The 109,322-nt window shown below is 35.0% G+C and carries 177 protein-coding genes and 1 pseudogene (1 of these 178 running past the window's edge); 40 read left to right on the top strand and 138 right to left on the bottom strand.

From position 1 onward, the window contains the following. The 5 genes from A6049_RS01545 to A6049_RS01570 form a co-directional block, all read right to left on the bottom strand. The coding region (locus A6049_RS01545; RefSeq protein ID WP_240321276.1) for a ribonucleotide-diphosphate reductase subunit beta at positions 1-648 on the bottom strand (648 nt) is incomplete at its 3' end. 19 nt (positions 649-667) lie between these two features. Then, positions 668-2,998 carry a ribonucleoside-diphosphate reductase subunit alpha gene (locus A6049_RS01550; RefSeq protein ID WP_063562895.1) on the bottom strand — a complete coding sequence of 777 codons (2,331 nt, stop codon included), beginning with the start codon at positions 2,996-2,998 and terminating at the stop codon, positions 668-670. Between the two features lie 50 nt (positions 2,999-3,048). Beyond that, complete coding sequence (locus tag A6049_RS01555; protein ID WP_063562896.1) at positions 3,049-3,654, bottom strand: hypothetical protein; 606 nt, start codon at positions 3,652-3,654, stop codon at positions 3,049-3,051. Positions 3,655-3,905: 251 nt separating this feature from the next. Next, the gene (locus tag A6049_RS01565) at positions 3,906-4,103 is read right to left on the bottom strand and encodes a hypothetical protein (protein WP_063562898.1); all 198 of its coding nucleotides are present in this window, start codon (positions 4,101-4,103) and stop codon (positions 3,906-3,908) included. A gap of 85 nt (positions 4,104-4,188) precedes the next feature. Beyond that, complete coding sequence (locus tag A6049_RS01570; RefSeq protein ID WP_145921883.1) at positions 4,189-4,569, bottom strand: hypothetical protein; 381 nt, start codon at positions 4,567-4,569, stop codon at positions 4,189-4,191. 172 nt (positions 4,570-4,741) lie between these two features. Here A6049_RS01570 and A6049_RS01575 point away from each other — a divergent pair, with 172 nt between their 5' ends. Together A6049_RS01575 and A6049_RS01580 are read left to right on the top strand one after the other, a co-directional pair. Then, complete coding sequence (locus tag A6049_RS01575; protein ID WP_063562899.1) at positions 4,742-5,815, top strand: YecA family protein; 1,074 nt, start codon at positions 4,742-4,744, stop codon at positions 5,813-5,815. Between the two features lie 113 nt (positions 5,816-5,928). Then, positions 5,929-6,549, top strand: coding sequence for a hypothetical protein (locus tag A6049_RS01580; RefSeq protein ID WP_063562900.1), 621 nt, complete (start codon positions 5,929-5,931; stop codon positions 6,547-6,549). Positions 6,550-6,598: 49 nt separating this feature from the next. Here the strand turns inward: A6049_RS01580 and A6049_RS01585 are convergent, their stop codons facing one another. From A6049_RS01585 to A6049_RS01620, 11 genes are all read right to left on the bottom strand, one after another. Continuing rightward, positions 6,599-7,012, bottom strand: coding sequence for a hypothetical protein (locus A6049_RS01585; protein WP_063562901.1), 414 nt, complete (start codon positions 7,010-7,012; stop codon positions 6,599-6,601). Next, entirely contained in the window at positions 7,012-7,953 is a 942-nt protein-coding gene (locus tag A6049_RS01590) for a hypothetical protein (protein WP_240321277.1), read from the bottom strand. The genes A6049_RS01585 and A6049_RS01590 overlap by 1 nt, the downstream gene beginning before the upstream one ends. A 226-nt stretch (positions 7,954-8,179) precedes the next feature. Continuing rightward, a complete protein-coding gene (locus tag A6049_RS33085) occupies positions 8,180-8,341 on the bottom strand; it encodes a hypothetical protein (RefSeq protein ID WP_161490516.1) in 162 nt (53 codons plus the stop codon). A 38-nt stretch (positions 8,342-8,379) separates the two neighbouring features. After that, positions 8,380-8,562, bottom strand: coding sequence for a hypothetical protein (locus A6049_RS01595; RefSeq protein ID WP_063562903.1), 183 nt, complete (start codon positions 8,560-8,562; stop codon positions 8,380-8,382). Positions 8,563-8,630: 68 nt separating this feature from the next. Then, complete coding sequence (locus tag A6049_RS01600) at positions 8,631-9,488, bottom strand: prohibitin family protein (RefSeq protein ID WP_063562904.1); 858 nt, start codon at positions 9,486-9,488, stop codon at positions 8,631-8,633. Continuing rightward, entirely contained in the window at positions 9,466-9,624 is a 159-nt protein-coding gene (locus A6049_RS33090) for a hypothetical protein (protein WP_161490517.1), read from the bottom strand. The genes A6049_RS01600 and A6049_RS33090 overlap by 23 nt, the downstream gene beginning before the upstream one ends. 12 nt (positions 9,625-9,636) lie before the next feature. Beyond that, the gene (locus A6049_RS01605; RefSeq protein WP_063562905.1) at positions 9,637-9,822 is read right to left on the bottom strand and encodes a hypothetical protein; all 186 of its coding nucleotides are present in this window, start codon (positions 9,820-9,822) and stop codon (positions 9,637-9,639) included. 13 nt (positions 9,823-9,835) lie between these two features. After that, entirely contained in the window at positions 9,836-9,991 is a 156-nt protein-coding gene (locus A6049_RS33095) for a hypothetical protein (protein ID WP_161490518.1), read from the bottom strand. Positions 9,992-10,008: 17 nt separating this feature from the next. Continuing rightward, positions 10,009-10,206, bottom strand: a complete 198-nt coding sequence (locus A6049_RS01610; RefSeq protein ID WP_063562906.1) for a hypothetical protein — start codon at positions 10,204-10,206, stop codon at positions 10,009-10,011. Between the two features lie 153 nt (positions 10,207-10,359). Further along, the gene (locus A6049_RS01615) at positions 10,360-10,647 is read right to left on the bottom strand and encodes a hypothetical protein (RefSeq protein WP_063562907.1); all 288 of its coding nucleotides are present in this window, start codon (positions 10,645-10,647) and stop codon (positions 10,360-10,362) included. After that, positions 10,628-10,999: a hypothetical protein gene (locus A6049_RS01620; RefSeq protein WP_063562908.1), complete on the bottom strand. Its 372-nt coding sequence runs from the start codon at positions 10,997-10,999 to the stop codon at positions 10,628-10,630. Before A6049_RS01620 ends, A6049_RS01615 begins: the two co-directional genes overlap by 20 nt. Positions 11,000-11,254: 255 nt before the next feature. On the opposite strand from A6049_RS01620, the gene A6049_RS01625 reads away from it, so the two are divergent. After that, complete coding sequence (locus A6049_RS01625) at positions 11,255-11,590, top strand: hypothetical protein (RefSeq protein ID WP_063562909.1); 336 nt, start codon at positions 11,255-11,257, stop codon at positions 11,588-11,590. A 73-nt stretch (positions 11,591-11,663) separates the two neighbouring features. Here the strand turns inward: A6049_RS01625 and A6049_RS01630 are convergent, their stop codons facing one another. The 36 genes from A6049_RS01630 to A6049_RS01815 form a co-directional block, all read right to left on the bottom strand. Further along, a complete protein-coding gene (locus tag A6049_RS01630; RefSeq protein WP_063562910.1) occupies positions 11,664-11,933 on the bottom strand; it encodes a hypothetical protein in 270 nt (89 codons plus the stop codon). A gap of 25 nt (positions 11,934-11,958) precedes the next feature. Then, entirely contained in the window at positions 11,959-12,144 is a 186-nt protein-coding gene (locus A6049_RS01635) for a hypothetical protein (protein ID WP_063562911.1), read from the bottom strand. 1 nt (position 12,145) lies between these two features. Continuing rightward, entirely contained in the window at positions 12,146-12,361 is a 216-nt protein-coding gene (locus A6049_RS01640; protein WP_063562912.1) for a hypothetical protein, read from the bottom strand. Between the two features lie 277 nt (positions 12,362-12,638). After that, positions 12,639-12,857: a hypothetical protein gene (locus A6049_RS01645; protein WP_063562913.1), complete on the bottom strand. Its 219-nt coding sequence runs from the start codon at positions 12,855-12,857 to the stop codon at positions 12,639-12,641. 39 nt (positions 12,858-12,896) lie between these two features. Beyond that, positions 12,897-14,534 (bottom strand): DHH family phosphoesterase, encoded by a 1,638-nt coding sequence (locus tag A6049_RS01650; RefSeq protein ID WP_095205919.1) that lies wholly within the window; start codon positions 14,532-14,534, stop codon positions 12,897-12,899. 412 nt (positions 14,535-14,946) lie between these two features. Continuing rightward, positions 14,947-15,477 carry a hypothetical protein gene (locus A6049_RS01655; RefSeq protein WP_063562915.1) on the bottom strand — a complete coding sequence of 177 codons (531 nt, stop codon included), beginning with the start codon at positions 15,475-15,477 and terminating at the stop codon, positions 14,947-14,949. A gap of 755 nt (positions 15,478-16,232) precedes the next feature. After that, entirely contained in the window at positions 16,233-16,493 is a 261-nt protein-coding gene (locus A6049_RS01665; RefSeq protein WP_063562917.1) for a hypothetical protein, read from the bottom strand. 39 nt (positions 16,494-16,532) lie between these two features. After that, positions 16,533-16,904, bottom strand: a complete 372-nt coding sequence (locus A6049_RS01670; RefSeq protein WP_063562918.1) for a hypothetical protein — start codon at positions 16,902-16,904, stop codon at positions 16,533-16,535. After that, positions 16,888-17,160, bottom strand: coding sequence for a hypothetical protein (locus A6049_RS01675; RefSeq protein WP_063562919.1), 273 nt, complete (start codon positions 17,158-17,160; stop codon positions 16,888-16,890). Before A6049_RS01675 ends, A6049_RS01670 begins: the two co-directional genes overlap by 17 nt. Continuing rightward, complete coding sequence (locus A6049_RS01680) at positions 17,161-17,607, bottom strand: hypothetical protein (protein WP_063562920.1); 447 nt, start codon at positions 17,605-17,607, stop codon at positions 17,161-17,163. A 79-nt stretch (positions 17,608-17,686) separates the two neighbouring features. After that, positions 17,687-17,929, bottom strand: a complete 243-nt coding sequence (locus A6049_RS01685; protein WP_063562921.1) for a hypothetical protein — start codon at positions 17,927-17,929, stop codon at positions 17,687-17,689. Positions 17,930-18,036: 107 nt separating this feature from the next. Then, positions 18,037-18,192, bottom strand: a complete 156-nt coding sequence (locus tag A6049_RS33105) for a hypothetical protein (RefSeq protein ID WP_161490521.1) — start codon at positions 18,190-18,192, stop codon at positions 18,037-18,039. Between the two features lie 14 nt (positions 18,193-18,206). Further along, complete coding sequence (locus A6049_RS01690) at positions 18,207-19,142, bottom strand: hypothetical protein (protein ID WP_145921884.1); 936 nt, start codon at positions 19,140-19,142, stop codon at positions 18,207-18,209. A gap of 108 nt (positions 19,143-19,250) precedes the next feature. Next, on the bottom strand, positions 19,251-20,738 hold the full coding sequence (locus A6049_RS01695; RefSeq protein WP_063562923.1) for a DnaB-like helicase C-terminal domain-containing protein: 1,488 nt from the start codon (positions 20,736-20,738) through the stop codon (positions 19,251-19,253). 57 nt (positions 20,739-20,795) lie between these two features. Then, positions 20,796-21,338: a hypothetical protein gene (locus A6049_RS01700; protein WP_063562924.1), complete on the bottom strand. Its 543-nt coding sequence runs from the start codon at positions 21,336-21,338 to the stop codon at positions 20,796-20,798. 67 nt (positions 21,339-21,405) lie between these two features. Continuing rightward, positions 21,406-22,233: an ATP-dependent DNA ligase gene (locus tag A6049_RS01705; RefSeq protein WP_063562925.1), complete on the bottom strand. Its 828-nt coding sequence runs from the start codon at positions 22,231-22,233 to the stop codon at positions 21,406-21,408. Positions 22,234-22,429: 196 nt separating this feature from the next. Then, positions 22,430-22,651, bottom strand: coding sequence for a DUF1653 domain-containing protein (locus A6049_RS01710; protein WP_095205920.1), 222 nt, complete (start codon positions 22,649-22,651; stop codon positions 22,430-22,432). An 84-nt stretch (positions 22,652-22,735) separates the two neighbouring features. Next, positions 22,736-23,572, bottom strand: coding sequence for a Gabija anti-defense Gad2 family protein (locus A6049_RS01715; protein ID WP_063562926.1), 837 nt, complete (start codon positions 23,570-23,572; stop codon positions 22,736-22,738). A gap of 396 nt (positions 23,573-23,968) precedes the next feature. After that, positions 23,969-24,175 (bottom strand): hypothetical protein, encoded by a 207-nt coding sequence (locus A6049_RS01725; RefSeq protein ID WP_063562928.1) that lies wholly within the window; start codon positions 24,173-24,175, stop codon positions 23,969-23,971. Positions 24,176-24,218: 43 nt separating this feature from the next. Beyond that, entirely contained in the window at positions 24,219-24,659 is a 441-nt protein-coding gene (locus A6049_RS01730; RefSeq protein WP_063562929.1) for a hypothetical protein, read from the bottom strand. A gap of 32 nt (positions 24,660-24,691) precedes the next feature. Beyond that, positions 24,692-24,973, bottom strand: a complete 282-nt coding sequence (locus A6049_RS01735) for a hypothetical protein (RefSeq protein WP_063562930.1) — start codon at positions 24,971-24,973, stop codon at positions 24,692-24,694. A 480-nt stretch (positions 24,974-25,453) separates the two neighbouring features. Then, a complete protein-coding gene (locus A6049_RS01745; RefSeq protein ID WP_063562932.1) occupies positions 25,454-25,636 on the bottom strand; it encodes a hypothetical protein in 183 nt (60 codons plus the stop codon). A gap of 34 nt (positions 25,637-25,670) precedes the next feature. Further along, positions 25,671-25,871 (bottom strand): hypothetical protein, encoded by a 201-nt coding sequence (locus A6049_RS01750; RefSeq protein ID WP_063562933.1) that lies wholly within the window; start codon positions 25,869-25,871, stop codon positions 25,671-25,673. Positions 25,872-25,908: 37 nt separating this feature from the next. Continuing rightward, a complete protein-coding gene (locus A6049_RS01755) occupies positions 25,909-26,421 on the bottom strand; it encodes a hypothetical protein (protein WP_063562934.1) in 513 nt (170 codons plus the stop codon). Further along, positions 26,418-26,684 carry a hypothetical protein gene (locus A6049_RS01760; RefSeq protein ID WP_063562935.1) on the bottom strand — a complete coding sequence of 89 codons (267 nt, stop codon included), beginning with the start codon at positions 26,682-26,684 and terminating at the stop codon, positions 26,418-26,420. The genes A6049_RS01755 and A6049_RS01760 overlap by 4 nt, the downstream gene beginning before the upstream one ends. Before the next feature lie 34 nt (positions 26,685-26,718). Beyond that, positions 26,719-27,261 carry a hypothetical protein gene (locus A6049_RS01765; protein WP_063562936.1) on the bottom strand — a complete coding sequence of 181 codons (543 nt, stop codon included), beginning with the start codon at positions 27,259-27,261 and terminating at the stop codon, positions 26,719-26,721. Between the two features lie 57 nt (positions 27,262-27,318). After that, positions 27,319-27,999, bottom strand: a complete 681-nt coding sequence (locus tag A6049_RS01770; RefSeq protein WP_063562937.1) for a hypothetical protein — start codon at positions 27,997-27,999, stop codon at positions 27,319-27,321. A gap of 45 nt (positions 28,000-28,044) precedes the next feature. Beyond that, positions 28,045-28,416: a hypothetical protein gene (locus A6049_RS01775; protein ID WP_063562938.1), complete on the bottom strand. Its 372-nt coding sequence runs from the start codon at positions 28,414-28,416 to the stop codon at positions 28,045-28,047. Positions 28,417-28,453: 37 nt separating this feature from the next. Continuing rightward, positions 28,454-28,693 carry a hypothetical protein gene (locus tag A6049_RS01780; protein ID WP_063562939.1) on the bottom strand — a complete coding sequence of 80 codons (240 nt, stop codon included), beginning with the start codon at positions 28,691-28,693 and terminating at the stop codon, positions 28,454-28,456. A 24-nt stretch (positions 28,694-28,717) separates the two neighbouring features. Then, a complete protein-coding gene (locus A6049_RS01785) occupies positions 28,718-29,077 on the bottom strand; it encodes a hypothetical protein (protein ID WP_063562940.1) in 360 nt (119 codons plus the stop codon). A 37-nt stretch (positions 29,078-29,114) separates the two neighbouring features. Beyond that, positions 29,115-29,609, bottom strand: a complete 495-nt coding sequence (locus tag A6049_RS01790; RefSeq protein WP_063562941.1) for a hypothetical protein — start codon at positions 29,607-29,609, stop codon at positions 29,115-29,117. Positions 29,610-29,649: 40 nt separating this feature from the next. Further along, a complete protein-coding gene (locus A6049_RS01795; protein ID WP_063562942.1) occupies positions 29,650-29,865 on the bottom strand; it encodes a hypothetical protein in 216 nt (71 codons plus the stop codon). Positions 29,866-29,885: 20 nt separating this feature from the next. Next, positions 29,886-30,125 (bottom strand): hypothetical protein, encoded by a 240-nt coding sequence (locus A6049_RS01800; protein WP_063562943.1) that lies wholly within the window; start codon positions 30,123-30,125, stop codon positions 29,886-29,888. Between the two features lie 196 nt (positions 30,126-30,321). After that, positions 30,322-30,684: a YhjD family protein gene (locus tag A6049_RS01805; RefSeq protein ID WP_063562944.1), complete on the bottom strand. Its 363-nt coding sequence runs from the start codon at positions 30,682-30,684 to the stop codon at positions 30,322-30,324. Further along, on the bottom strand, positions 30,684-31,034 hold the full coding sequence (locus A6049_RS01810; protein ID WP_063562945.1) for a YolD-like family protein: 351 nt from the start codon (positions 31,032-31,034) through the stop codon (positions 30,684-30,686). Before A6049_RS01810 ends, A6049_RS01805 begins: the two co-directional genes overlap by 1 nt. After that, positions 31,031-32,272, bottom strand: coding sequence for a DNA polymerase IV (locus tag A6049_RS01815; protein WP_063562946.1), 1,242 nt, complete (start codon positions 32,270-32,272; stop codon positions 31,031-31,033). The genes A6049_RS01810 and A6049_RS01815 overlap by 4 nt, the downstream gene beginning before the upstream one ends. Positions 32,273-32,431: 159 nt before the next feature. On the opposite strand from A6049_RS01815, the gene A6049_RS01820 reads away from it, so the two are divergent. Then, positions 32,432-32,929: a stalk domain-containing protein gene (locus A6049_RS01820; protein ID WP_063562947.1), complete on the top strand. Its 498-nt coding sequence runs from the start codon at positions 32,432-32,434 to the stop codon at positions 32,927-32,929. A gap of 99 nt (positions 32,930-33,028) precedes the next feature. After that, positions 33,029-33,475: a hypothetical protein gene (locus A6049_RS01825; RefSeq protein WP_063562948.1), complete on the top strand. Its 447-nt coding sequence runs from the start codon at positions 33,029-33,031 to the stop codon at positions 33,473-33,475. Positions 33,476-33,525: 50 nt separating this feature from the next. On the opposite strand, the gene A6049_RS01830 is transcribed toward A6049_RS01825, so the two are convergent. Then, the gene (locus A6049_RS01830) at positions 33,526-33,882 is read right to left on the bottom strand and encodes a hypothetical protein (RefSeq protein WP_063562949.1); all 357 of its coding nucleotides are present in this window, start codon (positions 33,880-33,882) and stop codon (positions 33,526-33,528) included. 127 nt (positions 33,883-34,009) lie between these two features. Between A6049_RS01830 and A6049_RS01835 the strand changes: the two genes are divergently transcribed. Continuing rightward, positions 34,010-34,777, top strand: a complete 768-nt coding sequence (locus A6049_RS01835; RefSeq protein ID WP_063562950.1) for a copper amine oxidase N-terminal domain-containing protein — start codon at positions 34,010-34,012, stop codon at positions 34,775-34,777. Positions 34,778-34,831: 54 nt separating this feature from the next. Here the strand turns inward: A6049_RS01835 and A6049_RS01840 are convergent, their stop codons facing one another. The 29 genes from A6049_RS01840 to A6049_RS01980 form a co-directional block, all read right to left on the bottom strand. Next, positions 34,832-35,113 (bottom strand): hypothetical protein, encoded by a 282-nt coding sequence (locus tag A6049_RS01840; protein WP_063562951.1) that lies wholly within the window; start codon positions 35,111-35,113, stop codon positions 34,832-34,834. 44 nt (positions 35,114-35,157) lie between these two features. Then, a complete protein-coding gene (locus A6049_RS33115; RefSeq protein ID WP_161490525.1) occupies positions 35,158-35,331 on the bottom strand; it encodes a hypothetical protein in 174 nt (57 codons plus the stop codon). 15 nt (positions 35,332-35,346) lie between these two features. Then, entirely contained in the window at positions 35,347-35,712 is a 366-nt protein-coding gene (locus tag A6049_RS01845) for a hypothetical protein (RefSeq protein WP_063562952.1), read from the bottom strand. 9 nt (positions 35,713-35,721) lie between these two features. Next, a complete protein-coding gene (locus A6049_RS33120) occupies positions 35,722-35,925 on the bottom strand; it encodes a hypothetical protein (protein WP_063562953.1) in 204 nt (67 codons plus the stop codon). Further along, positions 35,909-36,100: a hypothetical protein gene (locus A6049_RS01855; protein ID WP_063562954.1), complete on the bottom strand. Its 192-nt coding sequence runs from the start codon at positions 36,098-36,100 to the stop codon at positions 35,909-35,911. Before A6049_RS01855 ends, A6049_RS33120 begins: the two co-directional genes overlap by 17 nt. Before the next feature lie 3 nt (positions 36,101-36,103). Continuing rightward, complete coding sequence (locus A6049_RS01860) at positions 36,104-36,559, bottom strand: macro domain-containing protein (protein ID WP_063562955.1); 456 nt, start codon at positions 36,557-36,559, stop codon at positions 36,104-36,106. Beyond that, complete coding sequence (locus A6049_RS01865; protein WP_063562956.1) at positions 36,552-36,737, bottom strand: hypothetical protein; 186 nt, start codon at positions 36,735-36,737, stop codon at positions 36,552-36,554. The genes A6049_RS01860 and A6049_RS01865 overlap by 8 nt, the downstream gene beginning before the upstream one ends. Positions 36,738-36,778: 41 nt before the next feature. Beyond that, positions 36,779-37,144, bottom strand: coding sequence for a hypothetical protein (locus A6049_RS01870; RefSeq protein ID WP_063562957.1), 366 nt, complete (start codon positions 37,142-37,144; stop codon positions 36,779-36,781). Between the two features lie 54 nt (positions 37,145-37,198). Further along, positions 37,199-37,435 (bottom strand): hypothetical protein, encoded by a 237-nt coding sequence (locus A6049_RS01875; RefSeq protein WP_063562958.1) that lies wholly within the window; start codon positions 37,433-37,435, stop codon positions 37,199-37,201. Beyond that, positions 37,432-37,644 carry a hypothetical protein gene (locus A6049_RS01880; RefSeq protein ID WP_063562959.1) on the bottom strand — a complete coding sequence of 71 codons (213 nt, stop codon included), beginning with the start codon at positions 37,642-37,644 and terminating at the stop codon, positions 37,432-37,434. The genes A6049_RS01875 and A6049_RS01880 overlap by 4 nt, the downstream gene beginning before the upstream one ends. Before the next feature lie 95 nt (positions 37,645-37,739). Next, positions 37,740-38,252 (bottom strand): siphovirus Gp157 family protein, encoded by a 513-nt coding sequence (locus A6049_RS01885; protein ID WP_095205921.1) that lies wholly within the window; start codon positions 38,250-38,252, stop codon positions 37,740-37,742. 46 nt (positions 38,253-38,298) lie between these two features. Further along, a complete protein-coding gene (locus A6049_RS01890) occupies positions 38,299-38,637 on the bottom strand; it encodes a hypothetical protein (protein ID WP_063562960.1) in 339 nt (112 codons plus the stop codon). A gap of 44 nt (positions 38,638-38,681) precedes the next feature. Then, positions 38,682-38,846 carry a hypothetical protein gene (locus A6049_RS33125; RefSeq protein ID WP_161490526.1) on the bottom strand — a complete coding sequence of 55 codons (165 nt, stop codon included), beginning with the start codon at positions 38,844-38,846 and terminating at the stop codon, positions 38,682-38,684. Positions 38,847-38,848: 2 nt separating this feature from the next. Beyond that, positions 38,849-39,082 (bottom strand): hypothetical protein, encoded by a 234-nt coding sequence (locus A6049_RS01895; protein WP_063562961.1) that lies wholly within the window; start codon positions 39,080-39,082, stop codon positions 38,849-38,851. 4 nt (positions 39,083-39,086) lie between these two features. Then, entirely contained in the window at positions 39,087-39,446 is a 360-nt protein-coding gene (locus tag A6049_RS01900; RefSeq protein ID WP_063562962.1) for a hypothetical protein, read from the bottom strand. 106 nt (positions 39,447-39,552) lie between these two features. Then, on the bottom strand, positions 39,553-40,428 hold the full coding sequence (locus tag A6049_RS01905; RefSeq protein WP_063562963.1) for a hypothetical protein: 876 nt from the start codon (positions 40,426-40,428) through the stop codon (positions 39,553-39,555). 125 nt (positions 40,429-40,553) lie between these two features. Continuing rightward, a complete protein-coding gene (locus A6049_RS01910; protein WP_063562964.1) occupies positions 40,554-40,823 on the bottom strand; it encodes a hypothetical protein in 270 nt (89 codons plus the stop codon). Between the two features lie 241 nt (positions 40,824-41,064). Next, complete coding sequence (locus A6049_RS01915; RefSeq protein WP_063562965.1) at positions 41,065-41,319, bottom strand: hypothetical protein; 255 nt, start codon at positions 41,317-41,319, stop codon at positions 41,065-41,067. A gap of 34 nt (positions 41,320-41,353) precedes the next feature. Further along, a complete protein-coding gene (locus A6049_RS01920; protein WP_063562966.1) occupies positions 41,354-41,599 on the bottom strand; it encodes a hypothetical protein in 246 nt (81 codons plus the stop codon). A gap of 34 nt (positions 41,600-41,633) precedes the next feature. Continuing rightward, the gene (locus tag A6049_RS01925) at positions 41,634-42,080 is read right to left on the bottom strand and encodes a hypothetical protein (protein ID WP_063562967.1); all 447 of its coding nucleotides are present in this window, start codon (positions 42,078-42,080) and stop codon (positions 41,634-41,636) included. 9 nt (positions 42,081-42,089) lie between these two features. Next, positions 42,090-42,803 carry a Gabija anti-defense Gad2 family protein gene (locus A6049_RS01930; protein WP_240321278.1) on the bottom strand — a complete coding sequence of 238 codons (714 nt, stop codon included), beginning with the start codon at positions 42,801-42,803 and terminating at the stop codon, positions 42,090-42,092. A gap of 43 nt (positions 42,804-42,846) precedes the next feature. Further along, on the bottom strand, positions 42,847-43,215 hold the full coding sequence (locus tag A6049_RS01935) for a hypothetical protein (RefSeq protein ID WP_063562968.1): 369 nt from the start codon (positions 43,213-43,215) through the stop codon (positions 42,847-42,849). Then, a complete protein-coding gene (locus A6049_RS01940) occupies positions 43,216-43,491 on the bottom strand; it encodes a hypothetical protein (RefSeq protein ID WP_063562969.1) in 276 nt (91 codons plus the stop codon). 215 nt (positions 43,492-43,706) lie between these two features. Then, positions 43,707-43,946, bottom strand: coding sequence for a hypothetical protein (locus tag A6049_RS01945; protein ID WP_063562970.1), 240 nt, complete (start codon positions 43,944-43,946; stop codon positions 43,707-43,709). Between the two features lie 23 nt (positions 43,947-43,969). Further along, positions 43,970-44,200: a hypothetical protein gene (locus A6049_RS01950; RefSeq protein ID WP_063562971.1), complete on the bottom strand. Its 231-nt coding sequence runs from the start codon at positions 44,198-44,200 to the stop codon at positions 43,970-43,972. 925 nt (positions 44,201-45,125) lie between these two features. After that, positions 45,126-45,332 (bottom strand): hypothetical protein, encoded by a 207-nt coding sequence (locus tag A6049_RS01965; RefSeq protein ID WP_063562974.1) that lies wholly within the window; start codon positions 45,330-45,332, stop codon positions 45,126-45,128. Positions 45,333-45,354: 22 nt separating this feature from the next. Continuing rightward, complete coding sequence (locus A6049_RS01970) at positions 45,355-45,549, bottom strand: hypothetical protein (RefSeq protein ID WP_063562975.1); 195 nt, start codon at positions 45,547-45,549, stop codon at positions 45,355-45,357. 22 nt (positions 45,550-45,571) lie between these two features. Beyond that, positions 45,572-45,907: a hypothetical protein gene (locus A6049_RS01975; protein WP_063562976.1), complete on the bottom strand. Its 336-nt coding sequence runs from the start codon at positions 45,905-45,907 to the stop codon at positions 45,572-45,574. A gap of 20 nt (positions 45,908-45,927) precedes the next feature. Continuing rightward, positions 45,928-46,173 carry a hypothetical protein gene (locus A6049_RS01980; protein WP_063562977.1) on the bottom strand — a complete coding sequence of 82 codons (246 nt, stop codon included), beginning with the start codon at positions 46,171-46,173 and terminating at the stop codon, positions 45,928-45,930. A 98-nt stretch (positions 46,174-46,271) separates the two neighbouring features. Between A6049_RS01980 and A6049_RS01985 the strand changes: the two genes are divergently transcribed. Next, the gene (locus A6049_RS01985) at positions 46,272-46,517 is read left to right on the top strand and encodes a hypothetical protein (protein ID WP_063562978.1); all 246 of its coding nucleotides are present in this window, start codon (positions 46,272-46,274) and stop codon (positions 46,515-46,517) included. Positions 46,518-46,556: 39 nt separating this feature from the next. Here the strand turns inward: A6049_RS01985 and A6049_RS01990 are convergent, their stop codons facing one another. The 17 genes from A6049_RS01990 to A6049_RS02065 all read right to left on the bottom strand — a co-directional run bounded on the left by A6049_RS01990 (position 46,557) and on the right by A6049_RS02065 (position 57,585). Next, a complete protein-coding gene (locus A6049_RS01990) occupies positions 46,557-46,883 on the bottom strand; it encodes a hypothetical protein (protein ID WP_063562979.1) in 327 nt (108 codons plus the stop codon). Next, positions 46,880-47,320 carry a DarT1-associated NADAR antitoxin family protein gene (locus A6049_RS34530; protein WP_481852078.1) on the bottom strand — a complete coding sequence of 147 codons (441 nt, stop codon included), beginning with the start codon at positions 47,318-47,320 and terminating at the stop codon, positions 46,880-46,882. The genes A6049_RS01990 and A6049_RS34530 overlap by 4 nt, the downstream gene beginning before the upstream one ends. 13 nt (positions 47,321-47,333) lie before the next feature. Then, entirely contained in the window at positions 47,334-47,693 is a 360-nt protein-coding gene (locus A6049_RS02000; RefSeq protein ID WP_145921886.1) for a hypothetical protein, read from the bottom strand. Further along, positions 47,665-48,045 carry a hypothetical protein gene (locus A6049_RS02005; protein ID WP_063562982.1) on the bottom strand — a complete coding sequence of 127 codons (381 nt, stop codon included), beginning with the start codon at positions 48,043-48,045 and terminating at the stop codon, positions 47,665-47,667. Before A6049_RS02005 ends, A6049_RS02000 begins: the two co-directional genes overlap by 29 nt. 215 nt (positions 48,046-48,260) lie before the next feature. Continuing rightward, on the bottom strand, positions 48,261-48,605 hold the full coding sequence (locus A6049_RS02010) for a dATP/dGTP diphosphohydrolase domain-containing protein (protein WP_063562983.1): 345 nt from the start codon (positions 48,603-48,605) through the stop codon (positions 48,261-48,263). Positions 48,606-48,621: 16 nt separating this feature from the next. Beyond that, positions 48,622-49,128: a 3D domain-containing protein gene (locus tag A6049_RS02015; RefSeq protein WP_063562984.1), complete on the bottom strand. Its 507-nt coding sequence runs from the start codon at positions 49,126-49,128 to the stop codon at positions 48,622-48,624. 4 nt (positions 49,129-49,132) lie between these two features. After that, positions 49,133-49,522 carry a hypothetical protein gene (locus A6049_RS02020; protein WP_063562985.1) on the bottom strand — a complete coding sequence of 130 codons (390 nt, stop codon included), beginning with the start codon at positions 49,520-49,522 and terminating at the stop codon, positions 49,133-49,135. A gap of 49 nt (positions 49,523-49,571) precedes the next feature. After that, positions 49,572-50,744, bottom strand: coding sequence for an AAA family ATPase (locus A6049_RS02025; protein ID WP_063562986.1), 1,173 nt, complete (start codon positions 50,742-50,744; stop codon positions 49,572-49,574). A gap of 85 nt (positions 50,745-50,829) precedes the next feature. Further along, positions 50,830-51,981 carry a hypothetical protein gene (locus tag A6049_RS02030; protein ID WP_063562987.1) on the bottom strand — a complete coding sequence of 384 codons (1,152 nt, stop codon included), beginning with the start codon at positions 51,979-51,981 and terminating at the stop codon, positions 50,830-50,832. 338 nt (positions 51,982-52,319) lie between these two features. Next, complete coding sequence (locus A6049_RS02035) at positions 52,320-52,688, bottom strand: hypothetical protein (RefSeq protein WP_063562988.1); 369 nt, start codon at positions 52,686-52,688, stop codon at positions 52,320-52,322. 292 nt (positions 52,689-52,980) lie between these two features. Next, on the bottom strand, positions 52,981-53,361 hold the full coding sequence (locus A6049_RS02040) for a hypothetical protein (RefSeq protein ID WP_063562989.1): 381 nt from the start codon (positions 53,359-53,361) through the stop codon (positions 52,981-52,983). A gap of 59 nt (positions 53,362-53,420) precedes the next feature. Beyond that, positions 53,421-53,555 (bottom strand): cyclic lactone autoinducer peptide, encoded by a 135-nt coding sequence (locus tag A6049_RS32425; RefSeq protein ID WP_095205922.1) that lies wholly within the window; start codon positions 53,553-53,555, stop codon positions 53,421-53,423. Next, positions 53,548-54,081, bottom strand: coding sequence for an accessory gene regulator B family protein (locus tag A6049_RS02045; RefSeq protein WP_063562990.1), 534 nt, complete (start codon positions 54,079-54,081; stop codon positions 53,548-53,550). Before A6049_RS02045 ends, A6049_RS32425 begins: the two co-directional genes overlap by 8 nt. Then, positions 54,078-54,722 carry a hypothetical protein gene (locus A6049_RS02050; RefSeq protein WP_063562991.1) on the bottom strand — a complete coding sequence of 215 codons (645 nt, stop codon included), beginning with the start codon at positions 54,720-54,722 and terminating at the stop codon, positions 54,078-54,080. Before A6049_RS02050 ends, A6049_RS02045 begins: the two co-directional genes overlap by 4 nt. A gap of 117 nt (positions 54,723-54,839) precedes the next feature. Beyond that, the gene (locus tag A6049_RS02055; RefSeq protein WP_063562992.1) at positions 54,840-55,865 is read right to left on the bottom strand and encodes a phage lytic cycle repressor MrpR family protein; all 1,026 of its coding nucleotides are present in this window, start codon (positions 55,863-55,865) and stop codon (positions 54,840-54,842) included. A gap of 1 nt (position 55,866) precedes the next feature. Then, a complete protein-coding gene (locus A6049_RS02060) occupies positions 55,867-57,180 on the bottom strand; it encodes a DNA sulfur modification protein DndB (protein ID WP_063562993.1) in 1,314 nt (437 codons plus the stop codon). 204 nt (positions 57,181-57,384) lie between these two features. Beyond that, complete coding sequence (locus tag A6049_RS02065) at positions 57,385-57,585, bottom strand: hypothetical protein (protein ID WP_063562994.1); 201 nt, start codon at positions 57,583-57,585, stop codon at positions 57,385-57,387. Positions 57,586-57,756: 171 nt separating this feature from the next. Between A6049_RS02065 and A6049_RS02070 the strand changes: the two genes are divergently transcribed. Next, positions 57,757-57,984, top strand: a complete 228-nt coding sequence (locus A6049_RS02070) for a helix-turn-helix domain-containing protein (protein ID WP_063562995.1) — start codon at positions 57,757-57,759, stop codon at positions 57,982-57,984. A gap of 4 nt (positions 57,985-57,988) precedes the next feature. On the opposite strand, the gene A6049_RS02075 is transcribed toward A6049_RS02070, so the two are convergent. After that, positions 57,989-58,357 (bottom strand): type II toxin-antitoxin system PemK/MazF family toxin, encoded by a 369-nt coding sequence (locus tag A6049_RS02075; RefSeq protein ID WP_240321279.1) that lies wholly within the window; start codon positions 58,355-58,357, stop codon positions 57,989-57,991. 212 nt (positions 58,358-58,569) lie between these two features. On the opposite strand from A6049_RS02075, the gene A6049_RS02080 reads away from it, so the two are divergent. Next, on the top strand, positions 58,570-59,055 hold the full coding sequence (locus A6049_RS02080; protein ID WP_063562996.1) for a hypothetical protein: 486 nt from the start codon (positions 58,570-58,572) through the stop codon (positions 59,053-59,055). Here A6049_RS02080 and A6049_RS02085 read toward each other — a convergent pair. The 18 genes from A6049_RS02085 to A6049_RS32435 form a co-directional block, all read right to left on the bottom strand. Then, positions 59,052-59,930 carry an HNH endonuclease gene (locus A6049_RS02085; RefSeq protein ID WP_063562997.1) on the bottom strand — a complete coding sequence of 293 codons (879 nt, stop codon included), beginning with the start codon at positions 59,928-59,930 and terminating at the stop codon, positions 59,052-59,054. The genes A6049_RS02080 and A6049_RS02085 overlap by 4 nt on opposite strands. Before the next feature lie 54 nt (positions 59,931-59,984). Then, the gene (locus tag A6049_RS02090) at positions 59,985-60,602 is read right to left on the bottom strand and encodes a hypothetical protein (RefSeq protein ID WP_063562998.1); all 618 of its coding nucleotides are present in this window, start codon (positions 60,600-60,602) and stop codon (positions 59,985-59,987) included. 244 nt (positions 60,603-60,846) lie between these two features. Continuing rightward, positions 60,847-61,158, bottom strand: coding sequence for a hypothetical protein (locus tag A6049_RS02095; RefSeq protein WP_063562999.1), 312 nt, complete (start codon positions 61,156-61,158; stop codon positions 60,847-60,849). 99 nt (positions 61,159-61,257) lie between these two features. Then, positions 61,258-61,545 (bottom strand): cyclic-phosphate processing receiver domain-containing protein, encoded by a 288-nt coding sequence (locus A6049_RS02100; protein ID WP_342671806.1) that lies wholly within the window; start codon positions 61,543-61,545, stop codon positions 61,258-61,260. A gap of 350 nt (positions 61,546-61,895) precedes the next feature. Continuing rightward, complete coding sequence (locus A6049_RS02110) at positions 61,896-62,414, bottom strand: DUF262 domain-containing protein (RefSeq protein ID WP_063563001.1); 519 nt, start codon at positions 62,412-62,414, stop codon at positions 61,896-61,898. Positions 62,415-62,441: 27 nt separating this feature from the next. After that, a complete protein-coding gene (locus tag A6049_RS02115; RefSeq protein ID WP_063563002.1) occupies positions 62,442-63,035 on the bottom strand; it encodes a hypothetical protein in 594 nt (197 codons plus the stop codon). Between the two features lie 34 nt (positions 63,036-63,069). Next, positions 63,070-63,333 (bottom strand): hypothetical protein, encoded by a 264-nt coding sequence (locus tag A6049_RS02120; protein WP_063563003.1) that lies wholly within the window; start codon positions 63,331-63,333, stop codon positions 63,070-63,072. Positions 63,334-63,435: 102 nt separating this feature from the next. Beyond that, complete coding sequence (locus tag A6049_RS02125; RefSeq protein ID WP_063563004.1) at positions 63,436-63,771, bottom strand: LytTR family transcriptional regulator DNA-binding domain-containing protein; 336 nt, start codon at positions 63,769-63,771, stop codon at positions 63,436-63,438. A gap of 264 nt (positions 63,772-64,035) precedes the next feature. Continuing rightward, on the bottom strand, positions 64,036-64,218 hold the full coding sequence (locus tag A6049_RS02130; RefSeq protein WP_063563005.1) for a hypothetical protein: 183 nt from the start codon (positions 64,216-64,218) through the stop codon (positions 64,036-64,038). Positions 64,219-64,434: 216 nt separating this feature from the next. Further along, the gene (locus A6049_RS02135; RefSeq protein WP_063563006.1) at positions 64,435-64,743 is read right to left on the bottom strand and encodes a hypothetical protein; all 309 of its coding nucleotides are present in this window, start codon (positions 64,741-64,743) and stop codon (positions 64,435-64,437) included. A 45-nt stretch (positions 64,744-64,788) separates the two neighbouring features. Then, a complete protein-coding gene (locus tag A6049_RS02140; RefSeq protein WP_063563007.1) occupies positions 64,789-65,127 on the bottom strand; it encodes a hypothetical protein in 339 nt (112 codons plus the stop codon). 53 nt (positions 65,128-65,180) lie between these two features. Beyond that, positions 65,181-65,405, bottom strand: coding sequence for a hypothetical protein (locus A6049_RS02145; RefSeq protein ID WP_063563008.1), 225 nt, complete (start codon positions 65,403-65,405; stop codon positions 65,181-65,183). 41 nt (positions 65,406-65,446) lie between these two features. After that, positions 65,447-65,614: a hypothetical protein gene (locus tag A6049_RS33135; protein ID WP_161490529.1), complete on the bottom strand. Its 168-nt coding sequence runs from the start codon at positions 65,612-65,614 to the stop codon at positions 65,447-65,449. 36 nt (positions 65,615-65,650) lie between these two features. Then, the gene (locus A6049_RS02150) at positions 65,651-65,995 is read right to left on the bottom strand and encodes a beta barrel domain-containing protein (RefSeq protein ID WP_063563009.1); all 345 of its coding nucleotides are present in this window, start codon (positions 65,993-65,995) and stop codon (positions 65,651-65,653) included. 43 nt (positions 65,996-66,038) lie between these two features. After that, positions 66,039-66,479 carry a hypothetical protein gene (locus tag A6049_RS33695; RefSeq protein WP_063563010.1) on the bottom strand — a complete coding sequence of 147 codons (441 nt, stop codon included), beginning with the start codon at positions 66,477-66,479 and terminating at the stop codon, positions 66,039-66,041. Positions 66,480-66,543: 64 nt separating this feature from the next. After that, positions 66,544-66,897: a hypothetical protein gene (locus A6049_RS02160; RefSeq protein WP_063563011.1), complete on the bottom strand. Its 354-nt coding sequence runs from the start codon at positions 66,895-66,897 to the stop codon at positions 66,544-66,546. 60 nt (positions 66,898-66,957) lie between these two features. Next, entirely contained in the window at positions 66,958-67,086 is a 129-nt protein-coding gene (locus A6049_RS34320; RefSeq protein WP_275078603.1) for a hypothetical protein, read from the bottom strand. A 522-nt stretch (positions 67,087-67,608) separates the two neighbouring features. Beyond that, positions 67,609-68,526, bottom strand: coding sequence for a DUF3298 and DUF4163 domain-containing protein (locus A6049_RS32435; protein ID WP_205411980.1), 918 nt, complete (start codon positions 68,524-68,526; stop codon positions 67,609-67,611). 229 nt (positions 68,527-68,755) lie between these two features. Between A6049_RS32435 and A6049_RS02175 the strand changes: the two genes are divergently transcribed. Next, complete coding sequence (locus A6049_RS02175; protein ID WP_063563013.1) at positions 68,756-69,121, top strand: hypothetical protein; 366 nt, start codon at positions 68,756-68,758, stop codon at positions 69,119-69,121. Positions 69,122-69,194: 73 nt separating this feature from the next. Here A6049_RS02175 and A6049_RS02180 read toward each other — a convergent pair whose 3' ends face one another. From A6049_RS02180 to A6049_RS02255, 20 genes are all read right to left on the bottom strand, one after another. Continuing rightward, complete coding sequence (locus A6049_RS02180) at positions 69,195-69,920, bottom strand: tRNA(His) guanylyltransferase Thg1 family protein (protein WP_063563014.1); 726 nt, start codon at positions 69,918-69,920, stop codon at positions 69,195-69,197. A gap of 234 nt (positions 69,921-70,154) precedes the next feature. Then, a complete protein-coding gene (locus A6049_RS02185; protein WP_063563015.1) occupies positions 70,155-70,469 on the bottom strand; it encodes a hypothetical protein in 315 nt (104 codons plus the stop codon). 42 nt (positions 70,470-70,511) lie between these two features. Then, the gene (locus A6049_RS33140; protein ID WP_161490531.1) at positions 70,512-70,688 is read right to left on the bottom strand and encodes a hypothetical protein; all 177 of its coding nucleotides are present in this window, start codon (positions 70,686-70,688) and stop codon (positions 70,512-70,514) included. 525 nt (positions 70,689-71,213) lie between these two features. Next, complete coding sequence (locus tag A6049_RS02190; protein ID WP_063563016.1) at positions 71,214-71,402, bottom strand: hypothetical protein; 189 nt, start codon at positions 71,400-71,402, stop codon at positions 71,214-71,216. Between the two features lie 116 nt (positions 71,403-71,518). Beyond that, entirely contained in the window at positions 71,519-71,686 is a 168-nt protein-coding gene (locus tag A6049_RS33145; protein ID WP_161490532.1) for a hypothetical protein, read from the bottom strand. A 297-nt stretch (positions 71,687-71,983) separates the two neighbouring features. Then, positions 71,984-72,217: a hypothetical protein gene (locus tag A6049_RS02195; RefSeq protein ID WP_063563017.1), complete on the bottom strand. Its 234-nt coding sequence runs from the start codon at positions 72,215-72,217 to the stop codon at positions 71,984-71,986. A gap of 103 nt (positions 72,218-72,320) precedes the next feature. Continuing rightward, on the bottom strand, positions 72,321-72,461 hold the full coding sequence (locus tag A6049_RS33150; protein WP_161490533.1) for a hypothetical protein: 141 nt from the start codon (positions 72,459-72,461) through the stop codon (positions 72,321-72,323). A gap of 39 nt (positions 72,462-72,500) precedes the next feature. Next, entirely contained in the window at positions 72,501-72,665 is a 165-nt protein-coding gene (locus A6049_RS33700) for a hypothetical protein (RefSeq protein WP_205411981.1), read from the bottom strand. Between the two features lie 3 nt (positions 72,666-72,668). Continuing rightward, complete coding sequence (locus tag A6049_RS02200; protein WP_063563018.1) at positions 72,669-72,887, bottom strand: hypothetical protein; 219 nt, start codon at positions 72,885-72,887, stop codon at positions 72,669-72,671. A gap of 36 nt (positions 72,888-72,923) precedes the next feature. Beyond that, complete coding sequence (locus A6049_RS02205) at positions 72,924-73,175, bottom strand: hypothetical protein (protein ID WP_063563019.1); 252 nt, start codon at positions 73,173-73,175, stop codon at positions 72,924-72,926. A gap of 47 nt (positions 73,176-73,222) precedes the next feature. Further along, positions 73,223-73,513, bottom strand: a complete 291-nt coding sequence (locus A6049_RS02210) for a hypothetical protein (RefSeq protein ID WP_145921887.1) — start codon at positions 73,511-73,513, stop codon at positions 73,223-73,225. Positions 73,514-73,574: 61 nt separating this feature from the next. Continuing rightward, positions 73,575-73,796 carry a hypothetical protein gene (locus A6049_RS02215; protein ID WP_063563021.1) on the bottom strand — a complete coding sequence of 74 codons (222 nt, stop codon included), beginning with the start codon at positions 73,794-73,796 and terminating at the stop codon, positions 73,575-73,577. 111 nt (positions 73,797-73,907) lie between these two features. Continuing rightward, positions 73,908-74,066 (bottom strand): hypothetical protein, encoded by a 159-nt coding sequence (locus A6049_RS33155; protein ID WP_161490534.1) that lies wholly within the window; start codon positions 74,064-74,066, stop codon positions 73,908-73,910. A 175-nt stretch (positions 74,067-74,241) separates the two neighbouring features. Next, a complete protein-coding gene (locus A6049_RS02220; protein WP_063563022.1) occupies positions 74,242-74,583 on the bottom strand; it encodes a hypothetical protein in 342 nt (113 codons plus the stop codon). A gap of 252 nt (positions 74,584-74,835) precedes the next feature. Further along, positions 74,836-75,069, bottom strand: coding sequence for a hypothetical protein (locus tag A6049_RS02225; RefSeq protein WP_063563023.1), 234 nt, complete (start codon positions 75,067-75,069; stop codon positions 74,836-74,838). A gap of 48 nt (positions 75,070-75,117) precedes the next feature. Then, positions 75,118-75,420 carry a hypothetical protein gene (locus A6049_RS02230; RefSeq protein ID WP_063563024.1) on the bottom strand — a complete coding sequence of 101 codons (303 nt, stop codon included), beginning with the start codon at positions 75,418-75,420 and terminating at the stop codon, positions 75,118-75,120. 498 nt (positions 75,421-75,918) lie between these two features. Beyond that, entirely contained in the window at positions 75,919-77,151 is a 1,233-nt protein-coding gene (locus A6049_RS02235) for a hypothetical protein (RefSeq protein ID WP_063563025.1), read from the bottom strand. 109 nt (positions 77,152-77,260) lie between these two features. Further along, positions 77,261-77,509 carry a hypothetical protein gene (locus A6049_RS02240; protein WP_063563026.1) on the bottom strand — a complete coding sequence of 83 codons (249 nt, stop codon included), beginning with the start codon at positions 77,507-77,509 and terminating at the stop codon, positions 77,261-77,263. A 1,454-nt stretch (positions 77,510-78,963) separates the two neighbouring features. Next, positions 78,964-81,210: an AAA family ATPase gene (locus A6049_RS02250; protein ID WP_063563028.1), complete on the bottom strand. Its 2,247-nt coding sequence runs from the start codon at positions 81,208-81,210 to the stop codon at positions 78,964-78,966. Continuing rightward, positions 81,207-82,247 carry a tyrosine-type recombinase/integrase gene (locus tag A6049_RS02255; RefSeq protein WP_063563029.1) on the bottom strand — a complete coding sequence of 347 codons (1,041 nt, stop codon included), beginning with the start codon at positions 82,245-82,247 and terminating at the stop codon, positions 81,207-81,209. The genes A6049_RS02250 and A6049_RS02255 overlap by 4 nt, the downstream gene beginning before the upstream one ends. 140 nt (positions 82,248-82,387) lie before the next feature. Here A6049_RS02255 and A6049_RS02260 point away from each other — a divergent pair, with 140 nt between their 5' ends. The 30 genes and pseudogenes from A6049_RS02260 to A6049_RS34325 form a co-directional block, all read left to right on the top strand. Next, entirely contained in the window at positions 82,388-82,582 is a 195-nt protein-coding gene (locus A6049_RS02260) for a hypothetical protein (protein WP_063563030.1), read from the top strand. A 23-nt stretch (positions 82,583-82,605) separates the two neighbouring features. Next, positions 82,606-85,200, top strand: coding sequence for an RNA dependent RNA polymerase (locus tag A6049_RS02265; RefSeq protein ID WP_063563031.1), 2,595 nt, complete (start codon positions 82,606-82,608; stop codon positions 85,198-85,200). 162 nt (positions 85,201-85,362) lie between these two features. Next, positions 85,363-85,638, top strand: coding sequence for an HU family DNA-binding protein (locus tag A6049_RS02270; RefSeq protein ID WP_063563032.1), 276 nt, complete (start codon positions 85,363-85,365; stop codon positions 85,636-85,638). Between the two features lie 133 nt (positions 85,639-85,771). Next, entirely contained in the window at positions 85,772-85,954 is a 183-nt protein-coding gene (locus A6049_RS02275) for a YonK family protein (protein WP_063563033.1), read from the top strand. A gap of 4 nt (positions 85,955-85,958) precedes the next feature. Further along, complete coding sequence (locus A6049_RS02280; protein WP_063563034.1) at positions 85,959-87,140, top strand: metallophosphoesterase family protein; 1,182 nt, start codon at positions 85,959-85,961, stop codon at positions 87,138-87,140. 155 nt (positions 87,141-87,295) lie between these two features. Further along, entirely contained in the window at positions 87,296-88,213 is a 918-nt protein-coding gene (locus A6049_RS02285; protein ID WP_063563035.1) for a hypothetical protein, read from the top strand. Next, a complete protein-coding gene (locus A6049_RS33705; protein WP_205411982.1) occupies positions 88,206-89,957 on the top strand; it encodes a hypothetical protein in 1,752 nt (583 codons plus the stop codon). The genes A6049_RS02285 and A6049_RS33705 overlap by 8 nt, the downstream gene beginning before the upstream one ends. 33 nt (positions 89,958-89,990) lie before the next feature. Continuing rightward, entirely contained in the window at positions 89,991-91,556 is a 1,566-nt protein-coding gene (locus A6049_RS02295; protein ID WP_063563036.1) for a hypothetical protein, read from the top strand. 23 nt (positions 91,557-91,579) lie between these two features. Then, on the top strand, positions 91,580-93,100 hold the full coding sequence (locus A6049_RS02300; RefSeq protein WP_063563037.1) for a coiled-coil domain-containing protein: 1,521 nt from the start codon (positions 91,580-91,582) through the stop codon (positions 93,098-93,100). Between the two features lie 27 nt (positions 93,101-93,127). Continuing rightward, positions 93,128-93,634 (top strand): hypothetical protein, encoded by a 507-nt coding sequence (locus A6049_RS02305; protein WP_063563038.1) that lies wholly within the window; start codon positions 93,128-93,130, stop codon positions 93,632-93,634. Between the two features lie 37 nt (positions 93,635-93,671). Beyond that, positions 93,672-94,781 carry a hypothetical protein gene (locus A6049_RS02310; protein ID WP_063563039.1) on the top strand — a complete coding sequence of 370 codons (1,110 nt, stop codon included), beginning with the start codon at positions 93,672-93,674 and terminating at the stop codon, positions 94,779-94,781. 72 nt (positions 94,782-94,853) lie between these two features. Next, positions 94,854-95,522 (top strand): hypothetical protein, encoded by a 669-nt coding sequence (locus tag A6049_RS02315; RefSeq protein ID WP_063563040.1) that lies wholly within the window; start codon positions 94,854-94,856, stop codon positions 95,520-95,522. 15 nt (positions 95,523-95,537) lie between these two features. Beyond that, positions 95,538-95,963, top strand: coding sequence for a hypothetical protein (locus A6049_RS02320; protein WP_063563041.1), 426 nt, complete (start codon positions 95,538-95,540; stop codon positions 95,961-95,963). Between the two features lie 23 nt (positions 95,964-95,986). After that, on the top strand, positions 95,987-97,183 hold the full coding sequence (locus A6049_RS02325; RefSeq protein WP_063563042.1) for a hypothetical protein: 1,197 nt from the start codon (positions 95,987-95,989) through the stop codon (positions 97,181-97,183). 11 nt (positions 97,184-97,194) lie between these two features. After that, a complete protein-coding gene (locus A6049_RS02330) occupies positions 97,195-97,704 on the top strand; it encodes a hypothetical protein (RefSeq protein WP_063563043.1) in 510 nt (169 codons plus the stop codon). A gap of 19 nt (positions 97,705-97,723) precedes the next feature. Then, positions 97,724-98,194, top strand: a complete 471-nt coding sequence (locus tag A6049_RS02335; RefSeq protein WP_063563044.1) for a hypothetical protein — start codon at positions 97,724-97,726, stop codon at positions 98,192-98,194. 9 nt (positions 98,195-98,203) lie between these two features. Next, positions 98,204-98,920, top strand: a complete 717-nt coding sequence (locus A6049_RS02340; RefSeq protein ID WP_095205924.1) for a hypothetical protein — start codon at positions 98,204-98,206, stop codon at positions 98,918-98,920. Between the two features lie 51 nt (positions 98,921-98,971). Beyond that, a complete protein-coding gene (locus A6049_RS02345; protein ID WP_063563045.1) occupies positions 98,972-99,724 on the top strand; it encodes a hypothetical protein in 753 nt (250 codons plus the stop codon). 196 nt (positions 99,725-99,920) lie between these two features. After that, the gene (locus tag A6049_RS32900) at positions 99,921-100,697 is read left to right on the top strand and encodes an HNH endonuclease (RefSeq protein WP_145921888.1); all 777 of its coding nucleotides are present in this window, start codon (positions 99,921-99,923) and stop codon (positions 100,695-100,697) included. Beyond that, positions 100,694-101,440 (top strand): glycosyltransferase family 2 protein, encoded by a 747-nt coding sequence (locus A6049_RS02360; protein WP_063563048.1) that lies wholly within the window; start codon positions 100,694-100,696, stop codon positions 101,438-101,440. Before A6049_RS32900 ends, A6049_RS02360 begins: the two co-directional genes overlap by 4 nt. Positions 101,441-101,444: 4 nt before the next feature. Beyond that, positions 101,445-102,458 (top strand): glycosyltransferase family protein, encoded by a 1,014-nt coding sequence (locus tag A6049_RS02365; protein ID WP_063563049.1) that lies wholly within the window; start codon positions 101,445-101,447, stop codon positions 102,456-102,458. Then, positions 102,448-103,419 carry a glycosyltransferase family protein gene (locus A6049_RS02370; protein ID WP_063563050.1) on the top strand — a complete coding sequence of 324 codons (972 nt, stop codon included), beginning with the start codon at positions 102,448-102,450 and terminating at the stop codon, positions 103,417-103,419. Before A6049_RS02365 ends, A6049_RS02370 begins: the two co-directional genes overlap by 11 nt. Before the next feature lie 12 nt (positions 103,420-103,431). Then, positions 103,432-103,914, top strand: coding sequence for a hypothetical protein (locus A6049_RS02375; protein WP_063563051.1), 483 nt, complete (start codon positions 103,432-103,434; stop codon positions 103,912-103,914). Continuing rightward, on the top strand, positions 103,904-104,329 hold the full coding sequence (locus A6049_RS02380) for a hypothetical protein (protein WP_063563052.1): 426 nt from the start codon (positions 103,904-103,906) through the stop codon (positions 104,327-104,329). Before A6049_RS02375 ends, A6049_RS02380 begins: the two co-directional genes overlap by 11 nt. A 69-nt stretch (positions 104,330-104,398) precedes the next feature. Further along, on the top strand, positions 104,399-105,400 hold the full coding sequence (locus A6049_RS02385) for a tyrosine-type recombinase/integrase (RefSeq protein WP_063563053.1): 1,002 nt from the start codon (positions 104,399-104,401) through the stop codon (positions 105,398-105,400). 13 nt (positions 105,401-105,413) lie between these two features. Next, entirely contained in the window at positions 105,414-105,725 is a 312-nt protein-coding gene (locus A6049_RS02390; protein WP_063563054.1) for a hypothetical protein, read from the top strand. A gap of 217 nt (positions 105,726-105,942) precedes the next feature. After that, on the top strand, positions 105,943-106,356 hold the full coding sequence (locus A6049_RS02395; RefSeq protein ID WP_063563055.1) for a hypothetical protein: 414 nt from the start codon (positions 105,943-105,945) through the stop codon (positions 106,354-106,356). Between the two features lie 80 nt (positions 106,357-106,436). Further along, positions 106,437-107,885, top strand: coding sequence for a phage tail tape measure protein (locus A6049_RS02400; RefSeq protein WP_063563056.1), 1,449 nt, complete (start codon positions 106,437-106,439; stop codon positions 107,883-107,885). 110 nt (positions 107,886-107,995) lie between these two features. Then, positions 107,996-108,982, top strand: a complete 987-nt coding sequence (locus tag A6049_RS02405) for a PDDEXK family nuclease (protein WP_063563057.1) — start codon at positions 107,996-107,998, stop codon at positions 108,980-108,982. Positions 108,983-109,131: 149 nt separating this feature from the next. Beyond that, positions 109,132-109,322, top strand: a pseudogene (locus A6049_RS34325) (phage tail tape measure protein) (its annotated part continues 448 nt past the right edge of the window); the annotation flags it as partial.

Genomic DNA, 109,322 nt, shown 5'->3' on the forward strand with positions numbered 1-109,322 from the left:
TTCATCTCTTTGGATATAAGAGACCATCTGACTAGTCGCCATCATTTTCTGATCACGAGCCAGATTGTAGAAAAATGCAAAGGTACTGTAGAAGAAGATGCCTTCAAGGATCAAATCAGCAACCATTGACTTAAAGAATGTTTGTGGATTAGGATTGTCTCGAAACTCTTGATAAATATCTGAAATGAATTGATTACGCTCAAGCAATACAGGATCATGCTTCCAGTACTCGAAGATTTCTTTCTGCTCTTGATCAGATACAATTGAGGATAGTACATAGGAATAAGACTGATTATGTACAACTTCTTGTTGCCCAATGATTGCAGAGATTGCTTCCAACGATGAATCTGTAAAATACCTTTTTACATCACCAACAAACATTGTTTGCATTGAGTCCAATACTGCAAGCAGAGAAATGTTAATTTTGAATGTGTCCTGTTCAACTTTACTAAGTTGAGTAAATTGGGAAGCGTCTTTAGACATGGGAATCTCGTCTGCGATCCAATGATTGAGTAGCAATACTTTGTATAGCTTATACATGTGAGGCATTCGGATATCGTTCCAATTAAGGATACCCGAATTTTCCCCCTTAATAATACGTGTTGATTTATTTGGTGCTTCTGTATTAAAAATTTTCTGAATTTTCAAGTATGTATTCTCCTTATATTTAACTAGCGCATGACTCGCAACCTTCAATTGTTAAAGCTTGACTTCTAATATAATAAGTAGCTTTCATCCCAGCTTTCCAAGCATGAAGATGTAATCCTAGGAACTCTGTTGCTTTGATATCCGGGCGAACATATAAGTTGAAACTTTGACCTTGGTCAATATGTCGCTGACGAGCTGCTGCCATATCAATACTAGAGTGCTGATCAACGTTAAAAGCTGTCTTATAAAACCATATTGTTTTTTCACTTAAATCTGGTGCTGGATTAGCAATCTTATATGTAGTTTTTTCTTCATATGAAATCAATTCATATAGTGGATCAATAGATGCGGTTGAGCCAGCAATAATTGATGTAGATCCATTAGGAGCAATGGCAAACATCCACGCATTACGTACTCCATTTTCTCTGACCTGAGATTGTAGCTGCTTCCACTGGTCAGTGGTTACATATTTACCTTCTCTATTGCCAGAAACATAATCGCGCTTAACAAAGTATTCACCTGTGTCCCAGTCGGAACCATTGAATTTAGGATAATGTCCTTTTTCCTTGGACAGTTCCATGCTGGCTTTCACGAGCAAAAAGTTAATTTTTTCATACAAGTTATCGTTATAAGTGACTGCTTCTTCCGATTCCCAACGAATACCTTCAAGAGCAAGCAGGTGATGGAGTCCGAATGTTCCCAGACCAATGGCTCTATATTGTGCATTTGTATATTGAGCTTGCAACACATCAATATTATTGATATCAATTACATTGTCTAGCATACGAGTTTGAATTGGAACAAGTCGTTCAAGAACATTGTCTGGCACTGCTCTAGACAGATTAATTGAATTAAGATTACAAACAACAAAGTCGCCGGGAATTTTAGAGACAATAATACGAGTTTGACCGTCTTTAGTTACCAACTCTTCTTTTTCAATCACTGTAGGGGATTGATTCTGCATAATCTCTGTACAAAGATTCGAGGAAAATATCATTCCATGTACACTGTTAGTGTTTGCGCGATTCACTGTATCACGATAGAACATATATGGTGTTCCAGTCTCTAATTGAGATTTCATCACACGCTTCATAATATCAATTGCCTGAACAGTGATTCTCTGTAGTAGAGGATGATTTACTGCTTCTTCATATTTGTCTCTGAAGGTTCCTCTGCCCAATTCCTCGTCATAGAAGTCTTCCAATCCAAGTGATCGTCCATCGCTATCTTTCCAACCCATAATAGACTTTACTTCATGTGGACAGAACAGACTCCATTCTCCTCGACTCTCAACTCTTTCCATGAACAAATCAGGAAGGCAGACACCATGAAAAATGTCGTGTGCTCTCATTCGTTCATCGCCATTATTGAGTTTCAGATCAAGAAAAGCTAAAATGTCACGATGGAATACATCCAAGTAAACCGCTACAGCACCTTTACGGGTTCCTAATTGGTCAACACTCACAGCAGTATTATTTAGTTGGCGAATCCATGGTACTACCCCTGAACTGGTGTTTTTGTGACCACGAATATCAGAGCCTCTAGCTCGAACTTTCCCTAGATAAACTCCAATTCCTCCACCTGTTTTACTAAGTCGTGCTACATCTGTATTTGAGTCAAAGATACCCTCCAGTGAATCATCTACTGTATCAATAAAACAACTAGACAATTGACCAGCAACCTTTTTACCAGCATTGGATAGTGTAGGTGTAGCAGCCGTCATATATAGATTACTCATAGCCCAATAAGCTTCTTTGACTAGATCCATACGTTGGTCTTCAGGTTCTTGATGCATTAAGTACATAGCAATAACCATGTATCTTTGCTGTGGCAATTCCATTAGTTTCCCATCAAAGTCATGAGTAAGATAACGTTCTGTTAGGGTAAGCAATCCGATATAATCGAACAGCAGATCATGCTCAGGGTTAATGTAATCTCCCAATTCTTCAATCTGTTCTTTTGTATAACAGGTGAGAAGTTCTTCTCTGAAGATTCCTTTTTCAACTAAAGTTTGAATTAGAGGATAGAATGAACCATATGGCTCATCCACATAGGACTTATACTTCCGATTGTTTGCAGCCTTTTTATAGAGTTTTGTCAGCAATCCTCTAGCAGCAACAAATTTCCAGTTGGGTTCTTCCTTTGTGATCAAGTCAAGCGCAGTCATTGAGAATGCTTCGCTAATCTCTTCCGCTGTGACCTCGTCACGTCTTAGCTTACTATTAACACCTTTGACCAACTTTCCCTTGTCTAACTCAAAGCCACTTAAAACTCTATCTGAATATGTATTGATTCTGTTTTCGTCAAACGCTAGTTGTCTGTTATTCGGTTTGTTTACTAATCGGGGCATTAAAATCCTCACTTTCAAATGTATATATCTGTGTAAAAGAATTATTTTATTTAAATGGATCTAACATTTCTTGGTTTTGAATGCAGTGCTTTCACAATCTTTTCCATTAGTTCTTTTCCACTTGTGTGAGTATCCTTACAAGTAATTTCAACTTTGTGGATTGTTACTGGTTCCGAATCATAATTCTCTTTCTCCTCGATGTGAATTTTAAACAGTTCATTATCTTCATTGAATGGCTCAATAATAAACATAATATCTGTATCGCTCGGATATCCAGATGAACTAGTATAAAAATCAATCGAACTTACAATCTGTGCATTCGGTATCTCGAAATATGTATTATGATCTTGCCCAAGAGAATTTCTATAGTCTGTTTCAGCAATCAATTTACATTTTCTTGTTGTCTTTTTGAAAGAAAATGTTCGATACGTTTTCTTGTGGAAAAAAGATTCATAGTCACTTGAAATATCCTCTTCTTCGTTAGTAATAAACTTTAGTAATTGAGTGTCCAACAAAGCGTCTTTTACATAGAGTAATGTTTGCTCTTCATCAGAAGTTACAAGTTTACTTTCCTTAAGTGAATCTAGATATGTTACTTTATTGCCCAACTCATCAAAAACATGTAGACCGATAACATTTCTGTTCCCTAATTTCAAATTTTTCACTCCTTCGGTTTATTATTCTTTGTTTGATCTGGTATGAAACACTACTCGGCTAAACTCATTCCAAGCGTTACTCCACACCTCTTCTCCGTACTTGTCATATTCCTTAAACTGCTCTCTTCCTATATGTTGCTTCAATTTCTTGCTTATATAACTATCTTCATGCAACTTAGATTCATTGTCTGTGTCAACATCCTCCTTGAAACATTCAATCAACACTCTCGATAAACTCAACGTTGCCTCATTTAGCCTTTGAACTTCTTTTTCCTCCCTTCTTGCTTCATTTTTTGCATTGCTAAGTAGTTCTTCACTTCAAAATACTCTTTAACTGATTGTTCCATACTGTTTGTTTTGAGATGTTGTCGATCAATAGCCATATTTAGAGCTTCCAAACTTTTGTTTAACTTATCTAGCGAATTCTGAAGCTTACTATTTCTATTCATCTTCAACACCTCTTCTTGTTGTTTGTATTATCAGTTTAATTCAATACACCATTTTAGTCAATATGTATTTTTACTCTTAAATTAATCAATCTCTTGGGGCTAGGTTAAATTTAATACTACCAAACAATGTGCTATTTGCGCTCCCGGTAAAGTTATCCAATACATGTTCATTCTCTTTGTCTGTGTGTTCAATAATCAATACGTTGTATTTCTCATCATAATGCATCCCACCCAATTTAAACTGAACGGGAATGCTCTGCGATGAAGCTGCTGTTGTGATTGTTTGAACCAGTTCTGACTCATGTTTCTCTCTAATTGTCTTATATGTCCCAGAAGGCATGGTAAGTGTATACGGAGTACCATCTACACTGAATGTAAAGATATTGTTGCTAGTAGTAATTGCGACCTGCTTATTGATGTCTACAGATCCCCACACTTGTTGTCCATATTTAGCTATAATGTCCATCTCCTCAACTGATTTTATGTATTTAGTTTATACCAGTTCTATTTATCCCTAACTAATTCTAAATAAAAGGTACATTTCACTTAAACATGATGCTATACTCTAGTATACTGACAGAATTGATACTTCATAGTAAAATAATCATGTAAATTGAACGATGAATGGAGACTTTTACGTGAAAATTGGCAGAAACGATCTTTGTACATGTGGCAGTGGCAAGAAATACAAGATGTGTCATATGCAGCTTCCAGATAAACCTCTGATTGATTCATCTATTCCTATTAACTCAGCATTAGATAGGAGAATTAGTAAAAATTTAATTAAACAATGTATCCATCCAAATCAGAATGAATGTAAAGGGGAGCCAATCAAGGCTCATTCTATACAGAACAATCGCATTTTAAGCAAACTCGGAAGAAACGGCGACTTATACGTAGTTAAGATGATTGTGAACGAAACCACTAAAAGAATGAATCCTCGTTTTAAGACCGTGGGACGAAAGAAAGCAACGACCTTCAGTGGTTTTTGTAGTCATCATGACAAGGAACTTTTTCAACCAATTGAAGATCAAGAATATTATGGTACTGAACATCAAAAGTTTCTATTCTCTTATAGAACTTTTTCATTTGAATATCACAAAAAATCTGAGTCAGTTAAATTACATAAGAACAATGGAAATGATAAACCAAGTCTTTTGACCAACGATGAATATCTCGGATTTAAAAAAGGATATGATTTATCCACAAATGACAACGACTACACTAAAAAAATCTATGACGAAGCTCTTTTAACGAATGATTACGCAGCTGTTGAAACTGTAGAGATTGTCCTGCAAAAAGAAGTACTATTTTCGGTAAGCTCTGGCTTCTACCTCGAATATGATCTAACAGGAAGAAAAATAAATGACCTCTTAAATCCTGAATCTCAAGTCCATCTTATGACTTTAAATGTCTTTCCAGACAACGATCGAACTGTAATACTATTTAGTTGGCTTAGGCGTAGTTCGGAAGTATACTTTGACTTCAAACAACAATTACTGGGTCTTACAGATACTCAACTACAACAACTTCTAAATAGCATGATTCCGTCATATTGTGAAAATGTAGTATACAACCCAGACTTTATAGACAATATGAGTTCATCGAAAAAGTCTGACTATTTAAAAGTATACTCATTAACAACTTTGGATTTTATACCGAGCAATATAAAGAAAAATCTACTTGCTACTACAAGTTATACTTTATTCTAAGTGTTTAAATGGGGCGCGTTGCGCTCCTTTTCAATCAAATTTGACTTTCATAATTAAAAATTTGCCTCTAATGTGCCGATAACATATGTAATACAATAATAAGGTTGGTGCATATGAATTTCACAGTTGATTGGGGAACTTTAGTTGTCTCAGTACCAGTAATGATTGCAACATGTTTTGGTACGATTAAATTTATTGGTAAAGCAATGTCTAAAGAATATTTTGATAAAAGATTAGCTTCTTATACGTTAGAGCTACAAAAAGACTTGGAAAACCACAGATCAACACTGGAAAAGGATCGTAATGAGTACATAAAAAGACTTGAAGAAGAGATTGATAAGAACAAAAAGTTTAGAGAAAAATACACTGAAATAAGTTTCACCGCTATACAGGCTGTTAGGGAAGAGATTAGAATCTGCAATAAGTTCTCTCAAACTAAAGATGCTACATCGGATGAACTCCTTTATAAAAAACAGAAGGACTTGATTGAAGTATTGGACTCAAATAGAGTTTATATTCCAGAGTATCTAGTTACGTTAGTTGAGAGATTCATTAAAATTTTCTACGATACCTGTACTTCATACAGCGCGTTCACTTATGAGTACAAAGAGAACCCTAACTCGAAGAATACTGAAAAATTTTATGCTATTAATCGAGAATACTCCACTGAGCTCAAGTCTCTGCACGAAGAAATCGAAAAACACGCTCGTAAAGAATTGGCTGGAGCTGCCTAATTTTTCAATGAGGTCTCCTGTGGAGTCCTACTGTGAGACCTCGTACATACTATTGGTTCAGCATCTCAGCAATCTCATTTAGTTCTAATTCAACCTTCTTGTCATCAGACAGTAATTTATCAAGTTTTGATTCCATAAGTTTAAGTTTTTGTTCTTCATCTTTGCTGTTAATGAAATCGAGTTTAGTTTTTAAGTCTCCAATCCAGTCTGCAATGTTGTAGCCACTAATGACATATTGATCAAGCAACTCTAATTCAATGGCTGAGACAGCATATGAATTAAGTTTCACTAGTAATGAAATGAGTTGTTCTTTGCTCAAAGTTTGAATATTAATTCGTACCCCTTCTAACTCAATAGAGCAATTGGTCACAGGAGTAAACTTCTTGGATTTACTTACCGACTTTTTCTTTTCTTCAATCTGTTTTTTTAGTTCAAGAATCTTACTGTCATTATAATTTGCCATTAATATGTATCTCCATTCTCGTGTAGTCTCCCGTTTGTTAGGTATTTGTTTCTGTATCTCGGCTTAAACTTAACCCAAATTTCTTCTAATGATCCTCTGTATAAAATGCGTTCATTTGTATCGTACCCGCTTCCCCATCTAGACGGCACCCTATCCTTCACTACAATCATGTAGTTCTCACTTTCCCTATTCTCTCTTTTCACTTCAGCTCTACTATCCTTATTGTCTTCAATTAGAATAGATGTACCGTAGAGCCAAGAGTCTCCCCCTCTCTTTACTTTTTCAGTAAATCTATCTTTATCGTAAATTATATATTCATCTTTACTTTCATCATAAGGTGAGTAATGTGAATTGCTTTCTAGAAGATCAAACATTGCTGCATAATCATCTACACATTCATCTGTGACTGCTTCAATGATTCGCTCTCCAAGAGACTTAAGGGCCAGAAGATATAAATACTCTTTATTTTGATAGTCGGTTGTCTTATGTGCAAAGTAATAATGCTTACCTTTATTGACATTTGCATAGTGACCATCTCGATTAATATCTTCAGATCTGATCCATTTAGTCCCCCAGTAATCGAATCTTCCCATGTAGACAAATTCCTGGTTATCCTTAGTCCTGTAGATTGCTCCAGGAATTAAATGTTTAGATTTAATGTAATTTCTCTCATGCAATATCTCGTTATATTTAGAAATCTCTTTATAGTCTGGAGACTCTACAGGTAATAGCACAAGGTCTTTACCGTCCCATCCATAGATAAATTCACCTTCAAGTCCCTTACCTTTGATTGAGTTGGCGTTCTCCAGTATGTACAACAAGTTCTCAATTGTAATCTCAAATTCAAAACCTCTTGGATCATATACTCGTACATATGCCTGTCTATGGTTCCAATCAGATACATAATCCCCAACCTTCTTGTTCAACACGAACCCTGACACTGGAGTGTTCTCATGGTCAATAGGATCAATCTTTTTGTCTCGCCAATTCTCCCAGGATGTTTCTTTTCGAACTTTTCCTTTAACATCATAGTAAGTTACATAAGCTAAAGTTTTCGTATATGTATTTTCTCTATTCTGGAATCCAACTCTAATCTTCTGTGGTACAAATATGTTAGTCTTTATTTATCATCATTCCTTTTCTTTGAAATACGCCTTTCAAATAGATCTACTTAAATTCCTTATACAACACTTCAACCACCTTTCGAATTAACGGGTCACTAGTACCAATAGAATTCATCAGTCTATCTAATTGTTGCTGAGTATCTTCATCTTTGCGTCTGAAACAGCTTTTTTCATGTTCTTCTCTCACATCATCATAATGTCCCATACTCTTCACTCTCCCTATGAAATCTCACTTTCACTTAGTTATTCATCACCATAAACAAACCAAGCTGGCAATCGTGGATCAACTATTTTGAACAAGTCATCAATGAATTCACAAGCATTCTCAATTACCTGATCTTTCTGATAAACAGTGTCGCTACATTTGATTCCGTTATCAATCATGAATTTAATTACTCTATCTAAAAGTTCGTTTTCAACATTCATTCTTTAATTCTCCTTTTCTCAGTCAAATATATCTTTCGTAAGGATTGGGGAGATAACTCCCCACCTCATTATTTTGCTTGCTCAGTTTTTGCAGTGGGCAATTGAATCATTGGAGTATTAGATCCACTTACATATGGAAGTGCTCCATCCCATTTCTTAATTGTCTCATATTGAACGAGTTGATTAGAGAGTGACTGCTGAAGCTCTTTATTTGCTTTAGCTTGACCTTCTGCCTCAATCAATAGTTTGTCTGCATTACCTTGTGCCTCTACCCGTTTACGATCTGCTTCTTTCTTAGCAATCTCAAGCTCAGTAGTCTTCCGCTCTAGCTCCTGTGAAGCTTCGACACGTTTATCAATTGCTTCCTGAGTCTTAGCATCAGGTTGAGGTACACCTACAGTTACGTTTGATACAATAAAACCTAGCTCTTTAACATCATCAGCGAAACGTTGTTGAACATCTACTCCTGCTTCAGATGACTTTTCCCCATATACATCAATTACTGTAAACTTAGAAATACCTTTACGAGCTGCATCACGGAAACGTGTTTTGAGATATGTATCCTCAATTTCTTGAATGCCAATTGGCCCAAACGTATTAAAGATAGATGATACCTTGCTTGGTTCTACTTGGTAATTGTAAGCAAAATCAATTGTGATGTTTTTCCCGTCAGACGTAGCAATTTGAATATCTTTGTATTCAACGGTTTGAATTCGGATCGGATATTTCGTCACTTTATCAAACGCTCCAACTAGTTTCCATCCTTGACTTAACGTACTATCCTTTACTCCACCATTAGGAGAGTATACGACACCAACATATCCATTAGGGATTCGTGTTACAAAGAAACTTAACAATACAATCCCTACAATAATAATCAGTGCTACAGAAATTGCCCCTACTTTAAATGTCTTTAGGTTTTTCATTTACATTCTCCTCTTGTTTGAATTTATTGTATTTATTTATAACACTGTTGCCTACCTTATTGAATAATGGGAACATTAATGACCATAAGCCAAAAGCCAGGATGAAAATTAAAACGAGTCCTCCAATAAACGGCATTCCTTTCCCCCTCTATGGGTGAATCCAAGCACAAATCTCATCTTCACGAAGTAGTTCACAAAGTTGATTTAGATTACACTTACTTTTAACTGCATCCCACATAGAACCCTTATATCCAAACTCTTTCTCGCAAAATTCTACAGCTTCATCTACTTCCGTAAATGACTTCTCTTCGTTCTCCAGATCAATAATCAACATATTTAATTCTCCTCTATGTATATTTGCTAATTTCGTACTGGTCGTGAATAATATCTAGTGCTTCCTGTAGGCCAAGAATTTCGCCTTCGTGAGCTACCGGATCTGATTCTTTATAATAATTAAGCGTAATCTCAATTTCTTCTTTGATCTTCTCAATCAATTCATGCATCTATGTATGTCTCCTTTCTAGAAACGAACAGTTGGATAAGGATCGTAAATATCTTTCTTTCTGCTTTGATACAAGTTCCAGTTAATAAACTCTTCAGATAGTTTACGGCTCTTCATCTCTTCCAGATTGGCAATCTCAATATTGATTTGCCGCTGCTTTGCTCGCAGAACATCAAGTTTCTTTGTAATATCTAGGTAACTCAACTCAGGATACATTTAATTACCTCCTTCTTTTAGCTTCTTCAAGACACTTTTCATTGCATCTCCAATAACAAATCCAGACTCTCTTGTTGATTTCATTGCAATATTCATCTGCTTAATCAATTCATCCATTTAAGTATCTCCTCTCTACTTGAAACCTTACGCAGACTATACTGGCTGTACCTCAATAATGTCCCGAGCTTTCAGTTGATCATAATCACACAAGTTATCTTTAATCCAATCTACAAATGTACCGTCTACTTGGTTAAACTCTATAATCCGTAATTCAATGTACTCGTCTTCGTCTATGACTTTATGAGTTTCTCCGTTACTACACATTTCCTCATATACTTCTTGGGGATTATAGTTTCTTGAAAATTCGATTGCAGCGTAATCGTTACCGCAAACATACAAGTAAATACTCTTCTCATTCTTGCTATTCAAATAGTTTGGCATCAATATTTTCCTCCTTCAAACGCACTTCCTTATGTATTTCAAGACTTGAATAAGCAACAGGTTGAATTCCGAAACCATACTTTTTCTTTCTGACCATTTCCTTCTCTGCGCGTTCTACGTTTACACGAAGCGCCTTGTCAAAAGACTTCTTAGATGTCACAGTTTTTTCATCATATAGGATTCCTTCAGGATCACTCCGATAGTCCCACACGCCACCTAATACTTCATTACCTTCATCATCAATTCGAATTTCCAATGCCAATCCCAAAGGATGAAAAAACTGACGATTTGCTTCAAACAGATATCCTTTTTCTCTGAAATCTTTAATGTCTATGTATTTAGTGTCGCTCATGTATTACCGTCCCCCTTCTCCGTGAAACCACTATTTTACCATCTTACTTTTTCATGAAGTTTGGGTCGTAGTTTCTTCTAATAAACAATCTTGATCTCCATATCCAGTAAACAGCGCTCCATATCGATCCCAGTAGAAAGAAAATTACTTCTGACATTTATATGCTCCTTTCTATTTGAAACTTGTATTTCAAATGGTTTTATTGTAATTATATTCCACATGTGCTAGTCTATTATTGGAAGGAGGTGACATTTAATGGCATATAGTGTTAAAAACAAATCACTCATACTAATTTTTTTCAGTTTGTTGCTAACTTTGGTTTTCACTTTACCTACATCAGCAGCAGAGGTAGAACAAAGTAGCATAACTGACACATCTCCCAAATATGTTGAGATAGTCAGACTCTTTCATTTTGCAAAAGGTGGAGGCGATTCTCCTGTCCCTATGTCTTACTTTCATCTTACATATTTTCCAGCAGGGCGGTTTACAGGTGTGCTCCCCATAAGTAACCCGGTCTATACCTTCACGTTTAGTGATGGTACTGGTTATCACGAAGTAACTTATAAGGGGTATGTATACTTTACACCTTAAAAATCTAGGCATTCTCAGTAACCCTGAGTTTGCCTTTTCCCATTTCTCGATATATCTCAATGAAACAGTTCTTTCACTTGGTCTCTTTGATACCAAGATAGCTCTCATGCCACTTTCTACACGCCTCTTCGAAGGCCCCATTGTTGCCCACCAGTTGATGAGCCCAATTATTTAGCATTCTGCTACTTTCGAGATCATTCATTAACTCTTCATACCTATTTCTCATCACTCTTAAAGCATGGATTGGAACAGAACCAAGATTACCATTCTTCTCAGCTTCACGAATGTAACTGTCAAACACTTTCAACTCAACTTCATGTTTTTCATCTACTTGACTTCTCATGTAAATCCCCCCCAGCTAATACAGCTCAATAGCTATTAATTGTTCTAATCCTTCTTTTCATCAACCTATCCTTTAAATCATAAAAATTGTTCAGCCTGTCATACTCTTTATGTCTCTCTATATATCTGACTACAAATTCCGGTCTTTCGTAAACTGCTGGCCTACTAAATACGACTCTGCCAAAAATAAATTCTTGTGCTTCATTGTCCATTTCAAGACACATCCTTCTTCAAACCACCATATTCACCAATCTCATAGCCTTCTGGCATTTCAACAATGTCCCAATCTTTGAGTATGTTGTCTAGTCTATCTCCTAGAGTTTTGCCAAACATCCCATCTTCCGTATAAAAATGAACACTGCCCCCAAACATTGAATACTCAAGAGTTCCGTAATCTTCATCTTTTCTGTGCTTCAAAATAGTAGCCATTACTCATCTCCTATGTATTAAAAAGTCATGCAACCTTTGCGATATTTCTTGCCTTTATATTTGAATCGAGCGATGAATGTACGAACTAGAATCAATCCTTCATTTACTCTTTCAATTACAATTACACCCTTTTCAGTCATCCATCTTAACTTGCCTTGAACGTTTGGAATGGAGGATATCATCTTAATGAGATATCCCACTCCAACGTTACTTTGCTCACATCTTACTCGTGCATGATCACTGACCTTGATTCTTACTTTTTGTTTCTTCATATGTATTACCGTTTGTTGGATTTGCGTTGAGTACGTTGCTTCTTAAATTTAGTCATCACAGATCCTTCCTTCCGACCATTTTCTGCTGGTTTAACGTACTGGAACGTGAAACCCATTTTAGCTGCTTGCTGTTTCGCTGCATTGACTGCACCAAGATAGTCTGTTGGCAGGTTGTCGATTACCACGTTTTGATTATTGTTAGTTGCGATTCCGTAAAATTTCATATGTATATATCCCCATTCGCTTATGTATTATTTTATTGTTTATTTGATTTCTCTATATTCTTCGATGAATAACTGACAAGTTTTAATGACTTTATATTTAGGTCTATATTGTGTCCAATAGTTCATATTTAAGGACCCTACTGCTTCCACATATGAGAATACTGGTACTCTGTCATAATATTCAGTATCTGTTTTAAATTTCATCAATTCAAGATTGTCACAAAACACTTTAACCGTATTTTTGTTCTTACCCATTGGCTTTTTGTTATTGATAAATAGATCCGTAATTCTAAAGTTACCCTGTTCAAAATCTTTGCCTGTAACCTTATAGAATTCTTGTATTTGTGATATCAATCTCTCATCTACTTCCGATCTAGCGAACTCTAAATCATAAAATAATGAATCATCAAAAAGATAATCTGATAATTTCTCATTTAGTTCATTTCTTAAAAGGATTAACTCGTCTTTCCTTACAGAAGTTCCTCCTGCTCCGTCATGCCCTGCTCCATATTTTGCATATAAGCATTCATTAAGCAAATCCATCATCGAGAACTCGTTATCGTTCCATCTGTAACTTCCAGAATAGTATTCTGAGTCATCTGCATTGCCCAATATGATTGTTGGTCTGTTATTGTTCTGAGATATATCTTGAGCCACCAATCCGTTATATCCCTTCCCAATATTAGGATCGTAGAGGACTATGCAGTTATCTGAATGATTAATCTGAGGTTTAAGTCTCTCTACAGCAAGAGCCTGTATTTCCTTTCGTCTATCGTTTTCTTTAACCAATTGCTTAACCAGTTCTTTGGTTTCGTCAACGTCTTCAGAAAGCATGAATCTTAATGCTAGATCCATCTTATCCGCTCTAGTAGCTGCTGTAATACATGGAGCAACACCATAAGAAAAATCTGTGCCACTTAGTTTTTCGATGTCTTTCCCCAATTCTTTAAACAACAATTGTAAGCCACCATGTTTGACATTTTCTAAAGCATATTTGTAATAAAATCTGTTCTCCATTTCTTTCATTGACATCATATCTGCCGCTACTGCAAATCCAGCAAGGTCAATGTGCTGATATGAATACTTAGTATTCATGTAGTCGTCCAATACAGAACATACTTTCCAAACAAGTAATCCACCAGATACATTCTTATTTGGGTAATTGCACCCGTCTTGACGAGGATTAACCAGAATACAATATGGATTTTGTACATTTACCGTGTGATGGTCAATTACAAGACAATCGATGCCCCTCTCGACCAATACTTTTAACGCTTCAATATCGTTACTGCTGCTATCTACTGCTATGTATAAATCTGTATCGTCTTCAATCTGGTCAATAATAAACTCAGAACCATGCCCGATTGATCGCTCCACATGTTTAATGAAGACATTTTCAGTGAAGTTTACTAACCACTTGTATAAGATAACTGCCGATGAAATCCCGTCGTAATCGACATCAGCATAAATGATGATTTTATGATTATTCTTGATAGCTATAAGAATTCTATTTACCAGAGGTTCTATATTTTTTAATAAGTATGGATCGTGAGTGTGGCTTATTGTTGGATTAAGAAATTCTTTTAGATTCTCAATACCGTTAATCTTTGCAAGTTTTTCATGCAGCGTATCAAATGGTTCAAACGGAATTTTAGGTTGTTTTTGTTTCCACGCTATGGCAAAATCACTCCTTTAAACGGATTATTGTATTACTATTTTGAATTTTTCAGGTAATGTAATATTGTCATTGTTGTTGATTAGTTCATTTGTCAGCCACTTGTCTACCAATCCTGTTTGTTTGTTGATGATTTTGATATTTGCTTTTCTCAAATCAATCACTCTCCATTTCAGGTTAATTGGATAATGCGATGACATAACTCATTAAATCTCTGTAAAAGAGCAGTTTCATTTAGAATCAATCTACTAGCTTGTGTAGCCATCTTTTATCAATTGGCTGATGACCCTCTTTAAATTTTTCAATAACCTTTCTCTTACTGCATACTTTACATTCCAGATACATCCGCTTGCCTGTATCTTTTTTCTTAATCCATCTATGGATTAAATGCAATCGTATCCCCCCTTAAATTGATCAAGCCACTTCTTTTTTCTTAATCTCTTCAAGATACTTCTCTGTATACTCTATCTCTGTGATCTCCTCAACAAGGCTTTCTCCACTATTTGTCCGCTTAGAACGTTCATCGATATCAAAATCAGCCTTATAATACAGATCGAATTCGCTTGTTCTAAAAGTCTTAAGCGTCTCTCCTTGATATCTCATTACGCCATAGATAAAGTTAATGGTTCCCAAGTTCTCATAATCAGCAAGACCGCATTCTTCAATAATTTGCTTGTATTTTTCGCCAATCTCTTTTGCTTTCTTAGAATTGCCTTTCAAACTTCCATCCTTTTTGAATGCTTTCTGGTTCTCTTCTTTAGTAAGTTCTGTCGGATCAATCGTCAAAAATTTCGGATGTTGTGCCATTTTTGTAATTTTCTCACCCAATGCTTCACTCAACTTCCCATACACTTGTTTCCATTGATTATTGAGCTCAAAGTGTTTCTTAACTGCTTGATCATACTTAGTCCCTCGTTTAATTTTGTAATATTTCATCTCGCTCATATGTATTTCTCCTTTTATTATATTTAGACAACACTTTCTTTATTTAATTGCCAATTAACACTCCAGTCATAAAACAGATTACACTAAAGATTACTGTGATCAGATACCATTTGATCTGCACCGAGAAGTATCCAATGTGAATCTGAACCCAAGGGCTCCAAGGATATGTGCAAGTTCCCACCATCCAATTAGTGACACCATAATTCTTATTGTGTGTAATATTTTGTTTATCATATTTTTTCACATTGCTTGCGTAGTGAAATCGAATTGGTTTATTCCAAGGCTTCATCTATTCTTCACCTCTCTGTCTATAAAATATTTTATATTAAACGCAAAAGTGTCTTAACTTTTCAAATATTTTCCTCTATAATGATCATACCCACGCAAACTTTCTGTTGGATTAAATTTGCAACATCATTTCTGAGGCAGTAAAGACGCGATGAATGTAATAAAACTGTTATACCAAAGGATGGGCTGCCCTTAAATGTAACTTACATTTATGGGAGTGGTTCAGTATGTTTTTAGATACATTGAAAATTTTAATTGCAACTTTCTTAGTTCTTGTCTTGTTCAGAGTCATTTTCAGGATGCTTGATATTAAGTATCCGAAGGCTATTGATTACTTCTTATTCGTAGCCGCTGCTATAGGCGTATATATTGTCATCCATGTAAATATGTTACTGTTATAAATTTGCTAGTGAGCGAGGGGCGTGGGCTACCCTTGCTTTTTTTATGAAACTCTTCTTTTACTTGAACTACAGAGTCATTACCTTCACTTCTATTTCAACTTCCTCGCCAGAATGACCAAAAATATCATTTGGATAAACCCTGCATTTATTTGGATCACTTGAAACAAACATCAGTTCATCGTCTTGTCCTACGTATTCTCCTGATTGATAATCCATCCAGTCCTCTGGTTCTCTTCCAGTAATCAACGTAAAAGTTTCCCTATCAACATCGAAGCAAAAAGACTCTCCATCACCAGAATTGACTGCTTTGAATTTAATTGTTTTCAATTGACGCCCCCCCAACTTTTGTTTAAAATTCAAATATCATTAAGAATTAAACTTCTGTTTCAATCTCTCATACTCTTCTCTTTCTCTCTTTTCTTGCTTATATTGCCATTCAGCTCTCTTTCTATCTTCCTCTTCTTTTTTCTGTTTATTGTATTCTTCAATATCAAACCCTGCATATTCAGAAAGGCTATTCCGAATATATCGATTATCTTCTTTTTTAATGTATTCTAGCGCTTTATGTTCCGAGTAGACTCGAATATTTCCTTCTTCTCCATACTCGTCAATCTCTCTATCCATTACAATTACTTCGTTACTGGTGGTGGCAATTGTGATGGCTTTAGCAAACTGTGCTGCGTGTACAAATGAAACTGTTTTACCAATCAAGTCTTCATAGTTAGTTAAAATTTTCAATTCTCATTCCCCTTTGGCCATATTTTACAATGTTAAACTCTTTCTTCACTTTCTCTGTCATGGTTTCTCGCTTACTATTGCTAAGTTCATACCAATCACCTTTATATGACAATCTGGCCTCGTCATAAGCTTCCTTGGTGACTACCCCATTAGCAGCTCCTTTAGATGTGTAAACAAGTTTTCTTCCTCGTGCTTCATAAGGCTGATCATTTCGATAAATCACATATACCGTTTCATCTTTAATTTGAAGCGACATCTACTCGTCCTCTGACTGTGAGTTACAAAACTGCTTTACAATATCTTTTAGTGTTTCATTCATCTCAGCACGTTTTAATAGCTCAATATCCTGAATATCATTTGCTAAACCACAATAAATTTCCCAATTCTGATATAGATCCACTTCAATAGCTTTTCTCTTCTCATCTTTAGTTGAAGAAAATGTCCCTGAACATTCATACAGATTCTCCAGTACTTTTAAAACGTCTTCTTGGCTCATTCCATATGATTCTTCTATTTCAAAGCATTCATATTGGATATGCGCACAGATTACTTCGAACGTCTCTTGATCATACGGAGCCTTCACCCAAACACGACTTTGTTTTTCATCATATGTATGAGTCAAATAATAAAGTTTTAACTTATCATCCTTTAACTTAAGCTTACCCATAACCATCTCGACTACTTGCTTTGCTGTCATTGTCATTGTTCAATCTCCTATTCTTTATGAAATCCAACATTCATCAGATTACTTCTCTCAACCCGATGAATGTTGTCTAGTACAGTCACTTGTAAAATTCCTTTTTGCAGCAGAGCCAGAATGAAAAGTTCTCGTTTCCGTTGTCGTCTAATATGTATATTTCTTCTTCTACTGCGGCACAATCATCATATTTCATGATGTATAGCTTGTACATTCCCCCGATTGTAACTGGTACGTTTCTCAGACATGCGAGTATCTTGACATGGGTGGCTTCCTCCTCATTTTGTGTGGGCGTAAGATCAGATACGTCCATCCTCTGCTCATACATTCGACCATCCCTTTCAGTCTTATATTGTTATTATACTATCGTTATTATTTATGTCAATATGTATTTTTATTCTTCAATTGTTTTAATGAAAACTATATTTTATCTGCTTACTGCTCCATCAAAACATCCATCATTTTATCAATAACATCATCGCTTAGACCATTAACTTCTTTCCAATCATCAAATAACACTTTCAATGGAGGACAACTCAGATCCCACCATGATAAATAACTCAATTCTTCAAGTTGCTTTACAGTAAACATTAAACATCTCCTAATTACACTCTTATTTTGTATTTGTCTTCTTGCACCATCTTCATGAAAAATTCACTTCCATGGTCTATAGGGGCATCTTTCTCCCCCATTACGCCAGTATTTTTTATAGCAAATAAGCAGTATACATTGTCTCGCAATACAAACTTTCTAGCTTCGTCTTTGATCTCATCACTGGTTACATTGTTATCAAATGCCAATACAATCTCTACGCCCAAACGCTCCAACTTTAGCACTTGAGTTTCACTTAGTTCATGCCCACCTATGCTGACACTATTTTTAATTCCATAGCTCCATGCCTTCTGGACACTTTTTTCAGCCTCAAATACATAGACACATCCAGTAGACTTAATGTGCTCATATGTCTTGTCAAGTCCGTATAAGATTAGGCTTTTAGGAGTAGGCACAGGATACCAATACTTTGAGATTTTTAGTTTCTCGTAATCAAGAGTTGTCCTTCCCTTCACTCCAACTAGAGAGCCAAGATCATCCCTAACAGGTATGGTTATGCAGTTGTCATTGAGAGAGTAACCTACTTCAAATAGTTTTTGTGCTTCGCACGATATCCCCTCCTCTAAGAACTTCCAATTTGGCATTGATATGTACATATTTAAAACTGATTCATCAATCTTACGAAGTGGGACTTCATCTTTAACTTCCGTTTTGGGTTCAATTGAATCAAGAAAGGAGAGAATAGGATCTACCTCTTCTTTTACGTTCTTATAGTCCGAATAATAACTGTATCCACACACATCACAAATATAGTACATTGCTTTTGAAAAAGATATGTCTTTATATTGCTGTACCAGAGTTATTATATCTGCTGGCTTTGGTAAGGGGCTACTATAACAATTCACCAACAAATTGTCTCTAAACACTTGCAGGCTTGTTGGATTGCTGCCTCCCGGCCTAGTTGAACGTATTTCAATATTGTCTGACATTCTATCGTTGATATGACACCCTAGAGAGATTAAAATATCAGCAACTTTATTGTCTCGTATTATGTTGTCCTTTAAAGTTTGAGCATCAATTTTATATCACCTCTCGGATTAATCCTTATTCAAAGCCTTACGTAAATTTGCAACCTCTTTTTCAGTCTTAAGCTTTTTGTTCTCTTTCTTGAGTTGCTTAAGTTCTTTCTCTCCTTGCGATGGAACCAAGTACCCTTTTTCAATCCACAAGTTCTTCCCTTTATCTACTTCAAAACAAAGGATATCCTTGTCTTTACCGCCACGGTTCTTATCAATTACTACCATATAATAGTTGATATGCATTTCTAATTGTGTTGTGGACTCTCCGATAAACGGGTCATTCGGGTTATATATCACGAATTTATCATACTGATCTCGTGAAATTGGCTTTGCCATCATTAATGAGTCTGCGACGTGTTTGATGTGCTTGCCGTTTGCAATAGCTTGGCTGGTGAGCATATCATTGAACAAACTGTCATCTGTCAATTGAAAAGTCGACCAAACAGGAATATCCTCAGTACTTGCAACCTCTTTTAACATATCGGCAGTTCTCACGAAAGTCATCCAGTCGTGATCCGGTGCTTTCATCGTGTCATAAATAATCAACTGACAGTTTCTCAGTTTATGGCGTTTGATTTGTCTTTTCAGAGTGTTTTCGTCATACTTGTTCAACTCCAAAAAGTATATCTTACTGTTTGCTTTTATGTATTGTGCTGCTTCTTTAACAATCTCTTTTTCGTCTTTATTTAGGGTTCCTGTGACTATTTTTGTCTCATCGATTCCATCAATCCCTTTTCTCTTCATCTGGATATCAAACCCAAACTCGGGATTATTGAGAACGCAACTGATTTGCATTCCTAACCATTCAGCTTCATCTTGTTCATTTACAAGAACCAACACAGGGATCTGTAATTTTATGCCCAAATGGCATGCTATTTTACTTGTTGTGCGACTCTTTCCGCATCCACTATGCATTCCAAAAAGATTGAACTTCTTACCACGAAGTCCTCGCAAAAGTCCATTGATAATAGCAAAAGGAATTGGGACTCCAACATCTGGTGTTAATTCCCACTCTTCAATCTTATCTGGCATGTTGTGTCCCAAGATAATACTATCTTCAACACCACCGATCACTGTACCAATGGTATTAATCTGATATTCCATTCCCTTAATAATGTCTTCTGTGCATATCTTGTCAAAATCTTTTCTGCCCATTAACTTCTGAACTGGGAATCCTTTTCTTTCAAATTCTCGTAACAATGAGTACTTCTTCAGTTTTTCATAATAAGTAGGGAAGTCATCCAAATCAACCAACTTCATGATCCTATCTATATACTTATACCCTTTGAGGTACTCATACTTTGCCTTCCTGTCCGTATCTGAATTCATGTAGATGTTTATTTTCACTTCATTGATTTCTGTTCCAGCATGCTGACTATATAAATCCACAAGGGAATCATACAGAAATTTGTTTGATGCTTGATTGAAATCATAATTAGACTTAATGAGCTCACTATAATCTAGAAATAAATCGGGATTTAGGTACATGCTGCCCACTATAAGCATCTCAGTTCCTAAATCCTCAATTTTGGAAACTTCTTCTGAGATAATCCCACCACCTTATTAGTCAAACAATGTTGTTAAATCTAATTTTTCTTCGCTTTCTTTAATCCTTTTGTTTTGTGCGTTACTGATGATTTTATTTACTTCTTTCATTGAATCCACATGATTCATCAATATTGCCGTTTCGGCTTTCTGCTTAGAAGACTTACTCCCATCCCTAAGGCAATTCTCAATGTTATTTCTTACAATGGCAAAACAATATTTTAGCTCACTCATCAAGTTCTTAAACTCTTTATTCCCCTTTGCCCATTCAATTTTCTCAGCGCAGTATTCGTATGTATTCTCAATTGTTTTATAGGTGATTCCCTCTTTATAGCGTCTACTCACCCTACCAAACAATACTGAATCATTCCTGAGTTCTTGAATGTATGGATAAAATGTATTGGGGATGGTATTTACGCTATTAAGTTTATGTATTTTGACTATAGCCTCAGCTAAACAGTCCAATTCTTTTCTTTCTTTGGCTTTGAAATCTTTGTCTTTCAAATACTTACCATGACAATACTCAACATGATAGTATCGTTTATCTTCTTCATACTTCATGTCTTCCTTCTGTCCATATTGTGTACAGATTGGACACTTAACTGGTCTAGCCAGTTTAATCACCTCCTTAGAATACAAAGCTTTCGAATTCAGGCAATCTCAACAAATTGTTTTTGGTATATCCTCTATGCTTAACTACACACTTGATGACAGGATCAATATAGACTGTATCCTCAGTTTCGCTTTTCTTGAGTTGTTGGAATACTTTGTATCCAGCTTTGCGTTCGTTTGCTCCTACAGCTAAAGTCATAACACCGACTATTTGTTTTCCGTCTGACAGAAGCCAGCCAAATTCATTTGTCTTGTATCCAGCAATGTAGTATTCGCCTATTTCATAGGCAATTACCTTTAACCACTTATCAGAACGTTTATCGATCTCATACTTTGAGCGAATATCTTTTAAAACTACCCCTTCAAGCTTTTGCTCCTTAGCGACGTTAAAGTATTCAATTCCATTTCCTTTTATAAAAATGGATTTTGCATAGAATTCATTGTCTATGAATGCACTAGACAGTATTTCTTTGCGCTGTAAAAGAGGTTTGGAAGTCACACTTTTACCTTCAAAGTTAATGATGTCGAACGCACAGAAAGCAACTTTATGTTTGCTCCTCTTTGACATGAACCGTTCCATAACAGATTCAAAATTTGGTTTACCATCTGAGTCAGTTACGATTAGTTCTCCATCAAGCGTTGTCCCTTTTCTTATTGGTATATTTTCAACCAACTCAGGAAACTTAGAAGTGACATCGTTATTGTGTCTTGTATAGATTTTTACTTTATCTCTGTAGTCAATGATTAGACGTATACCATCGAGTTTAAGCTCTGTTATATGCAAATCACTATTAAAAGGCTTATTATTTGGTGCTTTGTATAGCAACATTGGAGAAGTAAACATATTATCACCCATTTAAGTATATCAAACAGGTGTTTGTATTTTCAGCGGTAATATATGTATCGTTTTAGATATAAATTTACTCACTTTTCTCATTGGCGTTCTTATCTTCACTGTCTTTCTCTTTGCTATTGTAATACTTCAGAATATCATCTACTGTTACGAAATCCACTTCCACTTGCTATCAATCCAATCCTGTTTATTCGCTGTCTTCCCATTCATTAATTTCTACAAATCGCTTTGTTCCATCATCTGTAAATCCAAAGAATATATCTACTGGTCTCGCCCACACTTGATTGTTATCTCCCATGTAAACGGCCAATCCTTCTTGCTGTTCAGTGTGTGTGGCAAAGCATACGAACTGATATGTTCCACCTTTGTAATGTTTGAACTTCTGACCTTTAGCAACATCGTAAATCACTCACAATCACCTCCCTTATACTCTACGATACTCTCGATACCTCTCATTTCCTAATCCACTATTCTGATGAAACTGTACTTTTACCTACTCCTCATTGTCAGATGATGCTGCTCCTTCTCCATCAAATACCTGATCAATTACTTCAGATATCCATTCAGTACTAATAACAAAATCAGGCTTAACTGAGTGAATTTTGATTTGCTCAATAATATCTCTGAATAGAGTCAGATCCACTCCAGTAAGTTGTTCCTCTAAGACATTTGCATCGTCTAGATTTAACTCGCCACATTGTAAGATCATCTTCAGGTATTGTCCTGCGTTGATACTCCAGCCTCTTTGTATGTATTTTCTCGATCTAATTACAGACGCTAAAGGATATTTTGAGCCAACATATTTCAATTCTTTTGTAACTATTGACTCAAGTGCTTTTTGTGGTAAGACCAATTCGTTATTATGTGGGATGAAGTAACAAGTACAATGAACGTAGTCATAATTCTTATGTATCTCTTCAGGGTTTCCATAAAATCTATTTACCAATTGAACATCATCCGAAAGAGTGATTGCATTAGACGATACGAAAACTGGTAGATATCCTTCTTTGTATTTTGCTCCTGCTACTCCTGCGCTTGGGACAATAACTCTGATTCTATTTTCTTTCTCTTCCACCTTAACATCGTAATGATTATTGGTTCTCTTATTAAATTTTTTTACGTAGTATTCTGCTACCTTCTTGCATGATTCCTTATCCATGAAATAGTAATCATAATCATTTGGTTCTTCATTAAGCAGTAGTGATACAATAGCTCCTCCGGTAATAAAAGACTTTTCGTTAACAATCTTTACAATTGATTCATCATCGATAGAACCAATAAACTCTCTGTGGGCATCTTGTAGCTTTCGTTTAATTGTTTTTAAGTTCATATATGTATTTAATTCCTCCTTTAGATTCATCTTATCATACATTTTATTATTTGTACATATTTTTATTCTTAAATACTTCTAATCAAATCAACCTTTTATCGAGTCCTTATATTTGCTGATGTTATTCTTTACCTGCTCTAGCGAAATGATCCCGCTTGAGAGAAGAGCACGCCTTTCTACGTATGTCTGGAATGAGCGCAAATGTTGCGTTTCACTTACCTCCATATCATGTAGCAAGTCTATCTCAGCAAGAGTTAACCCTTTATCCAACCAAAATTTTTTATCCTCGTCAATAATCTTTTGAAGAACTAGTTTTTGCTCAATCACTTCTTCAGGTGTTGGGTTAAATGTCTTTCTAAAATCACAAAAAATACTCTCACCCCATTATATTGTAAATTATGTTCTTCTCATGGATTGTATTTGATGTTGAATTTTCAAAGCAATCTTTTCGATCTCTACTGCCTGTTCTTCCATGAGTTTCAGTCTATTTGATACACGATTACCAGATCGATTTCTATGTATGGCATAATGATCCAATTTCTCTTTGTGATCGTGTAAATCATCCATTAGCGCATAAAGTTCTTTGGTTTTCTTATTAGCCATCTAGCCACCACCCTTCGACTTACTTAATACGTCTATATTATTATCAGTCTTTCTTCTTTGAGTTTCTAATCAATTCAATATCAAGAGAGCCAAAGGGAAACGAATCAATTTCATATTTTTTTGGTAACAGATCTTTAGGAGACCAATTTGAATAAACATTTCTCATATGCTCGCCAAACATTGAATACATTTTCCAGCCGAACCGTTCCATTTTAGGCATTGATCCATAGTCGATTTTAACTATTGCAGGGAAAACATCTACATCTAACTCATCTTTAATTCTTTTGGCTAATTTGTATGAACTTTTAGTAATTAAAGCCTTATTACCTCTGCTCATATTTTGATTAACCAGAAGTTCCATGACTGGCTTCCACTTGTTGTTGTCATACTCTTTTCTAATTTCTTCCCATAGTTCATCATCTTCATCACTATGCCAATCCCAAGAATCCGCTTTAAGCTTCTTGAATAAATGGTAATGCTGCATATTATCTCCTCATCTCTCGAATAATCATTAATTTATCTTCTGTCTATTAAAGAAATTGTATGGCCTATTTTCTCCAATTCATCTTTCATATGTATCGTGAACTTCTCTGCAATCGCTCCAGACATACCATATGAACCACTCAACCATATAACATACTCATCCTTGATTGCTACATCTACCGCTGTCGACCATCCCCAAGGTTGCTTGCTGTTACCCAGAACAAATGACATTTCTTGAGGTAGATTGCTCACTAGCTTATCAACTTCTTCTTCTGTTATCTTTCTATCTGAAATCAAATCAATGCTCCAACCCATGTTCGCCTAATCTCCTTCCTGTGAAAGTAAACTTCCATTTGAACAGTCTTTTTTGTTCTTTTCTGCTGTACTGTGTGTAGTGCAAATTATCAGGTTTGATTTTGTCATAGAAATGTTCATCAGCAATCAAATTATTGTGTATAGTTCTGATCGTGTTTAGGACATATTTAGGAACTGGAACCTGATCATACCCTTCAACATACTGTTTGAAAGGAGTATTAATCAATATGGTTAAATCCCCGTCTAAATAAAATTGGAGGACTGTTTCTCCATCGCACCGTTCTAGTTCGCCCTCAAATATTTTATTCCCAAAAGGAGTTGACCGCTCATATGTACTCAGTGCTGTGTATATCATCCAGAAGTTTGACTCAAATGAGTATCGTTTCGCTATGTTGCTTGACCATATATCAGGTGGGTTGCTCTTACCTCGGTATACAAATTCCTTTTTATTTAAGTAATTTTTCTGCATAAACTACCCTTTCATTCTCTTAACTTATCAAACAAAGAATCGATCTTCTCAACCATAGAATAATGCGCTTCTTCGTCTTCTTCACCGTTTTCTTTAAACATCAGCACTCCACCAGACTCCATCTTATCTTTAAAAATGAAATACACTATTTCTGCTGCTTCTTTATCATTTTTGTTTAAGTAAATTTGTGCCACCTTATTCCCCTCGTTTCTATGTGAAAGAAAGATTTTATATAAAATTAAAATCACCCTTCTTGAATGTGAAACCACCATATGAACTACTAAGTTGTTTGGTTGCAACATCATCAAACTCTACCAAGTATAAATCTTCAGAATTGCTTGTTCGGATCGGGTTTCCTTTTATTGCCCCTGATTTACCAATTGCTTCTTTCCAAACCGTAGAATCGTTAATTATAACTCTTTTGTTCATACTATTTCACCCTTTTCTCCATAAAAGGAAAATTTGATTAAGAATTCATTAGCCACTCGAATTGCGGACTTAAATATTCTCTATAATTAAACCTATCGAAAAACATCAATTGCTCATGAGGAAGAAGTTCATTGCTAACCATATGCTTTATTAGATATGTCTTATATCGAGCTTTAAATTCATCAAATTCTAATCCTGACCAAATTGCAGCAGTCTTCAAGAACCTGTTGATACTCTTTTTATCATCATATGGAAAGTTAACATATACCACGCGAGTTCTGTCTTTTCGAATATAATAACAACCAAGATATGGATCAAACTGCTTAAATAGTTTACTGCTTTGAGTCTGTTTTCTCATAAAATTATATGTACCTAGATTGTAAAGGTTGGGCAATTCGAAATCGAATACCTCTGAGCCAATTCTCTGTAATGCTCTTGAGATTGGCATTAGGTTTGTTCCATAGTCATTCGCTTTAAGTGCCAGCTCTTCTCCAAATGCACAGTTAGATAATAAAAACAGCGCATAGGAACATTCTTGTATATTTTTCATTGGTTGTCCTCTTTATAATTCTTGGGTTTAACATTCGCAAAATATAAAATCAAAATTAAATAAAATCCTAAATATGAGTAAGCAAGTCCAGCCCCTTCATTCCATGGACTCCATTCATAGATAACAAAGAGTGGACACAAAAATAGCGGAAACATTAGTCCAACCACAATAGCTCTAATAATATTGCTATCTTTGTTTAAACGTAGCATTCTATCTAGCGCCATTGCTGATACTATAAATAACAATATTAAGAACCAAGTCATACTTATTCACCTCACTTTCCGTAAAATGTACGTTTCACAGATAGTTCATTCTAAGTTGCACTTCTTTTAAGCTCACATAGTACATTTCAAGTCCTTTTAATCCTGCTTCTTGAAGATATCCCGATTCCTTATAAATTTCACGCTTATTTATCTCATCTGTTAAATACATGATCAAACTCTCAAGCCAAACTGTAGTCTTTTCGCGCCCCATATTCTTTAGAACATACTGATCTGCCTCTAATTCATATGGGCTTACAATTCCTTCTGTGACTTTCTCTAGTCTCCCTTTTAGTCCTAATGGGTGTTTATTTTTCACATGTCCAAGTTCATGATACAGCGCGCACCAATCCAACATTGTATTATTTACAGAAATGATAAACACCAATCCCTTGTTAGCAAAATCTGGTCTGTCCTTAGAAGTCCATCCTTGCGCCTCAAAATTAGTATAAAAAGAATGCTCCCATTTTTTATATGTAATGATAGGGGTATCTTCAAACATAAAAAAATTGAAAGTCTCTTCGTTTCCATCCTTGGTGACTATCGAAAATTTTTGATCGAACACCATTTCTCTTTCCATGGTCAGATCTCCCTAAGTAAAATATTTGATTTATCAAAAATGAAAATTACACTGGTATCAGAGAAAAGAATCCATGTTAAATAACTTAGGCTTCTTTATTTTTGTCCCTTCCGAAAGCATCTTCAGATATTTATATATTCGATTACCATTTGATAGTACTTTGAATACTATCCTCTGATGGTTTGTTGCCATCGATTTAATGTGAATGTCCGCTGGAATAAAAATCCCTGGAAGTTGCATCTCAGTATCTTTAAACATGCTAAATCTGGATGCAACTCTGTGATTTCCATCAATCATTATAGATAAATCCGATGCTGCATAATCAATAACATATATTGGCTTTGTATTTTGGAGAGCATGATTGAATCTGTGATTTTCTAAACCTCCATAATCCACATATGATATCACTTCACCAATCTTGTATTTCTTCCTTATCACTGTACCGCCATTATTTTTAATTAGCTTTTCTAACAATGGAATACTCCATCCAAAATCATATGTTTCTCCATTGGGCAAAACATGCTCTCTAACATACAATTCTCCTTCATTCATAGGAATGATTATCTCCTCCTTGAATTCGAGCAATGACATTAGTATTCTCTTCAGCTTGTCACAGTGTTCAATATAGTTTGGATGTTCACTCATATTCAGATCAGGATTAATTTTTATTGCTTCAATCAAGTCTGTCATTGAATGAATGGCTTTAGCCTTTTTTTGCGGATTTAAATCACTTATCATCTTGGTTTCCTCCATCATTTGAGTGCTTATAAAATGCCACTTTTATCAATCCTTTCTATGTCTGCTTTCCATTCCCTTAGTTATAAACACTACTCCAATTGCTGCATAGGTTACATAATTACTAATAGCATCTACATATTCTTTTTCGAGAAACTTATCAAAATAATATGATAAACAAATTGTTAAAATCACTATAAATATCAAAGTCGAAGTTGCTAATATGCTTTGAATTTTTCTTCCTAAATTATTCTTTGTAAATTCCTTTGTTATATTAAAAAAATCAAAAACCGTCAGAAAAAATGCAATAACCGCAGCAGCAGCAGTATAGTTACTAGGAACATCAAACTTTAAAGAAGCTAGAGCCAACAAAATATAACCAACAGCAAGACCATAAAGTACAATAGTATTGTTTTTCAAGATAACTCTCTCCTTTGTATGTAAAAGTCATATTTCATTAAGCTTGAGTTGCAATTATATAAGTGCAAAGTTGAGATATAGTCATTTCATCCATCTTGTCAGTATAATCTACATTTACATTTAAAAACTTTGAGGCTTCCGTTGCAATTTCCTGCATTGTTTCGTCAGATAAAGACTCTCGTAGACCTCGATTGTATATATCCTCATCTTCTATCCACCATAATACTTCTTCCATTATGTAGTTGTATAACTTTTGTTCATCTTCTGAAATGTGCATATCCTACCTCCTTTTTATCCAAACTCACATTTTATCAAGAAATTTATTGATAACCTCTGCATCAGAATTTAACTTCTCATATTTATTTATTTCTTGCTTAGTATTAAAACTTGAACGTTCTGCTGATTTCTTTGCCTTATCAGCTCTAAATTCTTTGACTTGCCATGGTTTAGCTTTTCTTGTTTCAGGATAAGATTTCGAGACCATTTCTTCAGCATCTACTTTTAGCACTGGAGCAATGTCCCATCTGATCCCAACTTCACTCATACTATAGTTTTTGACTCTATAGATATCTTCCTCTACACCAGAAACTTCAAATTGTTGATCTATCTTATTGGCATACCAATATGAATCACTGCTAGACTTCTTGATTTTAATATGCACAACGATCATCCTTTCAGACGCGAGTAAAAGATTCGTTTTACTGCATCTCCTGTTTCTTCTGCTTAACATAAAACTCTTCACCTAGGGTTTGTTGTTTAATATCATCTTCAGACTTTTTATCACCAAAACCTTTAGTTTCATTTTTTGATCTTTCCCAATCGTGCTTCATTAATATGCTAATGCAATTTCGTAAATGTTCAAGCATCTTGTAGTCTCTATTACCTTCTTCAATTGCCACCAGCGTATTTTTAATTTCAATGTCTAACTTACTCTCTTCATCCTTGGATGGATTCAGGCTTACTATTAAATGAGTGATTAGTTCTCTAATCCTACCTTCATCTTGATCTTTTGAGTAGATCTGATTATACAGAAGCGCAGTATTCTCTTTTACAGTTTTTCGCCAATTTGCCCTTTCCTCAGTTATGTATTTAAGAGACATGTTCTTATCATTTGTTTTTTTCGCTACTATTCCGGATATAATGGCAGCTATTACTGAAGAAGATAGAATTGCTGTCAATACAGTTGCATCCATGTCTTAACCTCCATAATCTACTTAAGATGAAACTACTCTTTTACTTAAAGTTCGTTTCAATAACTTCAAATACTTCTCCACATTCATCTTTTAATTTAATAGCAGCATTTTCAGCTCTTACTTGACTAGTATATTTCTTTGCTGTAATTTCACTACCAACTGTTACTGCAATATATTCATCTTCCCTTGCTAACTTTTTCTTTCTTAGGAAATATTCCGTAGAGTTCAATCCAAACTTACGCATCAATATGTACAAGAAACTTCATCTCCTTTAAATTAACCGTATCCCACTTGTTCTCCATCTATGTAACGTTGCAATTCATTGAAAAAGTGTTCAGCAGAGTCAAACTCGTTATAGCCAATTCTAGCTGCTATTGCATCTGCAAACTCATTGGTTGTTGTATCAATTCCCTGAGCATTCATCCATTTATATATTTCACTCATAAGTTTATGTTCTTTAGTTTTAACAGCCATATACTGCTCAAAAGTTTTCGTGATCCCCTTAGTCACCTTCAAGTTAATTATTGCTCCCTTCTCCGTGAAAGACTAATTTTACTTTCTCTTATTACCATTATAATCCTTTAATCATCCTGTTCAACACAATATCGTATGTATAAAAGAACTGCGTATCTTGTCGTTAACAACATATAACTTGTTATTTCTTAATGTTATTTTATTATCTTTATTCTTAAAAGTCAAGTAACAAATCACTTCATGTCTTAGTTAGATCTATTTTCATGTAATCAGCCAACATAACTAATACATCTGTTCTAACCCTGCTCATTAGTGGATTCATTTGATGCTGATATTTACGGATTGAGTAGGAAATATACAAATTGTCTTTAGTTCTTTTCTGTTCGATAATTTTAATGTCACGGTCTCTTAGTGTTTTCTTCAGCTCATATATATCAGCAGTTATTCTATCTTGTAATGCATTCAAATATGATTTTAATTCTTTTTTTAATATGACACTGCTCTCATCTATCCTCTTCTTGTCTTCCTCTATGACATCTAACAGTAACGGCATCTCAGCATATTTTTTCACCAACTCCAACTCTTCAGCACTTTGTTTCATTATTCAAATACTCCTCCTTTTAATCTAACCGCAATCAGTTTCGGTATATCAATCCACTCGTAATCGTCTTCCCATTCAACTCTTATTTTCTTCCCTATTTCATTAATATTTGAAATTATTCCGCAGACCAGTCTTATCGCATTCGAATCAAATACTTCAAATTCAGCCTCTTCTGTATATCTATATGATATTCCTATGTTTTGATAAATAACTTCCCATTCGTCCTCGTGTAAAAGTGGTTTAGATAAATCGTTATCTCTTGAACGATGTTCAATGATTCTTTCTTTATGTTGTGGCAGCATCATACGACTTGATTCCCACAGCCCATTTGCCTCCAGTTTTTTGCTCATTTATAGTGACCTCCAATTTTATTTGATCTGTCGATTGCCTGACCAGCAGAAGTGATCGAGCTTGCTCTAAGTATGGCTATGTCGCCAAATCGATCCTTGATGTCATCCATTACCTTATCAATTGCTCTCTTCTGTTCTTGGTCATCAAATAAAGACAGTTGATAAGTCTCAGCATTGGAGAGGTTGGACAAAGATATTCCAACTCGTCTTACAGGTTGACCGTCCCAATGGTGTCGGAATATTTGTTTAGCTATCTTACACACATCAACTGTTATGTTTGTGGGATCTTGAAGTTTAACCTGTCTGCTGAATCCGGTTGGATGTTCAAAATCTGCACCAGATAAACTCATCGTGACCACGCTACCCATCAACCCCTTTTTCCGGGCACGTCTGCAAACCTCAGTACAGATGTCTTGAATGACTACTTCAATCTCCCAAGCTTCGGAATAATCCCTAGGCAGCGTCATACCGTTCCCAATATCCTTTTGTACACTATGAGTATTAATTGTTACTGGAGAGTCATCCAGTCCATTTGCTACTCTCCAAATAACCTCTCCGTTTACGCCCCATTTGCTTCTCAATTTTGACAGAGGAGTATTCGCAAGCTGTCTTATTGTTCGAATGCCCATTTTCCATAAATGTTTTTCCATCCTAGACCCAATACCCCACATATCACGAATTGGTTTATCGCCTATGTGTTGATGAAGCTCTTCTTTTTTAAGGAAGAATACTCCACCTTCAATTTTCTTAGCGATCAGGTCACAGCAAAGCTTACTCATCACCTTGTTGGTTGATATACCTGCTCTTGCATAGACTCCCGTTTCATTGTAAATCTTGTCTTGAATCTGCTTTGCTAAATCAATGGGATCATTGCCAAAAAGGTGTAGTGATCCTGACACGTCCGCGAAAAGTTCGTCGATACTATAGGGTTCCACTAAGTCGGTAAACTCTTCAATAATGGACATAATTTGAGTTGAAACTTCGATGTATTCCTGCATGTGCGGTCTTACGATAATCAGTTCAGGACACTTTTGAAGTGACTGCCATAGAGGTTCAGCCGTTGATACACCTTTCGCTTTAGCTAAAGGACATGCAGCAAGTATTATTCCCGAACGTCTTGCTGGATCTCCTGCAACTGCCAATGGTTTGTCTTTATATTGTGGCATTTTAGCCTTTTCAACACTGGCATAAAACGACTGCATGTCAATTAACATGATTGTCCGCTCTTTTTTACTCATTTATCTCACTCCCATAATTAAATAAGAACGTTTGTTTGCATTAGTATTATACACCGAACAGACGTTCTTTATGCAACAGGAAATTTTTGTAGTTCACATAGATATTTAAGTTGTATAATACAATAAGCAATCTATTTCACATAACAGAGGAGAATTACGATGAAGGACAAGTTAAAGGGGTTAGTGATTGGTATTCTGATCGGATCAACAATTACAGGGGCAACAGCATTTGCAGCTACTACTACACCAATTAAAGCAGCAATCCAGAAAGTCAGTCTTTATGTAGATGAAACTAAGAAATCCACAACTGATGCAATAACGTACAAGAACACTACATATATCCCAGTTAGAAGTATGAGTAATGCAATTGGTGAAAAGGTTTCATTAAAAGGGGATAATCTTTATATAGGCAAGCAGCCAACTGCAAAAGTTAGTTTAGATAAAGCCTTTGACTTAGTTTACAGCAAAATAAAGAAAGATGCGGATGAGTACAAACTTCATTTCATGGAGGATGGCACAAGTGAAGGGAGATATGTTATTCGCGCATATGAAGACTTCCCTGATCATATCGCTACATATGGATGGTATCACGTAGACATGCAAAATGGAGCTGTTTATTGGTATGATCTTGTCAATGATAAAATGATAAAACTATAGGGTGGATTTCTCCACCCTTTCTTCTAATAAATCTTGTCTTTCAAATGATGTTGTATAAGTGTTATAATTTGGAAGACAAGTTATGGGGGTGCAGTTCAAATGAACGAGGAAGAATTAATTAGTTATATGACAGGAAAAACATTCATAAAGGTATTCACTAAAAACGAAAGCGAGCTTCTGATTGAGTATTATTCTAACTTTAGTGAATATAATGAACACAATCCTGAATCAAATGTAAGTGAATCTGATTATAATGACTTTTTTACCAAGGTTACTATACAAAAAATAATGATTAGTAATAGCGCATTTGCCTTACGTTTTTTACCATCAACAAAATCAGTTTCAATTTCATTAAAGTTTACAGATACTTTATATTCCGTTGAACTTAATGAGGAAAAATTATCTGAATTTCTGAGTTTCAGCCTAAGTTCACTATACACTAAAGAATTATGGTTTGAAAAATTTTCTAATGTTTATATTTATGACAAGAAAAATAGGGAATTGCTGTTCAATCAATTTGTCAAAGTAGAACAACAGACGGCGTAATGCCGTCTAATTTTCTAAGAAGATGTATATGAATTGTTCAATTCATCAATTTAATCGAGATACTTATAATGCATGATCACTTCACGATAAATTGGTATTCCAAGTAAACGCCTTACGATCACATCTTCTCCTGTATAAACTTTCTTTCTAGTTATTTTACTAATCACATAATATTCTCCATGATCCAAGTGTAAGTAATCAGTCATTACAAAGTTTCTTAGTGACTGCTTAACATAAACTGGTTCGTGATAGGGAAATTTATTACGCTCCCTAGTAGTTGACCTTAAATTGATTATCTTTGGAGTCGTTATAATGTATTCGCCTTCAACGGCTGTTCTATATTCAAGTTTATATTTTTTCTGTCCAAGTATGAACTGTCCTTGTTCATTAATATAACCTGCTCCCATAGCACATCCCCTTAAAATATGTATTTCATAAAAAGTACGAATTAGAACTCTCGGAAAATAGTGGAACTTATGACCTACAAGTGATACTATAGACTCATCTGTCTATATTAAATTGGAGGTTAAAAGTATGAAGAAACGTACAGTAATAATTTCTACAATTGTACTTTCATCAACAATGTTTGTAACGGGAGCGCTAGCAGCTTCAAATGGCTTTTCAATATTCATTAATGGTTCCAAACTAAGTACTGAAGCAAAAATTATAAACGGAACAACATATGTGCCTTTAAGAGCTATTTCTGAGTCATTAGGAGCACAGGTGGACGTAAATAATTCTCAAAAGAATATTTATATCACAACCAAAACACAAGTTCCCGCCAACACTAACACGGTGAATCAAGGAACAAACAACACCCCAGCACCATCAAATAGTTCACAAATCGCTACTAGAACGAATCCTGCGAATGTTGGAATAGTTGTCCCATTTGAAGGCAAGACATCCTCTAATCATGTAAAAGGAAACATTTCTATCAGCGAAGTTATCCGTGGTGATGCTGCATGGAAAATTATCTATGACACAAATAGCTTCAATAGACTTCCCAATGATGGGCATGAGTACATATTGACTAAGATTAAATACGAGCTTAAATCTAGTGCAAATAGTGAAGTGGCTGAAGAAGTTAGTGATTATGACTTCACTTTGGTTTCTGGAAGTGGTGTAGATTATCAAAGAGCCTCTGTAGTGCTACCTGACCCACAATTTAGAACGAAAATCTACGCAGGTGGTTCTTATGAAGGATGGGCTGCTTTTATGGTTAAAACTGATGACCCTAATCCATTGTTGGCTTATAACAGAAAACGGGATGGTTCAAGTGGGATTTGGTTTAAACTGAATTAATTAAAATAAGGTTGTCCCTTTAAGGGGGGCGACCTTTTTTATGAAACACGCATTTTATACGGTATCGTTGACAAGCTCAATCAACCTATTCAGATTTCTTTCATATTCATCCTTGTTATCACGACACCAACTCAATTCGGACTTCCATTGTCTTATTAGACCTTGAACTGATTCTCTGTATATACTCTTTATTTGGATCTCATCACCCCTTATGGCAAAGAGTACGGAGTAATACTCTCCATAAAAATATTCGAGCAATTCCTTAACTTCATCGTTATATACTTCAGATTCAATTATATCTATATCATCCCTCGACCTCATACCAATATAATACATTTTTCAGTACCTCCATTTTCTAATTGAAATAGACCTTTTATCTTCTATCTATTGATCCCATCAATATTGATTCCTAGAATTCCAAGAGTTGTTCTGATAGCATCCATTTTATATTTGTAGATCAGGTATTTAGGATGATTTTTCTGTTGAAAACAAATCTGACGTTTTTCTTTATAGTCATTGTATTTACTAAGAAGTTCCTGCTCTCTGTTCGTCATAATTTTTGCCTCCGTTTAAGAATTCAAAACTGACATATCGTAGTCGGATTCAATAAACTTGATTGTCTTATTTCTGTTGCAGTCATTACCTAGGTATGTATAAATCTGATCCATATCTTTTGTTGTAAAGCTAGTCTCCAAGTAATCATTAATGATTGCTCTGAATCTCTTTTGCCAATACAAACTAACTCCCTTACAACTTGGCCTTGATAACCAAGCCAATACTTTTCTCTTAATGTCAAAATCAGACTCCACATCACTAAACAAGAAGTAAATATTATTTTTGGGTTCTATGATTAACTCGAACTTAGAGTTAATAAAACAGTTTGGCGAGTGACGTTCTGCTATTCTCATAAACTTTTGAACTTCAATAAGATTCATTTTCCCCTCCTAGTCGTATAGAACGAATGTCCCTCTTGGGGCAATTTCAATCCGATCAATAAAGTCTCTCTTTTCTAAATACTCAATATCAAGTTTACTCCAGTAGCCAATCAAACCTTTAACTACAGGAAATCTGTATCTCACGATTCCAAGCTTATTAAGCACTCGTTCACATTTCTCGTAATCTTCAGACAATCTAACTATGTATTCCATTCACTTTTCCCCTTTCTTTTAAGGTTTCAGTATACTCATCATAAATCATGTTGAATGCTTCTTCTTCTTGTTGTATAAGGCTCTCTCCAACATCGATTCCATATCCTGCGTTACAGCCTTGGACAAAAAAGTAATGTAGCATTCGTTTTAGTTCGTCTTTCTTTATATAGGGCATACATTACGGCTCCCATCTGTACAATGTCACTTCATAATCGCTGAATACTTCTTCAATAATCCCATAAACAACTTTCCAGTCTCCATTAGCCAATCCACAACCAATGTTATATGGCAATGCCACAGTATAACCAAACTTCTTTGCCCGTAACTTCAATGACTCAAGCGCAGACTTCAAAGCAGCATAGTCTGTGTATATAACATTCTTATTTCTTCCATATATAGCCTGTCCGAATAAATTAGCAACAACTCTCTTTTCATTTACCTTGGTCGTCCAACATAGACCCAGTAATTTATCGCCATATTCATGACATGCTAACTGGTAAAACGGATAAGCATCACGGTACTTCTGTTTGATTGCTTTAGCTATTCCTGATCCCCAGACACCTTTAGTATTTGTTTGATGTCCAATGATATCTTCAGTAGCATCAAGCAAATCACCATCGATTATTTTAATCATTCGCATTGTCCTTTCTTTGATGGGCATATAATTCATAGAACTTTGTGAATAATTCACCACTAGATGGACTTCGTTTAATTTCAAACTCAATTTCTCTTGTTCCTAATTCCAACATAATCTCTTCTTTTATGTCTCCGAGTTCTTCGAGTTGTTTTTCATGTAATAAATAATAGTCCAAAGCTTATTCTCCTTTCCTGTGAAACGTGCCTTTTACTTAGACTATGATTGCAAGTCATCTACTCTAACTAAGCCCCATTTCTCTTCGTCGTCTGGTGTTGCTTCTCTGACGAACTTTGCCTGAACATGAGGACACAAACACCCATCTTCTTCTCTTACAATCATTTCAATAAGATTGTCTGCACACCATGATCCCTTATTGTATCTAAACTCAACATCTTCATCCTTCCAAGACTCCGGTACGTCCATTACCATCCTAATAGTAAAATCCATAACAACTGTTCTGTTTCTAATTACACATTCGGAAGTATGTGACTCTCCAATCAAGCTATGGCAATAAAAACAACGATCTGGTTTACCTGCTGGTCTTGCTGCATATTCAGTTACAATCCAATCTTTTCTTCTCATATAGCTACCTCCAATTTTTGATGAAACAGATCTTTTGTAATAATTATATTATATTTACTCTTTACTTTTTTTCTCTAAAGCATCCAGTGCGGATTGCATCCTTTGTACAGTTTCCTCAAGCACCTGCTGCGCCCAATACTCCAAAGGATAGTGTCCAACAAACACCTCATCTTCTTTTAGCATTTCTGCAAATGAAGAATGGCTAACGATTAATCTTACTAAGCTCTCCTCTAAGGGTGTTGCATCAGTTATGTACTGGATTAACATTTCTGCAAAAATATGATTGCTCAATGCACTTGGCCTCCTAGCTCTCTTTTATGTTTAATATCTGCTATCTCAGGGAAGATTGCCATGAATAAATCTATTACATCTAAATTTTTACGCTCCCCATTTGTTGTGACGTATAAGCCAGGGTTTTGACTACCCTTAGTAACTTTTATGCCCAATTCTTCAGCTAATATCATCATCTTGTCTAAATCAACTGATTTGATGTCTTTCAATTTATGTATCGCCTCCTTATAAAAATAGTGGTATAACAACTTGTTAAAGTCATCATACCACTATTTTTATAAATTGTACATATATTTATTCTTAATTAACTGATTCTTAAATGTTTTTTGTCACTTACAAGTACTGCACCTTCAACTTCCAATCCATTTTTCACGTCTTTGAGAAGCGCCTTACTATCAATCTTAGGTTCCTGTTCAATTTTATATGTATCTGGTATCTTCGCTGGATCAATTATATTGATTGACGGTGGATTTACCTGAAGTTTAACTTTAAATGTACCCGCATTGACTTTATCAATCTTACTGACTTCAAGTGTAGTTTGCAAATAACTCTTTAGACCATCAAACTTATTCTGAAGGTACTTGCGTTTCCTTTCAAGTCGCTTTTCCTCATTCTTAAATGCCTCAATATCTCCTTCAATATTCTTCATGAACTTCACAGTATTCTCAACCTTAACTTCTACTTCATCTTCAATTGACTCCAGTGTTTCAATGTACATCTGCAAATCATCTTCAGTCATATCCTCATCATCCCAAGCTGCATCAACAAACTGATTAAAGCGTCTGTACTTCTCTCCAAGCTCATAAAGTTTACTCATTCATTATTCTCCTCATATATGTATTATTCTTGATAAATTCTATGTTTCATTTAGACCATTCAATCTCATTACTTTTATATTTCTGCATCCCTACCTTCAAGTCGTACATCACACCGTTTACGATCTCTCTCATATCGTGAATATCGATTGGCTTTGTGAACTTAGAAAGCTCTTGCTTACATGCTTCGATGATTCCTTCTAAATGTGCAACTTTATCTTCCATTTTTAGTCCATGAGAATAGAAGCGTCTATCTTTAGTAATACACCACTCACCATCTTCAAAATAGATTAAAATTTCTGTATTTGGGTGATCTTCATCTTTTAAAATATCTCCAACAATCTCGCTTACAGCATCTTTATTCGTTGTTGTTTCTTGAAAGCTCATATATATTCTCCTCTCAATATTTTGATAAAGTTTACATTTCAAAATCATTTCTTTTTAATTCTATCCTTGACCCAATAGAATGCTCTTGAAGAATACATACTTACTATTAAAAATGCTATAACTAAAGCTACGACTGGATACATAACGATTCCTAGCGGTGTAATACCGCTTTTAAATTTCATATAATCCTCTAGCCAATTTTGTTCCATTTCTATTTCCTCTGATCTTTCACAAACTTATGTATCTCAATCAATTCCTTAAAATTACGTCTGTACATCATTTCATCTACTTCTTCAATAATACTAATCATTGCTTCCTGATGGTCACTACGCATAGCTGATGGACAATCTAATGTATTTGGAATGGCTGCAACATGTAACTCTTCACTTTCTGTACAGCACTGGTCAAAAGCATTCCATAAACAATGTGTATTGTTGCAGTTCATGTATTCACTCCTCCCATTCAAGTGCTACACATCCATAATAATTACTATTAACGAGAGAATGTCCACCCGGTACTTCACTTGTTAGTTTGGCAAGAGCATCATTACTATCATGCATTTCAATTGCAGAGTCATATACTTTGAAGTGAACTCTTTTCTTTTCTGGAGATTTTTCAATTGATGAAACATAGTCAACTCTTTTACAAGAGAGGGCATAATAGCTTTGACTTCCATATTGCTTAATTCCATCGAATAAGTTCCCTGTAAATTTACCAAGTTTCTTCGTTGCTCTTCCTTCGCAATCTCCCTCGGTCGAAAATTCCCAAACACCATTTACATCAAAGCTGTCCGACTCTAGTTTCTTCAACAGAGCTGCCTTTTCTTCAACTTCTTTCCGAAGCTTATATATATCGTCATGTATATTAATCTAAATCATCTCCCTTTCTCCGTGAAAGTCCTCTTTTATACAGAAATTAATATCCTTCAATATAGTCAGTTACTTTTGATACTAGATGTTTTCTATTCGAAACTACTGGTAAAGAAGCTAATGTCCTTCCTGTGACACTTTCAACTAGTTCAGCCACATTCTTCCCAATACTTTTATGTATTTCATTCGCAACAGACAATTCGTTAACTTCGCCATTCTCTATTCTTTCTTTGGTCATCTCTATTCTAAATCTGTATGACGCAAGCTCCAATGAATCCATATGATCAAGAGGTTTTGCGTTTTCATGTAAGCCTTTTAGGGCATTATACTGTTTGATACTTGTTACATTATAACTTCCCTCATAACCTTTAAGAAAAAAGTTGGAGAAGTGTTTTGGGCTAGTAGCTCCCACCTTATTTTTAAGAATGAGCTTCATGTCGCTATTTCCCTGTCTCGTTGAGTCTCTTTCCTCAGTGCGATCTGACTCAGTTAAAAACAAAACCGACCTATGAGTATCTTGCTCTATATTCAACAAGTAATTTCTTATTTCAACCGCAACCATTGAGTCTCTGAGGAGTTGGCCAATTCTTAATATTGCTCTCCTAGGTATTACGGTAAAAGAAGATGAATTTTTTCCAATTAAACCCATGTCCTTTAAGGACATCAGTTCTTGCCCTCTTAAAACTTTCAAACCATCAAATTCTAATTCGGATCTATAATCTTTAATTGTTGAATTAATGGCTTCCTTACCAACTTCAAAGTAGTTTGCAACCATCTGGATTGTCGCATTCACATCATCAGGCAAAAGAGATATTTTTTTAACTTTATCAAGAATATATTCTTTGTCTATGTTCTTATCTCGCTGCTCCTTGCTTTCCAATAGCTTTTTATGCATTTCCATATCAATATGCTTTTCTTTCAACTAATGCGCTCCTTTTTATTGTCTTTTAATTTCATCGACAATGTTGTATTATTAAAGAGCGATTGCAGAATCGTACCAAACCACTGGTATAGGGCATCATCCTTCCAGTGGTTTTTAATTGGGCGTTATGCGAAGTTATCGTAAATAAATTTCTTATCTCTTAGTAAGTTGACGGCATTCCCCATATATTCTTTTAATAATTTGTTCTTATCAAGGACTCCAGTTAAAAGCAAATCCTCATGATAGCTTAAAAGAAGATCAATATTTCTATTTTCTTCCTTGTAAAACTCAATCATTTCAACTGAATATTCTTCTTTGTCCTGCAATTTACTCATCTTGGTCATAGCCTTTTCCAAATATTCTTTTACCCATTTAATTTTTTGTGCTGTATTCAATTTCAAAACTCCTTCTGATTGTTAGTTTATTTTTTTATCTATGTACTTTTATTGCTTCTTGTTATTGCTTTTTGGTTTTTATGTTCAATAAATTAGTTGTTATGAACTAATGAATTATCAATAGAATACTGAGGCAAGAACATAAGCGTAATACTCCAACACTGGTGGACTTCTTAATTTGAGATAGTTTGAGCTATAAAATGTATTAATCAATTTCTCACCTCCTTTCTTTTTCAAATTTCTATTTCATTAACTTATTGAAGTACTCATGAATGAGCTCATCATCAGACATAGCCTTCTCAATAATGCATTTTAAGTCTTTAATTTGGATATCTTTAGATCCGTTTTCTTCAATTTCAATCAATAAATCATAAAAGAACTTACCCGTGTTAGCAGAACCTAACTTAAATGCCTTATTTATAGTTGAGTATTCTGCCATTTCTTTAATAATCTCTATATAAATCTTATCCAGTTCACCTGTAGTGTCTCTATTCAACTTCAATTCTCCTTTTCTCTGTGAAATTGCGACTTCATTTGCTTATTTGTTTAATCATATGATCCAATGTGTCTCTTAAAACGATTGCATCTTCAAGTGAAAAATCCACTCCAGCTCCACCAATACTACCCTTTACAGTTACATAGAATTCGTCATCTTCACCGTGCTCTAATGCTTTTTGAGGACTATCATGATTCCAAAACAATTGAAATTCAAGCCCATCTTTATTTTCAATCTTCAGTTGTAATCCCTCTTGATCTAAGTATTGATTGTTTGCCATTCATTCACCCTCCTCTCTTAATGAAATCACGATATCATTTAAGATTTTCAATTTCACTCATTAGCATTTGTTTATATTCATCCAGTCTTAGAATATGAACATGAGTGTCTGGCTCACTGTGGTAATATCCACTTTCATCGTCAATTTCAAATTCCTTCTCGGGATCATAGCAAGTGTAGAGTACATATGTATTGGGGAAGGTCATAATATTCTTATCGTATTTCTTGCTGTAGCCACCATATATACTTTCTTCTTCGTATCGGTTCATATCTTCAATGCTTTCAAAGTCCAGTACTTCAGCATCTTCAACTGACAAATGCACACCTCTACGTTTGATTTTGCAGTAATTGAATTCGTAACTCTCAGCTTGATGCTCATGATCAAATTTCTGTCCATTGCTTGTTTCCCATTTTACTTCTACATGTTCACCGACTTTTACATTTTCAAAAACCGGAGTTTTAATCTCTATTTTCTTAGTCATAAAATCCCCCTATGAGCCAAAATGTCTGTCTGCTTTATTGCTATTCAGAATCTCAATTTCCTTATCAGTAAAACCTACGCTATGTAATTTCAATAACACCTTACTCATTTCTTTTTGTGTAATAGTCATCCCACGCTGTATAAATCGCGGAACTCGCACAATAGTCCCAACAATGTCTCGTGCTCTCTGTTCGTTATAAACCAATGCGTTCCCCTTCAGATAAGTCCAGTCACTCAGTGCATACACTCGCTTATTCTTCCAATAGAACTGATTGTGTTTGAAATCAAATTCCATGATCACATCCTGCGGATCTCCCACCCACTGAGTAATAATCTGATACTTCCCAATAGAAATTGCATTGTTTGTGATGATTAAAGGCAAGTCGCAATATGTTCCACCACTCATATCACTTCCATGATATCCAGCATGATCAATAAAGTATTCCCTGAGCTCTTCAACGAGCGAATCATTTACCAAGAAGAAGTCGTAATCCTTCGGTTGCTTGTCGTGATATAAACTATATATACATCCACCTGAAATATATGCTTCACTCTCAAACCGCTGCCACAACTGAGTTGGCAGTAGTTTGATCAATTCATTTTTAACTTCTCTTAAGTGATTGCTAATGTCTTTCAGTTTTTGTTTATGTATTTCTTCGCCACTCTTATGTATCGTCTTTCTAAAAAAACTACTCTTTAACAGTAACCGCTTAATTACGTTCAACAACTCAGCTCCCTTTCTAAGTGAAATTCTCATTTCATGTGCTTTAACAATACGATCCAACTTTACGTCTAACTGTGAATCCCTGTGCATCTAAGTAATCATTTAATTCGCGCGCGCTAATGTTTCCATTATATTTACTCTCTATATCTTCAATTAAAATGTCTACTGCTTTATCGGGCTTCTTGAATGGTTCTGTTGGCTCTGAAATCAATATGTATTTTGTAACTCCACCATCTAATTCTTCACTATGTATTTTATATCCACGTACATATAACTCTTGAATACGTGCATTGTATCGTAAAGCAATCTTATTTAGTTCTACGTTGGTTACTCCTGAATCTCCGGCTCGTTTCAAAGTTGCAATGATCTTATCCCTTTGAGTCTCTGTTCGTTCTATTGTCTCTTTATTCATTTATTCTCCCTTCTTTAATCTTGCTTCCTTAAGACGTTCAGCGGCTGCTTGTTTTTGTTCTTCTGTCCACACTCGACCACTACTCTTAGCCCGGAATGAAACTTGTCCATAGTCACCTTTAAAATAATGTCCTCCATGCTCATCTACACGTAAAAGTTCTAATCCAGCTTTCTTAATCTTAGTAATGGTTTTAGGTGAACAACTGTATACTTCCCACTCATTAGTTTCGTCATTACAAACACAAACTGTCTCACGTTCAATAGCAGTAAAACTCAACCAACATCAACTCCCTTATTAAACTTCCCCTTTAACGACAAATCCTATGTTATTCTTCTGTTTATAGTACTCCTCGGCAGGTAATTCCTTTTCAGTTGCTCTTCTGCATCTCAAACATCTACTTAAAGATTCAGACTCATAAATTTCGCCATCACACTTACAGCATTTGTCATTCACTTGCAATTCTCCAATCTCCAAGAAAGTTTCATTTTATTCTATTTTTGTTCAGCAGAATCAAAGAAATTATCAAATGGTTCTAATGCTCCATTCTTATGCCAATTCGCAATTTGCAATCCTGCACCATACAATTGACGAAAATAATCATAAAAAGATTTTAGATTATCAATTTCTGTTTGTTGCTTTCTCACCTTTTCTGCTAAAAAGAGATCCATTCTAGACCAATCACTCTGTAAATACTCTTCTCTGTATTCTTTCAATTCTTCAAACTTATCCATGCAAATAATTCTCCTCTCTTAGTTTAGCTATGCCATTCTATATTCATCACGTTTACTTTTCCATTCATATCTTCATTTTGAAAGTAAACAAATCTGTGTTCGTTTCCCCAAGGCATTTTTGAAAACTGTTGCTCAATCTTCTCTTTGTCTGTGATATGAACCATTTTTACTCTAATATTTTCTACTGCTTCCTCGAAAATTGAGCAATTACGTAGGATACTTCCATTTTTCAAGCCGATGTCTACATTAAACATCTGACATTGCTCCCTTGCTGAGTATTGTTAATTTCCTTGCTCTACTCGTAATCGAGTATATACATGTCCGCATATTTTACATTTTTGCTCATGAGTGTACCAAGAATCTTCTTTTAGCTCTATCAACTCATACTCATGTTTGTGGTTGCTTTTCTTGGGCACTTAAAAACACTCCTTTTCTAGAAGAAATGCTGAATTCATTCAAATTTGATAATCGAATATCGGTTGTAATAGATCGGGGAATTCAAGCATACTCAGTCTTGTTTTTCTTAAGTTTATGTCTGCGACATCCTTCAGGATTTCCTTTAGAAGCATAATACCTTCGACATCACGATAATCAATATCGTTGTAGGGAACACCGTCCACATACAGTAGGCAATCATCTAAATGATTCATAAGTATTTCAATTCTCTTCATTTTTCTTTCATCTCACTTCTTTCGTTTTGGATCTCTTTGAGTTAATTGAATTTGGCTACTCTTAAGAGGAATGCTAGTGTGAAAGATAGGATGATCCAGACTCTTAATTCGAATTTCAAGTTTCCTTTTAATTCTTTTGCTTTTTGTCCGATTCTGAATATGTATGAGTCTGTTTAGTGTTCTATTTATTAAGTAGACTCTCACCCAAGGTTTACCAATGTGTGGCATTAATTTTCCTAGAATACTGGAGTTAATTTTTGCATCTTGGACTGTTAAAGTGGCTGATGTTGGATAAGAAAGGTTAACTGGTCTATTGATCTCAGATTTGCTCTCTGACTCTGGTTCACAGTCAAACTCAAACAGCACTTCCTTAGTTTCTATGTTTATGAATTGTGCTTTAATGTTTTCCACTTCCCCTTCTATGTAAAAGATCGATTTCATTTAAAGATTAAATTAAAATATTGATTACTGTAAGAAGAATACCCCTTTATTATGAATAGAATTCAAGTTACATTGCCCCTTGGAAATAGAAGTTTGGTAGCAATTCTTTTAATCTAGCTGTAGCTTTATTGTTCAATCTATCATCCTTCTTATCACTAAGGAGAATTTCAATATTAACACCTCCACGACCATCATTCTCTGCTGTTACTGTAGCCTTTACTCCCTCTTCTTTTAGAATTTTTCTGATACTAGTTAAAGTCTTGTTAGTGTCCACTAGTCAGACCCCTTTCCTATTCTTAATCCTGATCGTCATATATGTATTCAAGTTCAAACTCTACATCTAATGCCTCTAACAAATTCCTTACAACATCCATATCAACATCTGTATATGTGCCAACCAACTTTTCATTAACAATTAACTCTGTTCCCCATTCACCACAACAACCATCTGAGCAGCTATAATAATATTCTCGGACTATAATTTTGTTCAATTTTCTCTTCCTCCTTATTAACTCAGAAGAAATGCACACAATCTCTCCAGTTATATTCACCATTTTGCAGTTCTCCATAATAGGCTGGAGGCATTATCTTTACCAAGATGGAATTAATCACATCTGAAACTACAGATAAAGACTTGTCAATATAAACTGTCTGATATCTATACCCTCTACATCCTTCAGTATATTTCTTAGCTCTGTACGTACCAATTGTGGTTTTGACATGATCTTTTGTCCTCTTGATGATAGATCTCTCAGGCAAGAAACTGACTAACTCATTCATCTTCTCTTCTGCCTTTAATTGGTCATCTGAAAATATCATCGTGTTAACATACGTAGCATTCATACTCATGTTGTTCCCCCCTTCCTAGTTCAGTATTGGACAAAAACTTCCTTGCCCTCTTTAAAATCATTCCATGCATGTAAGAATGCTGTATAGTTCTCTATCGCCTGTTTTGACGTTTGAACTCCACACCCGTTGTAACTTTTATGTGTAAGCACAGCTTTTCCTTTATTGCCGCTATGATATTCTGTTAAAATGTCGGGATGAAGAATTTCTTCCCACTCTTTGTTTTCACGGATAAAGTCTTCTTGCACTGCTCTACGTGAGAACTTCAATTGTGTCCCTCCTTTCTATGTGAAATATCAATTTCATTTGAACCAATGTTCTGTTAACTGTATACTAAATTTATAGATATTACTGGGAGGTTTAAATAGTGTACAAAGTAATTATAAAGTATAAAAAGAAGTCTCAATTTCAGCGAGATCATCTCGTTAATATCATCGGCATGGTTCCTCCAGCTTACCGCGCTGGCGTTACTGTCAATGCAATGTCTGATAGCATGTTAAAAGGTGGAACATTCACAATAACATTTGAAAAACAAGATTACGCCGATAAGTTAGCTTCCAATATTTTTGAAAGCTATGGGAACTATATCGATATTACAAAAGAATACGAGTAATCTTTCTGGGGAACAGAAGTAATTGTTCTCCTTTCTTGATCACAGAATCTCCTTAACTTCCGTCTCTGTGATTTCTTCTTCATCAATGACATTAATAGTTATTCCATCAACTGGACTATCCCATTTCTTAGAGTCAAATCCATAGTAATCTTTAACCCTAACCTTCCCATATCCCTCTAAGAATGAATCGGTACGCTCTGCTTTGCGAACTCTTTGTTCAGCGATCTGTTGTGCATGTTCTTCAAGCGAGTTAAATGAATAGAATGTCTCTCTAAACTCTTGCATCCATTCTTCATTTAGTGCGTTCTCATCAATTTCAACTTCATATGTATTACTTGTGGTAACTTCTACTTTGAATTTTTTCATTGTGTGACTCCTTCGACCTTATTCTTGAACAAATCCATCAATTCCTGATAATCATCCACTAAAGACTGTCTACCTACTTTTATGTATTGTCTTACTACATCTGCCTGACAATTCAAGCTTTTACCTTTGAAAATGTCATTGAATTCATCAAATTGTTTCGCATATTCTACAAGCTCTGGATTGTTGTCCAAGTAGTTAACCCACAACATCTTATACCATTGAGATAGTAATCTTAACTCATATTGTCTTCCGTTCAATTCAATGTGTGTAGGTTCCTTGCCTTTTGCATCCTTCCAGTTAGAAGGTTTAAATTCACCAAACCTTTTGCTAAGTTGATAGTGGTTTTCTATTGAATCAAACTTTCCCCACGCTCTAACTTTCGCATAAAAGGCAGAATAGCGTTTATCTTCTTTAGACGAGCATTCGAGAACTTTTATACTTGACTACCCTCTAGTATGTATTTATCGCTTTTTCAATATCGTCCAATATTTCCTTGATTTCTTCTGAACTCTTTCCAAAAATTGAGCCACCACTTGATTTAATCTCGAACTTGAAGTTGTCCTTGTTCATCTCTGGTTCAACTGGAACAGTGTTATAGATCAATGTGCCTTTTGGGAAAGTCTTTTTGGTGTAGCTGTCGCAATAATCTTCTTTAAGCTCTGTTAAACCTTTACATCCTCTAATTTGCTTAACGCTTTTCTTTGATCTGATCCAGCAATGACCAAGTGTTTTAAACTTATGTACTTCTAAAAGCAAACCTTCTCTGACTCTCCATATATCTTTAATTGCGTGTGATTGAATTTTTTCCATATGTATCGATCCGTTTCTGTAGTTTCTTTTTAATTCGTTTGTTCTTTGTCTTGTTTTTCAATTTTGTTAATTTATCTGCTTCTACTTGGTTCAAAATTTCACTAGTTTTCTGATTGTTCCAGATTAGAAACTGTGGCTCTTGTGGAGGAAGACCTTCAACTTCTCCAGATGACCATGTCTCGGCTTTAGCAACCTGATCTCCATACCAACTTACATGTAATTTATTGGCCTTCACATTGCCTTCAATGTCCATTTTAAACTTGTCTTCCTTAAATACTTCCGCTGCCAACGGTTTAACTGGTGTACTAAATTTACTTGCTACTTTTTTAATGAATTCTTTAAATTTACTCATTCGATCTCTCCTTGTTATATGAATTTATATTTCCGATGAAATACAGCTTTTACAGTGACTCAAGGCGCTTAATTAACTCTTGTACCTTAAGTCCATATTCAGTTCTACTTTGTTTTGCTGCTTCAATAACCTTACTAATATCACTCTGTTTAGAGACGATCTGTTTGACCATCTCATCTACAGAGGTTTCACTAATGTATTTAATTGTTTTAAGCCTATTCACAAACTACTCTGTTTTTCTGATATTGCTGATTTTTCAGTTCTACAGCTTGCGCAAACATTGCACGACACATAATATGCGATAGATGCTCATCAGAGGTATCTCCAGCCAAATAAGCATATGCATGAATCAACATGTGATTGATGTGATCTCTTACTTCAATGTTCATCCAATTATCTGCACCATATTTATCTGCTCCATACTTTAAGACTTTCGTCATTTCAAACATTGCTGCTGGATTGAGCAAGTCGAATCGATACAGTACTTGAGACTGCTTCCCGCCAAGTTCGTTGATAACTGTTGGAGCGTCTTTCCCTACTCCTTTGACAACTTCATTCATATGTATTCATCCTCTACTAATCAATAATTCTGACTCTTACGTTCTTCTTTCGTCCAAACTCTAACGCTGCATCCAAATCCTCGATAAACAAATCTAATTTTTTACCTTTGATTGCAGATCCAGTATCTTGTACAGTACGCTCTCCTATGCCTTCTATGTAAATCTTAGTTCCCATTGGCAATAATCTTGGATCTGCACTCACTGTAACCCCTTCTTTTGTGTGAGCCCCTGAAGCCGTAATGCCATAGTTCTTATCGCCTTTTACTTTTCCTGTAGACTCTTTTCCGTTCGTGTACGCAGAAATCTCAAAATACATCCATTTATGTTCTTCGTTATTTTTCTTACTCGTTGTTTCTTTAATTTGCTTAACTTCCTTTTGAGCGACCTTCTTAGACTCATCCGACTTTTCAACTTTAACACTCTCGATTTTAGTCGTGTTTTTCGCTTCTCGTGCTTGATTGGCACTTTCTAATCCTGCCTGACCAATGGACAGTGCCAACAATAGAGATAGGAGTACTTCCAACGTATCACCTTCCTGATATTTGATTATAGTAAAGCCCCACTATTTCAAGTGAGGCCATATGAAAACTTATGCTAGTGTAGTAGGATCTTTTTAGGTCACCGATCAAACCAACGATTTTCAGCATTTCGTCTACATCTGCTTTGGACAAAATTACTTCATTTTTGTGTAAGTGTGCCAATTTTTCATTGTCTGAGACAGGACTTTTCTTTTTCTCTTCATTTACAATCGAAATTGTAGAAATCTCATTCCGATGAATGATCACTGTTCCCAGCAAGAAGAAGCTATCTTGGTACTTAGGATTGTTAAGATTGAGGGCCAGTTGTTGAAAGCTTGTTGTGTCTGTTTCTGTCTGATATCTCTTACCTGTAAATGTTTCAATAACGATGTTAGTCAAAAATATGTCTCCTTTTCGGATAAAATCTGTCTTTCACAAACTCTATGTATTATTCAGGCAACTTGAAATTACTAATAAAATCTAGTGCTTTGGACAACGCTTCAACATCTGCAACTGATGGATAATTAGCCGTACCAAGCAACATCTTAAACTCTGGAACTACAAATTCAGTAAGTTGAACATTTGTAAAACGATCTTTCTGTTGATGAATTCCTGCAATTAACTCTTCAGCAGTAATCTTTGCCTCTTCTTGTTCTCCAAAGTCTTTAGCTTGTTCATCACGTTCTTGTTCTTGCTCAACTTTTAATTCTTCAATGTTTTTCTTAGTTTTTTTGAGCTGACCCTTAACAGCATCCTCAAATACTTTAAGAAAGTTAGTTGCACTATACTCTACTGGCTCCTCTGGGAGATCAGTGTATCGACCTCCTGCGATAGAAATATATTCAGTAGGACGGAACACCATAACAGTACGTGTCTCATGGAAGTTGCTACCCTTTTCTCGGCCTTTTTTGTCCTTAATGTTATCCGACATTTCGTCACCATCTTTGTTTACCACAACTACCTCATTGAACAAGCAACAAATCAAACTGGCCTGTGATTCGAAGATCTTTCGTGCTGTAGCATGCATCATCAATTCAACAGAATTATATTTCATACCATTATATAGTGTAGTTTCTTTTTCCTTTGTCCACCCTAAACCGAGCAAACCATAGCCAGCATTACGAAGAGCGTCGAATGGTTTTTTCATTTCCTCATAAAGAGCTGTATAGCCATTCTCTACATTGCCAGATGCATTACCCAGATCTTGTAGCGAGACAATAGAGTTCTTCGCATATCTCTTAGCTCTATCTTTTAACAACCACGAAGTTGCTGCATCCACACATCGGTCAGCAGTATCAATACCAATGAGTTTTACAATTCTTCCTTCCTTGGCTTCTTTTACGAGGCCCGGAACAACTTCTTTCTTGAAAAACTCCCATTGTTTCCAAGCATCTTCATCTGATCCTTCTTTATGAATTGGAATGATGTTGTCCAATTCCCATGTCTCATATCCGGGCTCAAACGCCAACAGGAGCGCCTCATCAGGTGAACTATAGTGTAGCTCAGTAACCTCTTTCCAAAGGCGTGTTTTACCTGTTTTGTATGTACCAACAATAAGACTCATGATTGAATGAAGTTCCACTTTAGGCGTATTTTTTTGTACTTTATTTCTCCAACTCATTTAAATAAATCACTCCATTTATATTATTTTATTATATTAATTTCATTCGTTAGGAGTGTCATAAGACACCCCATGACAATGTTTCTTATTGAGCAAATGGATCATCGCTCTTATCAGTTGAGAATGGATCTCCTCCAGTCTGATTAAACGGATCATCAGACTTATTTATATTATTAAATGGATCGTCGCTTGTTAGTGCTGCTGTTTTTCTAAATTCCTCTTCAGTCAACAGTTCTCGCATAATACTGCCTTGAACATAGCTGATTACTTCCAATCCTTTTTTGTCTCCATTGGTTACACGTTCTTGTCGTGTTACTTTCTCACTGTTATCGACTTGGCTAAATGGGTCATCAGATGCAATTTCCTCAACGATATCTACATAAGCAAATGTTGCTCTATTATTGTCCTGACCTGTTGCTTCGATAAAATCATATGTATTGAGTGATGCGAATGCATCTGCCATTGGAATACCCTTCTCGACTTCTTTATGGTATACCATGAGTTCTACATCTTTCGGTTCTGAACGTTCTTTCCCATAATCCAAGAACACTGCATTGACTTTTGTATCTTTATTGTCATCTTGATATGTGCTACGAATACCAAGTTGCATACTGAAGTAATTCACTTCTCGGAATGCTTCACTATTGAAATCTGTAACATAATCAAACTCTTGTCCAGCATGTTTTACAGTCTGTGTAGTTCCATCATCATTTAGGAGTACTCCATCCTTAATTGGTCGAACAGATGAAATTACTCGCTTTACAAATACTTTTTCTTCAGTGCTATTGTCTGGTGTAAAGGTGTCAAATTGGTATTGCCCTCGAATTTCATACCATTCACCCTCTTCAATTAACTGACCCAGTCGTTCTGCCTTATCCCAATCAACCTCAATTGGGTGATATGTATCATCAGGGAATTTTGTTTTGTCATTGCGATCAGCCCATACTACCTTAACTGATCCACCTTGTGTGCGGCTGTAAGGGTAAGCGAAAGGCTGTTCCATACCCGCAAGTTCAACCCGTAGTCGATTGCTCAATGCTGTTTCAACCTCAAATTGAAGAACTCGACGAGGCTTGTTTGTTCGAGTTGTTGTTTCTTGATAAATCGGTTGTTTCTCCCAGCTATCGGTTACTGGATCTTTTTTGTTTACTGCACTAACCTTACCAATAAAACGAAATGAGCTTTTGAATTCTTTACCTTGATGATTCTTGTTTACCTTGATTTTGTAGTCTGCCATTGATTAATATTATCTCCCTTTGTGTATATGTATTTTTTGATTGTGTGTCTCTCTAGATATTCAGTTACATTGGAGGACTTCTCAATCTGCTCGTCATGCGTTCCACCACCTTTTCAGAATAAACTTGCTGCCTCTATATAATCACGCAAAGCGTGTTATTTTAATCTCCGTTATTCTTTCATATACTCTCTTATGCTTCTGTTTTCAAATCCAATTTCTTGATGAAACTATTACTTCATCATTTTTTCGTGTTAAGCACCTCATATATCCATTATATGCATTCATTATCATTTTGTAAATATGTATTTTCATTCTTATTTTGTTGCCGGGTGATCCGGCTACAGAAAATACCCAGTAAAACTATTAAATTTAACATTTGGGTCTTTGATGTGATAAGTATATATAGTAATTGGATCAATGCAATTCAGTTTGCTTAACTTATCACTATTGATGCGCTCTTGAAATAGGCGCTCCAATGCCATAGGCGGGTTTACATTGTAGGCTTCTACAAACTCATTTTGCGACCTGTAGCGCGTTTCTGAGATCTTCTGAAATCTATACTGCATAAGCCAACTGTTAATTTGCTTCCCATTCATACCGCTGCACTGTCGTACAAATTCTTCGTTGTTTCGATAGTCTTGAAAAAAGAAATTAGCTATAGTAATAAGTCCTATCGACTTCTTATCAATATTCAAGGTGTTTTTCATATTTTCATTTCCTCTCGTATCTTATGATGAATACTGGGTGTGATTTATCTTATGTATTTATTTTAATCCATCTTTTAGCACTTGACAAACACTTTAACCCCCCGACTAAAAATGCTTGACAAGTAGATAATATTGGAAAGTTAGCCATCTTAATGTCGATAAGTGTCGAATAGAACATATATAGAACTTGTGTTCGTATTCCTAATTATACAACAATTTATGAGTTAGTCAAAGCATATATACCATTTGGCAACATATTTTATTACGTATTTTTATTCCTTATAGGTTGATATCACTTCTTACCAAACAACTTCTTAAAATACTCTTTTACAACACTCTTTCGGGAATCTCCTATGATCTCTATGTAATCGTTCGCCTGTACATCAAAAAACATCTTACCTTTTTCAAAGTCAATATGTTCTGCATGATATAAGTTACCCATTCTACCACGATCTACAACGACTAATCCATGATGCTTGTGCATCAAATGCATGATTGCATCATTGCTTGTACAATAAATGAAATCTCCCCCATCAGTATGAAAAACAGTCTTATATTCCTTTTTGCCATTGATCAACTCTTTACTCGAAGATTTAATATCAACAATCTTTAACCATTCGGCTTCATCATTTATTTTTTTTCCCTCTTTCCTCTGGACAATAATGTGATCCATTCTATTACACCTCTTTTGATAAATCTGCCCTCCACATTTTAAAGTAGAGGGCATTGTTATTATTTTAATTCTTCAGGTACTGGCTCATTGTGAATCAATGTCCAGCTTGCAGTATTAACGCCAGCTACAGCAATAGCTGTCAGCAAAAATCCAAATGCAGTCATACCAAATTTCATCATTTTAATTTTATTCATTCCTATCACCTCCTTTCAAGCGAATCAAAAGGAGACTTTGAGCAAACATCGAACAACTGATAATGGGGTCTCTTATTAAAGCTCCCACTAGTACCGTAAGAATTGCTATGTACTTTAAATATATAAAATATTTACTAAGAATCTTTGTTTGGTTCTCAATATTTGATGGTGCGAAGATTGTCACCAATATTAAGGCTGCTATAGAGAATATCCATTCTACACCTTCAAATAAATTTCCGAATGTCGCAATTGTCAGCATCAGTATGCTTGAGTAAATCAAACATATTTCAGGGTATTCGCTATGATATCCTCCAGAAGAGAGCCGCAAAGCAGAAAATGACAGAATACTTATTAAAACATTATTATAAATGTTAAACATCAAACCCACAAGTAACAATAACATTATAGGTAAGATATTTGAAACGATAAACTTTATTCCGTATCTGGTGATCCCATATGGCGGCAATTCAGTCGGAAAACGATCAACTAATTTTCGTGAAATATTGTTTACATAATTATCTATCATGCCAACTCACTCTTTTCCTTAACAACATCAATGAATATAATATTGATTAGACATATTAACCAGAATAACAGTCCTAGGTATACATTCTCAATTTGCTTTACATTGTATAATATCACTACTGCCAACAGACCCAGAGTACAACTGATAATATTTGTTTTATTGAGTTTAATTTTAAACGTATAATCATAAGGTAGTGTGGTGTACCAAATTCTTCTTTTTTGCAAAATTAACGTTAGAGCTATTAGAAAACCATCGCCTATCAATTGAATGTACATCCCGAAATTTTCAAGAGTATAAGTATAGCCTGATCCAGAGGCCACCATGATTAAAATGGCTATTATCATTTGAGAAACAAATTGTGCTCCGAATCCGTAAATTGCTAACTTAACACTACTCCAAGGTCTTATCCGAAAGTAAAATGTAAGTGATATAGCCAGTAACAGAAAGCATATGATGGGAATAAAACTTGATATTGCTTCATTTGACTTCATGTAAAAAGTGCCTATTGAGATAACTACGTTTGTGACTAATATTTCCTTCCAATAATCTCGAAAACTCACTTTAAAACAACCAAAGGCGAACATAAAAATTGTAATACCATCTAATAAAGACATTAGTGCATAAATCAGATCGTTTTTCATTTCATCTTGTCTCCCACTGTTTAAGAATAAATATATGTATTTGATAAACTAAGAATAACATGCATTTATTATTAAGTCAAACACTTTTATAAAAAAAAGAAGAATAAAGGATTAACCTTATTCTTCTCCATAAAACTTCTCTATATTTTCAATGTTTAAAAAATCAGCTTTTAGTCTTCCATATGAGATTTCACCATTTTTACCTATGCCTACATTATATTGCCTCAACACTTGCTCATAATCTTCCTTACCCAACTTTTTGTCATTTTCATAATACAACTCACTAGCCAACTTTAGCATCCCACTGTTTCGTATGTTCGTCGCAGTTAACATTGGTAACTGGTACATTTCAGCAATCCTGGCTATCCTTCTGTTTATTAAAGCTGGAGCAGATGGAGCATTACCAGAAGATTTTGTGCGCGCGTTTTCGGCAGCTCTTATTATATAGTCAGTCTTGACTAGATAATTTTTGTTGTTTCTCATTCCTTCAAAGTCAAGGCCATTATTCTTAAAGTATATATCCTCGTCATTTGCTATTCGCATTATATTGTACAAGTCAGATGTAACCTTCAGAGTTCTTTCTTTGTTTCCATCAACAGTTTCATTAACCAAGCGAACATTGTAGTGATCTGGATCATCATTTATTTCCTCAAAGAATTTCATTTTTAATGTTAAAAGCTCACTATATTGTCTACCATAGATTCCTTCGTATAGACCAAGTATTACCGCTTTATCTTGATAATTTATACATTCGTCAACAACATCTTTCTTAATTTCAGTGTAACTAAAGAGTGTTTGCTCACTCGTGTCCAAAAATTGTTTATAAAATTCTCCAGACGCAACTGCATCAAGTGGATTTATGTTGTCAGTACGAAGATCCTGTTCAATAGCCCATCTTATATAATTTTGAATAATATTGCCTGAATGCATTACAGTACTAAGTTTAGTAGCCTTTAGAATAAACAATAACTGTTTTATTTCATCTAAATTAAAGTCATATAGGTCTTTTCCAAGTTTGTTTTCTATTTTTGCAGCTCTCAACAATACTCTACTATATGCTTTTTTTGTTGATTCAATTTGATCTTTTAAGTACCTATTCTTTTGATTAGGATTGTAGAACTCCTCATAATATATCTTGTTCATTTTATTTTACACCTCTAAAAATAGATTCAAAATAACTTATCAAGTTATTGCGCGCTAAATTATTTCCTCTTATGCCCTTAGTACTCAACATACCTATCAGTTTTTCATCATCAAAATCGATCTGGTTAATCATTTCATTTAAATCTCTAAGATTAATATCTTGTTCTTGCATATATTTAGACAGCACAATGTATCCTATAAACATTAAAGGGTGTCTCATTACAGAGTTAGTACTTTCTTTAGCTTTTAAGGAGAATTCATCTGGATATTTCCCCACAAGGTATGCGAAAAAATCAACCAAATAGTCGCTAGTCTCTAAAACATCAAACTGTATTTTTAGTGGATAAACTTTATCTATAGTATATGAAAGGATATCAAAAGTCGTAAGCTCGCCTGCTGGTATACTAACTTGAGATGACGATGCTATTTGTTTACCTATTTCAGATTTTCTTTGTAGGTTAGCTACCACTTTATCTGACATTCTTTCTTGAGCAAGCTCTTTTCTTCTTTCTGTCTTAAGAACATTAATTGTATTTATTTGCCCAAAGAATTTTTGAGCTGTCTCATGATCATAAGTTCTCACAGATAGTATTTCAACTAAGTCAGCATTCGGATTGATCTCTAGAGCAGCCAAGGCTCCCTGAAGACGATGGAACCCATCCAAAATAGATATTATAGCACCATCATTTATAGTCAATGTTCTAGTTTCTTCATGATAGGTTACTGGTTCTATCTCAGTTGAATATACGTTTAATACTATCATATCTTCTAAATAATCATTATCAGCCATTTTTTTAGAAATGCGCTTTACACTGGCTTTATTTACTATTGGTGTTTTGACTATACCACCAGAAGCATTTGTCTTATATTTAGCACCACGTTGAGTTTCATAGTCGTAAATTATTAGCTGACTTTCAAACATTTTTACTAATTCTTTTATTGAAATCTTTGTTACAAAACTGTCGTACTTTATTTTTATAACATCATTTAGCGGGATAGGCAGGTATATCTTTTCACTTATTGTTTGACCAAGAATATCCAAAGCATCTCTAACTTCTCTGTCTCCAAACAAGGTCTCTGTATGTAAATCTCTATCTTTAGTTAACTTATATACTGCAATAGAGATACCTACAAGTAGTGGAATATCCACTTCCGAAATTATTTCCTCATTAGCTAGTATAGACTCAACCATTCCATAAGGCACATTTAATTCAGCAAGAAATACATTTAATTCATTTAATGATTTTCTTGATTTCTTAACTACATTTAGGCTTTTAATTATTCTTATTTCAATCTCTTTTCGATCAATTTGCATACTTATGTACACTCTCCTTTAGATTCATTATAGCATATAAGCATAAATATAATACATTATCTAAAGGGATAACAATATATCTTTATTATTGCTTCATAATATTTTAACAATTAAATCTCACTAAAAAGCTGTTACTTAACTTCTGATAACTAATTTACTACAATTTTATTGCTATTGCAAAACGTTTATATAGCAAAAAAAGCCTCATAATACTTGAGGCTTCTCATTATCTTTAATCCATTGTTTTAGATTTAAATTAGTTTTTATTATTGTATTGTTCTCATTATCATAAATTCTATAACCATTAAACATGAAATTGTTTAGTTCATGAGGTTTGTTTGTTCCAATACCTAAAAACTTCCATGTCTCTAGCTTCGAATTTGAATCATATTTTACCAACTTCATTAAACAATACCTCTTCATACAAACTAAGCCCCTCTGTTACTACGATAATTAACATGTTAAAATGAAGATTCATGAATACTCCCATTGCTTTGGGAGTCTTTTGCTATGCAAAAATATTGGAACGATTTTCGTTCCACCTTACTTCTATTATTATAAAAGGAGACTTTTTACATGTCAAGTTCTAATACTAATTGGTGGTTTGAGATAACGCTAGAGCAAATTCTTGCTTCAAAAGATATATCTAAAAGAGAGCTGTCTAGGCTAACAGGAATTAGACATTCTACTATTAATGATTTATGTAATAATAAGGTCAAACAAATCCCTTTAAGTAATTTAGCTTCTATATGTGAGGCATTAAATATTACCAATTTAAACGAGCTAATTAAACTACATAAGTAAAAGATTACATTTGTAACGATATTGACAATGCTTTACTTATTGGCTGTTGAAATTTTTCTGGAAGAGTAGCAATTTTAAACTCTAATTGATCTTTGGATATGGTCATTATCTGCTCTAATAGAATAATACTGTCGTCATAAAGTTCAATTTCATTTGCCTCTACTCTAACATGGGTAGGCATTGGCTTTTTTACCTTGCTAGTAACAGGAGCCACAATAACTACTGGACTAAACTTATTTCCTTTATCATTCCCCAAAACAACTACTGGTCTCTCTCCGCTTTGTACGCTACCTTTATTTCTTCCTAAATTAGCGTTCCACATATCAAGTCGTTTTACTTCTTTATTCATAATTCGATCCATAGCCACTGCCATGATATCACACTCCGCATTTTCATTATATTTATTGTTTATATATGTCTTTCATCTGTATATTTATTATTATAATAGATTAAACTTCATATAACAATAGGGAACTTATGTTCTGTCAAGCATTTTTAGTCGGGGGGTTAAATATTTCCAAAACAAGGTATAATCTATTGACAAATAGGATATATATGTAATTAAAAGTAATCTGAGGTGAAAACATGATAAGAAAAGATAGTTGGAGTGCTGATGAGGATAAATTGCTAGCTACTATTGTATTAAACTATATAACAACTGGAGAAACACAATTAAAAGCATTTTATGATGTAGGTCTAGAGCTTGATCGCACAGCCGCTGCCTGTGGTTTTAGATGGAACTCTTACCTTAGACACAATTACAATGAAGAGATTATAGAAGCCAAGAATAGAAAATTAAACAATAAACGCTCTTCGAGAAAGTCTCCTCCATTTACTCTTAATATTGAAGACATCGTTGAATACCTTCAAACACTTAAACAGGAGCTGGCGATGTCTGAAGCCCAGATAAGGCTAATCAAGGTAAAGATACAGGATGTATCGTTAGAAATTGATTCTAGGCGCTCTGAGCTGTCTCTGGATACGACTCAAAATAGGAATGCTCTTGCAACATTGCTAGCTAAAGCAGAGGAATTAGGTCTATACACACACAACAAAAAACCCGCCATTTAATTGGTGGGTTTTGTTATGTATTCATTATCATTAAAAATATCTTCTGCAAGTATCACTAATTCTTTTCTGTGTTTACCGATACCAAGAACATTTCCTAAGTTTCTCTTTTCATCGAGAACGTACAAAATATACTCTCGTTTATTTCTGGTTTTTACTATCTTATAATCTTTTTTAATTTCTAGATATTTCTGATACTCTATGGTTATCCAAGTTGTTAATTTTCTGAATCTATCAATACAATAGAATGGTTGCTGAGAATACCAATTTAGCACACCACTTTGATGTTTGCTGCTATTGCAACGTCTACAAGCAGGTACTGCGTTTCTCAAATCGTTGTACCCTTCATGATCCACATGATCCTTCTGGAGTTTCTGATTGCAATTTCTTTTATTTTCTTCTTGTGTAATACCACAATATGCACATTTGTATTCAAAGAAAAGTAAGCATTTGTTCCATTCAATTGATGTGATGTCATGAATTCTATGTAATGCAGCGTAAAAATACACTCTATCTTTATTGTTTCTTTGATAATTAAGGCTATACCCGCTTTTACGTTGCTCTAGCCCATGCTTCCGTCCCCACTTCTTATACTTTTCACTTTTCCTATATTTCTCATGTTGCTTATAACTTCTCTCTTTGTTTGTCTTTTGATTTTCACAAGAGGACAAAATTGCAGACTTTTTACAGTAAGGATATAGCCCATCAATTGAGTTGTTTTTATTGATATAAAAATACTCATCTGTCGAGGGATGATAATCATTGCACTTATTGCATAATTTATGATCTACTCCTTCGATTTCTTGGTGCAGTTCATTCCATTTTTTTGCTCTTCTTAGATCTTTTCTGAGATTTATTTCTTCTTTACTAAGTCCCATATAGTAGCAAATTTCTCCCTTTCATATTATTATTGTTCGAATCAAACTTGCATTTTACTCAGAGACCATCATTTCATCAATGTATCGTTCAAAATCTGCTTCTCTTTGCATTTCAGCCAAGATATCTCCATAGTCCTCAATCGTATCTTCAAATCTAGCCCCTTCAAAATATTCAATGAAATTCGGAATGTGAAGTTTAAAGAATTCCATTGTCAATTCAAAAATAGCTTGTTGTCTAACTAAAAGTTTTAACATTTCTTCATCGGATATAAAAACTTCGTAATGCATGAACTGGTTTCTCATCTTGTTAAGATATGTTAGAGAGCTGTGATATTCTTCGCTCACCTCCAAATCGTTCTCCTTGCATATTTTTATAGCTTCAGATAAGGTTACTGTTTTTAAGTTTGGACTTATTTCAAAAACATTGCTTTTTCCAAGTCTTAGCATCTCTTGCTTTGCGATTTCATATTTTCTTTGGTTGCTGAAAATAAGTGATTCGTCCTTTGCTTTAAGAACATATTTAAAAAGGATTTCAATGCCATGATTAAGGAAAAAAACGATATCCTTAAGGTAATGATCTAATCCCTCTTGTAAGTCGTTTAAGACCTGCATCTTGTTATAAGCAGACTTAAGTGAATCTGCTCCGTTTTCTAACAGATCGAATTTAATCATAAATACACATCCTCCCTGTATGAAACATGCCTTTCACATGAACTTCCAATTTGCCAATTCCTTTTTACCCAATGTGTATTTATCTTTAATTGATCTCAAATCGTTGAGTTTCGTATATGTTTTTGGCTTCGGACACTTCTCTAAAGGAACGCCAATGTTATCAATACTATAGCCCAATGTACAACTATATGGATTAACTGTACCATGTTCTATTCGTAAAGCTTTGCAATTCTGACATGTCTTTTTAATGTAATCCTTCCTCCTTCGCTCCATTTTTTTCTTGGTATTTTTCAATCACTTCATTCTTAATATCTTTAAAATTCAGTCTCAAATCAAGAAAGGTGATATCTCTGCCTAAAAGCGCTTCAGTCGCCTTTTGCAAAGCTGTGGATTCAACTAACATAGTGTCTTCCTGAAATTGCTTATACGCTAAATAATCGGTATTATCACTGATCCACCATTTATCGTTCTCATACTTCTCCATTACTTCTAATAACTTTGATTGAACCTCTGTCTCATTAGTCATAAGTTCAACATACTTCTGATTTGAATACATTGGATTCCCCTCTCTCCGTAAAAGTTAATCTCCAGAATATCTATTCACTGTAATAGGATAATGATAAATCTCAATATCCTCATTAATGAACCCTCTTCTTTAAGCTGCTAACAGAGTCTCATACATGTTCTGTCGTCCTACAGGATTGTCAGTATGTATGTGGATCTTATCTGCCTTCAGTCCATGCTCACAGAAGTGCTTCACCAAGTCATATCCATTCGGCAACTCTACACCATCTACATCCTCGCCCAGATTGTGGTCTAATGTAAGAATAGCCACCTCTCTAGTCTCAAGTATGTGTATGGCTTCATAGTATGTACGAGCGACCACAAAGCCTTCTGGACAGTCTCTGAGGTCGTCCACGTAAAGGTTGATCTTATCTGTCATGGTCGCACATCCTTCCTCGTGAAACACATCTTTTACTTAGACCTGATATAGAAAAGACTTGGTGACAATAGACCCAATATTATAACAACAATGAATACTTGTGCAGGATGCAAAAAGTAAGTAAGAGTCCAAGTAGCTGCTACTACTACTGACAGAATGGCTAATGGAAGGATTGATAGTGCTAATATTTCTTTTGCGATTTGAGACCTGTTCGTCTTCTGCTCTTTAAATTTCTTGAATTTCTGCTTTAACAATTCCCACATAAGATCTGGATATTGATTTGAAGAAAACATATGGTCACACCTTTCAGAATAAGTTTGTATTTACTTTCAGTTGAAATAGCCATTTGATTAAGACTCAGCAGCCAATAATCCAGCAACTCGATCTAACTCATCTTGACTGTGAACAGTGCCTCCACTATTCATCTGTAAATACCATTCAAGCACTTCTTTACGAGTTTGAAGGTTATTAACATGAAAACTCAAGCGTACCATCATTGGAATCTTATCTTCAAAGTCTTTATAAAAGTGACCAAATGCTTTAATTTGATTTCTAAGGAACCCAAGACATGCTGTAAGACGTTGTAAACCATCAACGCATACAAACCAGCCATCTCCTTTTCCCTCTGTTCCTTGCCATTTAGTATGATTAAAGTAAATATCTAAACCAGACACTCCTTCGCGTAACAAGTGCTCTATATAAAGTTCCTGTTGGCGCAAATTCCAAACGTATCCGCGTTGAAAGTCTGGAATTAATTCCAATCCCATTTCTTCAATATATTCGTCAAGTGTACTCTCCAAATATCTTAAAGACACGTCTACTGAATAATTGTTGCACTGTATGTATGGCTTAATCTCTTTAAATTTCACATTTAGTCTCCTCTCTATATAAAACAGTCATTTTATTACCATTCGAGAAGTCTTTTTTCCTACTGACCAGTCTATACTAGAAACATAATTGTTAGTAAGCTTCATTGCACTAAGTGCTTGACTAGGAGTCTGATGTCCACCATTTGTCAAGTTTTCACCAAGGAAATCCATCACGTTGGAGCCGTCTCCGACATTCTCACTACATAAAAAGGTGACAGCAACTTGGTCATCTTTTGGTAGATAGTGCTCTACTGCTCCGGTAATAGAACTGATCGAATAAACTTCAACCTCATCATTTTCATTTCGTCCTCCGAACAGTAAGGATACTTTATATCGCAATGGATCAATCAAATAAGCCTCTTTAAGTTTGTAACGGTCGAATAGTTGTTGAAATGCTTGAAGCCATAAATCAAAATCGTAAGTTTTCACCTCAGCGATATCATTTAAGACAATATCACACATGTCCTTTCCTCCAGCGTATGCAATAAATGCTCGGTTGTCATAATTTAAAAACTTCTGTAAATCCTCTTGTTGTACTTCCTTTGTTTCTTGATCTACAACTCTTCCATCAGACATGACGCAACAATATTTTTCTTTCGCAATAACCGTAATTAAACTCACTTGATATTCCTCACTTTCAGTCCAGTTAAAATAGTTATTTTAAATACTTTAGATACAAGTAGCTTTTAAGCTTCAGTATTAGCCCATCTCCTAATGTACGTGGGAAGTTTCTTACTCCTCTTAGTTCTACTAAAAGGAACCAGAGACTATCCTTTTGTAAAAGGTTGCCTCCCTCAGAAATGTCGATTCCGTACTTGTCAAAATCAATGTATCGATATAGGGCATCGACCTCTTCTTCTGTAAAAGTAACGTGATATAAATCTTGTTGTTGTTCTTGTGCAATTAGTTTAATGTCCATTTTTCTTCTCCTTCTCTATGAAATAAACCTTTCAATCGAACATATGTATACCATGACGCCGCAAATCTATAACACTATTATACGGCGACATGTTAAAGATAACTAGGTAAGATTCATTATCTCTTCTTCAATCTCTTTGAATCTAGCTGTAGATACTGATGCCTCTTTCCCTTCGCTGAATACAAGCTTTCTGTTCATTGGATCAATCCTTTTGACTTTCTTTAGGTTTACAGCAACTCCACCATCAGAAACCTTCAAATGTCCTACATCTGTTAGAAACTTAACAAATTCTATTTCACTAAGGATACGGTACTCACCATTTTCTGTTGACACCTTTTGTATTGAACCGTTTATCCCAGATCTAAGTATATACAGTATTTCTTCTATGCTTATCATCTTTGTTTCCTTAGTTTCTATATCCATTACAGGAATATTCATTATGATTTCACCTCACAAAAGATATAGTCTTTCTCATTTACAATACGAAGTTACTGTTTCGAGTACGCTGTTTCCTTTATATGAATTATATCATTATTTAATATATTATACAATATATATTTTAATTCTTAAAAGAGACGATTGTTAGTCGCCTCTTTAGGTGTTCACTTATATTTATGTATTTGTGCTGCTTCTTTAAGGGTAATCCATCTTCCGCTCTGATTCATAACCCATAGCGTCCCATCTGCAAAGCGTCTACCATGCTTAAACATTGTAATAGTGCTCTCTTCCTGTTTCTTGTACGATTACATTGATCTGCTTCTTTAATTGACTTGTTAGCGAATAGACTCTATCCATAAGCACATAAGCCATAGTGTCTTTGCAACGTCCTTCTTCTTTGATAGTTTCAACGATTTCTCCGTTAGCAATTAGGTTATATGTGTTCACATTTTATCCTCTTTTCGTATATTTATTGTTATTAGATATTGTAAAAGACTTATTTTAAAAGCTTTTTCATAATTTCTTTTGATCTCTCTATAGCAGCATTCATTTTTTCTGCTTGCTCTTTGGACGGAATACAGTCGTCTTTCCCACACCATGGAGTTTTAATTGATGGATTACACTGGCACATTGAAAAATTCAACTCCTTTTGAAATACTTCTTTTATTCAAGTCTTGCACCTTTTGATAACTCTTCTTTAACGATATTTATTTTATCTTTTATAAAAGTATCAAGTGCCTCTAACACTTGCAAGAATCCCCCATCGTTTACGAACTCCTCTTCGAGCAGCGTCACACTCCATCTGTCAAACGTCTCTGGAAAGTCAGCTTTTAAACAATACTGAAAGCCTGTCCTGTGATAAGGCTCTATTAGTTGAATATATAAATCACTACTCTTCAAAACGGTTACGCCGTTCCTTGACCAATCCTCTGCCATGTCGTACTTGTATGATAAGATTTTAAGGTAGTCCATTGCTTCCCTCCCTATTAAGATAAAAGAATCCTTTCATCAACTTATTTAACAGGCCAATGCTATTCGGATGAAATTAAGTGCCCGCCTTGTTTGACGAATAAAAGTATTGACCGAACCCACATTGAATTTACTGAAGTCTAGAGTGTATTCACCATGAACAATAATTGGGTTATGGTCTGCTACATTTTTCAGTTTATAAAGTAAATTATCTTTAGCATCAAGATTTACAGTTCTCAGAATCTTTACATTATTCAAAAATTCTTCTGTAACATCCTTACCAATTACAGCATTCGGGTCGATATAATCCACTCTTATAGTTCCATCATAGTTTGCACTCACCAAAATACTTCCATGCCCTAGAATAATTCTGTTATCTATAATCATTTTATCTTCATCTCCTTGTGAAATAATCTTTTGATCAAGACTTTAAGCTAAATTTAGCTTTCATATTTTCTACTGGCAATCTCATATAGGATACTATTTATTACAATGTGTGGATCTCCTATCTTTCCCATTACTTCTTCAATTCTTCTTATAGTAGAACGAACCACTCCATCAACTAAGACATTTTCATTTTCAAATCTATAGTCCTTCACCTCATGAAACGCTTTTTCAAGTTCAACATCACTAAGACCTTTTACAACTCTATCAATCGACCCCATCTAAAATAACCTCCAATTTGTTGGTAAAATATTCATTTGATTTAGACTAGTGCATCTATAATTCTTTTGGCAATTTCACCTAAACATTCTTCACATAAATGGTGGGGATGTTGGTCACTACTGATACCCAACAAAAACATGGCATCTTTTCCACATTCGCAGACTTTATTGGTGTCCCCTTCCGGATCAATTACAAAAATATTTCTCATGTTCTCACTTCCTATCTTATAAAAAGATCATTTCAACTATTCATTAATGATCTGACTGATTCTTCTGAGTTGGTCAAGGGTTAGATCGACTTTGCTATAAGTATCGAACTTCTTTTTGATATTTCTGTTCAACCTAGTAAACTCTTCTTCATCTAAAATTTCTTGCATTGAGAAATAGAGTTCCCAATCAGGTTGAAAATTTGTGTGCTGCCTTTTAGTTTCCATGTTAAATTTAACTGAGTTGTTTACATAGCCTTCTGGATGTACTTCTAAGTATTTTCTTCCAACTTTCCCCACCTTATATTCGACAATGTGCGTTTCTTTACGATATCGCGCATTATTTCCGACTGCTTTAAGAAAAACAGCATCTCCTATTTTCATAAAAAGTGACTCCCTTCTATTCTAATAAGAACGATCTAAAACACTACCTCAATCTGTTTTTGTCGTTATACTTTTGTTTAGCCACATTGAACAGTTCTTCAGAGATAATTGGTTCACTTCCTTCTCCAACTTCTAATCTGAACCTTACTTCTTTTGTTTGAGAGCGCTTCTTCTTTTTGCCGCCATCAAAAACTATTTCTGCATCTATTTCATGTGCTTTCTCATTACTATTTAAAGGGTATTTGTTGTACAGTTTCTCTTTAAATTCATCATTCTCTATAAGATAGAAACTATCTATAACATTGCCTTTTTCATCCCAAATTTTAAATGTCCAATCATGTAGTACTTCCACTATCATTCCATCATACTTTGACAACGACCCAATAAGAAATGTTACATTGTCATACTGAAGACTCTCCTCTGACGCATCAGTGTACTCACATTCCAAAATCTCTATTCCAAATAACTCCAGAATGGCGCTCATCTTATCTCCTCCGTTTGTATTACTCTGCACTCTCATTAAGAAGATTTCCGACCTCATGAAAGGATCATTTTACAATTACTTGTTTGCCGAACCTGTAGCTATGCTTTGTGATTTCTTCCAGCACATAAGTGAAAGCCAAATTGGCGTAAAAGATACGCACTACATCACCAGTACTCGGTTTCTGCGATTTAATTTGTTCTATGAATACTGGATTTGTAATTTCAGATAATTCTCCGTTGTCTTCCTTATATTCAAATGACTTCATTTCATCTGGTAGCTCTGCAATCTCTCTATAAAAATCCAATGCTGGAATCGCGCCAGATCCAAAGCCAGATTTGTTAAATGCTTTTTCGATGCTTTCACCTTCAATAATATTTGTCGTACCATCCATCCACTTCAATTCGAATAATTTTTCCATTCGACTCATCCTTCTTTCTTGATCAAATTATAGTTTCACTTACACTGTAATTAAGTCTCTTTAAAAAACAAACACGTCATCATCCTCGCACAATTCCATAAACATGTTACGCTGCTCTTCAGTTGGAAAGCCATATGTATTCTCTGTAACTATACCAAGAATCTTCTCAATGACAACCACTTGATACATTGTGATCACCTCGTGTATTTGATAATCTTATATTATCATAAATAATATTGAATGTATACATATTTTTATTCTTAATAAAATAAAAAAGATGCACACAGGCATCTCTGTTTTACTATAACTTTTTAGTGTTGTTGCTCATATACTCAATATAGTCTTTCTTGCATCTACCTCTCATAAAAACTCTTGCTCTACAGCTTTTCAGTGTGCAGACATCATAATCAAAACTATCCATTTCCTCTTTGGTCTTGAACGTTGTAGCCCTCATAATTTTCTTAGCAGTAACCTTTTCTATCTCGTTTAGTCTACGTTCTTCACACACGATACACATTCCTGACTCATTACCACTATTTCTATAATTATTACATTTTTCACTCGAACATTTTACGATATTCATATCTTTCACCGCCCAGTTAGTTCTAAGATGTGATATTTACTTATATTTTAACATCGCTGCTCATCTGGGTAAAATTAATCTTTCATAAAAAGAAGACACAGCTCAATGTGAACCGTGCCTATATCCTACTATTTAATTCTCTCAACTTGTACTTTGTCCGTCATTCCATCAACTTTCATATAGTACCTAGATCCGTCCCTGTAGATAATAACATCAGGTCTGTACGAATATCTGTAGGAATATTTATAATCAACTTGTTTCCAGATCTGTCCATTGGCAAGTTCATATAAATTCCCCTCTTCGTAACCTTCGAAATCATCGTCTATTTTAGTTTCTATAGTGTCCGATGTAACTGGAACAGTAGGAACAAGAGGCGTATTATTGCTTGATGTGAAGGGAGTAGCGTTTAGAGCAGTATATGGGACTTTCACATCTATGAATCCCTCCGAAAATGGGGCAACCTCGTAGGGACTAAATCGAACAACAATACCACCATCATAGAAGAAAAACGTTGAATCGGGGCCAATTGGATAGTTGTCTATACTTTCATCATATATTTCTATACCTGCACGCTTTTGTATACTTAAACCTGCACTTATCGAGACAACTAAGTTACTTATTTGGGCTGTACTTTTTGCTACATCCCCCAAAGTAATAACATTGCCATTACTTAAATTGAAGTTGTATGTAAATGTTGAATATATTTCATGAACGCCGCCCATAAAGGCGCTATCAGTATAGACTATAGATAGTCTCTCATTTTTATTGAATTTTGTACTTGGAGATGTTTTATAAAAATTTTGTTTTGATTGTTTCTTTAATTCTGTGTCTAATTGAACTGCCGTTAATGCGTGAGTTTTTAGTATTTTATTGATCTTATCTGTTGCTTTTTTGTTACCACCCGTAAGTTGGATATACTTTTGTCCTTTATAGTTTAGTACTTTTGTATTAACACTGACAGTAGAAGCTGCGTCGACGTAGTGGGATGGCAAAAACATGATAATAGACAAAATAATGATAAAGCATCGTTTAAGATTAAATTTCATTCTTTCACCTCTACAAATCCACATCGGTTGTGGGCATGGCTCATTAAGTAGGTCTAAAGAATTATATGCTGATTCCCCAAATTTAACAATATGAATTTAAATATCAGTATATAATCAAACTTTCATATTCATCCAGCAAATTTTTTAATTAAATTTTCATTATTGTAATATATTGTCTATTGTAGTATCCTAAAAATGTAATATATTTCATTAAAAAGGAGAGGTTTACATGAGAAAGAAAATGTTTATGCTTGGTCTAGTGTTGATATTAAGCTTGATTGGTGCTTCATCAATCTTCGCAGAGACAAACAACGCTACCGTGTCACCTAGTAAATTGTATGACGTTACGATTCCTGTCACAGGGAAGGGTCAATATGGCAGATATGGTCTTGAGGTAACAAAAGGACAAGTTCAAGCAGTATTGAGTGAACAAAATGCAGACGGAAGTTGGAGCAACGTACATGATTTCACGATTTACACCTCTACTAAGTCATCACATTATATCGATTATTGGATGAAAAACGGAACTAGATATGCGGTTTCTCTTTTCGCAGTAAAAGACACCGAATTGGGTCAAGGATACGTTAGAAACTGATTGTTCGTTTACGAGGGGCTGATATTTTTCGGCCCTTTTTTAATTTGTGTGCAATTCAACTTTCATAAGAATTCTAAACAAACTTCTCAATATAGCTTCGATCTTGAGTAAAAATCGGGATATCCATATCTACATCCCATCTAGTCCTTGTTGCTACCCCGTTTTCTGTTTCTAGGCTGAACTGTTCTTTTGTAATGCAAACTCCACGTTTTTGCCATGTGGGAATGTCGTTCCAGTTAATGTTTCTTTCTTGAAACAGTTTCTCTTGTAGTTGACTGCCATTTAGTCCTTGCAGGGCTTTATGAGGAAAGTTGGACTGAGCAAACATAGATACACTGTTTTTTGATGCTTCTTGTTGTCTCCAAATAAAGTAGTTAACTACCTCCTCTTTAGGCAATACAAATGATCTACAATCAAACAGTGCGGGTTTATCTATTACTCCACGAGTTAAATCATTGAACTTATATGTAAATAAGGATGCTGCAACAGAGACCATCTTTTGTAGATTGTTATCGAACCAAGACTCTGTAGTTACCTTGTGGTAGTTAGTTAATAGAAACGAAACTTCATCGCTTTGATGATAAGCAACTTTAACTCCCATCATTTCTTTAGCAACATACTTTGTAGTTTCCCAAAAGCAATCTGCCAGGTAACTGCTGAATGGTCTTTCTAATCCCTTAGTGTATGTCTGAAACGCTTTACCATCAATCCGTAAGATTATAGGTGTTCTCTTAATTAAATAGATTCTAGACACGTCCTCGTATCCTTTCATGCGATCTCCCAAATTGTCTTTTTTCATTAGCAATTTCCCCTTATTAGTTTATGTAAAATAACTGTTTCATTTGGATTCACACAACCATGTACTACAACCACATCCAGTACATTGTTCCCACATGTAGCCGCCCTCATCTTCACACATTTCAGCAATTTCTCTCTTACCTGTTTCTAAGCAATCTATCTCTCTTTGACTATAAACGTGAACAAATTGTTCTTGCTCCATCACATCAAACCCTTTCTTGATCAAATCCTGCTTTCATGAGGACATCCCCATAAAGTGATAACCTTCTTCTTGCATGTATTTAATATGTGCCCTTAACTCTCCAAAGCGGAGCTGTTCGGGAGTAAATTTAATTAGCTTCAGATCTCCCTGGTTATCCATAAATCCATACTCATTAGGTTCATTATCCTTATGGTCTTGAAGCATTTTTTGAAGTTCGCCACTGTTAAATGCATCGATTACTTCCAAGGCTATATACTTTTTTTGAGTCTCGTCAACTGTTCCGTCTCTCATATTTTCATAATAGAGATTGCAGAGCATAATGAGACTTTCAACGCGTTTTTTGTTCATCCTGGTTAACCTTCCTTTCTGTGTTAATATGAAATACTTTTTTTACTTGATTAAATCAGTCCGACCAATAGTCTCTTTATCAAAATGGCTTACTGTCAATTCCACAGTACCATTAAATTGAACCTCATTAATTCCACCATTGGAGAGTTCACTTACCCAGTCATTTAATTGCTCAATAGTCATTACTCCGTTGTTAAAAACAAATTTTAGATTTTCCATTAATAGCAACTCCTTTAAATTTTGATGAAATCGTTGTTTCACATAGTCTTATGTATCGTTACAGTACGTTGTTTCTTTTGCTGGTACATCGTTTCTAATTTCCTGATCTAATCATAGCATTATATAATAATAATTACAATACATATTTTTATTCTTAATGTGTTTAATTTCATTTAACAATGAAAATCCTTGATAAAAGTATCATACTGAACTAGAATAATCCTATTGCATGAACTAGTACTTTAGGAGGAGCAGTACACTATGTTTACTGATGCTTTATGAGCAAGAGTACTTTGTTTTGGGTAATTGGAAATTGTCTCGCATTACTAGGATACATATTATACATAACTACGTCTAAGATTGAATACGTGTATGTAGTTCTAACTTTAGCTACAATATTGCTTATAGTTTCTGTATATTTAGTTATCAAGAAGAAATAAAAAAGGAGCTGCTAAGATGCAGTCTCCTCTTTTTGTATGTAAGAGTCTTGTTTCGCTTAAATTAAGGACAACCCCTGAAGGCTGCTTAATTAAGTACCTTTTGTAGTTTAGTCATGACTATGGTGAATAGATCTGTTGCCTTTTGTAAAAGCGTAGTAAGCACACCAGATACGGCATATGAGCTTGAATCTGTGTCTCTAAAGAAAACAACAACATAACCAATAATAAGTACCGCCATAATCATTATAAAGGTTTCTCTCTTTTGCAGTCCCATGAATATGAATACCCCCAAGTTTTTCCTTTAGTATATCATGATCAAATCCTCACTTCATCTTTCTATGAAAGACTAGTTTTATCTAGCAGTAGGTAAGTTCACAAAAACAATTTTAACTATGTACAATTATTATTTTCATTCTTATAATCTTTTTTCGACTCAACTCGATTGATCAGGCCAATAATAAGCCATTTCAGTTCACTAGCATCGATGTATCCAAGTGCAGTTAAAATTAGAAGAGTACAATAAACTGCAAAATACAATTGCCCCAGAGTAACTGACATTTTACCACCTCCTTTCACGCAAAACCGTCTTGATACCATATACTGGATATGATATGATGGTTACTGCGTGACAGGAAGCATTATTCTCCTCGAAGAGATCTAACTTGTGCCTGTCACGTCGTGCTTGCACGACTTGACAAATTCATTTTATTATATTCATTCTTAAAAGTCAACCACTTTGTTTTTTAACAATTACTCCCTGTTAATCTCTCTCCTACACTAAATTCCAATTCATTTACTTATATCTTTTTTCTCAAGTCAGATATAAAATAAGCATTTCATTTAGATTAGTATTTATTAAACACTGTAATACTCAACTTCTAAAATTAAATCAATCATATCTTCAATGTCATCAGCAGCCTTTTCGTTAACTGTGATTTGATTATTATTGATCTCAATTGTGCAGTGATTTGTATGTATTGTACATGTAGGAGAGATTGCAAATGAATGTTCATCCCCAATTACTTCGTATTGCACCCCTTCAGCATCAAGTTTCTTAGTGATTTGCTTAACAATTTTATCAATCTTCATTATTTTCATTCTCCAATTATCATTAATTTATATTTATGCAGTACTATGAGTTAAATTATCATCAATCACGGTTCTTATACTTTTTAATTCGCATAATCATGCACTACTCGTTCTTATTCCATTTCTGATCCACTTCATCCCATACATAGCCAATCTCATGAGCATGTTTCCAAATAACTTCAGTTTCATTTACGACTTCGAAACCCTCTTGCTCTAATATGGTCAACATTTGATTATCATTCATCCAGACCACTCCTTCTATTAATTGATTAGTTAGTTACATTTAAGAATTGATCTTATAAATTTCAATTTGAATTTGATTGCTATTATCTGATCTTGGTAACACGAGTGCAGACAAGTTGTTCGTTTTGTTTACTGCTGTTACAAAGTCTATAATATCTGAAGCGCTATTGGTTGATTTCAATGTAATGACTAATTCATCTTTCATAAACTATTTCACTCCTTCGATTTGGTCATATGGTAAATACATATTCCATCGACTCTTAAAATCAACTTTGTTACTAATGCTGTCAACGATTCTATATTTTCTGTTTGCGTTTGGTTCCCATTTTGAAACTCCATTCGTTAAGTACTCTAATCCTGTTGGAGAAGTGATTAGTGCCCCTTCCCAATGTTCTGTTTGAATCCAGTTTTCGAATGTATATTTCAATACAATCACTCCTATGTATTATTTTATCACTTTGAATCAAGGCAATAATGCTACACTTTCACCAGTCTGTACATAGTAAGCGCGCTGCAAGAAAGTTAAAGTGTGATCAGTTTTACCATACAGTGCTTCCCTTGCTTCTTCTTTACGCCATGCAAAATATGATTCTGGATCGTTTACTCTTACCTTTCCATTTTTAACTTCATCGATGCATTCCAACGCAATGTCAGCAAATAACTCTCTTGTTCTTTGAATTGATTCTTCTGTAAGTTCTACACCAATAAATCTCAAGATTTTCACCTCCATTGTCTATGTAAAACAAGAATTTTATCTGCCTGTTAATAAGCAATACTCCTGTTACAGTCTTGTAGAATGTTTATTAGTTCAGGAATTGTATTTACATTTGCTATTGATAATATGAGTTTAATATCTGCTTCACTTTCATTTGCCATTGCTTCCCAACTTTTTGCACACTGCTTGTAGTCAACTAATTCACTTCTGATAGCGAGGATATGTTTATCAGTTGTTTTCATGGTTAGTGCTTCTTTTAAAGTTTTTTCACTCTCTCTTTTAATTGCGTCATTTCTAGCATAGGTATTTCTTTTAAAGTTTTCTCCCGTTGCCATCATTTATTCCCCCACATCCTCATAAGATTGTTCTTTCATAATGTTGCATATGACAATCTATGCATTAGATTTCATCTTCTTCTGTAAAAGCATCTTCTTCATCTTTAAAATACTTTCGATTTTTGCCTGTGAAACGCTCAAGTTCGGCAATGCAAGTACTGATATGATCTTTTTTATGTGGCACAGGTGAAATCTGATCATAAATTTTATATAAATTTCTTAGTGCAGAGATTGCCTCTTTCATTTCTCCTTGTTTAAAGCCCTTTTCAAAATCTTTATTATTCATACTTGCCACCTCTGTGATTATCTTTTCTAGTTTTTCAACTGCTTAATTTTCCTTTATCTAAGTAGTTTATTAATATTCTTAATTAAAATCTATTTAAAATCACTCATTTACTTAAACTGCCCAACCATCTACAACAGCAGGCAAGAGATGTTTATTTTCTTTAACGAAAGACCTTAGATCCTTCATGTCTTTGAATGTCTTGCCTTCATTTTTAATTCTGCAAATCTCTTTTGCACAAGCCCACAATTTAGGATTTTTCCTTTTCAACATAATTAACATCTCCTTATGAAATGAGTATTTCGACATCTTGTTCCAGTACACCGTTTCCTATGTCTTGCCTGTTCCTTATATTTATATAATACACCTATTGCATATCATAGTCAATACATATCTTTACTCTTAATTATAAAAAAGAGACTCCTTAAAGGAATCTCATGAATAACATCTATTTAAGTTTAACATCCCAGATCTCTACTTCTTCGTCCTCATCAAGTGGTTCAACATAAGTCACCACAACCTGTTTGCCATTGTACTGTTTACGTAGCACCTGACTAAATGCTTTATCTTCTTTAGGTGTAGCGATATCAGTAACCTGTAACACCCAGAAGTGTCCATCTTGATCCTTGGTGGTATGAGCAACATAATAACCGCTACCCTTCATGTAATATACCTTCTCAATCTTCATTTTAACCTGTTTAGTAGCTGGCTCAACTCCATTAGCTAAAGCTGCACTAGCCACCATCAAACTCAGTACAAACACCATCAACATCAAAGTAAACTTTTTCATTCAAATACACATCCATTTCTATTATTATTTTTATTGTTTAATTAATGATTCAACAAGTTCAAGGTGTTGACTGAAGGATAACCCTACCGAAGACCGCTTAGTCTGATTTTGTGAATGCACTCTTTGCTGTGGCTGCTTAAACGTTGAGTATGGATTGGTTTTATGTACTGGATGTATGTAATAGATTCTTAACATGTGATTTCCTCCTTCTTATTATCAATTTATCTATGTGAAAGCCACTTTCATGGACTCTTATTTATGATTAATATCAGATTGAAAAGATTTCTCTAATTTTTTTATTCTATTCAAAATTAGTTTTTTCTCATCCTTGAAAAATGTAATTTGTCCTTTGTTTCCCTCCTTTTCATGAAACATAATTGCTCCTTCCGTATATCTTAATCTGTACTTTAAACTTCTTACATCATGGATTGAAAAAACAGTGTTATATGCATATGATCCTTTATACTGAATATCGATATAAGACATTTGAAAACTCCTTTTTGAATTTAATTGTGATAATGTTTTTATTTCAATCTATGCAAAAACTAATTCTTCTCCAGTTGAAAAAAACTCTTTATAAAAATCTGGTTCATCGACTTCGATAGGCATGATATGTTGCATTCTTGCTATATAAAGCTTCTCGAACATTTTTCGACCATAAAAGATAAATTTTTCATCGGCTATTTGATTGTTGTTTTCCATATAAATAATGGTATATATTCCTTCCTCTGAGATTCTGTGTTTCATCAAATTGTCGCCCATTACGGACAGTTTTAGTTCATTAATTTCTTTTTCAAGACTAGACAGCTCTAGGACAAAATTAACTTTTTCCAACATTATAATTACCACCTTATTAATTAGTATTGTTATTTTCATTCTTTATATTAACGAAGGATCAATGCTCCTACGATTGTTTTACTTTTCAGTGCTTGCTTACGTGCCCATTGTGATTTCAGTACTGCTAATTTAGATTGACTCATTTGGTTTCAGCTCCTTGTTTCGTTTTCCTTTACCTTATATATTCATTATATATGATAAATAATTAAATTACAATACATATTTTTATTCTTAATGACAAATAGACCAACTTTTTTAGAGTTAGTCAAAGGAATAATACTAATGACATACACAACGGTTTTTGTTGTGGATGAAGGTGAGCGACAGCCATGGAGTGAAACGGAATGGATCTCGCCACCTATTATTATCTCAAAAATTATGTATATATTGTACTATTTTATATATATTTTTTTAATACTTTTCTTTTAAGACTTAGGTCCATTTTCCCCAGTGTTTATGCGGGTTTTTTGAAGGGTTTATTGCTTTTGAAGCAATAGATTATAATTCATCATTCAGCCATGACACCAATAATCTTCTCATTCTTTCTGATGGTATGTATATATCAATTCTTTGATTATTTCTAATTGCACTTCTCCAGATCCATTGGATAAGTTCTGATAAGGCAAACATTTCTTGGTCTACTTTTATGTTCATGCTTTTGAAGTATCCTTCTAATATTGGACTGAGGAATCGGTTAACAGTATAGACTAAAACATTTTTGTTTTGATATTTGTTTGTGCTTCTTTCATTTACAGATACGTAACCCTTTGTATAACCTTTCCCACTAAGCTTTGGTTTGAAGTCTTTATAGGTAGTCCACATGTTCTTATCAGACTTTGAATTCATTATATTGCTGAAGTAGTTTAAAGTATTATTCTTTAACTGCCTATGTAAATGTTTCTTATTCAAATACCATGACTTAGACAGTGAATAGTTTCCTTCGCCTATCTTATTTAAGATTCCTTCGTATATATTAATCCTGTTTCTGATTTCTTCTTTTATTTTCTTCTCTGATGAATGACATTGGCTGGTGAATTGATATTTATTCTCTATTCTTTCAACAGACCAGTATTCATAACTAACGCCATGAATATCAAAGTAATATTTCTGTAATTGTGATTTGAACAGATAAGTAAGGATATATGTTTCTTTAAACAAACTAAAAATGTTAGGAGGAAAGTTCCATAACAGTATTACCCCATTATGAATGACTAAGTTATTGTTAAGTGCATATCTCCTCACTAACTGAAATTTACCGTTATAAGTACCCTGCTTATCTTCTTTGGCAGTGTCCCATTGAATTAGACCATTGTCTGCTACTTTCATCCATTCTTTTAATAGCATCTTAGTATCATCTGGTGACACGCTTAACTCTTGGATTACTTCCAATGCCTCATCTAGTACCAATGTATAACCCTCATTATAGATCAGCTCTCTAGTTTCATCCGTTGCCAGCTTAAACAACGCATGGGTGGTTACAATATCCTTTCCTTCAGTTAGAAGCTTATGTAACGAATCTAGTTTAAAATATACTTCACCTTCACTTGTGTAAACCTTTGGTTCAAAGAATTTTCTCGCTACACATGACTGCTTAATACGAACAACCTCATCTAAATATGGAGTAATATAAATGTATTTGTTCTCATCCATATTATTCATTAGGTTTATAGCTGCACTCGTCTTCCCTGTGCCCATCATTGAATCAACAACTTTAACTGTAATACTGTTCATCCTTTCAATTTTAAATGTATTAGTCTCATATATGTAAAACCCTATTTCTAGAGTGTAATCTTATTCTTTATTTAATTAATATTTTTATACTTAAAAGGGAAATAAAAAATCATTTCCCTTTAGTGATATTAAATAGTTTAACAGTATATTCTTCCAAGAATACTCTAATCTGTTCTTGTGCTTCTTTCTCATCTGAAATAGATCCATGTTTATAAGCTTCCATAATTCCTATCATGTCTTCAATTGTATAGTCTACTGCTTGCTCATATGCTTCGTGTTTGTCTGGTGTTATCACTCTGCTGATTAATGACTCTTTGTATTGTTTATCATTGTTGTACGCATCGTTGAAGCTGCTCATATGTGTTACCTCCTCATTCAATGTGTTGGCTACTCTATTGCCATATGTAATCATATTGTATTATACCCCAATCTTATGTAATTTAAATAGGTGAATCAGTAGCCACAGTTAGAACACCGTGACTACCTTAATATATGTATTGCTTATGATAAGACTAACTACTGCATGTCTCCTATTGTAACCTTGTACCTTATACTTGTATTTCCTCCTTTCTTCGTCCCACTCATGCGTTATTGTCTTGGGATGTTGTAGTATGAATAGTAATCTTTCAAAAGTAAAATTTCTATCAGGCTGATTAAGTCTTAGTTCAGCATGTGATGATAGTTCTATATTACCTTGTGATGCTAGTTGAGGTATAAGTGCAAGCAATGTGTCATTGGATAGTGGTTCTGGTATCATGTATTTACCCCCTGTATCAACCTCGTAATGTAATTATAACATATTTAATTATATTTGTACATATTTTAATTCTTAAAGTGATACTAAGATTGGTAAGTGGTATTGGATATAGGGAAGATGAATAGGTAATTGGAATATTAAAAATGAAAATTAGGATTCGAGATTGAAAAGGTGAAAATTAAAATTACATTTAAACTGTGAATGCTTAGGTATGATGAATACAGTGTGAGTAGATTAGTAAGGTAATGAGATGTGGAGTGGATACAATGGTAAGCATATGAATGATGAGTATAAATAGTAATAGAGATGGGTAGATGAGGATGGATATAGTAATTGTGAGATGATATATATAGTGGCCAATTATCAATTAGTTATAATAAGTCATGATTTATGCAAAGTCTGTTACCCAGCGATTATATTATACCCCCACCCCGTATACTGTATGTAAGGTGAAATTTGTTGAAAATTTGAGTTTTTGAAATATTTTTTTGAGATTTATCTTGACAATTGTGCAGCTCAATGGATCGGTTAAACGGATGTCTATAGATGGCATATATACCACACAATATATCTTGTGTAGTATCTAGTAAGGGTATGGGGGCTATTTTAAATCCAAAATCGAGTCATAATTGGAAAATAGTGGCCTAGCACTTCCACTTCCACAGCATGTTTTATTGTATCTTCTCTCCCATATTATTTCCATTTATTTGTAATACCTTTGTAACTATTTACTCTATTTTCATCAAATATCAATCACAATCTCAATCGCAACTAGTCCTTTTCCCCTTACTCCCATCTACCTTTTCAGATTCATTACATTACTGTAACCATCTAATATCGCCTCATATTCTCTCCTATTTCATCCTATTTCCCTTGATATATATAGGCTTTTGCGATACACACTAACGATCAACATACCCCTTAACATCATTTCTATCGTTTTCCCTTGGTACATCTACATTTCTATCTTCAGTGCCACTATCCACGATTGCACTTTAATCGTAAAAACAAAAAGTCTACTGGACAAATTCATCCAATAGACTAATTTTGAATAATTAATTATATTTACTCTCTTTTAACAATTGGCACAAATGTGTATTTCTTCTCTTGCTTTCTACTTTTCTAATGGCAAAGTTTAATGTCTCTGCCTGAGTTAAGAATATACACTTAGATACACTTCTCGTTATTGCTGTATAAATCAAATTAGCACTAATCTGAAACTTATTGGATCTGTCTACTACAATTAACGTTGCTTCGCTAGAACTTCCTTGACTCTTATGTATTGTTAATGCCCAAGCAGATAATAATTGAGCTACCAAGCCTATGTCTAATCTAACCATTTGATCATCAAATTGAATTATAATTCCTTTCTTCTCACTCTCCAGTAAATCATCACTACCACTCTTCTTGTCATCCTCTGTTTTTATATCTATAACTTTCCCTGAATCTCCATTTACAACATCAGTAGCTTCTTCCTTCATGTTTGCTATCTTGTACATATTAACCGTATTGAGTACATAATCTCCAACTCTTATTAATCCATCGTATCCATATTCGTGCTGCTTCTTATTGCCATCAAAAGGATTTACCTGTTCTTGTATGTATTTATTCAACTCTATCGTCCCTATTTTCCCCTTTTTAGTTGGGGATAAAACCATAATATCTTCGGGTTTATACGTATTCAGTAGCAAGTTATAGTAGTGCTTATATCCTTTTTCTATTTGAATCTGATCTACACAGTGAAGCAGAAAATCACTTCCAAACAGCTTCTTACCATCAAAATCATCAGACACAATCTGTTTTCCTTCTCTGATCTTAGTTGCGACATCAAGGATTCCCCCATCGCCCTGTCTGAAGACGATATCTAGTTTAGTCAATGGGATTACTCCACTCTCAATAGCATCATATAGAAAGTTTCCTGCTTGTACCGATAGCAACTGAAAATCATCACCAACGAACAATATTCTCGAATTCGGATTCTTAATCTTAGAAAGTAATGAAGATAGAATAAACACGTCTGTCATACCGGACTCATCAATTATCACAAAATCTTCGTGGATTTCAAGCATCATTTCTTCTTCTTTGTCCATTCCAAAACCAATTCTTCTATGTATCGTTTGAGCGTTAACCCCTGTGTATGTGCGGGTAACCTTTGCTGCTTTAGCCGATGGGGATAGCAAAACATATGTAAGTCCTAGTCTATTCAGAAGATTTACAAGGAACTTTTGAAGTTTTGACTTTCCGGTTCCTGCATAGCCAATCAGTAGGTTGACGGAATGTTTTTGAATATTCCTAAAGAAATCCTTTTGTTGATATGTAAGTCCTTTTGGTATGTCCTCTTTATACTCTTCTTCAATATCTAAAATGTATTTCTCGTGATCAAAATTTAATTCCTCTCCGCTACTCAACATTTCCATCAGTCGTTTGGCTATGTATTTTTCAGCATTGTAGGTTCTAGTTAATGAAACTTTGTCATCAATAAACACTAACCCTTCAGTATCATGAAGATAATCTTCAATTAATGACTCCATTAATTCCAGTTTCTCAGAAGCATTACGCAATAACTCATCCTTTAGTATATATGTGTGCCCTTGCTGCTGGTTATCATCAATCGTGAATCTAATGCCATATTTAATCCTATGAGGATCTTCTTTCTTAAATCCCATTAACTGTGCAATTTTGTCCGCACGTTTAAATCCAAAACCAGATAACTGAGTCAATTCATATGGGTTATCCTCAATTTTCTGGATTGCTAACTCTTTCGAGCCAAACTTTTCCTCAAGCTTTAGGATTATATCATATGTGATGCCGTATTTTCCGAGGCGACTCAATATGTCTCTGTAAGCGATATTTTCAAGAATTCGATCCCTTATCTTTTTGTAAGTCTTAGATCCAAATTGTTTAACTTTTTCGTGTTCGAATTTGTCATCTACAATCAATTTCACAATATCCTCGCTAGGATATGTTTTATAAACTTCTTTAAGTTGCAACTCCGTCATTAAGGTAGCAAGGAATGCTTTTTGTCCCTCCATTGTTTCAGGAACTTCCTGATAGATGGATAACACATTATAGCTTGCTCCATATTTTGCATCTACTTTCTCAAGCTCAATTTGTGCTTCGTATTCAACTCCCAATTCCAAACGCTGCATTACGCCTTTGATGCTAAGATTTCCATACGAGTTCAAAAGTACATTCGGACTATTTGCGTGACAGGAATATATTCTAAAATCATTCTTATTATCTGCTTCTTTTCTTGGAAACATCATCTTTTCCGGTGTTAACTTCAGTTCTATTATACTCAATTAACCATCTCTCCCCTATTTAATAATCTCTCCTGTGCTTCTTTTTTAATTTGAGTCAATGTTCCATAGTTTTGACTTAGAACTAGCTCAATCAACTCTTCTTTCGTTAATCTCTCCAATATAGTATCATCAATTTTTTCTTCCATTCTAAGGCTGATGCTATTGGATAGATCTTCGTTAATGTGCCTATAGTAAGTTTCTGTAGTCGCTATATTTGAATGATTTAAATGTTTTTTTGCTTCTTCTAGTGTTCCAAATCCAGCAGCAACATTTCGCAAACTGTGAAATTTTATATTTCGCTCAGGAGAAAATTCCATCTTGATTCTCAATCCATCCATCATTAGTTGTATAGTTTTAGTAGATAAATGAAATATCTTTCCGTCATTATATCTTTCGTAATATTTTTGCTCTTTAATAAGCATCAGCTCATAATAGAGTTCTTTTGAAATAGGAACAGTGTGTTTTTTTCCTTTCTTGCCTATCACATACACATTATAGTAGCCCCGCTTCTCGTCTAGTCTAATATCGGAGTACTTTATGGAGAGTAAAGTGCTTTTGCGAAAACTTGTTGTATAAGCAAGCCGGATAAATGTCGATTTCTCAATTCCTTTCACTTTGTCTTCTCTAATAATAGAAGCCATTTTCTCAGCTTCATCTAAATATAGAGCCCCACAATGTTCTGAATCATCTGGTAATGATGCAATTTTCACATATTTCGAATTAACCTCATATTCATTTATTTCGAGCCATTCATATAAACTTTGAATGGGTGCTATGTAATTATTAATTGTAATGTTTGAATAATCTGCTGCGTGTTCCTTTAAAAATGTCTGATATTCAGTCACATCGGCATTTCTCACCTTAAGATCATCTTTTTGTATAACCTCTAAATCCTTCCCTTTATACCACATAAAAAAATTTCTCAATGAACGTTCATAGTTTTTCTGAGTATGAATACTGTTAAACTTCTTTAGATATGTTCTAATATCGCTGTAGACTGATCTGTTGTTTAAACCAATAACATTTGATAGTTGCATCGTTCATTCCTCCCTTAATTTCATTATACACCACTTATTTTAAAGAGTAAATATATGTATTGACAAATTAAACGATAAATCTTAATATGAGTACATGGTGATGAACACCAAATATAAAACATACATAGAGGAGCAGCAATTTGAAAAACAAACACAATAAAGGAAATCACTCAACTATCACTTGGGAGGATCAATACTATGATGGATTTGAAGTAGATACATATGAAACGAAGATGGTGTCAGATTGGATGCGAGATGGAATAAATGATTGTGTTGAATACATAGATGTTTTGGATAATGAATATTTCTGGTATAAGAGTATTACAAACAAATAATACATATAGTAAAGGATGTTTGAATGGCACTGGATAAGCAAGTATACATATATAGCGTTGATACGAGCGCCTTCTTTACATTAAAAGAAAGATTATTGCGAAAAGAAATTAACCGAGCAAAACTGAACAACGAAAAAGACAAGGTCAAGGAGTTAGAAACTAGTTTTCGAGCAGTTATAGATTCAAACGTTAATCTAAAGCGAAACTTAAATCCAAATAGTTTGTCTATCAATAACAAAGTATCTCTTTTTGAGTCTTCACTCACTCGTACACTTGGTTTATTAGAAAATCAGACATACGAGGACGTAATTATTGTCGAAACTCATTACTACAGTGTATTTGACAGTCTAGTAGAAAATGGGTTCACTCTAAATGGTGAGGAGTATGTTCCATTTACTGCGTCTGCTGGACAAATTAGAACTAAGAAAACCGTCTTTATGAAAAAGGAAACTTGGGGAAAAGTCAAACTGACTCTAATGTGTGGTCTTACTGAAGAGCGAATCAATAATCACTTTGACACTGGTAAAAACAACAAAAGGCTATATGGTGTTAGCATTAATAAATACTTGGCCTACTTAGCATTATGTTCGAGCGCAACTGATCTATGGGGCAAATTTAATATTGATCGCTCAATCGTTGTGGAAGATTTTGAAACTTCAATCAATACTACCGTGGATTTCGTCGATGATGTCAAATATACAGTTCGTCGAAGAAAAATGGATGTGCCAATTTGCCACACAGATGGCTGCGGAATGATTTTACCCAAGAAGAGCAAGAAAGCATTTATGGTTCGTCTGCCTTGGGTTAAAGGCTTACTCGTTCCCTTCCCTTATGATAAATTTGTGGGGGAGCACAATAGAATTGTAGCTGATATATACGGTAAGAAACATGACATTATTAAAGATAAGATAGAAGTTATTTTCACTAAGTCTCAGTTTAAGATGTGGAAATACTATCAAAGTTGGGATGAGTATAAGTCACTCTACAAGAAATATAACTGTCATGCTAGTGTAACTAACACTGAAGAAGACGAATTAAGCTCTGCTCGACTTTGTTATCAAATGTTGCAAACACTAACTCTAATTTCCGAAGAAGAGTTAGACCAACTTGTGTCGGCTACTCGAAATGACATCCAAGAAACAGTAAGTAACCCTGACGAAATGCTCAATCTGTTAGGGGCAACAAAGGGAAAGTTCGAAGATAAGAACAATCTCCAGCAATCATTATACATATATCCAGAGCTCTTATTAGATCCTCACGTAAAAACTAAACTTAAGGAAGCCAAGGCTAGTTTAATGAGGAAAGTATATACAGGAAAAATCAAAGTCGATGGATGTTATACTTTCATTGCCCCCGATCTGTATGCTTTTTGCGAGTATTTGTTTAATGGGAATAAAAATCCAAGGGGATTGTTGTTAGATGGTGAAGTCTCATGTGTTTCAATACCTGACAGTGAGAAAGTCGATTGCTTGAGAAGCCCGCATCTTTATAAAGAACATGCGGTTAGATCTAATGTAGTTGATGATGTAACTCGAAAATGGTTTGTTAGTAAAAGCGTTCATACATCTATTCACGACCCTATTAGCAAAATCTTAATGTTTGATTGTGACGGGGATAAAGTGACAGTAAGTAACGATAAAACATTAGTAAAAGTGGCTGAAAGGAATATGGAGGGAATCGTACCTCTCTACTATGATATGAAGAAGGCTCCAGCAGAGAAAATCAGTAGAGATAGCATCAAGAAAAATTTAAAAAGAGCTTTCAGCGGAAATATTGGCATTATCAGTAACGACATCACTAAGTTATGGAATAGTGACTCAGTAGATGTAGATCTAGTTAAAATCAGAACTATGGAAAATAACTTTGAGATTGATGCAGCGAAAACAAATTATAAACCAGTTCGACCAAAACACATCAAGACAATGTTTAAACCATTTAATAAAATGAAGATGCCTCACTTCTTTACTTACGAAAAGTATAGACTGAAACCACAAGACAGAAAAAATAAGAAAGCAAAAAGAATTACTGAATCTTGGAGCAACACAACAACGGTTAATAGGCTGAAAAATATGTTTCCAGATGTTCGAATTAGATTTAAATCTGTCTCTGATATGTATGAGTTTGATTATAGAACCTTAATGAGCCAGAGCAGAGATAAAGATGAGATGTATGATGCAGTGTTAAACAAGTATAGAGATTTAAATGACACTAAGTGGATGCTTTCATCGAGGCAGAAAAGTGGTGATATAAATAACACTGACCACCTCCCCGTTTATGTGTACATAAGAAATGAATTGTTACAAATACATAGCGATCCCTATTTTGTTACTGATGTTTTAATCGAGTATCTATATAATGGTTCAAACTCTGGATACAAAACAACATTATGGTCAAGTTTCGGAGATATAATTGTAGATAATCTCAAAAAAAATCTAGCCTCAAGAATAAAGCTATGTGAAAGATGCAATACCGTAATTGATAATAATAGAAATAAAAGTAACAATTCTAAGAAATATTGTGAAGGCTGTGGAAAAATCGTGGACAATGAGAAGAAAAAAGAGAGAAATTTAACTTATAGGAATAAAAATAATAAAAAGTCGGAAACGAGAATTGGCTGAAAAATGAAAACCCTTGATACATAAGGGTTTTCATAAAATTGAGTGTATTTTAGATAGGTGTTTTAGGGGAGGTATGCTAATTCACGGCTTAATGACAAGTAACAGAAGTTTCAAATGGCATACTTTCACCACAACAAATAAAACATTAAGGGAGATTTATAAATGAATAAAACAGATTTGGTAAACGCAGTAGTAGAAAAAACAGGATTGGCTAAAAAGGACACAGAGCAAACAATTAACGAAGCACTCAGTGCTATCACTAATACACTTGCAAAAGGTGAAAAAGTTCAACTTTTCGGATTTGGTAATTTTGAGGTTCGTGATCGTGCAGCTCGTAAAGGACGGAATCCGCAGACTGGAGAAGAAATGGATATTCCAGCTAGTAAAGCTCCAGCCTTCAAACCAGCTACAGCTCTAAAAAACGCTGTAAAAGAGTAATTTTATATACTTTAAACGATAAAATAATACATATATAAACATATAACAAGAACGTTGATAAGGATAGGACGAGACAATTCCTCTCTCCTCTCCTCTTTTCTATTACAATAAAAAATTTTGGGGGCAATATAATATGGCAAAGCGAAATAACTCTATTAAATTTAAAGGTTTCCTGAACACAGAAACTATGGAAATCACCGAAGAAGATAAAAATGGATTTAAAACGTATGACCTATTGAGTGAACTTAAATTCTATGATGGTAAAAATGTAACAATTTCTATCAATGAAGATCTTCCAGTTCAGCCAAAGGAGTGAATTGATGACTCCTACAACAGCAAAAAGAAGCGTAAATGAAACTATTACAGACTATCATATTCGTCTAGGTGACAATCTGGAATTGTATGGATTGAATTGGACCCAAGCTGCTACTTTGCTAAATCAAGAGTCAGAGGAAGAATACACAGAATCAAGATGGCGCAAGAAATACAAAAGCTATCTTGAATGGAAACCTGTGATTCTTGAGAAATTTGCAAACAATGAAGTGGCTGAAGAGGTTCGAGATGCTACATTGGAGTTGAAGAAAGAAACCGTTAAACTTCGTGATCAAAAACGTGAGTATAATCAATTAATCTTCAAAGAAGCTCGTTTCGAAAACCTACAAAATATTATTAAAGATGCTGTACTAGAATTAGAAAAAATGAAGCCACTCACTCCCTCTTCTACACTCGTAGCACAATCAACCAATAAAAAAGGAATCTCTTTATGGAGTGATTGGCACATTGGAAGTGAGTTTAAGAACAGTCTAAATACATACAATATTGATATTTTTAGATCTAGACTATCTGATCTCATTAGTAAAACGCTGGAATACAGTAAGAGAAACGATATTGACGAAATTATCGTTGCTAATCTCGGTGACATAATTCACGGAGCGATCCATGTGTCTGCTAGAGTTCAGTCTGGTGAAGATGTGATTAATCAGATTCAAATTGCTGCGGAAAGTGTTGCGGAAGCACTAGCAGAACTATCCCTTCATCATCGCAAAGTAAAATTCATTAATATTATCGGAAATCATAGCAGATTAATTTCAAATAAGCATGACTCAATTTTCCGAGAGAACCTAGAGTATTTAATTCCATGGTTTTTAGAAACTCGTTTGAAAGATTTCAAGAACATCGAAATTGTAAAAGATACTGACGGGATTTATGTTGAGGAAATTGAAGGAGAAAATCATGTCTTCGTCCACGGCGATCTCGATTCGGCTTATACTTCAGCGAAAAACCTCCCTCAACTCTTAGGATTTGTTCCTAAATACATTTACTCAGGCCATATTCATCATAACTATGAGAAAGAGTTTGGTAAGACAGAGGTTGTTGTGAACGGTAGTTTAATGGGCGTTGATGATTACGCAATTTCTAAGCGGTACTACGCAACGCCAATGCAAAAATACATAGTTTTAGATGGCTCAGATATTGAATGCACATACAAGATTAAACTTTAAAAGAATACATAAATCGACTACCTGATTACATATAGAATCGGGTTTTTTCTTATTTATTTTTACATGGGGAGATCCTGCCATAAGGTTCTTTAAACCGGACGCTCCCTCCTACCCCATGGTTTTTTAATTAAGGAGCATGTTTAGGAAGGTGATTTATGGATAGTAAATCGATCAAAGAAAAAAAATATTGTAATACATGTGAACGAGATAAAAATGTAACAGATTTCTATGTTTCAGGTAGTAAGTTTGACGCGGATGGTAGATTTGGCGTTTGTAAACCATGCCTGAAAAAGAATATAGATTATTCTAACATGCAAACTGTAAAAGATGCATTGTTACAAATGAATAGACCGTTCATTGCGTCTATTTGGGAATCAGCAATCGAAGAAGCAACATTAAAAAGACAAGACACTTTTGGTTTATACATAAAAACAATTCAACTTAAGAAGTTCAAGGATTTAACATGGAATGACTCAGTACTAACTGAAGATATCCAAGAGCAGGGAACAAACAATCAGATAAATATTAGCAGTGAATACGATATAGGCGAACTAAAAGACAAATACGGTTATGGGTATCCAGATGATGAATACATACTATTTGAAAATAAGTACCAACAACTAAAGTCCAGCTTTCAACTCTTGACTACTATGCATGAGGAATACTTTAGAGAATTTTGTGTAAATAAAGTCAAAGAAACACTTGCAAAATCAAGTGGAGATTTAAAGGGTGCTAAAGAATGGGCTGCAATGGTAAAAGACGTAGCAGAAGCTGGAAAACTCAAACCATCGCAAATGAGCAAAGCAGACTTGTCTGGAGGTCTCGACGGGTTTGGGCAATTAGCTAGGATAGTTGAAGAAAATCACGAAATAATGGGACTACTCCCTTCATTTATTGAGCAACCAAAAGATAAGGTAGATGTTACTTTATGGTGCTATATTAACTACGTCCGTGACATCAAAGGGTTGCCTTCTTGCGAATATAAAGAGATTTATGATTTTTATGACAAGAGAAAGATGGATTATGAAAGCCAGATGAGCGATTTGAACAAGGATGAATCAGGTCATGGCTAATTACAATAATTTTCAGAGCGATAACTTCAAGCACACTAAAAAGAGTTCTAGAGTTGGAACCAATGCTGAGTTTAACTCTCCTGTTAAAATCGATGATAAAAAAAGTAATTCATTTGATAAAAATCTAAGCAAATGGGTTGAGTTTGTCCAATGGAGTAAGTGGTTCCCTGATTTATTTTATGACTTGATCACACCAGAAAAAGGCGGCATGAGGCTAGACTTAGATCAGAGAGTATTTTTAAGATCTATGAGTAGATTTGTTAGTACATATGGCGTATTCCCCCGTGGTTTTGGTAAGACGATGATTGAATTGATGAGCATTTATCACACTTGCATTTTCTTCCCGGACATAACTATAGCTATGAGCGCGCAAACCAGAGAAAATGCCTCTTCTATAAGTGAAGAAAAACACAATGAGATCATAAAATGGTTTCCTCTTATGAATAATGAGATAGTAAAATCCAGTTTCTCAAAAGATCAGGTAGAGGTAATATTCACCTCTGGAGCAATTTACAGTGTGCTTGCCAATGCTCAAAACTCCAAGGGTCAACGTAGAAGAAGATTGAACGTAGAAGAATCTGCGTTGTTAAATAACACTCTCTTTAAGGATGCCTTAGAGCCTGTAGTAAACGTGCCACGTAGAACTATAGGAAGATTATCTGCAATCAATCCCTATGAGTTGAACGGTATGATAAATTACCTCACTACAAGTGGATATCGAGGCAGCGATGAATTCATTCGATTAAGTAACATGATTGATGATATGGCTGATTTAAAGGGAAAAATGGTCTTAGGTGCAAGTTGGGAGCTTCCCTGTCACTATGGCAGAGGAGAAACTAGAACTCAAATTTTAGCCAAAAAAGATGATCCTACTACAAGTGCTATTTCATTTGCACAAAACTACGAATCTCGATGGTGTGGAGTTAGTGATGGTGCTCTTGTTAATATCAATAAATTAATGGAGCTCAGAACCGTTAACAGAGCATCTGTTACCCCCAAAAAGAACAGGGAATATTATGTTGGAGCGGATATTGCCCGATCTCAATCAAACAATAATAATAAATCAGCGTTCGTTGTTGCGGAAGTTGAGAGAAATGCTAACGGAACCATTAAGTCTGTCACTGTTGCAAATATCTTCATCCCTCCAAATGGAACAAATTTTAGCGATCAAGCAATGTTTTTGAAAAGACTCGACAAGCACTATTCCGGTAATGTGACTGTTGTAGATGCTAATGGTATTGGACAAGGTGTAGTTGAAGAACTTATGAAGGAAACTTACGATCCTCTATTGAACGATCCATACGATAGCTGGGACACAATTAACACAGATGAAGTACCGCAGGACGGGATATCTCTATTAAAAATATTTAGTCTGAAAGCTCAAGGAATACAGACAGATATCATAACCAACTTTATTGACTTTGTTGAGAGTGGAAGACTGAAGCTTCTTGTTCCTGAAAAAATGCTTGATCTAACAAGCAAGACCACAAAAGCAAAAGAAAAAGACACAGAGATTAATCAAGTTAAAGCTGCACACTACCAAACAGATCAGTTAATCGATCAGGTTGCCAACTTGAAGTTGGTTCAAAAACAAGGAGGTAAACTTGGTGTGGATCAGGTGGTTAAGAAAACTGAGAAAGATATCTGGGCTGCTCTTGCTTATGTTCTCTATTACTTAAAAACTTATGAGGACGTAAAGCGTGACGAAGAAGATGTAAACTACCTAGACTATTTCTTCACTTGATTTTATAAACGCAAAAACGAAAGTGGGTGAAAAATGAAAAGCACACCTAAGAAGCCGGAAGTAAAGGAAGAAACACAAGAACAAGAGATTGTTTTCAACGAAGAATATGCGAGAAAATTTACACAGGTATTGTTCAACACAATGAATAATCCTTCAATGATTAGTCCTATTTGGCAAAATCAAATTTTAAAAGACATGAACATGTCTCCAGCCAAATTTAATCGTGACAGTGTTAAAAAGATGCTTGCTAACCCAAAGAACCATGAAAGAGAATTGAAAGATCTATCACAATACTTGTTCAATTTTATCATGCAATTTAAGAAGCTCGTTATTTATATGTCTGAAATACTTACTTATGATCACTATTTAGAGCCAACAAATGCAGATGCCGAAGACATGAAAAGCAAAGCGTTCAAAAAGTCTTATTCTAAGGCATTGCAGTGGATCGAAGATTTTGATTTAGTGTCTGAACTACATAAAGTAGCTGAAGGAATGATTCTCGAAGATGCAAAATATTATTATCTTCGTGAAAGCGAAAATGGTATACGACTTCAAGAATTACCAAGCAACTACTGTAAGATATGGTCAAGAAATGATCTAGGATACCAATATGCGTTCAACATGTCGTACTTTTTAAATCCGGGTGTAAGCTTAGATGATTTTCATCCCGACTTTCGAGAATACTACAATAATTTTATTGGAGAAAAAGAACACTCTAAGAAGAAATCTGGATATGAAACTGGCCAATATAGCTATTGGCAAAAACTTGATCCTGCTAAAGCATGGACGTTTAAGTTTGACGATACTCGTGCTGGTATCTCTCCTCCTTTAATGGGATTGTTCTTAGATAGTATTGAAATCGTCAATTACAAAGAACTGCTTAAAACAAAAACCTCTTTAGATGTATGGAAGCTACTGGTCAATAAGATCCCTATGCATAAAGATGGTGCAGGAAAAAGTGGAAAACAAAAAGATGACTTTGCTATCATGGCTGATACTGCTGGTCAATTCTCTGCGCTTATGCAAGCCGCTGTACCTCAAGGAGTTAAAGTTGTAACTACCCCCTTGGAAACTGAAGCGCTGGATTTCAAACAAGCGGATAGCAAGGATAGCATTGTAGGTTTGGGCAATAGTGAGTTCTGGGAAACATCAGGTACATCCCCTGTATTATTTGGTGAAAAACAACTGAATGGTTCTGGTTTAGCAGCATCCATTAAAACTGATGAAATGTTTGTATATAGGATTTATAGGCAGTTCGAAAGATTTATTAACTTTCAATTACGTCAAACAACGGGTAAATACAGGTTTAAGTGTCATCTTGAAGGTACTCGATTTGATCAACAAGAGAGATTTGATCGTGCCATAAAAGCCGCACAATATGGAGCTCCCGTAACATACGTTGCCACAGCAATGGGAAAAACCCCGCAAGAATTCTCCAATTTAATTAACCTTGAAGATTCAATTGACCTAAAAGAAAGAATGCGTCCTCTCTCCTCTTCTCATGTCCAATCAGGTAATGAAGTCGGTGCTCCGCAAAAATCTAATCTTACTGATAGCGGAGAAAAAACACGAGACAATGACTCGAATTTGGACATTTAACAATGAAGGGAGGTGATAATTAATTGAGCAACAAAGTTTCTAGAAACATACCAATACTTTTTCAATCTGTAAATACATACGAATCAGAAGAATCAGACATTAGGTTTCAAAAGGTAAAAATTTGGCTTTGTCACACTGGTAAAAATCATAATGGTTCTTATTTCTCAAAAGAAGTAATCGAAGAAGCCATCCCTTCTCTCAGCAACACTCCAGTACTTGCATATGTAGAAAACAATCGTTCAACTGGACAAGTAGACTTTTCAGATCACCGTGAAATCCTAGTCAGAAAAGACGGAGACATTGCCACTAAATATCTCGGCAAAGCCATAGGTATAATTCCTGAATCCAATAATGCTACATTCGAGGATAGATTGTGTGACGATGGTGTAACAAGATCATTTTTAACGGTTGAAGCACTGTTGTGGACTAAATTTGATGATTCAGTTGACATTATGAATAGAGATATTGTTAAAGGTCAGTCTATGGAGCTGTCAGATGAATTTGAGGGTGATTGGGGAGATGATAATTGCTTCCACTTCACTAAGTTTCAGTTCTATGGTGCATGTGGACTTGGTGAAAACATTCAGCCAGCTATGCAGAACTCAACAATAGAATTACAGTTCACCTCTACTGACTTTTCAGAGTTTTCAGATGAAGTTAACACCATGATGGAAAAATTTAAACAGAAATTTGCAACAAATGAAATAAAAGAAACTGAACAAAAGGAGAAAGAAGAATTGAAAACCAAAAAAGAAATCGCAACCTCCTTTAATCTCACAGTTGGACAACTTAGCGAAGAATTGAGTCGTAAACTTTCAGAAGTTAAATACGAAACAATGAATTGGTGGGATGAAGAGATTGAGGTTGTAAGATATTACTTGCGTGACTTTGATGATCAAAATGTGTATGCGGTTGATCGAATGAATAACTATCAAGATGTGCGAATCCCCTATTCAAAGAATGGTGATAACGTCTCCTTTAACTTTGAATCTGCAACTAAGATTAAATATGTACCAACCGACTGGGATAATGGTAGTGCTGATGAAATTGAAGTGAGTTTTGCTAAAGTAGTGGTTGATGAACATAAAGAGTATGCGGTAAAAGCGATCAATGATCTCAAAGATGAAATCTCCACAAAACAAAACGATTATATTGAATTGAACGATAAGTTTAGTGTTGTTCAGGAGCAACTGACTCAAAAAGAAAGTGAAATTGAAGGACTGAATGCTACTATTGAGCAACTAAAAGAATATCAAAAATCAGTCGAAGACAAAGAGAAAAGCGAGCAAGTTGAAATCATCTTTTCGAAAATTGCACGAGCTTTCTCCAAAGAAGAGTTGACTGAATGGCGTGATAAGGTAACCTCTTACAATTCTGTTAATGAGTTCGAAAAAGATATCAAAGCATTTGCTTATGACAGAATTTCCGAAAGCAATAAAGATGTGAAAGTAGATTTTAGTCAAATGGGTACATTACCTATCGAAAATGATGAAAAACCTGAAGCATCTGAATCAAAAGATGTTTGGTCTCGTCTTAGCAAGTAATTATACATAATTAAAGGAGTTTTTTAAATGCAAATTGTTAATCTAGGTACTATGGCAGGAACTAATGTTGATGCCTTTGTTAAAAATGTACGAAATACTGTAGATATGCCCAATGGTAGTTTTGTAGCGATCACTTCTCAAGTTTCTGGTCAACCGGATTTGTATGTAGCAGCAACACCTACTGATGTCACTAAAGAAGAAGTTTTGCTGGTTCGGTCACCTGAGTTGATCGAGGTGAACGGTCTGCGTGTAGACCTTACTGATGTAACTCTGTTTACAAATCCAGCTAATCGTCCAGCTACGGCATTCCATCTGAAGGTTGGAGACGACTTCACCATTACAGATGATGGTATTACTGGAGTGACAGCAAAAGGTAAATATGTTGTACCTGTAAATGGAGCGCTTAAACCTGCTGCCGCAGATGACCTGACTGGAAATTCTCTGGTTGCTATGCAAGTTGTTGATAAGACAACTATCTCTGTAGGAAATCGTCGTATCCCTGCTACTAAACTGCTCGTCGTACGTTCTGTTTAATCTAACCAATATTATAATTCAAGGAGATAACAATTAAATGAAACCATACTTTTCTATGAGATACAACAAACTCGATGAGCAACAAAAAGATATCGTACAGGCTGGCGTAGAACTCTTCCGTCATTTTCGCTATGAAAACTCCAAAAGTGAATCTGAAAAGAGTAAGCTTCGCCAATATGCTGGAACTCTGTCTTTGCAAGACAAGCAAAATTTGTTCTCTAAAAATTTAACAACTATTGCTGTCAAATATGCAAACTTGCCTGCTGAACATCAATTCAACGAAACCGCACTTCAAAGTCACCCTACTGTTAAATGGACAATGTTCTCTCTCATTTCTGAGATGTTGGATATTATCGTACCTGAGACAGTCATGGATAACTTTAGTCAATTTGCAGATGTTAAATCTGTAGGCTGGGGAGACAATCTGGTATTTAATGTACCAAATAGTGATTTGTTCGTTGTGTCAACCGCTTCTAATGGTAAACGCAAGGGGACACGCCAACGTTTGCTTGGTAGTGATGTAATTCTTACACCTGTCAATCATATCATCACAGTAGGCGAAGATTGGTATCGAATTGTCTCTGGTAAAGTGAACTGGGGCGAATTCGTTACGCGAGTTGTACGTTCAGTCGAGACTCAAATCACTGTCGATGTATATAATGCTATTATTGATAGCTATCCTACATTGGGTGCTGGCTATAAAGAAACTGGTGCATTTGCACAAGATAAGTTTAACCGATTGACACAGCGTACTGTCGCTGCCAATGGTGGTGGTACTGCTGCCGCTTTCGGTTCAAAACTGGCATTGTCCAAAGTTGTACCTGCTGACCAATACTTTAAGTTTGGCCTTGGTGATAAGTACAACACTCACGGATATCTTACAAACTTCCAAGGTACTGACCTATTCGAGTTGGAACAGCGTTTAATTCCGAACACAGATGATTTTGCTATTGACGAAGAAACTCTTCTGATTCTCTCTTCTGCTGTTCAGAAGATTGTTAAAATTGGATTCGAGGGTAATACTCAAATCATTGAATCTCAAGCTACTCAAAATGCCGACCTTTCCATGGATTACACCATTCATCAACGTTGGGATGTAAAAATCGTAACCAGTGGTCGATATGCAATGTGGAATTCGTTGGCATAATAATATTTAAATTAGAAGGGGTGCTTATATAAAGTACCCCTATTTATATTTACAAAGGGAGTGTTTTAATTTATGGCGGGACCGAGAAAGACGGCCAATGCTGAACCTACAAAAGATGTTGTAGATGAAAGTTCTCTAGAGAAAGAAAAAATGTCTACTGAGATTGAAGAGCTAAGAGCTATGGTTAAGCAATTGCTTGAAGATAAAGTTGCGACCCAATCAGTCACTACGACCGTCGAAAAAGTAAATGACGAGTATTACGACATTGAAGAAGAATTGAATATTAACTCAAATCAATTAGTTAAGATTGTAAGTCTGATCGAAGGTGGATTAAACTTAAAGGGCAATTCCCCACAACCACTTTACCTTCCAGAGTTTGGTGCTACGCGATCCGTAACCTACGAAGAACTACGGGCAATTTACTACAACCATCCCGAGTTAACTCGCAATGGAGCTTACTTTATTTTGAATAAGAATGTCGTTAAAGCTCTCTATCTTGATTCTGACTATGAAAGTATCTTGAATAGAGAACGTCTTGATAAACTGGTAGATCTGACAACTGCTGAAATGATGTCTGTATTTAAGGGGCTAACAAAGGTTCAAAAAGAGACTTTCATTCAAAGATACATCCAAGGGATTAAATCTCAAGATAATAGATTTGGAGACTTCAATAAAATTAAAGCTATTGACGACTACATTGGTAACAGCTTGGTTGAATTGGCAAGCGAAAAATCAAACTGAGCTGGAGGTGTCTAGATGACTCCATTCGTCAATATCTATGAGCGTTTTAGTACTAAAATACAAGACTATATGCTAGATGAGATGTTCAGAGAGTCAACTGAAACATATGAAGATTATATCTTCAGTTTTCTGAAATCATCTATAGCGAAGTTTACTCATTGTAGAAAGAATTTGTCAGATCGAAACGAAGACAGTAAATGCTTTAACATTAGCCTTTCTGAGCTCGAAGAAGAGATTCTTGCAGAAATGATGAAGGTTGAATGGATGGATAAAGAAGTTAACAATGTCTTAGAGATGCGACTGGCATTAAATAATTCAGACTTTAAAAGATACGCTGAGTCAAATAACTTGAAAGCAAAAATGGACTTAAGAGACAATATCCAAGAACGTGTAAACAATCTTATTGTTCAATACTCTTACTCATCATATGAGTGGAAGTAGGTGAAAATATATCTTACAAGGGTTTGAACGCTCGAATTAGGAATATTCCTGCAACCGTCTCAGAAACAAAAAAGCAACAAAATATCAGTATCTATAGTAATGATTTCACCAACTCTCTATCTTATGAAGAAGTCGCTATCAATGACTCATTGGATAAATCGCCAGTACATATTTTATCTAACGGAAAAATTCCAACAATCAAATCGATTATAATGTACCCGGGCTTAGAAATTAAAGCTGGAGATAAAGTTACTCAAGTTAATGGCTCCCAATGGATATGCCTTCATGTTGATGATAGCCCTCTATATTCAAAAGGTAAAATTGAAAAGTGTAATTTTGATTTGAAGTGGATTGATCAAGATGGATTTATCCAAACCTTCCCCTCTATACTCTACTTTAATGCTCGTTCAAATTTTGGAACTGAAGAAGATAAGGTTATGAATCTACCTGCGGGACGAAGACAGATTGTAGTGAGTAAAAATAATGAAACTCAAGCTATACAACGTGATACACGTTTCATAATTGGCAATGAAGCATTTAAGGTAATTGATACAGATTATATGTCAGATGATGGATTAGTAAATTTGAGTTTGCAATCCGATCAGATTAATGTGACCACAGACAACCTAGAATTAGGTATTGCAGATTATAGCAAGTTGACCAAATACACTCTGCAAATCATTAATGACAACCCCCTCTCAATTAGCCAACACCAGAGTGCTAAGGTAAACGTTAAAGTGACTAAAAATGATATCCCAGTGTCACAACCTGAAGTTGTTTATGAAAGTACAACTCCTGAGCTTGTTCAAGTCGACTTGGACGGGAACTTAACAATCCTTCAATCCGGTGATGCAGAGATTAAGGTTTTTGCATATGGTTTGACTCAAACTCTAGAAATTTATGTCGCCCCCACTAGTCATTACGATTATGTTGCAACTATAGACGGAGCAAATGATATTTACTCGAACCGCCAGTCTGAATATGTCGCAACCTTCTGGAACAATGGACTGCAACTATCTGATGAAAGTATGTTTTCATTAACTTCTGAAGATGGTTCCCCCACTCTCCTCGCTACAATTACCTCGCAAGATCCGATTAAAAACACCTGTATAGTCAAAGCAAACAGTAACCGTAAGCTGGGTACTGTTATTTTGCACGTTAAGAATGCCAATGGATTATCGTTTGGGCAAAAAGAAATAAAAATTAAATCACTAATATAAGGAGTGTGTACATGGGTCAAAGTATTGTTCGCTTTGGTGAACTGAAACCAGAGAATTACACAGAGGGTTTGAATAACGCATGGATTACGTTCTCTGCTCTCCCCTACTCGCGTCAACATTCATCTGGCATTGACGGTGACATTGTAATCAGTGCTACACCTACAGTGGAAATCGTCGAAGTAGACTTGGATGTAGCGATCAATTCTCAATATGAATTCGCCTATTCAATTGGTACAGACAACAAGCTGAAGATGGCTTTTGATAAGACTAAGTATAGTAAAGCATCAGCAATCGAAACACTCAAATGCATCAGCATCACTTATGAACTGGGACATCTTGAAGCAAACGGTGGACTGTACGTAGCGATTGCCAGAAACAGTCTGGGGGAAGAAGTGCATCGTACTGTTCCACAGACATTAGATCAACTAAAGAACGTTATTTCGACTTTTGATGATACTCGTTCAGTTGACGTGAGTGGATTCTTGAGCTATCAAATTGTACGGGATTATCGGGTTACCTAACCTCTGAGGAGGTGTTCACGTGTCAAGGTTTGAAAGTTTGGCCAGAGACAAAATGACTGTTATAGATAAACTCCTGTCATCTCAGGAAATACTCAAAGCTTTAGCCCACAATGATTCTGACTTCTTAGATAAAAAAGATATTGATCCCCTCACAATGATGTATAAGCACATATTTCCTTATAAGTTTGTACCGAAAACTTCAGAAGAGAAAAAGACTTATATAACAATGACCTTTGGAAACTACAGAAAAGTTGGAAATTCTTATAAATCTGGATTCATCACATTCAATGTCTTCACGCATCAAGACTTGTTTCGTACAGACTATGGTACATTAAGAACAGACTACATAACCATTAAATTGGATGAACTGTTTAATGACTTTGATGGGCTTGGAGTCGGGAAAGCAAATTTTCACACGATGGATCATTTAAGTGTAAATACCGACTATCATGGATCTTATGTTGTTTATAAAACTTATGATTTTAACTGAGGTGATTAAGTGATTATTGATCGCCTTCAAGCATTTTTAGCACAACCTATCTTGTTTAATGGTGCAGTTAACATTCATTCCCCCACTATGGATGAGATATCAAAAGTAGGATATGAAGAGTATATGCTGAAAGTGCAGTTCTCTCTATTCGATAAGGAGAAGATATTAATTGATTTGTTCAATGTCTCTGATGATGAATACGATTTAATTAAAGATACTTCTGACTTTGATATTCTTACAGACCACCCCAATCTTCAAGATTATATGACCGATTCATTGTCTTTTTTTTCTAAGTCTGAAGTAGTCTTTGATCGTATATCTAAGTCTTTTAAGATTGATGGTGTAGATTTTGTACATAAAGATAATTTTAAGGATTACGCATTAGTCATTAAGCAATTGAATGCAATGGATCTAGAGTCAGAGAAAGGTACTAAGAAAACTGCTAAAGCACAGGCTTTTCAAGATCGTATCAATTTCTTCAAAAAGAAAGCACAAAAAAAAGAAGACGTGCTTGAAATTAAAGATATCCTCTCTATCCTCTGCAATGCAGGTAACAATGGAATAAACATCTTCAATGTCGGTACACTCACAATTTATCAGGTTTATGAGCAATTCGAACGCTTAAACATCAAAGAAAGTTTCAACAGGCTTCATCCAGTCTGGGCAAACGGTCATCTTGGCGAAAATACCAAGTTACCAGAATGGATAAAAAGAACAAAACTTTAATCTCCACTCTATTAAGGGTCGGAGATTATTTATATTAGGAGGAAAAAATTAATGTTTACAGATGGTCGTTATGGTAATCGCGACATTCTAGATTTACAGATTGTCGATTTCGTAAGCAGCACTCCATTGATGAAAATGGACTATGCCAATACTTCATCTCTTGAAATGGCATCAAGTCGTGTTTATGCAATGGGTGCAGGTACTCGGCGTATTGCGTGGGATGGTGAAAAAACAGCCACTCTGACAGTTGAAACACAAATCTTCTCACTGGAGCATTTGGCAATCTTGGCTGGCGAAGAAATTAAACGCGGCAAACAAAATGTCTATAAGACAGAAATTCTACCAGTCCTAGCAGATAACACAGTTGCACTTAAAAAGGTTCCAGTTGGTGATGTAGTAGTCTTCCCGTTTGTGAACGGTCTTTCTGTAAAAGAAAATCAGACTCACACTGTCACGGACAAGACCATTACTATTGGAGCTGGTGCAACAGTACAGCCGGGTGATGAAGTTGAGGTTTACTATCAAACTGAAGTTGCGCAGGCAAGCAAACTATCCTTCACCGCTAAAGGGTTCCCTAAATATGTGAAACTGATTGGTGACACAATTTGGATCGATGAAACCAGTACATCTGCTGTGGGCTCACAAATGGTTTGCTATAAAGCAAAAATCCAACCTAACTTCACTATCTCCAATAGTGCTGAAGGAGATCCAAGCACACTCACTCTTGTATTTGACCTCTTCCCTGCCAAAGTGGATGGTGTAGATACATTGATTGACATGATCGTTTACGACGACCAAGACTAAAAAATACATACTACACTGAGACGGCATAATATTTGTCGTCTCTTTTTATTTGAGGTGAATAGAAATAGGCAGAAAGAAAACAGCAGAAGAAGTAATTAAAGAGTTATCTGATAATAATTTTAAAGTCATTGATGAAAATTTTATCTATATCGGAAATAAAGAAAAATTTCATGTTCAATGTATTAGAGGTCATGATTTGTTTACAAGCTACAATGCTTTATCAAAAAAATATGTGTGTCCTGAATGCTCTGGACACAGGCCAAAATATACATATTCCGAAGTTTATAATGAGTTCAAACAAAATCAATGTAAACTACTTTCTGATACATATATAAACAATAAACAAAAATTATCATATATATGTTCATGTGGGAATGAGAGCAAGATAGCTTTTTACGAGTTTCGATCTGGTGTTCGTTGCAGAAAATGTTCTGGAAACCAGAAGTACACCATTGAGCAAATAAGAGATATTTTTAGTTCTCAAGGGTGTGAGTTAATTTCCTCTGAGTATCGTTCTAATAAAATAAAATTGGACTACATTTGTCTATGTAGTAATCGGAGCTCTATACAACTTTCAAACTTCTTAAAGGGTGTTCGTTGTATGAATTGTTACAGAGAGAATAACAAAAAAGAAAATCATCCTGCATGGAATCCCCTACTAACTGATGAAGAGAGAATTGCTAAAAGAAAGTTTTCTGAGTATAAACATTGGAGACTGTCCGTTTTTGATAGAGACCAATACACATGTCAATCGTGTGGTGATAACAAAGGTGGAAATTTAAATGCTCATCATCTGAACGGATGGAATTGGGCTATAGATGAAAGAGTAGCTGTACATAACGGAGTTACTTTGTGCAATATTTGTCATGATGATTTTCATCACTTTTATGGATATGGCGACAACACTAATGAACAGTTTATAGAGTGGCTCAATAAAATACATAATCAAAATGATAAGGCGATAGAAACATGAAAACAATTACGATTGCTGCACCAATTCGAAATAGAGAATGGATACTTCCACAGTATTTATTGAAGATTTTTGAGATCAATTATCCCAAATCTTTAATCAATCTACACTTTGTAGTTAACGATAGTTCTGATAGGACACTTGATCTGTTAAATGGATTCAAGAAGGATAATAAAGGATTGTATAATAATATCAGAATCGATGTTATCAACAATAATTCACCCGAAGATGAACGAGAGTTTACAGTAAGAAATAAATACATATATAAGAGTTTGAGCAACTTAAAGAATTACATTATGAGCAAAGTTCGAACCGATAAATTGATTTTTATCGATACAGATATCCTTGTAAAACCTGATGTCATTACTAAGTTACTCAAGCATGGGAAAAAGATCATATCGGGATTAATTTACAATGGATATTTGACCAATAAAGATAAGCCGTACTTGTATCCAAATATCATGAAATTGGACGATAAGGGACAATATCGACATATTACAAACTACCATGTTAAGACCGCCCCTGCCCTACTCTGCTCTAAATTGCAACGAGTGGATTTAACTGGAGCAGTCATTTTATTGGATAAAGCAGTTTATAAGTCCGTAAAATACGGATTTCATCCACAGGGCGAAGACGCATATTTCTGTAAGATGGCTCAAGACAATGGCTTTGAGCTTTTTTGTGATTTGTTTGCCTATAGTCAACACATTATGTCGCCAGAACAATTAAATCAAATAGGGAGATAAAAACTTGACCAAACGTAAAGTAATGCTTTATCCGCCAACATTAAATTGGGGATTTTTAAAGCAAACTCCACAGCAAATTTCAGAGCAATTCGCCAATAATGGCTACGATGTTATCTTCTGCAACAACGAACAATCAAACAAACCTGTTGAAGAAGTATATCCTCATGTTTTTGTATATCATAATTTTCAAGAAGTACTAAATAAGATTAAACATAAACAACTTAAAGTAGATGTTTATTACTACACTTGGGCTAAGTCTGCTCAGTATGTAGAAAACATCAAAGCAAAGATCAATATCTATAATCGCGTTGACGAGTTTCCAGATTGGATTCCATATGAACAAGAAGCAATGAATAAGGCAGATATGATATTTACTACAAGTCAAAAACTATATGCTAAGACTCAGGAATCCAAACCTACCTATTTGATTAGAAACGCCTGTCCAGATTCGTATATTGAGCGAAATTCAAACGTGCCTGAAGAATATAGAGATGTTAATGAACCTATTGTGATGTTTTCTGGAGCTGTTGGTTCATGGATTTCAACGAACTTAATAAAAAAAGTAGCGGATAGATACAAGACTTTTTTAGTAGGACAAGAATTCGGGAAACACTGTCCTGAGAATGTTATTAATTTGGGCGTTAAAAGTCATGATGAACTACATGCATATTATCAACATGCTAACGTTTCTTTGATCCCTTTTAATCTAAAGGACGGCATCACTCAATCATCATGCCCTCTCAAGTTATTTGAAGCTATGGCATCTGGTACGCTGTCCGTGGCTACAAAATGGGAAGAAACTGAAATTTATCCCGATGTAGTATTAACGGCAGAAGACGATGAGGAATTTTTATCTCAAGTAGACAAAGCAATTCAGTTTTCAATTAACAATAGGGAACAGGTAGCAGAGATAACAAAAGAAGTAGCAAAAAAGAACACTTGGGAAGTTCGATATCAGCAAATTGAAAAGGCTATTGAGGAATATACACTGAAAAGTGGTGTTGTGATTGGGTCTTAAAGTTTTATTTACAAATAACTCTTCACTTATAAAATATGGAATTTCAGCAGGATTTAAAAATCTTGGGCATGAAGTACATATTATGGATGGCAAATATCAACTGTGGGATAAAGACAAGGAAACTCAAGTTGAATTATTCAAAGATTACATAGAAAACAATCATGTAGACATTGTGTTTTCTGAATGTTTTGCTAACTTTGCTGAAGGTATATTTGAACATACAAGAGAAAAGGGAATATTCCATGCATTGTGGTGCATAGAGGATACTCCGTTCGATCATTGGATAGGTGATTATTGGTCTGATTATGCTGACTATATATTTACTACAACTGCTGAATGTCTCCCTAACTACTGGAGGAAAGGCAAGCAAGCTGAATTAATGCTATTTGGATGTAATCCTGATTTTCACAAACGAGTCGATTCAGGTATACAAAGAGATATTGTGCTTATTGCTAATAACTACGAACGTAGATTTGAGCAAACTCGCAACTTTATTATGCCAGTTGTAGAACGCGGCTACGATGTGAGTATCTTTGGCAATGAGTGGTGGATGGATTCGAACCGTGAAGTAAATTTGCTGAACCATCCTTCAGCCTATAAGGGGTATGGTGCATACGAAGATCTTCCTTACTTATACTCCTCTAGCAAGATAATTCTCGGACAAAATTTAGATGATAAGTCAATTACACAAACATCAATGAGACCTGCGGAAAGTTTGGGAATTGGTGGTGGTATTCTAGTCTCCCCCTTCACCCCTGCGCAGCAATATCTATTCCATGATCATGTTTACCTACCTAGAAACACCGATGAGATGTTATTGATGATTGATGAAGTGTTGAATATGACTGACAGACAAAGGAATCAGAAAGCCGAAAAAGCTCAACAGTTTGTATACAAATATCACAACTATGATCTGAGATCGGAACAAGTAATTAAAGCTTATCATGGTCATAAACCATAGGGAGATGAATAAATGCCAAAATCAAATAAATTAACTCTAGCCAAACTTAATGCTATTGACAGTAAAAATAACCAGCGAAAAACAATCTATGTAACTCCCGATAATCACGAAGTAAATGTACATACATATTTTCGTGAATCACTAATGGAGGATGTAGTAACAGAATATATTGCCATTGTAGATGAGTTGAGGTCTCGTACTGAGATTGATGATATTTTGATTAAAAGTACTCTGAGTTTGTTCAATACTCTGGTAATGAAAAAATTTACCGACCTCCCCTTTCCTAAAAAGTTGGACTTGGAGAGTCTAGTCAAATATTCTCGTGTGCTTTTGGATAATGACATTACTACAGAAGTAATCAACTCTTTTCCTAAAGAAGAGTTAGATAAGTTGGAACAACGGTTTAAAACAGCTCAACAACAAGCAGCTAAAGTAATTGCTGAAATGGCTGTTGCTTCAGTAGCACAAGCTCAGGAAATTTCAGATGCAAGTTAAGACTCAACAAGATCTGATTAAGTTTCTACAAAAGCTGAATCAGCCAATTTCTATGGCGTTAAGTAATGACGTGGCTAAGACCGTAAAGCAAATTCAAAAAGAAAAAGTAAAAGAAGAAGTTTATGACGTGTATGAACCAACTATGTATTCACGGACTGGACTATTAGGTAGTGAGGAAAGCATGAAATCTGAATTGATCAATGAAACAACTTTAGTAGTTGAGAATATTCGTTCAGATGGAGATAGGAATGTTGCTGAAATCGTTGAGTCAGGCCAGAATTACCAATATGGATTCGAGTATGCTGGTGTACCCCGTTCATTTACTGAAGCAACACGAGAAGAGTTAAGATATACTGGTGCTCACAAGGCAGCTATGTATAAAGGCTTAAAGTCTCAAGGAATTAATTTGAAATAACAAAACACAGGGAGCGTGTTATTTATGGCATTGGAAAGTTACGATCAATATACATAAGGATGATGTTAATTGAGTAAAAAAGAAGTAAAGCAAAACACATTGCGTGAACCAGCTAAGAAGCAAGCAGAAGTAACCGAGGAAATGTGGCTACAAGTCAATGAGGATTACAGATTAATTGCTGAAGAATTCGTATCAGTACAAGACCTCTCCCCTGCTTCACGAAAGCAATATACAAGTGTCATCCGACAGTTTGGATGGTATATGGTGAACTCCATGAGCAATAAACCATTTTATAAAATTACTAAGCGAGATTTCTTGAGATATCTAAGCCATATTCGGGATAATCGAAAAATGTCTTCATCCGCTATTAGTCTCCGTAAATCAGTAATTTCTAGTCTGTGTAACCACATTGAAAATATCATCGCTGACGAAGAAGAAAACTACAAACAGTTTAGAAACTTTACTCGTGGTCTACCTGCAATTGCAAGGAACCGCGTCTATGAAAAAGTAAAAGTAACTAAAGATGAATATGACATGATGATGGATGTTCTTAAAGAAGATGAGAATTGGCTAGGTATGGCTTGGTTAGCTACAGCTTTTAGAGTTGGTGCGCGAAGATCTGAAATCATTCAATTCAAATCTGAAATCCTAGATTATGAGGTTCCTGAAGGTCAAAACTATGTCACTTCTCATACAGTTCGGGGAAAGGGGAGGTCGCTCGATGGTAAGAATCTGCAATATATGATTCCTCTCGATGTAATTCCTCACATTAAAAAATGGATCGATGAGCGCGGTTATGAAAGTGACTACATCTTCACGACCAGATATGGTAATGAAATAAAACCAATGTCAGCAGCATGGTCTGATGATTTCTGTTCCAATACGCTGTCCGACATTCTAGAAAGACGAGTCAATGTACATATATTCAAAAACTCTTGCATCACATATCTGCTGGAGTCAGGAGTAGATATTAATTTGGTTTCCAAGTTTGTTGCACATCATAATGATATTTCTACAACTTCAATCTATGATTTACGTGACTTTGAAGATGAAAAAAGTAAGATATTTTAAAGGAGAGAAGTTTGTGAAGGCTAAAATTCATGGAATTGAAGTTGAAGGTACACCAGAAGAAATTTTGGACTTTAATTTAAAAATGGAGAAACACATTAATCAGATAGTACTCGACATGAAGAAATATTCTCCTTTCCCATCGCCGAGTATTACCACATCTACTCATCTACTCCCCTTAATCTCTTCCAGTATCAATCACTCAAAATGTATATCTGTCCCAATTCAAAAACCTACTGTAATCATGGAAGTTGACTATGGAAGAGATAAATCAGTAATTATCGTTAAAGATTTAAATAAAAGGACATCTCAAACAAAAAAAATTTGATGCTGCACAGAATATGAATATTAAGGAGATGTCTCTCTATATACTAACTATTGCATTAATGAGAGGTGTTAATGAAGTTCATATTAATACCAATGGTATTGCTAAGGGTTTGTACGAGCATCTGATGTCGTCCGAGATTAAAGATAAGGTCATTGAATTTAAGCACGAAAGATTCATGTAAAATTACCATTTCATTTGAATACATAGGGAGTAAAAAATGAAAATACATAACTATCAACTTGAGAAGTTTATTGTCTTCCTCCACTCACTGGAGTTAGAACGAAAGGCTTCTCGAATGCGAACACGATTTAAGAATCTGCTTCTTCAACAATTGCAGGTTATAACTACTGAAGTTTTAGCAATCGACAAAGAATATTATAGATACGATGAAAACAGTCAACCAATTATTGAAAATAATACTTACCAATTTAAAGATATTGAAGCAAGAAATCAAGATGTATTAGAGTTGACTAACGAATTCTTCATTATAGAACAAAGTGAAGTGAATAAAGAAATGCTTTTATCGATTAAAGATAGCGTTCTAAATCACTCTCCTTCCACATTTAAAGGGGATGAGGCAGATATATTTGATGGAATTTGTGAGCTGGTTGAACAAATTAATTACGAGTAAACATTAGGAAGCGATCATTTGAATCGCTTCTTTTTTATTTCTCTTTAGACATTAGAAGCAAAAAGGAAGTGATTTAAGTAGTGACTGATCTGAAGATTTTGATTGAAGCTGGCCTCAGCATGGGTTCTAGCGTTAAAAATATCAACGATGAAATTAAAGCTTTAGCTAAACATCCCTCCCTTCAATCTCTGAATTTGAAGGTGAACATCGACCAGTCATTTGTTAAATCAATGAATGACTTTGTAGCAGCTACAAAAGTTTTAAATACAGCATTAGAACAACAACAAAAGGTAGTCAATGAGTCAGTTAAAACGACTAAAATGCTGGATGGCTCAATTGAAAAAGTAACACAGAAACAATTAGCCAACGGCTCAATCATCACGCAGACCACCAAGAAGATAAATGAAGAAACTAAAGCTTATAGTGAGCAAAAGAAAACTCTTCAACAACTTGAGAAAGAATTAGATGGATACACCCTAGCAAGAACCAGAGCTAACAAGAATAAGCTTGGCGAAATCAATAGTACGACAAATACATATAAAAATCAGGCTGGGCAACAAGTAAGCGTCAATGTAGATAATGCAGGAAATGTTAAGAATTATAGTCAGATAACAGATTATCTCAAACAACAACAAGATGCTTTACAAAAAGAGCAAGCGATAAATAAGCAGCGCGAACAAGCAGCTCAACAAGAATATGCTACGCGTAAGGCGTTGGCTGACAAGAATCTAAAAGAAGAAGAACAACGTAATCAACAGTTTCTTGGTCAGTTGCGTACTCGATTTGCTGAGGAGCAAAAAATTGCTCGTGATCGTGATGCATTAGATAGAGCACATGCAGCGGCAATGACTGAGAATTTAAATAGGAAAAAAGCTGTTGCAGATATGGAAGGAAAAATTGCAGCAGCTCAATCTAAATTTAAAGGTAACGCTTCGGCGGTAGCAGAGTTAACCGCGCTAAATGCTCAGTTAGGGAATATATCAAAGGTTAGCAATTATAAGAATGCATTGACCGAGTTGCAGACCAAACTAACACAAATAACTTCTCAAGCAAAATTAGCAGGAAATGAAGCTAAAACACTTGGAGAGCGCTTTGCGAGTGCTGCATCCAAAGTAGCACTGTGGACAGGTGCAACATCATCCATTTACTTGACCATCAGAGCATTGAAAGATATGACCGATGTCATCATTCAAGTAGATAGTCAGATGACTCAATTAAAACGTGTAATGGATGAATCAACGGACTTTGAAGGTATGTTGAGTCGTAGTATTCAATTGGCTAATGAACTTGGTCGAAGTATCACAGAAGTCAACGAGAATGCTATTGGTTTTGCTCGTATGGGATTCGATGAAGATGACACGATGAATCTGGCAAAGACCACAACATTGTTACAGAACATTTCAGAATTAACACCTCAAGAGTCAGTAGATACGTTAACAGCAGCTATGACAATTTTTAATGTTGAAGCTGGAAAAAGTATTGAAATTGCGAATAAGTTAAATGAGATTAACATCAGTCTCCTCATGTAGTAATACATGTAGAAAAATTTGGCTATATCAGGGGAAGCCGAGAGGTCGGTAATCCTGAGGAAAGACCTGTTTATTTACTCACATCTCTCCCCCAAAAATGGAGGTGCGAGTTGCTACTAAATGAATTAAAAATCAAAATTTTGATTACAAATTATAATATAAAATACTATAATAATCTTGGTTATAAATGTCAGGCTGGCGAGGAAATAAATATACCACAAAGCGACTTGCCAACTGCATCGAGAGTCAAGGTTAAGTGTAAATGTGATAATTGTCATAAAGAATTTGAAAGAAAACGAATAGACGTTAAAGACGTGACATTATGTGATCGCAATTGTAGAAATAAATATTTAAAATTACATAACCCTAATCCCAGTAAAGAAAAGATAAAGGTACAGTGTGCTTCGTGTAAAAAAGAAGTGTTCGTTCATGAATCGAAATATAAGAAGCAAGAATATTTTCTCTGTTCGAGAGAATGTTATAAACTCCACAGATCAGAAAACTATCATTCTGATAGATTATATAATTATCAATCCACCACAAGAAATTGCGCCAACTGTCAAAAGGAGATAAAGGTTATTGCATATGATTTAATTCATCGAAACAATTCCTTTTGCACAACCTCTTGTTATCATACTCACAAGAAAAACAATTTTAGCAAATATTATTTTAATGATGCCCTAAATAAATCAAGAAAAGAAACAAAACCTGAAAAAGCTGTAAGAGAATATTTAGAACGCAATAAAATTGAACATGAGCAGGAATTCTGTATTAACAACATGTATTTTGCTGATTTTTTGATTAAGGACACCAACGATATCATTGAAGTTTATGGTGACTATTGGCATTGTAATCCACTCAGATACCCTTACGATAGTGAGAAAAATGAAATTCAAAAGAAAAACATTAGAAGAGACAAAAAGAGAAATGCCCATTTAAAACATCTTGGGTATAACGTTTATATAATATGGGAAAGAGACGCTTTAAATAATATTGATTACTTCATGGGGGAAATAATCAATAAAATAGTAAATAAACAGGAATCCGCAACGACTACACGCCAAAGTCCTTTCACAAAGGAACAAGATATAGTCTGATCTGCATAGTACCCGTAATTAAATAATATGCAGAGAGGTAGTCAAGTGTAAAGACACTTTAAAGAAGAACTGCCTCCGCTATGCTTTTAAAGTATAGTCAGTAGGATATTAATGATATCTGAAAGTAACAGTTAAGTGATAACAACTTCGCAGTGACGACGCAGAACCTAGCAACATCTATGACTAGAGCTGGAGCCAGTGCCAATACCTTCGGTGTTTCTATGGAAGAGCTTTTAGGACACACGACCGCAATTGCTACAGCCACTAGAGAAAGTGGATCAGTGATCGGCAATAGTTTAAAATCAATTTATTCCCGTATCACAACTATGGATAAATCTGA

Source organism: Paenibacillus sp. O199, from assembly GCF_001636635.1.
GTDB lineage: Bacteria > Bacillota > Bacilli > Paenibacillales > Paenibacillaceae > Paenibacillus > Paenibacillus marchantiae.

Coding starts and splice junctions, on each gene's coding strand:
- A6049_RS01550 (WP_063562895.1), bottom strand. CDS start 2,998: ATGCCCCGATTAGTAAACAAACCGAATAACAGACAACTAGCGTTTGAC.
- A6049_RS01565 (WP_063562898.1), bottom strand. CDS start 4,103: ATGAATAGAAATAGTAAGCTTCAGAATTCGCTAGATAAGTTAAACAAA.
- A6049_RS01570 (WP_145921883.1), bottom strand. CDS start 4,569: ATGGACATTATAGCTAAATATGGACAACAAGTGTGGGGATCTGTAGAC.
- A6049_RS01580 (WP_063562900.1), top strand. CDS start 5,929: ATGAATTTCACAGTTGATTGGGGAACTTTAGTTGTCTCAGTACCAGTA.
- A6049_RS01585 (WP_063562901.1), bottom strand. CDS start 7,012: ATGGCAAATTATAATGACAGTAAGATTCTTGAACTAAAAAAACAGATT.
- A6049_RS33085 (WP_161490516.1), bottom strand. CDS start 8,341: ATGGGACATTATGATGATGTGAGAGAAGAACATGAAAAAAGCTGTTTC.
- A6049_RS01595 (WP_063562903.1), bottom strand. CDS start 8,562: ATGAATGTTGAAAACGAACTTTTAGATAGAGTAATTAAATTCATGATT.
- A6049_RS01600 (WP_063562904.1), bottom strand. CDS start 9,488: ATGAAAAACCTAAAGACATTTAAAGTAGGGGCAATTTCTGTAGCACTG.
- A6049_RS33090 (WP_161490517.1), bottom strand. CDS start 9,624: ATGCCGTTTATTGGAGGACTCGTTTTAATTTTCATCCTGGCTTTTGGC.
- A6049_RS01605 (WP_063562905.1), bottom strand. CDS start 9,822: ATGTTGATTATTGATCTGGAGAACGAAGAGAAGTCATTTACGGAAGTA.
- A6049_RS33095 (WP_161490518.1), bottom strand. CDS start 9,991: ATGCATGAATTGATTGAGAAGATCAAAGAAGAAATTGAGATTACGCTT.
- A6049_RS01610 (WP_063562906.1), bottom strand. CDS start 10,206: ATGTATCCTGAGTTGAGTTACCTAGATATTACAAAGAAACTTGATGTT.
- A6049_RS01615 (WP_063562907.1), bottom strand. CDS start 10,647: ATGCCAAACTATTTGAATAGCAAGAATGAGAAGAGTATTTACTTGTAT.
- A6049_RS01620 (WP_063562908.1), bottom strand. CDS start 10,999: ATGAGCGACACTAAATACATAGACATTAAAGATTTCAGAGAAAAAGGA.
- A6049_RS01625 (WP_063562909.1), top strand. CDS start 11,255: ATGGCATATAGTGTTAAAAACAAATCACTCATACTAATTTTTTTCAGT.
- A6049_RS01630 (WP_063562910.1), bottom strand. CDS start 11,933: ATGAGAAGTCAAGTAGATGAAAAACATGAAGTTGAGTTGAAAGTGTTT.
- A6049_RS01635 (WP_063562911.1), bottom strand. CDS start 12,144: ATGGACAATGAAGCACAAGAATTTATTTTTGGCAGAGTCGTATTTAGT.
- A6049_RS01640 (WP_063562912.1), bottom strand. CDS start 12,361: ATGGCTACTATTTTGAAGCACAGAAAAGATGAAGATTACGGAACTCTT.
- A6049_RS01645 (WP_063562913.1), bottom strand. CDS start 12,857: ATGAAATTTTACGGAATCGCAACTAACAATAATCAAAACGTGGTAATC.
- A6049_RS01655 (WP_063562915.1), bottom strand. CDS start 15,477: ATGAGCGAGATGAAATATTACAAAATTAAACGAGGGACTAAGTATGAT.
- A6049_RS01675 (WP_063562919.1), bottom strand. CDS start 17,160: ATGTCGCTTCAAATTAAAGATGAAACGGTATATGTGATTTATCGAAAT.
- A6049_RS01680 (WP_063562920.1), bottom strand. CDS start 17,607: ATGACAATGACAGCAAAGCAAGTAGTCGAGATGGTTATGGGTAAGCTT.
- A6049_RS01685 (WP_063562921.1), bottom strand. CDS start 17,929: ATGTATGAGCAGAGGATGGACGTATCTGATCTTACGCCCACACAAAAT.
- A6049_RS33105 (WP_161490521.1), bottom strand. CDS start 18,192: ATGTTTACTGTAAAGCAACTTGAAGAATTGAGTTATTTATCATGGTGG.
- A6049_RS01690 (WP_145921884.1), bottom strand. CDS start 19,142: ATGTCAGACAATATTGAAATACGTTCAACTAGGCCGGGAGGCAGCAAT.
- A6049_RS01695 (WP_063562923.1), bottom strand. CDS start 20,738: ATGCTTATAGTGGGCAGCATGTACCTAAATCCCGATTTATTTCTAGAT.
- A6049_RS01700 (WP_063562924.1), bottom strand. CDS start 21,338: ATGAAGTATGAAGAAGATAAACGATACTATCATGTTGAGTATTGTCAT.
- A6049_RS01705 (WP_063562925.1), bottom strand. CDS start 22,233: ATGTTTACTTCTCCAATGTTGCTATACAAAGCACCAAATAATAAGCCT.
- A6049_RS01715 (WP_063562926.1), bottom strand. CDS start 23,572: ATGAACTTAAAAACAATTAAACGAAAGCTACAAGATGCCCACAGAGAG.
- A6049_RS01725 (WP_063562928.1), bottom strand. CDS start 24,175: ATGGCTAATAAGAAAACCAAAGAACTTTATGCGCTAATGGATGATTTA.
- A6049_RS01730 (WP_063562929.1), bottom strand. CDS start 24,659: ATGCAGCATTACCATTTATTCAAGAAGCTTAAAGCGGATTCTTGGGAT.
- A6049_RS01735 (WP_063562930.1), bottom strand. CDS start 24,973: ATGGGTTGGAGCATTGATTTGATTTCAGATAGAAAGATAACAGAAGAA.
- A6049_RS01750 (WP_063562933.1), bottom strand. CDS start 25,871: ATGAACAAAAGAGTTATAATTAACGATTCTACGGTTTGGAAAGAAGCA.
- A6049_RS01755 (WP_063562934.1), bottom strand. CDS start 26,421: ATGAAAAATATACAAGAATGTTCCTATGCGCTGTTTTTATTATCTAAC.
- A6049_RS01760 (WP_063562935.1), bottom strand. CDS start 26,684: ATGACTTGGTTCTTAATATTGTTATTTATAGTATCAGCAATGGCGCTA.
- A6049_RS01765 (WP_063562936.1), bottom strand. CDS start 27,261: ATGGAAAGAGAAATGGTGTTCGATCAAAAATTTTCGATAGTCACCAAG.
- A6049_RS01770 (WP_063562937.1), bottom strand. CDS start 27,999: ATGATAAGTGATTTAAATCCGCAAAAAAAGGCTAAAGCCATTCATTCA.
- A6049_RS01780 (WP_063562939.1), bottom strand. CDS start 28,693: ATGCACATTTCAGAAGATGAACAAAAGTTATACAACTACATAATGGAA.
- A6049_RS01790 (WP_063562941.1), bottom strand. CDS start 29,609: ATGGATGCAACTGTATTGACAGCAATTCTATCTTCTTCAGTAATAGCT.
- A6049_RS01805 (WP_063562944.1), bottom strand. CDS start 30,684: ATGAAACAAAGTGCTGAAGAGTTGGAGTTGGTGAAAAAATATGCTGAG.
- A6049_RS01810 (WP_063562945.1), bottom strand. CDS start 31,034: ATGAGCAAAAAACTGGAGGCAAATGGGCTGTGGGAATCAAGTCGTATG.
- A6049_RS01815 (WP_063562946.1), bottom strand. CDS start 32,272: ATGAGTAAAAAAGAGCGGACAATCATGTTAATTGACATGCAGTCGTTT.
- A6049_RS01820 (WP_063562947.1), top strand. CDS start 32,432: ATGAAGGACAAGTTAAAGGGGTTAGTGATTGGTATTCTGATCGGATCA.
- A6049_RS01825 (WP_063562948.1), top strand. CDS start 33,029: ATGAACGAGGAAGAATTAATTAGTTATATGACAGGAAAAACATTCATA.
- A6049_RS01830 (WP_063562949.1), bottom strand. CDS start 33,882: ATGGGAGCAGGTTATATTAATGAACAAGGACAGTTCATACTTGGACAG.
- A6049_RS01835 (WP_063562950.1), top strand. CDS start 34,010: ATGAAGAAACGTACAGTAATAATTTCTACAATTGTACTTTCATCAACA.
- A6049_RS01840 (WP_063562951.1), bottom strand. CDS start 35,113: ATGTATTATATTGGTATGAGGTCGAGGGATGATATAGATATAATTGAA.
- A6049_RS33115 (WP_161490525.1), bottom strand. CDS start 35,331: ATGACGAACAGAGAGCAGGAACTTCTTAGTAAATACAATGACTATAAA.
- A6049_RS01845 (WP_063562952.1), bottom strand. CDS start 35,712: ATGAATCTTATTGAAGTTCAAAAGTTTATGAGAATAGCAGAACGTCAC.
- A6049_RS33120 (WP_063562953.1), bottom strand. CDS start 35,925: ATGGAATACATAGTTAGATTGTCTGAAGATTACGAGAAATGTGAACGA.
- A6049_RS01855 (WP_063562954.1), bottom strand. CDS start 36,100: ATGCCCTATATAAAGAAAGACGAACTAAAACGAATGCTACATTACTTT.
- A6049_RS01860 (WP_063562955.1), bottom strand. CDS start 36,559: ATGATTAAAATAATCGATGGTGATTTGCTTGATGCTACTGAAGATATC.
- A6049_RS01870 (WP_063562957.1), bottom strand. CDS start 37,144: ATGAGAAGAAAAGATTGGATTGTAACTGAATATGCAGCAAGACCAGCA.
- A6049_RS01885 (WP_095205921.1), bottom strand. CDS start 38,252: ATGAGTAAACTTTATGAGCTTGGAGAGAAGTACAGACGCTTTAATCAG.
- A6049_RS01890 (WP_063562960.1), bottom strand. CDS start 38,637: ATGAGCTTTCAAGAAACAACAACGAATAAAGATGCTGTAAGCGAGATT.
- A6049_RS33125 (WP_161490526.1), bottom strand. CDS start 38,846: ATGGAACAAAATTGGCTAGAGGATTATATGAAATTTAAAAGCGGTATT.
- A6049_RS01895 (WP_063562961.1), bottom strand. CDS start 39,082: ATGAACTGCAACAATACACATTGTTTATGGAATGCTTTTGACCAGTGC.
- A6049_RS01920 (WP_063562966.1), bottom strand. CDS start 41,599: ATGGCAAACAATCAATACTTAGATCAAGAGGGATTACAACTGAAGATT.
- A6049_RS01925 (WP_063562967.1), bottom strand. CDS start 42,080: ATGACTAAGAAAATAGAGATTAAAACTCCGGTTTTTGAAAATGTAAAA.
- A6049_RS01935 (WP_063562968.1), bottom strand. CDS start 43,215: ATGAATAAAGAGACAATAGAACGAACAGAGACTCAAAGGGATAAGATC.
- A6049_RS01945 (WP_063562970.1), bottom strand. CDS start 43,946: ATGGATAAGTTTGAAGAATTGAAAGAATACAGAGAAGAGTATTTACAG.
- A6049_RS01950 (WP_063562971.1), bottom strand. CDS start 44,200: ATGTTTAATGTAGACATCGGCTTGAAAAATGGAAGTATCCTACGTAAT.
- A6049_RS01975 (WP_063562976.1), bottom strand. CDS start 45,907: ATGAGTATGAATGCTACGTATGTTAACACGATGATATTTTCAGATGAC.
- A6049_RS01990 (WP_063562979.1), bottom strand. CDS start 46,883: ATGAAAAAATTCAAAGTAGAAGTTACCACAAGTAATACATATGAAGTT.
- A6049_RS02000 (WP_145921886.1), bottom strand. CDS start 47,693: ATGGAAAAAATTCAATCACACGCAATTAAAGATATATGGAGAGTCAGA.
- A6049_RS02005 (WP_063562982.1), bottom strand. CDS start 48,045: ATGAGTAAATTTAAAGAATTCATTAAAAAAGTAGCAAGTAAATTTAGT.
- A6049_RS02010 (WP_063562983.1), bottom strand. CDS start 48,605: ATGAATGAAGTTGTCAAAGGAGTAGGGAAAGACGCTCCAACAGTTATC.
- A6049_RS02025 (WP_063562986.1), bottom strand. CDS start 50,744: ATGAGTTGGAGAAATAAAGTACAAAAAAATACGCCTAAAGTGGAACTT.
- A6049_RS02030 (WP_063562987.1), bottom strand. CDS start 51,981: ATGGCAGACTACAAAATCAAGGTAAACAAGAATCATCAAGGTAAAGAA.
- A6049_RS02035 (WP_063562988.1), bottom strand. CDS start 52,688: ATGAAAAACACCTTGAATATTGATAAGAAGTCGATAGGACTTATTACT.
- A6049_RS02040 (WP_063562989.1), bottom strand. CDS start 53,361: ATGGATCACATTATTGTCCAGAGGAAAGAGGGAAAAAAAATAAATGAT.
- A6049_RS32425 (WP_095205922.1), bottom strand. CDS start 53,555: ATGAATAAAATTAAAATGATGAAATTTGGTATGACTGCATTTGGATTT.
- A6049_RS02045 (WP_063562990.1), bottom strand. CDS start 54,081: ATGATAGATAATTATGTAAACAATATTTCACGAAAATTAGTTGATCGT.
- A6049_RS02050 (WP_063562991.1), bottom strand. CDS start 54,722: ATGAAAAACGATCTGATTTATGCACTAATGTCTTTATTAGATGGTATT.
- A6049_RS02055 (WP_063562992.1), bottom strand. CDS start 55,865: ATGAACAAGATATATTATGAGGAGTTCTACAATCCTAATCAAAAGAAT.
- A6049_RS02060 (WP_063562993.1), bottom strand. CDS start 57,180: ATGCAAATTGATCGAAAAGAGATTGAAATAAGAATAATTAAAAGCCTA.
- A6049_RS02065 (WP_063562994.1), bottom strand. CDS start 57,585: ATGAAGTTGGTAAAATATGATTCAAATTCGAAGCTAGAGACATGGAAG.
- A6049_RS02070 (WP_063562995.1), top strand. CDS start 57,757: ATGTCAAGTTCTAATACTAATTGGTGGTTTGAGATAACGCTAGAGCAA.
- A6049_RS02075 (WP_240321279.1), bottom strand. CDS start 58,357: ATGGCAGTGGCTATGGATCGAATTATGAATAAAGAAGTAAAACGACTT.
- A6049_RS02080 (WP_063562996.1), top strand. CDS start 58,570: ATGATAAGAAAAGATAGTTGGAGTGCTGATGAGGATAAATTGCTAGCT.
- A6049_RS02085 (WP_063562997.1), bottom strand. CDS start 59,930: ATGGGACTTAGTAAAGAAGAAATAAATCTCAGAAAAGATCTAAGAAGA.
- A6049_RS02090 (WP_063562998.1), bottom strand. CDS start 60,602: ATGATTAAATTCGATCTGTTAGAAAACGGAGCAGATTCACTTAAGTCT.
- A6049_RS02095 (WP_063562999.1), bottom strand. CDS start 61,158: ATGTATTCAAATCAGAAGTATGTTGAACTTATGACTAATGAGACAGAG.
- A6049_RS02100 (WP_342671806.1), bottom strand. CDS start 61,545: ATGACAGATAAGATCAACCTTTACGTGGACGACCTCAGAGACTGTCCA.
- A6049_RS02120 (WP_063563003.1), bottom strand. CDS start 63,333: ATGGACATTAAACTAATTGCACAAGAACAACAACAAGATTTATATCAC.
- A6049_RS02125 (WP_063563004.1), bottom strand. CDS start 63,771: ATGAATATTCCTGTAATGGATATAGAAACTAAGGAAACAAAGATGATA.
- A6049_RS02135 (WP_063563006.1), bottom strand. CDS start 64,743: ATGGACTACCTTAAAATCTTATCATACAAGTACGACATGGCAGAGGAT.
- A6049_RS02140 (WP_063563007.1), bottom strand. CDS start 65,127: ATGATTATAGATAACAGAATTATTCTAGGGCATGGAAGTATTTTGGTG.
- A6049_RS02145 (WP_063563008.1), bottom strand. CDS start 65,405: ATGGGGTCGATTGATAGAGTTGTAAAAGGTCTTAGTGATGTTGAACTT.
- A6049_RS33135 (WP_161490529.1), bottom strand. CDS start 65,614: ATGAGAAATATTTTTGTAATTGATCCGGAAGGGGACACCAATAAAGTC.
- A6049_RS02150 (WP_063563009.1), bottom strand. CDS start 65,995: ATGAAAATAGGAGATGCTGTTTTTCTTAAAGCAGTCGGAAATAATGCG.
- A6049_RS33695 (WP_063563010.1), bottom strand. CDS start 66,479: ATGAGCGCCATTCTGGAGTTATTTGGAATAGAGATTTTGGAATGTGAG.
- A6049_RS02160 (WP_063563011.1), bottom strand. CDS start 66,897: ATGGAAAAATTATTCGAATTGAAGTGGATGGATGGTACGACAAATATT.
- A6049_RS34320 (WP_275078603.1), bottom strand. CDS start 67,086: ATGTATCAAGTGGTTGTCATTGAGAAGATTCTTGGTATAGTTACAGAG.
- A6049_RS32435 (WP_205411980.1), bottom strand. CDS start 68,526: ATGAAATTTAATCTTAAACGATGCTTTATCATTATTTTGTCTATTATC.
- A6049_RS02175 (WP_063563013.1), top strand. CDS start 68,756: ATGAGAAAGAAAATGTTTATGCTTGGTCTAGTGTTGATATTAAGCTTG.
- A6049_RS02180 (WP_063563014.1), bottom strand. CDS start 69,920: ATGAAAAAAGACAATTTGGGAGATCGCATGAAAGGATACGAGGACGTG.
- A6049_RS02185 (WP_063563015.1), bottom strand. CDS start 70,469: ATGAACAAAAAACGCGTTGAAAGTCTCATTATGCTCTGCAATCTCTAT.
- A6049_RS33140 (WP_161490531.1), bottom strand. CDS start 70,688: ATGGAAAATCTAAAATTTGTTTTTAACAACGGAGTAATGACTATTGAG.
- A6049_RS02190 (WP_063563016.1), bottom strand. CDS start 71,402: ATGGGACTGCAAAAGAGAGAAACCTTTATAATGATTATGGCGGTACTT.
- A6049_RS33145 (WP_161490532.1), bottom strand. CDS start 71,686: ATGTCAGTTACTCTGGGGCAATTGTATTTTGCAGTTTATTGTACTCTT.
- A6049_RS02195 (WP_063563017.1), bottom strand. CDS start 72,217: ATGAAGATTGATAAAATTGTTAAGCAAATCACTAAGAAACTTGATGCT.
- A6049_RS33150 (WP_161490533.1), bottom strand. CDS start 72,461: ATGAATGATAATCAAATGTTGACCATATTAGAGCAAGAGGGTTTCGAA.
- A6049_RS33700 (WP_205411981.1), bottom strand. CDS start 72,665: ATGAAAGATGAATTAGTCATTACATTGAAATCAACCAATAGCGCTTCA.
- A6049_RS02210 (WP_145921887.1), bottom strand. CDS start 73,513: ATGATGGCAACGGGAGAAAACTTTAAAAGAAATACCTATGCTAGAAAT.
- A6049_RS02215 (WP_063563021.1), bottom strand. CDS start 73,796: ATGAATAATAAAGATTTTGAAAAGGGCTTTAAACAAGGAGAAATGAAA.
- A6049_RS33155 (WP_161490534.1), bottom strand. CDS start 74,066: ATGTTGAAAAGGAAAAATCCTAAATTGTGGGCTTGTGCAAAAGAGATT.
- A6049_RS02220 (WP_063563022.1), bottom strand. CDS start 74,583: ATGAAAAAGTTTACTTTGATGTTGATGGTGTTTGTACTGAGTTTGATG.
- A6049_RS02225 (WP_063563023.1), bottom strand. CDS start 75,069: ATGTCTTATATCGATATTCAGTATAAAGGATCATATGCATATAACACT.
- A6049_RS02230 (WP_063563024.1), bottom strand. CDS start 75,420: ATGTTGGAAAAAGTTAATTTTGTCCTAGAGCTGTCTAGTCTTGAAAAA.
- A6049_RS02235 (WP_063563025.1), bottom strand. CDS start 77,151: ATGAACAGTATTACAGTTAAAGTTGTTGATTCAATGATGGGCACAGGG.
- A6049_RS02240 (WP_063563026.1), bottom strand. CDS start 77,509: ATGAGCAGCTTCAACGATGCGTACAACAATGATAAACAATACAAAGAG.
- A6049_RS02255 (WP_063563029.1), bottom strand. CDS start 82,247: ATGCAACTATCAAATGTTATTGGTTTAAACAACAGATCAGTCTACAGC.
- A6049_RS02265 (WP_063563031.1), top strand. CDS start 82,606: ATGGCACTGGATAAGCAAGTATACATATATAGCGTTGATACGAGCGCC.
- A6049_RS02270 (WP_063563032.1), top strand. CDS start 85,363: ATGAATAAAACAGATTTGGTAAACGCAGTAGTAGAAAAAACAGGATTG.
- A6049_RS02275 (WP_063563033.1), top strand. CDS start 85,772: ATGGCAAAGCGAAATAACTCTATTAAATTTAAAGGTTTCCTGAACACA.
- A6049_RS02280 (WP_063563034.1), top strand. CDS start 85,959: ATGACTCCTACAACAGCAAAAAGAAGCGTAAATGAAACTATTACAGAC.
- A6049_RS02285 (WP_063563035.1), top strand. CDS start 87,296: ATGGATAGTAAATCGATCAAAGAAAAAAAATATTGTAATACATGTGAA.
- A6049_RS33705 (WP_205411982.1), top strand. CDS start 88,206: ATGGCTAATTACAATAATTTTCAGAGCGATAACTTCAAGCACACTAAA.
- A6049_RS02295 (WP_063563036.1), top strand. CDS start 89,991: ATGAAAAGCACACCTAAGAAGCCGGAAGTAAAGGAAGAAACACAAGAA.
- A6049_RS02305 (WP_063563038.1), top strand. CDS start 93,128: ATGCAAATTGTTAATCTAGGTACTATGGCAGGAACTAATGTTGATGCC.
- A6049_RS02310 (WP_063563039.1), top strand. CDS start 93,672: ATGAAACCATACTTTTCTATGAGATACAACAAACTCGATGAGCAACAA.
- A6049_RS02315 (WP_063563040.1), top strand. CDS start 94,854: ATGGCGGGACCGAGAAAGACGGCCAATGCTGAACCTACAAAAGATGTT.
- A6049_RS02320 (WP_063563041.1), top strand. CDS start 95,538: ATGACTCCATTCGTCAATATCTATGAGCGTTTTAGTACTAAAATACAA.
- A6049_RS02330 (WP_063563043.1), top strand. CDS start 97,195: ATGGGTCAAAGTATTGTTCGCTTTGGTGAACTGAAACCAGAGAATTAC.
- A6049_RS02345 (WP_063563045.1), top strand. CDS start 98,972: ATGTTTACAGATGGTCGTTATGGTAATCGCGACATTCTAGATTTACAG.
- A6049_RS02360 (WP_063563048.1), top strand. CDS start 100,694: ATGAAAACAATTACGATTGCTGCACCAATTCGAAATAGAGAATGGATA.
- A6049_RS02375 (WP_063563051.1), top strand. CDS start 103,432: ATGCCAAAATCAAATAAATTAACTCTAGCCAAACTTAATGCTATTGAC.
- A6049_RS02380 (WP_063563052.1), top strand. CDS start 103,904: ATGCAAGTTAAGACTCAACAAGATCTGATTAAGTTTCTACAAAAGCTG.
- A6049_RS02395 (WP_063563055.1), top strand. CDS start 105,943: ATGAAAATACATAACTATCAACTTGAGAAGTTTATTGTCTTCCTCCAC.